Annotated in this window: 95 protein-coding genes, 6 tRNA genes and 1 pseudogene; 53 read left to right on the top strand and 49 right to left on the bottom strand. The window is 62.0% G+C overall.

Going from position 1 to position 94,558, the window contains the following annotated elements:
* Positions 1-99: 99 nt before the first annotated feature.
* From AB5Y95_RS02205 to rsmC, 5 genes are all read right to left on the bottom strand, one after another.
* A tRNA-Leu gene (locus tag AB5Y95_RS02205) sits at positions 100-185 on the bottom strand.
* Positions 186-240: 55 nt separating this feature from the next.
* Positions 241-326: transfer RNA gene (locus AB5Y95_RS02210), tRNA-Leu, on the bottom strand.
* Between the two features lie 116 nt (positions 327-442).
* Positions 443-1,903, bottom strand: a complete 1,461-nt coding sequence (gene glgA, locus AB5Y95_RS02215; RefSeq protein ID WP_368159431.1) for a glycogen synthase GlgA — start codon at positions 1,901-1,903, stop codon at positions 443-445.
* Complete coding sequence (gene glgC, locus AB5Y95_RS02220) at positions 1,893-3,110, bottom strand: glucose-1-phosphate adenylyltransferase (protein WP_005305468.1); 1,218 nt, start codon at positions 3,108-3,110, stop codon at positions 1,893-1,895. The genes glgA and glgC overlap by 11 nt, the downstream gene beginning before the upstream one ends.
* A gap of 149 nt (positions 3,111-3,259) precedes the next feature.
* Entirely contained in the window at positions 3,260-4,288 is a 1,029-nt protein-coding gene (gene rsmC, locus AB5Y95_RS02225; RefSeq protein WP_279462405.1) for a 16S rRNA (guanine(1207)-N(2))-methyltransferase RsmC, read from the bottom strand.
* Positions 4,289-4,568: 280 nt separating this feature from the next.
* Between rsmC and dapA the strand changes: the two genes are divergently transcribed.
* From dapA to AB5Y95_RS02245, 4 genes are all read left to right on the top strand, one after another.
* A complete protein-coding gene (dapA, locus tag AB5Y95_RS02230) occupies positions 4,569-5,441 on the top strand; it encodes a 4-hydroxy-tetrahydrodipicolinate synthase (protein WP_005305461.1) in 873 nt (290 codons plus the stop codon).
* 94 nt (positions 5,442-5,535) lie between these two features.
* Positions 5,536-7,176, top strand: a complete 1,641-nt coding sequence (locus AB5Y95_RS02235; RefSeq protein ID WP_017778392.1) for a diguanylate cyclase — start codon at positions 5,536-5,538, stop codon at positions 7,174-7,176.
* A 4-nt stretch (positions 7,177-7,180) separates the two neighbouring features.
* The gene (locus AB5Y95_RS02240) at positions 7,181-8,284 is read left to right on the top strand and encodes an EAL and HDOD domain-containing protein (RefSeq protein ID WP_010636011.1); all 1,104 of its coding nucleotides are present in this window, start codon (positions 7,181-7,183) and stop codon (positions 8,282-8,284) included.
* A 65-nt stretch (positions 8,285-8,349) separates the two neighbouring features.
* The gene (locus AB5Y95_RS02245) at positions 8,350-8,940 is read left to right on the top strand and encodes an HAD family phosphatase (RefSeq protein ID WP_024943147.1); all 591 of its coding nucleotides are present in this window, start codon (positions 8,350-8,352) and stop codon (positions 8,938-8,940) included.
* A 146-nt stretch (positions 8,941-9,086) separates the two neighbouring features.
* On the opposite strand, the gene hfq is transcribed toward AB5Y95_RS02245, so the two are convergent.
* A complete protein-coding gene (gene hfq, locus AB5Y95_RS02250) occupies positions 9,087-9,446 on the bottom strand; it encodes an RNA chaperone Hfq (protein ID WP_005305447.1) in 360 nt (119 codons plus the stop codon).
* 177 nt (positions 9,447-9,623) lie between these two features.
* Between hfq and AB5Y95_RS02255 the strand changes: the two genes are divergently transcribed.
* Genes AB5Y95_RS02255 through AB5Y95_RS02265 form a run of 3 tightly spaced genes read left to right on the top strand, consistent with a single transcriptional unit; the run spans position 9,624 to position 13,112 of the window.
* A complete protein-coding gene (locus AB5Y95_RS02255) occupies positions 9,624-10,904 on the top strand; it encodes a PqiA/YebS family transporter subunit (RefSeq protein ID WP_368159432.1) in 1,281 nt (426 codons plus the stop codon).
* Entirely contained in the window at positions 10,897-12,543 is a 1,647-nt protein-coding gene (gene pqiB / locus AB5Y95_RS02260) for an intermembrane transport protein PqiB (RefSeq protein ID WP_005305443.1), read from the top strand. Before AB5Y95_RS02255 ends, pqiB begins: the two co-directional genes overlap by 8 nt.
* Positions 12,543-13,112 carry a membrane integrity-associated transporter subunit PqiC gene (locus AB5Y95_RS02265; protein WP_368159433.1) on the top strand — a complete coding sequence of 190 codons (570 nt, stop codon included), beginning with the start codon at positions 12,543-12,545 and terminating at the stop codon, positions 13,110-13,112. Before pqiB ends, AB5Y95_RS02265 begins: the two co-directional genes overlap by 1 nt.
* 85 nt (positions 13,113-13,197) lie before the next feature.
* Here the strand turns inward: AB5Y95_RS02265 and ompA are convergent, their stop codons facing one another.
* Positions 13,198-14,256 carry a porin OmpA gene (ompA, locus tag AB5Y95_RS02270; protein WP_005305437.1) on the bottom strand — a complete coding sequence of 353 codons (1,059 nt, stop codon included), beginning with the start codon at positions 14,254-14,256 and terminating at the stop codon, positions 13,198-13,200.
* Positions 14,257-14,488: 232 nt separating this feature from the next.
* Between ompA and AB5Y95_RS02275 the strand changes: the two genes are divergently transcribed.
* The gene (locus AB5Y95_RS02275) at positions 14,489-15,223 is read left to right on the top strand and encodes an ABC transporter substrate-binding protein (RefSeq protein ID WP_017782489.1); all 735 of its coding nucleotides are present in this window, start codon (positions 14,489-14,491) and stop codon (positions 15,221-15,223) included.
* A gap of 61 nt (positions 15,224-15,284) precedes the next feature.
* Here AB5Y95_RS02275 and AB5Y95_RS02280 read toward each other — a convergent pair whose 3' ends face one another.
* Positions 15,285-16,301: an SGNH/GDSL hydrolase family protein gene (locus AB5Y95_RS02280; RefSeq protein ID WP_368159434.1), complete on the bottom strand. Its 1,017-nt coding sequence runs from the start codon at positions 16,299-16,301 to the stop codon at positions 15,285-15,287.
* A 237-nt stretch (positions 16,302-16,538) separates the two neighbouring features.
* On the opposite strand from AB5Y95_RS02280, the gene AB5Y95_RS02285 reads away from it, so the two are divergent.
* Entirely contained in the window at positions 16,539-16,919 is a 381-nt protein-coding gene (locus tag AB5Y95_RS02285) for a YgiW/YdeI family stress tolerance OB fold protein (protein WP_368159435.1), read from the top strand.
* A gap of 68 nt (positions 16,920-16,987) precedes the next feature.
* Here the strand turns inward: AB5Y95_RS02285 and mltC are convergent, their stop codons facing one another.
* The 5 genes from mltC to exeA all read right to left on the bottom strand — a co-directional run bounded on the left by mltC (position 16,988) and on the right by exeA (position 22,034).
* A complete protein-coding gene (mltC, locus tag AB5Y95_RS02290; RefSeq protein WP_005305423.1) occupies positions 16,988-18,088 on the bottom strand; it encodes a membrane-bound lytic murein transglycosylase MltC in 1,101 nt (366 codons plus the stop codon).
* A gap of 93 nt (positions 18,089-18,181) precedes the next feature.
* Entirely contained in the window at positions 18,182-18,454 is a 273-nt protein-coding gene (locus AB5Y95_RS02295; protein WP_005305420.1) for an oxidative damage protection protein, read from the bottom strand.
* 8 nt (positions 18,455-18,462) lie between these two features.
* On the bottom strand, positions 18,463-19,524 hold the full coding sequence (gene mutY, locus AB5Y95_RS02300; protein ID WP_117405523.1) for an A/G-specific adenine glycosylase: 1,062 nt from the start codon (positions 19,522-19,524) through the stop codon (positions 18,463-18,465).
* A gap of 183 nt (positions 19,525-19,707) precedes the next feature.
* On the bottom strand, positions 19,708-20,391 hold the full coding sequence (exeB, locus tag AB5Y95_RS02305; RefSeq protein WP_024943152.1) for a GspB family T2SS assembly factor variant ExeB: 684 nt from the start codon (positions 20,389-20,391) through the stop codon (positions 19,708-19,710).
* Entirely contained in the window at positions 20,391-22,034 is a 1,644-nt protein-coding gene (gene exeA, locus AB5Y95_RS02310) for a type II secretion system protein ExeA (RefSeq protein WP_206220841.1), read from the bottom strand. The genes exeB and exeA overlap by 1 nt, the downstream gene beginning before the upstream one ends.
* 271 nt (positions 22,035-22,305) lie before the next feature.
* Here exeA and AB5Y95_RS02315 point away from each other — a divergent pair, with 271 nt between their 5' ends.
* Positions 22,306-23,544 carry a multifunctional CCA addition/repair protein gene (locus AB5Y95_RS02315; protein ID WP_368159436.1) on the top strand — a complete coding sequence of 413 codons (1,239 nt, stop codon included), beginning with the start codon at positions 22,306-22,308 and terminating at the stop codon, positions 23,542-23,544.
* 87 nt (positions 23,545-23,631) lie between these two features.
* On the opposite strand, the gene AB5Y95_RS02320 is transcribed toward AB5Y95_RS02315, so the two are convergent.
* The 4 genes from AB5Y95_RS02320 to AB5Y95_RS02335 all read right to left on the bottom strand — a co-directional run bounded on the left by AB5Y95_RS02320 (position 23,632) and on the right by AB5Y95_RS02335 (position 26,682).
* The gene (locus AB5Y95_RS02320; protein ID WP_368159460.1) at positions 23,632-24,510 is read right to left on the bottom strand and encodes a hypothetical protein; all 879 of its coding nucleotides are present in this window, start codon (positions 24,508-24,510) and stop codon (positions 23,632-23,634) included.
* Between the two features lie 73 nt (positions 24,511-24,583).
* Positions 24,584-25,480 carry a hypothetical protein gene (locus tag AB5Y95_RS02325; protein ID WP_019839013.1) on the bottom strand — a complete coding sequence of 299 codons (897 nt, stop codon included), beginning with the start codon at positions 25,478-25,480 and terminating at the stop codon, positions 24,584-24,586.
* 118 nt (positions 25,481-25,598) lie between these two features.
* Complete coding sequence (locus AB5Y95_RS02330; RefSeq protein ID WP_019839012.1) at positions 25,599-26,288, bottom strand: LrgB family protein; 690 nt, start codon at positions 26,286-26,288, stop codon at positions 25,599-25,601.
* On the bottom strand, positions 26,281-26,682 hold the full coding sequence (locus tag AB5Y95_RS02335; RefSeq protein WP_005305385.1) for a CidA/LrgA family protein: 402 nt from the start codon (positions 26,680-26,682) through the stop codon (positions 26,281-26,283). The genes AB5Y95_RS02330 and AB5Y95_RS02335 overlap by 8 nt, the downstream gene beginning before the upstream one ends.
* Positions 26,683-26,809: 127 nt before the next feature.
* On the opposite strand from AB5Y95_RS02335, the gene AB5Y95_RS02340 reads away from it, so the two are divergent.
* Positions 26,810-27,685: a LysR family transcriptional regulator gene (locus AB5Y95_RS02340; protein WP_215270447.1), complete on the top strand. Its 876-nt coding sequence runs from the start codon at positions 26,810-26,812 to the stop codon at positions 27,683-27,685.
* Between the two features lie 6 nt (positions 27,686-27,691).
* Here AB5Y95_RS02340 and AB5Y95_RS02345 read toward each other — a convergent pair whose 3' ends face one another.
* The gene (locus AB5Y95_RS02345) at positions 27,692-28,570 is read right to left on the bottom strand and encodes a hypothetical protein (protein ID WP_279462399.1); all 879 of its coding nucleotides are present in this window, start codon (positions 28,568-28,570) and stop codon (positions 27,692-27,694) included.
* A 54-nt stretch (positions 28,571-28,624) separates the two neighbouring features.
* Positions 28,625-30,061 (bottom strand): PLP-dependent aminotransferase family protein, encoded by a 1,437-nt coding sequence (locus AB5Y95_RS02350; RefSeq protein ID WP_368159437.1) that lies wholly within the window; start codon positions 30,059-30,061, stop codon positions 28,625-28,627.
* A gap of 128 nt (positions 30,062-30,189) precedes the next feature.
* On the opposite strand from AB5Y95_RS02350, the gene AB5Y95_RS02355 reads away from it, so the two are divergent.
* Genes AB5Y95_RS02355 through AB5Y95_RS02365 form a run of 3 tightly spaced genes read left to right on the top strand, consistent with a single transcriptional unit; the run spans position 30,190 to position 31,836 of the window.
* Positions 30,190-30,657 (top strand): OsmC family protein, encoded by a 468-nt coding sequence (locus AB5Y95_RS02355; protein WP_215270450.1) that lies wholly within the window; start codon positions 30,190-30,192, stop codon positions 30,655-30,657.
* Positions 30,658-30,674: 17 nt separating this feature from the next.
* Positions 30,675-31,112: a rhodanese-like domain-containing protein gene (locus tag AB5Y95_RS02360; protein WP_017765374.1), complete on the top strand. Its 438-nt coding sequence runs from the start codon at positions 30,675-30,677 to the stop codon at positions 31,110-31,112.
* Complete coding sequence (locus AB5Y95_RS02365; protein WP_368159438.1) at positions 31,102-31,836, top strand: GNAT family N-acetyltransferase; 735 nt, start codon at positions 31,102-31,104, stop codon at positions 31,834-31,836. The genes AB5Y95_RS02360 and AB5Y95_RS02365 overlap by 11 nt, the downstream gene beginning before the upstream one ends.
* 46 nt (positions 31,837-31,882) lie before the next feature.
* On the opposite strand, the gene ybaK is transcribed toward AB5Y95_RS02365, so the two are convergent.
* From ybaK to AB5Y95_RS02380, 3 genes are all read right to left on the bottom strand, one after another.
* Positions 31,883-32,353 (bottom strand): Cys-tRNA(Pro) deacylase, encoded by a 471-nt coding sequence (gene ybaK / locus AB5Y95_RS02370; protein WP_065018740.1) that lies wholly within the window; start codon positions 32,351-32,353, stop codon positions 31,883-31,885.
* Positions 32,354-32,498: 145 nt separating this feature from the next.
* Positions 32,499-33,764: an inorganic phosphate transporter gene (locus AB5Y95_RS02375; RefSeq protein WP_005305360.1), complete on the bottom strand. Its 1,266-nt coding sequence runs from the start codon at positions 33,762-33,764 to the stop codon at positions 32,499-32,501.
* Positions 33,765-33,788: 24 nt separating this feature from the next.
* Positions 33,789-34,469 (bottom strand): TIGR00153 family protein, encoded by a 681-nt coding sequence (locus AB5Y95_RS02380; protein ID WP_005305357.1) that lies wholly within the window; start codon positions 34,467-34,469, stop codon positions 33,789-33,791.
* Between the two features lie 169 nt (positions 34,470-34,638).
* Between AB5Y95_RS02380 and AB5Y95_RS02385 the strand changes: the two genes are divergently transcribed.
* On the top strand, positions 34,639-35,598 hold the full coding sequence (locus tag AB5Y95_RS02385; protein ID WP_368159439.1) for an inorganic triphosphatase: 960 nt from the start codon (positions 34,639-34,641) through the stop codon (positions 35,596-35,598).
* A gap of 103 nt (positions 35,599-35,701) precedes the next feature.
* Here the strand turns inward: AB5Y95_RS02385 and AB5Y95_RS02390 are convergent, their stop codons facing one another.
* Complete coding sequence (locus AB5Y95_RS02390; RefSeq protein ID WP_065018742.1) at positions 35,702-36,169, bottom strand: energy transducer TonB; 468 nt, start codon at positions 36,167-36,169, stop codon at positions 35,702-35,704.
* Between the two features lie 150 nt (positions 36,170-36,319).
* Positions 36,320-37,243 carry an LpxL/LpxP family Kdo(2)-lipid IV(A) lauroyl/palmitoleoyl acyltransferase gene (lpxL, locus tag AB5Y95_RS02395; RefSeq protein WP_005305350.1) on the bottom strand — a complete coding sequence of 308 codons (924 nt, stop codon included), beginning with the start codon at positions 37,241-37,243 and terminating at the stop codon, positions 36,320-36,322.
* A 263-nt stretch (positions 37,244-37,506) separates the two neighbouring features.
* Here lpxL and hldE point away from each other — a divergent pair, with 263 nt between their 5' ends.
* Positions 37,507-38,934 (top strand): bifunctional D-glycero-beta-D-manno-heptose-7-phosphate kinase/D-glycero-beta-D-manno-heptose 1-phosphate adenylyltransferase HldE, encoded by a 1,428-nt coding sequence (hldE, locus tag AB5Y95_RS02400; RefSeq protein ID WP_017785031.1) that lies wholly within the window; start codon positions 37,507-37,509, stop codon positions 38,932-38,934.
* Between the two features lie 135 nt (positions 38,935-39,069).
* Here hldE and tolC read toward each other — a convergent pair whose 3' ends face one another.
* Positions 39,070-40,395 (bottom strand): outer membrane channel protein TolC, encoded by a 1,326-nt coding sequence (gene tolC / locus AB5Y95_RS02405; protein ID WP_026139169.1) that lies wholly within the window; start codon positions 40,393-40,395, stop codon positions 39,070-39,072.
* A gap of 305 nt (positions 40,396-40,700) precedes the next feature.
* Here tolC and nudF point away from each other — a divergent pair, with 305 nt between their 5' ends.
* The 11 genes from nudF to parC all read left to right on the top strand — a co-directional run bounded on the left by nudF (position 40,701) and on the right by parC (position 51,894).
* On the top strand, positions 40,701-41,342 hold the full coding sequence (nudF, locus tag AB5Y95_RS02410) for an ADP-ribose diphosphatase (protein WP_368159440.1): 642 nt from the start codon (positions 40,701-40,703) through the stop codon (positions 41,340-41,342).
* Position 41,343: 1 nt separating this feature from the next.
* Positions 41,344-41,790 (top strand): DUF1249 domain-containing protein, encoded by a 447-nt coding sequence (locus AB5Y95_RS02415; RefSeq protein WP_005305333.1) that lies wholly within the window; start codon positions 41,344-41,346, stop codon positions 41,788-41,790.
* A gap of 26 nt (positions 41,791-41,816) precedes the next feature.
* The gene (gene cpdA / locus AB5Y95_RS02420) at positions 41,817-42,635 is read left to right on the top strand and encodes a 3',5'-cyclic-AMP phosphodiesterase (protein ID WP_017778369.1); all 819 of its coding nucleotides are present in this window, start codon (positions 41,817-41,819) and stop codon (positions 42,633-42,635) included.
* Between the two features lie 9 nt (positions 42,636-42,644).
* A complete protein-coding gene (locus AB5Y95_RS02425) occupies positions 42,645-43,232 on the top strand; it encodes a YqiA/YcfP family alpha/beta fold hydrolase (RefSeq protein ID WP_117405531.1) in 588 nt (195 codons plus the stop codon).
* 2 nt (positions 43,233-43,234) lie between these two features.
* Positions 43,235-43,858, top strand: coding sequence for an NUDIX hydrolase (locus tag AB5Y95_RS02430; protein WP_368159441.1), 624 nt, complete (start codon positions 43,235-43,237; stop codon positions 43,856-43,858).
* 37 nt (positions 43,859-43,895) lie between these two features.
* Positions 43,896-44,297 carry a GFA family protein gene (locus AB5Y95_RS02435; protein WP_010636042.1) on the top strand — a complete coding sequence of 134 codons (402 nt, stop codon included), beginning with the start codon at positions 43,896-43,898 and terminating at the stop codon, positions 44,295-44,297.
* A gap of 117 nt (positions 44,298-44,414) precedes the next feature.
* Positions 44,415-44,633, top strand: a complete 219-nt coding sequence (locus tag AB5Y95_RS02440; RefSeq protein ID WP_005305321.1) for a DUF1656 domain-containing protein — start codon at positions 44,415-44,417, stop codon at positions 44,631-44,633.
* Positions 44,626-45,492: an HlyD family secretion protein gene (locus AB5Y95_RS02445; RefSeq protein ID WP_042050207.1), complete on the top strand. Its 867-nt coding sequence runs from the start codon at positions 44,626-44,628 to the stop codon at positions 45,490-45,492. Before AB5Y95_RS02440 ends, AB5Y95_RS02445 begins: the two co-directional genes overlap by 8 nt.
* A 1-nt stretch (position 45,493) precedes the next feature.
* Positions 45,494-47,503: an FUSC family protein gene (locus tag AB5Y95_RS02450; protein ID WP_368159442.1), complete on the top strand. Its 2,010-nt coding sequence runs from the start codon at positions 45,494-45,496 to the stop codon at positions 47,501-47,503.
* A gap of 114 nt (positions 47,504-47,617) precedes the next feature.
* On the top strand, positions 47,618-49,516 hold the full coding sequence (gene parE / locus AB5Y95_RS02455) for a DNA topoisomerase IV subunit B (RefSeq protein WP_010636044.1): 1,899 nt from the start codon (positions 47,618-47,620) through the stop codon (positions 49,514-49,516).
* Positions 49,517-49,599: 83 nt separating this feature from the next.
* Positions 49,600-51,894 carry a DNA topoisomerase IV subunit A gene (gene parC / locus AB5Y95_RS02460; RefSeq protein ID WP_368159443.1) on the top strand — a complete coding sequence of 765 codons (2,295 nt, stop codon included), beginning with the start codon at positions 49,600-49,602 and terminating at the stop codon, positions 51,892-51,894.
* Between the two features lie 1,027 nt (positions 51,895-52,921).
* On the opposite strand, the gene AB5Y95_RS02465 is transcribed toward parC, so the two are convergent.
* Positions 52,922-53,830, bottom strand: coding sequence for a LysR family transcriptional regulator (locus tag AB5Y95_RS02465; protein WP_368159444.1), 909 nt, complete (start codon positions 53,828-53,830; stop codon positions 52,922-52,924).
* An 87-nt stretch (positions 53,831-53,917) separates the two neighbouring features.
* Between AB5Y95_RS02465 and AB5Y95_RS02470 the strand changes: the two genes are divergently transcribed.
* Complete coding sequence (locus AB5Y95_RS02470) at positions 53,918-55,162, top strand: MFS transporter (protein WP_368159445.1); 1,245 nt, start codon at positions 53,918-53,920, stop codon at positions 55,160-55,162.
* Positions 55,163-55,317: 155 nt separating this feature from the next.
* On the opposite strand, the gene AB5Y95_RS02475 is transcribed toward AB5Y95_RS02470, so the two are convergent.
* Both AB5Y95_RS02475 and AB5Y95_RS02480 read right to left on the bottom strand, forming a co-directional pair.
* On the bottom strand, positions 55,318-55,893 hold the full coding sequence (locus AB5Y95_RS02475; RefSeq protein ID WP_005305299.1) for a disulfide bond formation protein B: 576 nt from the start codon (positions 55,891-55,893) through the stop codon (positions 55,318-55,320).
* A 9-nt stretch (positions 55,894-55,902) separates the two neighbouring features.
* On the bottom strand, positions 55,903-56,061 hold the full coding sequence (locus tag AB5Y95_RS02480; protein WP_005305296.1) for a DUF5993 family protein: 159 nt from the start codon (positions 56,059-56,061) through the stop codon (positions 55,903-55,905).
* A 132-nt stretch (positions 56,062-56,193) separates the two neighbouring features.
* Here AB5Y95_RS02480 and AB5Y95_RS02485 point away from each other — a divergent pair, with 132 nt between their 5' ends.
* Entirely contained in the window at positions 56,194-56,406 is a 213-nt protein-coding gene (locus AB5Y95_RS02485; protein WP_005305294.1) for a hypothetical protein, read from the top strand.
* A 128-nt stretch (positions 56,407-56,534) separates the two neighbouring features.
* On the opposite strand, the gene AB5Y95_RS02490 is transcribed toward AB5Y95_RS02485, so the two are convergent.
* The 7 genes from AB5Y95_RS02490 to AB5Y95_RS02520 form a co-directional block, all read right to left on the bottom strand.
* On the bottom strand, positions 56,535-56,909 hold the full coding sequence (locus AB5Y95_RS02490; protein ID WP_368159446.1) for a hypothetical protein: 375 nt from the start codon (positions 56,907-56,909) through the stop codon (positions 56,535-56,537).
* 59 nt (positions 56,910-56,968) lie between these two features.
* Positions 56,969-57,220 (bottom strand): hypothetical protein, encoded by a 252-nt coding sequence (locus AB5Y95_RS02495; protein ID WP_042006167.1) that lies wholly within the window; start codon positions 57,218-57,220, stop codon positions 56,969-56,971.
* 218 nt (positions 57,221-57,438) lie between these two features.
* Positions 57,439-57,903 carry a hypothetical protein gene (locus AB5Y95_RS02500; protein WP_126880563.1) on the bottom strand — a complete coding sequence of 155 codons (465 nt, stop codon included), beginning with the start codon at positions 57,901-57,903 and terminating at the stop codon, positions 57,439-57,441.
* Between the two features lie 332 nt (positions 57,904-58,235).
* Positions 58,236-59,138 carry a hypothetical protein gene (locus AB5Y95_RS02505; RefSeq protein ID WP_368159447.1) on the bottom strand — a complete coding sequence of 301 codons (903 nt, stop codon included), beginning with the start codon at positions 59,136-59,138 and terminating at the stop codon, positions 58,236-58,238.
* Between the two features lie 11 nt (positions 59,139-59,149).
* Complete coding sequence (locus AB5Y95_RS02510; RefSeq protein WP_005335887.1) at positions 59,150-59,917, bottom strand: hypothetical protein; 768 nt, start codon at positions 59,915-59,917, stop codon at positions 59,150-59,152.
* Between the two features lie 12 nt (positions 59,918-59,929).
* The gene (locus AB5Y95_RS02515) at positions 59,930-60,472 is read right to left on the bottom strand and encodes a hypothetical protein (protein WP_368159448.1); all 543 of its coding nucleotides are present in this window, start codon (positions 60,470-60,472) and stop codon (positions 59,930-59,932) included.
* A 23-nt stretch (positions 60,473-60,495) separates the two neighbouring features.
* The gene (locus tag AB5Y95_RS02520) at positions 60,496-60,780 is read right to left on the bottom strand and encodes a DnaJ domain-containing protein (RefSeq protein WP_024943298.1); all 285 of its coding nucleotides are present in this window, start codon (positions 60,778-60,780) and stop codon (positions 60,496-60,498) included.
* A 288-nt stretch (positions 60,781-61,068) separates the two neighbouring features.
* Here AB5Y95_RS02520 and AB5Y95_RS02525 point away from each other — a divergent pair, with 288 nt between their 5' ends.
* Complete coding sequence (locus AB5Y95_RS02525; RefSeq protein ID WP_025201126.1) at positions 61,069-61,497, top strand: hypothetical protein; 429 nt, start codon at positions 61,069-61,071, stop codon at positions 61,495-61,497.
* 79 nt (positions 61,498-61,576) lie between these two features.
* Here AB5Y95_RS02525 and AB5Y95_RS02530 read toward each other — a convergent pair whose 3' ends face one another.
* Genes AB5Y95_RS02530 through AB5Y95_RS02545 form a run of 4 tightly spaced genes read right to left on the bottom strand, consistent with a single transcriptional unit; the run spans position 61,577 to position 65,348 of the window.
* Entirely contained in the window at positions 61,577-62,101 is a 525-nt protein-coding gene (locus tag AB5Y95_RS02530; protein WP_368159449.1) for a redoxin domain-containing protein, read from the bottom strand.
* A gap of 3 nt (positions 62,102-62,104) precedes the next feature.
* Positions 62,105-62,860 (bottom strand): DsbA family protein, encoded by a 756-nt coding sequence (locus AB5Y95_RS02535; protein ID WP_368159450.1) that lies wholly within the window; start codon positions 62,858-62,860, stop codon positions 62,105-62,107.
* 10 nt (positions 62,861-62,870) lie between these two features.
* Entirely contained in the window at positions 62,871-64,913 is a 2,043-nt protein-coding gene (locus tag AB5Y95_RS02540; protein ID WP_368159451.1) for a protein-disulfide reductase DsbD family protein, read from the bottom strand.
* 54 nt (positions 64,914-64,967) lie between these two features.
* Positions 64,968-65,348 (bottom strand): hypothetical protein, encoded by a 381-nt coding sequence (locus AB5Y95_RS02545; protein ID WP_368159452.1) that lies wholly within the window; start codon positions 65,346-65,348, stop codon positions 64,968-64,970.
* A 177-nt stretch (positions 65,349-65,525) separates the two neighbouring features.
* On the opposite strand from AB5Y95_RS02545, the gene AB5Y95_RS02550 reads away from it, so the two are divergent.
* From AB5Y95_RS02550 to pspG, 4 genes are all read left to right on the top strand, one after another.
* Positions 65,526-66,254: a 1-acylglycerol-3-phosphate O-acyltransferase gene (locus AB5Y95_RS02550; RefSeq protein ID WP_005305253.1), complete on the top strand. Its 729-nt coding sequence runs from the start codon at positions 65,526-65,528 to the stop codon at positions 66,252-66,254.
* Positions 66,255-66,460: 206 nt separating this feature from the next.
* Positions 66,461-67,123: a phage shock protein PspA gene (gene pspA / locus AB5Y95_RS02555; RefSeq protein ID WP_017765345.1), complete on the top strand. Its 663-nt coding sequence runs from the start codon at positions 66,461-66,463 to the stop codon at positions 67,121-67,123.
* A gap of 2 nt (positions 67,124-67,125) precedes the next feature.
* A complete protein-coding gene (locus tag AB5Y95_RS02560; RefSeq protein ID WP_005305247.1) occupies positions 67,126-67,332 on the top strand; it encodes a PspC domain-containing protein in 207 nt (68 codons plus the stop codon).
* 42 nt (positions 67,333-67,374) lie between these two features.
* Positions 67,375-67,593, top strand: a complete 219-nt coding sequence (gene pspG / locus AB5Y95_RS02565) for an envelope stress response protein PspG (RefSeq protein ID WP_010636066.1) — start codon at positions 67,375-67,377, stop codon at positions 67,591-67,593.
* A gap of 84 nt (positions 67,594-67,677) precedes the next feature.
* Here the strand turns inward: pspG and AB5Y95_RS02570 are convergent.
* Positions 67,678-68,089 (bottom strand): annotated as a pseudogene (locus AB5Y95_RS02570) (GIY-YIG nuclease family protein).
* A gap of 44 nt (positions 68,090-68,133) precedes the next feature.
* On the opposite strand from AB5Y95_RS02570, the gene AB5Y95_RS02575 reads away from it, so the two are divergent.
* Entirely contained in the window at positions 68,134-68,868 is a 735-nt protein-coding gene (locus AB5Y95_RS02575) for a substrate-binding periplasmic protein (RefSeq protein WP_368159453.1), read from the top strand.
* Here AB5Y95_RS02575 and rarD read toward each other — a convergent pair.
* Positions 68,850-69,758, bottom strand: coding sequence for an EamA family transporter RarD (gene rarD, locus AB5Y95_RS02580; protein ID WP_368159454.1), 909 nt, complete (start codon positions 69,756-69,758; stop codon positions 68,850-68,852). The genes AB5Y95_RS02575 and rarD overlap by 19 nt on opposite strands.
* Before the next feature lie 102 nt (positions 69,759-69,860).
* Between rarD and AB5Y95_RS02585 the strand changes: the two genes are divergently transcribed.
* Complete coding sequence (locus tag AB5Y95_RS02585; protein WP_214454695.1) at positions 69,861-70,442, top strand: uracil-DNA glycosylase family protein; 582 nt, start codon at positions 69,861-69,863, stop codon at positions 70,440-70,442.
* Between the two features lie 10 nt (positions 70,443-70,452).
* Here the strand turns inward: AB5Y95_RS02585 and AB5Y95_RS02590 are convergent, their stop codons facing one another.
* A complete protein-coding gene (locus AB5Y95_RS02590; RefSeq protein ID WP_368159455.1) occupies positions 70,453-71,310 on the bottom strand; it encodes a DMT family transporter in 858 nt (285 codons plus the stop codon).
* 91 nt (positions 71,311-71,401) lie between these two features.
* On the opposite strand from AB5Y95_RS02590, the gene AB5Y95_RS02595 reads away from it, so the two are divergent.
* Positions 71,402-72,292, top strand: a complete 891-nt coding sequence (locus AB5Y95_RS02595; RefSeq protein WP_368159456.1) for a LysR substrate-binding domain-containing protein — start codon at positions 71,402-71,404, stop codon at positions 72,290-72,292.
* Between the two features lie 216 nt (positions 72,293-72,508).
* Here the strand turns inward: AB5Y95_RS02595 and znuB are convergent, their stop codons facing one another.
* Complete coding sequence (gene znuB / locus AB5Y95_RS02600) at positions 72,509-73,288, bottom strand: zinc ABC transporter permease subunit ZnuB (protein WP_017788148.1); 780 nt, start codon at positions 73,286-73,288, stop codon at positions 72,509-72,511.
* A 21-nt stretch (positions 73,289-73,309) separates the two neighbouring features.
* The gene (gene znuC / locus AB5Y95_RS02605; protein ID WP_010636073.1) at positions 73,310-74,074 is read right to left on the bottom strand and encodes a zinc ABC transporter ATP-binding protein ZnuC; all 765 of its coding nucleotides are present in this window, start codon (positions 74,072-74,074) and stop codon (positions 73,310-73,312) included.
* Positions 74,075-74,168: 94 nt separating this feature from the next.
* Here znuC and znuA point away from each other — a divergent pair, with 94 nt between their 5' ends.
* Together znuA and AB5Y95_RS02615 are read left to right on the top strand one after the other, a co-directional pair.
* Positions 74,169-75,083, top strand: a complete 915-nt coding sequence (gene znuA / locus AB5Y95_RS02610) for a zinc ABC transporter substrate-binding protein ZnuA (RefSeq protein WP_335852585.1) — start codon at positions 74,169-74,171, stop codon at positions 75,081-75,083.
* 85 nt (positions 75,084-75,168) lie between these two features.
* Positions 75,169-75,843 (top strand): transglutaminase-like cysteine peptidase, encoded by a 675-nt coding sequence (locus AB5Y95_RS02615; RefSeq protein WP_005305212.1) that lies wholly within the window; start codon positions 75,169-75,171, stop codon positions 75,841-75,843.
* Here AB5Y95_RS02615 and AB5Y95_RS02620 read toward each other — a convergent pair.
* Together AB5Y95_RS02620 and AB5Y95_RS02625 are read right to left on the bottom strand one after the other, a co-directional pair.
* Positions 75,838-76,779 (bottom strand): TAXI family TRAP transporter solute-binding subunit, encoded by a 942-nt coding sequence (locus tag AB5Y95_RS02620; protein WP_005305209.1) that lies wholly within the window; start codon positions 76,777-76,779, stop codon positions 75,838-75,840. The two genes, AB5Y95_RS02615 and AB5Y95_RS02620, sit on opposite strands and share 6 nt — an antisense overlap.
* A complete protein-coding gene (locus AB5Y95_RS02625) occupies positions 76,779-78,071 on the bottom strand; it encodes a LapD/MoxY N-terminal periplasmic domain-containing protein (protein WP_201990320.1) in 1,293 nt (430 codons plus the stop codon). Before AB5Y95_RS02625 ends, AB5Y95_RS02620 begins: the two co-directional genes overlap by 1 nt.
* A gap of 259 nt (positions 78,072-78,330) precedes the next feature.
* Between AB5Y95_RS02625 and mepM the strand changes: the two genes are divergently transcribed.
* A complete protein-coding gene (gene mepM, locus AB5Y95_RS02630) occupies positions 78,331-79,668 on the top strand; it encodes a murein DD-endopeptidase MepM (protein ID WP_005305203.1) in 1,338 nt (445 codons plus the stop codon).
* 66 nt (positions 79,669-79,734) lie between these two features.
* On the opposite strand, the gene AB5Y95_RS02635 is transcribed toward mepM, so the two are convergent.
* On the bottom strand, positions 79,735-80,679 hold the full coding sequence (locus tag AB5Y95_RS02635) for a D-2-hydroxyacid dehydrogenase (RefSeq protein WP_368159457.1): 945 nt from the start codon (positions 80,677-80,679) through the stop codon (positions 79,735-79,737).
* A 162-nt stretch (positions 80,680-80,841) separates the two neighbouring features.
* On the opposite strand from AB5Y95_RS02635, the gene AB5Y95_RS02640 reads away from it, so the two are divergent.
* Entirely contained in the window at positions 80,842-81,423 is a 582-nt protein-coding gene (locus tag AB5Y95_RS02640) for a YjaG family protein (protein ID WP_005305197.1), read from the top strand.
* Between the two features lie 48 nt (positions 81,424-81,471).
* Here the strand turns inward: AB5Y95_RS02640 and AB5Y95_RS02645 are convergent, their stop codons facing one another.
* The gene (locus AB5Y95_RS02645; protein WP_005305194.1) at positions 81,472-81,951 is read right to left on the bottom strand and encodes a MarR family winged helix-turn-helix transcriptional regulator; all 480 of its coding nucleotides are present in this window, start codon (positions 81,949-81,951) and stop codon (positions 81,472-81,474) included.
* A 164-nt stretch (positions 81,952-82,115) separates the two neighbouring features.
* Here AB5Y95_RS02645 and AB5Y95_RS02650 point away from each other — a divergent pair, with 164 nt between their 5' ends.
* Both AB5Y95_RS02650 and AB5Y95_RS02655 read left to right on the top strand, forming a co-directional pair.
* A complete protein-coding gene (locus tag AB5Y95_RS02650) occupies positions 82,116-82,643 on the top strand; it encodes a hypothetical protein (protein ID WP_017765335.1) in 528 nt (175 codons plus the stop codon).
* Between the two features lie 9 nt (positions 82,644-82,652).
* Positions 82,653-84,251, top strand: coding sequence for a BCCT family transporter (locus AB5Y95_RS02655; protein WP_017778335.1), 1,599 nt, complete (start codon positions 82,653-82,655; stop codon positions 84,249-84,251).
* A gap of 72 nt (positions 84,252-84,323) precedes the next feature.
* Here the strand turns inward: AB5Y95_RS02655 and mutS are convergent, their stop codons facing one another.
* Positions 84,324-86,906, bottom strand: a complete 2,583-nt coding sequence (gene mutS, locus AB5Y95_RS02660; RefSeq protein ID WP_368159458.1) for a DNA mismatch repair protein MutS — start codon at positions 86,904-86,906, stop codon at positions 84,324-84,326.
* A gap of 216 nt (positions 86,907-87,122) precedes the next feature.
* Here mutS and pncC point away from each other — a divergent pair, with 216 nt between their 5' ends.
* The 10 genes from pncC to AB5Y95_RS02710 all read left to right on the top strand — a co-directional run bounded on the left by pncC (position 87,123) and on the right by AB5Y95_RS02710 (position 94,543).
* Positions 87,123-87,614, top strand: coding sequence for a nicotinamide-nucleotide amidase (pncC, locus tag AB5Y95_RS02665; RefSeq protein WP_054543504.1), 492 nt, complete (start codon positions 87,123-87,125; stop codon positions 87,612-87,614).
* A gap of 79 nt (positions 87,615-87,693) precedes the next feature.
* Positions 87,694-88,758 (top strand): recombinase RecA, encoded by a 1,065-nt coding sequence (recA, locus tag AB5Y95_RS02670; RefSeq protein WP_005305178.1) that lies wholly within the window; start codon positions 87,694-87,696, stop codon positions 88,756-88,758.
* A 41-nt stretch (positions 88,759-88,799) separates the two neighbouring features.
* Positions 88,800-89,309: a regulatory protein RecX gene (locus AB5Y95_RS02675; RefSeq protein ID WP_368159461.1), complete on the top strand. Its 510-nt coding sequence runs from the start codon at positions 88,800-88,802 to the stop codon at positions 89,307-89,309.
* 397 nt (positions 89,310-89,706) lie between these two features.
* A complete protein-coding gene (gene alaS, locus AB5Y95_RS02680; RefSeq protein WP_368159459.1) occupies positions 89,707-92,331 on the top strand; it encodes an alanine--tRNA ligase in 2,625 nt (874 codons plus the stop codon).
* Between the two features lie 16 nt (positions 92,332-92,347).
* Positions 92,348-93,595, top strand: a complete 1,248-nt coding sequence (locus tag AB5Y95_RS02685) for an aspartate kinase (RefSeq protein ID WP_005305167.1) — start codon at positions 92,348-92,350, stop codon at positions 93,593-93,595.
* Between the two features lie 93 nt (positions 93,596-93,688).
* Positions 93,689-93,877, top strand: coding sequence for a carbon storage regulator CsrA (gene csrA, locus AB5Y95_RS02690; protein WP_005305164.1), 189 nt, complete (start codon positions 93,689-93,691; stop codon positions 93,875-93,877).
* Positions 93,878-94,091: 214 nt separating this feature from the next.
* Positions 94,092-94,184: transfer RNA gene (locus AB5Y95_RS02695), tRNA-Ser, on the top strand.
* Between the two features lie 3 nt (positions 94,185-94,187).
* Positions 94,188-94,264 (top strand) — tRNA-Arg (locus AB5Y95_RS02700).
* A gap of 99 nt (positions 94,265-94,363) precedes the next feature.
* Positions 94,364-94,440, top strand: a tRNA-Arg gene (locus AB5Y95_RS02705).
* A gap of 26 nt (positions 94,441-94,466) precedes the next feature.
* A tRNA-Arg gene (locus AB5Y95_RS02710) sits at positions 94,467-94,543 on the top strand.
* Positions 94,544-94,558: the final 15 nt, after the last annotated feature.

The raw sequence follows: 94,558 nt of genomic DNA on the forward strand, positions 1-94,558 counted from the left end.
CCGGGGGGCACTAACACCTGAAGCTAGCGCGTCTACCAATTCCGCCACCTTCGCACATCGGGTTATCAGTCTGGATTTACATGCTGTCTGATAAAAGCATGGTGCGAAGAGAGGGACTCGAACCCTCACACCCGGGGGGCACTAACACCTGAAGCTAGCGCGTCTACCAATTCCGCCACCTTCGCACATCGGGTTATCAGTCTGAATTTACATGCCGTCTGATAAGAGCATGTTGCAGTATGGTGCGAAGAGAGGGACTCGAACCCTCACATCCGTGGGACACTAACACCTGAAGCTAGCGCGTCTACCAATTCCGCCACCTTCGCATCACTGCGGTGGGGGATTCTATAGAGTTTTGGGGGGGCGTCAACAGCCAGAAGGTACTTTTTTCGCTGTTGACGCCCAAAGCAGCATCAAGGGGACAAAACTTCAGCAATTAGCGTCACTGGCGAGCCAGGGCGTCCCGATACATCTGTTCGTACTGGATGACCGAATCGGGCCAGTTGAAACGGGTGTTCATGGCATTGCGCTGAACCCGGGCAAACTGCTCGGGATCCTGCAGGTAATAGAGCAGGCTGCGACGCATGGCATCGAGCAGTATGTTGGCGGTCGGATCGTTGAAGCAGAAGCCGGTCGCATGTGCCGGATCGGCATCCCAGTCCACCACCGTATCTTTCAGACCGCCGACCGCCCTTACCAGCGGCAGGGTACCGTAGGCCAGGCTGTACATCTGGTTGAGGCCGCATGGCTCGAACAGGGAGGGCATCAGGAAGAAGTCGGCGCCAGCCTCCACCAGGTGGGCGAGCCGGTCGTCATAGGTATTGATGAAGGCGAGCCGGTCCGGGAATTGCTGGGCCAGGGTGTGCAGCTGGGTGGCGAGGGAGGGATCACCCGAGCCGACGATCACCACCTGCACCTTGTGATGCAGAAACTTGTCCAGCACCGGCAGCAGCAGATGCACGCCTTTTTGTTCGGTCAGCCGGCACACCATGCCGTAGATGGGCAGGTCCACCACCGGCAGGCCCAGCTCCTGCTGCAGACTCTGCTTGCAGACGCCCTTGCCGGCCAGGTTGTCGACGTCATAGGTGGCCGGCAGAAAGTCGTCAAAGGCCGGATCCCAGTCCTGATAGTCGCAGCCGTTGAGGATGCCACGCAGATCCGCCGCTCGCTGCTGGAAGACGCTGGCCATGCCGTGGGCCCCCAGGTGGGTCAGCAATTCGCTGGCATAGTTGGGGCTGACCGCGTTGATCTTGTCGGCATAGAGCACCCCGCACTTGAGCAGGTTGACGTGGCCGTAGTCATAGCTGATGCGCTGTTCGTAGTCGGCAATCTCGGGCACGGCCCAGAACTGCTGGCGCTCGAACACCCCCTGGAACGCCGCGTTGTGAATGCTGATCACGCTGCGAGTGTGCTGGAAGAAGGGGTTGTGGGCGTGTCGGGTTTTCAGCAGCAGCGGCAGCAGGCCGGTGTGCCAGTCGTTGCAGTGCACTATGTCGGGGGCAAAGGCGAGCTGCTCGCAGGCGTGCAGCGCGGCGGCGGCCAGGAAGGCGAAACGCTCGCCGTTGTCCGGATAGGCCTGGTTGTTTTCGGCATAGAGCTGGGGGCGATCGAAGTACTGCGGGCAATCGAGCGGGTAGACACAGACCCCTTCGAGATCCATCTGATAGATGCGATAGCCGATATCCGGCAGGCCTGGGTGGGTTGGCAACCAGCGCGAGACCAGCAGTTTGGCCTCATCCCGTCGCTTTATCGTCTTGTAGAAGGGGAGCATGATCCTGACATCATGTCCCTTCTGGGCCAGGTACAGCGGCAGGGCTCTGGCCACGTCCGCCAGGCCCCCGGTCTTCACAAGCCCCTCAACTTCCGAGGCAACGAACAGGATTTTCAGTGGGTTAATAGCCAACTCTTGCTCCCTTAGGTACCACGACGATACCGCCTTCGGACACGGTAAATCGCTCTCTGTCATGGTCCAGATTTTCACCGATCACGGTGCCGGGCGCAATTTCAACGTTCTTGTCGATGATGGCGCGGCGGATGGAGCAGCCCTCGCCAATCTTCACGTCACCGAGCAGAACCGACTCGCTGATGTGGCTGCAAGGGCCTATGTTGCAGCGAAAACCCAGGATGGAGCGCTGGATCTGGCTGCCCTGGATGAAGCAGCCGCCGGAGATCAAGGAGTTGGCGATCTTCACCTTGCAGTCGTCGGTGTCGACGAAGGTGGCGGGCGGCAGCGGCGGATAGTGGGTATGCAGCGGCCACTTGCGGTTGTAGAGGGAGAAGGGGGCATCGTCGGCCACCAGGTCCATGTGCGCCTGCCAGTAGGAGTCCAGCGTCCCCACGTCGCGCCAGTAGACGTTGGGCTTCTCGCCCGGGATCACGTTGGTGCTGTAGTCGTAGACATAGACGGGGGCGCGCGGGAACAGGCTGGGGATGATGTCCTTGCCGAAGTCGTGGCTGGAGTTCTCCTCGGCGGCGTCGCGCTTGAGTTCGCGATAGAGCGACTCGGTCTCGAAGATGTAGTTGCCCATGGAGACCAGCGCCTGGGTGGGATCGCCGGGGATGTGCTTGGGTCGTTTGGGCTTCTCCTCGAAGCCGATCATCCGGCCCTCCTGATCCACCTCGATCACTCCGAAGGCGCTCGCCTCCTCGATGGGCATGCGTAGGGCGGCGACGGTCAGGGCGGCGGCCTTCTGCTTGTGGAAGCTCACCATCTGGCTCACGTCCATCTTGTAGATGTGGTCGGAGCCGAAGATGCAGACGTGCTCGGGGTCGGAGATCTCGATGAAGCGTAGGTTCTGATAGATGGCGTCGGCGGTGCCGTCATACCAGCGTTTTCCCATCCGCATCTGGGCCGGAATGGGGTCGATGAAGCGATCCGTGATGCCGACGATATTCCAGCCCTTCTTCATGTGCAGATAGAGGGACTGGGACTTGAACTGGGTGAGCACGTAGATGCGCAGGAAGTCGGCGTTGACGAAGTTGTTGAGCACGAAGTCGATCAGTCGGTAGCTGCCACCAAAGGGAACCGAGGGCTTGCTGCGGGTGGTGGTGAGTGGCTGGAGGCGAGTACCTTCGCCGCCCGCCAGGATCATGGTGAGTATGCCTGCCATCGTATTTCTCTCCCTGAATTCATACTATGAAAAGGTTTTCAGCTTGCTGCAAAAAAACACCCCTAAAGGGGTGGTTTGAGGTGTGTCAATTACCTTATCAGATCCCGTATGGGGCTCTCTACCTGTTTCCGGTGACTGCTTACACTTATTTACACTTTGCTCAGATAGACCTTGAATTTGGCATCGCCACTGATCACTTCCGTCCGTTTGAAGTGCGTCTCCAGTATAGGCTGATATCGCAGAAAGGCGTTGGCAACTATGGTGAGGGTGCCCTGCGGCGACAGATGCTCCGGTGCCTTGGCCAGGAAGGTCTCTGTGGCGGCGTAGAAGGTCTTGAGACCGGCGTGGAACGGCGGGTTGGAGACGATGCGGTCAAATTTTTCCTGGATGTCGGAATAGACGTCGGATGCCTTCACCTCGCCCTGCAGGCCGTTGATGGCCAGAGTGCGGCGGCTGGATTCCAGCGCCAGCGCATTGATGTCCACCATGGTGACCCTGAGTTCAGGATTGCGCTTGGCCAGCACCGAGCCGATCACCCCGGCGCCGCAACCGAAATCGAGTAGCGTTCCCTGCATGGCCGGCAGGCTGGCCAGCAGCATCTGGCTGCCCAGATCCAGCTCGGATGCACTGAACACGCCGGGCAGCGCCAGCACGGTCAGCTCGGTATCGCCAGCCTGGCACTGGTAGCGGCCAAACCAGGTGTCCAGCTCGAACGAGGCCACCGGTTTGCTCAGTTCGCCGTGATAGAGGGAGCAGCGGCGGGCCGAGTCGCGTTTGACCGGTTTGTCGCCATAGGGAGCCAGCAGCTTGTCGGCCCCGTTGATGCCGCCGCGGTTCTCGCCGGCGAGGAACAGCTCGGCACCGGCTTCCAGCAGCGGGGTCATCATGGCCAGCAGGTATTGGGCCTCGGCCTTGGCCTTGGGCATCAGCAGCAGCAGGGCATCGAAGCGGGGAGAGCCACCCAGCTGGTGATCGAACAGGATGGCGTCGCCCAGCGCGGCCTGCTGGCTGCGGTAATAGCAGTAATCCGTGGTAAACACGGTGAGGGAGTGGGTCAGGGTTGCCAGTTGGCGCGGATAGTCATCCTCCAGGGCACCGCACACCAGCAGCCGCTTGCCGACAAAGAGGGCTTGGTTTCGTTCCAGCATCTGGCTGACGGCACTGATCGGGCTGCTCATCGGGTCTCTCCACGCAATTTTGGGCGGCCATTATACATAGCCGCTTTCGCCTTGACATTTATGCCGTGTTCCCGAAATATGCCCAGACACCATTTTTTGAGCAGAGATGACGCAATGCGGTTCAACGGGTTGAAACGAAAGCATAAAAAAAGCCTGACATTCGGGCCTGCCGACGTTCGCGCGTAACCTCTCATCCCTGAGCAGATTCAAACCCCGGTTGCGCACATCGTACCGGGGTTTTTTATTGCCACATTCATGAGTCAACGGAGAAGGAAATTCCATGTTCAAAGGTTCAATCGTCGCCCTGATCACCCCCTTTCGACAGGGCAAGCTGGATGAAGAGGCGTTGGCGCGTCTGGTGGAGTGGCATATCGAACAGGGTACCCACGGCATAGTGCCGGTGGGCACCACGGGGGAGAGTCCGACCCTGACCCATGACGAGCATTGCCGGGTGGTGGAGCTGGTGGTCAAGCTGGTGGCTGGCCGCATCCCGGTGATTGCCGGGGCCGGTTCCAACAATCCGGTTGAAGCCATCGAATACACCCGCTATGCCGAGCAGATGGGGGCCGATGCCACCCTGCACGTGGCCGGTTACTACAATCGCCCCAATCAGGAGGGGCTCTATCACCACTTCAAGGCGGTGCACGACGCCACCAGCAAGCCCATCATCGTCTACAACATCCCGCCGCGCGCGATCGTCGACGTGCAACCGGCGACCCTGGCCCGCCTGGCCGAGCTGCCGCGCATCGCCGGGGTGAAGGATGCGACCGGCGATCTGGCCCGCCCCTGGGTGGAGCGCCAGCTGATCAAGAAGCCGTTCGCCTGGCTCTCCGGCGAAGATGCCACCGCCGTGGCCTACAACATCGGCGGCGGTCAGGGTTGTATCTCGGTGACGGCCAACGTGGCCCCCAGGCTGGTGGCCGAGGTGCAGAACCTGGCGCTGGCCGGCCAGTGGCAAGCTGCGCGTGAACTGCAAGACAAGCTCATTCCGCTGCATCAGGCGATGTTTGCCGAGCCGAGCCCGGCCGGTGCCAAGTATGCCGTCTCCCTGCTGGGCTTTTGCAGCGAGGAGTGCCGCCTGCCGGTGATGCCGCTCTCCGAGGCAACGCGTACCCGCATCCGCGAGGCGATGCACGCCTTGAATTTGTTATAAAAAATGGGCTCTGGATCGCGCTTTTGATTGGCCAGTCAATTAAAGTGCAGGCTTTGCCGATATACTCGCTTGGATACAACCAAGGATGGCAGGCATGCAGGAATGGGATCCAGAGCACTTCACCAGCTTTGAACACCTCTGTGAAGTGACACTGGCGGCAATCAGGGAAAAAACCGAAGCCGAACAGATCTATTTGTGGCTGCGCGCCCCCGAGTCGCAGCTCTACAGCTTCCAGCTCGATCAGGGACTGGTCAGCCTGACGGCCGATGCCGTCGCCCCCCTCAAGTTGCCGATCCTCTTCATCGAACACGCCCTCGACAAGGGACAACTGATGGTGGAGCCGCTCGCCCAGCACAACGAGCTCTGGGAAACGGTCGAACCACAGACGGTGCGCCTGCGCGCCTGTTTCCCGCTCAAGCGCCACAAGGGGCTGGAGGCTGTGGTCTACCTGGAGACCCGCCGCCGTATCGATCGCCTGCCCCGGCGCCAGCAACAGGGCATCCAGCTGCTGATGCACTATCTTGCCGCCGAGCTCGAGAGCCGGCTGCTGGCCAGTCAGGTCGATCTGGAGCGGGATCAGCGGCTGCACACCCAGGCCGACCTCATCCGCAGCCAGGCGCTGCAAGGCTCTTTCCTCAGCATGCTGCAGGCGCTGCACCAGGTGGGAGTCAAGCTGGCGCGTTGTGACAGTGAACACCAGCTGCTGCACGATGCGGTGGCGCTGGCTCGTCAGGAGCTGCAGTTCGACCGCATCGCCATCTTCCTGGTGGATGCCGAGTTCAAGACCATGCACGGCACCTGGGGCACCAACGAGGTGGGTGAGCTGATCGACGAGCACCACTTCATCAGCCCGATCCCTGATCACCCCACGGTGCAGGAGGCGCTGCGCCGCAAGGATTATGTGCTGGTGCTGGAGGATGCGCCGCTCTACTACGAAAAGCAGGAGGTGGGGCGTGGCTGGAATGCCATGGTCTCGCTGTGGGACGGGACCACCCCCATCGGCTGGATCGCCGCCGACAACCTGCTGTGGCGCCGGCCGCTCAAGGCTTATCAGAGCGAGATCTTCAAGCAGTATGCCGCCATGCTCTCCCAGTTGCTGATCCGCCAGCGTACCCAGGCGGCGCTTGAACGATTCAACCGCGAGCTGGAGCAGCGGGTCAGCGAGCGCACCATGCAGCTGGCGGAGAGCAACCGGGCACTGGCGGAGGCCAACAAACGGCTCTCCATGCTGTCGCTGGAAGATCCCCTCACCGGCATCGCCAACCGTCGCCAGTGGGATCTCACCATGCAGCGGGAGTGGGAGTGGGCGCGCCGGCACCAGAGTCTGCTGGCGGTGCTGATGATCGACGTGGACGAGTTCAAGTCCTACAACGACCACTTCGGCCATGCCAAGGGGGATCAGTGTCTGCAGCAGGTGGCCGCCCTGCTGCAGGATGCGGAACGGCGGCGTACCAACCTGGTGGCGCGTTACGGCGGCGAAGAGTTCGTGATCCTGCTGTGCGGTCCGCAACCCGGTGAGGCGGAGCGGCTGGCGGAACAGATTCACCAGGGGCTCAGTGAATTAAAAATCCCGCATCCGGCCTCCCGAGTTGCTGATTTCATTACGGTTAGCATAGGCTTTAGCTATCTGGTTCCCTCGCTGGATGGAACATGGCAGAGCCTGACCGAACAGGCCGATCAGGCGCTCTATCATGCCAAATCGCAGGGGAGGGCGTGTACGCTAGCCTATCGGTGAGCCCATGTTGTTACGTCGTTATCCCATCTTCAACCGTCGTCTCGCTCTCGTGGCCTATGGCATTGACTATCAGCTTGCCGACCCTGCCGAATGGCCCCTGCTGGCCGCCCAGTGCCGGCTGCTGGCTCAGGGGCGCCAATATCTGTTGCCCTTCACCCACGAACAGCTCGATGAGCTGCGCCCTCTGCTGTTCGATCAGGACACCATTCCGCTGGTAGAGGCTTCGGCCGAACGGTTGCCCACCTCTTTTCCCGTATTGGAGCAGTGGCGCGACTATCGGCGCCGGCTGGCGGTGCACGGTGCCCAGCGCGAGCAGCGCTGGCTCAGCGCCTCCCGTCTGCTGGTGTTCTGGATGGGGGAGGAGGGGATCCGTCAGCCGACCGAACACAAGCGGATGGCCCTCGGCATCGAGAGCTGGGGGGATTTTCTGCCGCTCAAGGAGGCGGGGGTCGACTTCTTCGCCGGCGGTTTTCTCGCCCGCCCGGAGCTGGTGAACCAGCGCGCCGCCCAGCCGGACATGAAGCTGGTGCAGGAGATACTGCAGCTCATCTGCCACGAGGAGTTCTCCTTCGCCCGGGTGGCGACCCTGCTGCAGCAGGATGCCTGGCTGCCGGGGCAGTTGTTGAGTTACGTCAACGCCCCCGGCTTCGATCATGCCAGCCCCATCGTCTCGGTTAACCGGGCGCTCTCCTATCTGGGGGAGCAGGAGATCCGCAAGTTCGTGCTTATCTACGGATTGGCCAGGGTCAGTCAGCACATTCCGGAGGCCTGCACCCGCATGGCCATTGCCCGCGGCCGCTTCTGCGAGCTGATCGCCCTGAGCGCGCTCGGCAAGTCCGCCGCCAGCTGGGCCTTCCTGGTGGGGCTGGTGCTGGACGGCTCGCTGCTCTCCGAACAGCTCAAGGCCCATCTGCCCAAGGACGTGAAGCGAGCGCTGGAGTCCCGCGAGGGACCGCTGTTTCATCTGTTTCAGCTGGTGAAGTGCTATGAACAGGGCGACTGGCCACTGCTGGCCCAGCTGGCGCCTACTTATCAGCTGGATCCCGCCAAGCTGACCCCCATCTATTTTCAGGCACAAATGTGGGGGCAAGCGTTTCTCGCCACCTAGGCCGTGGCGAGCGAGAGGGGCTCTGGCTAGAATGGGGGCCCTTTTTCAGACACGGATCCCGCACCATGACCCTCTCCGGCTTTCAAGGCCTGGTATTCGACCTCGACGGCACCCTGGTGGACTCCATGCCGCTGCACCTCGCCGCCTGGGCGCACACGGCCCGGGAGTTTGGCTTTCACTTCGATCCCGACTGGTTCTATGAGCTGGGTGGCATGCCGAGCCGCAAGATAGCCCTGCTGGTGGCCGAGCAGCAGCAGATCGCGCTGGATCCGCTCATCGTGACCCGTTGCAAGACCGAGCACTACGTGGCCAACCTGCACAAGGCAACCGTCTTCCCGGCCATGCAGACACTGGTCGAGCGTTACCATGGCCGCATTCCCATGGGGATCGGCACCGGCTCACCGCGGGTCAACGCCGCCGCCGTGCTGCGCAATACCGGGTTGGATCGCTACTTCTCCGTGGTGGTGACGGCCGATGATGTCGAGCTGCACAAGCCCCATCCGGATACCTTCCTGCTGGTGGCCAGCAAGCTGGGGGTCGATCCGGCGGGTTGTCTGGTGTTTGAGGATACGGGGATTGGCGTACAGGCCGGTCAGGCTGCGGGTATGCAGACCTGCATGGTCAGGGAGGGCAGACCGGTCGGCTTGCAGTATTGAAGCTGCCGCATTGAATCTGGGCAGAGAGCGTCATCATGGGCGCTGAGGTAGAAAGTCCATTCCCATACGGGACTGTCATGACAAATGGGAATGGACTCGGTCACCCTCTGACGCAGCGATGGTCGCGGGGTGACATGGGCATGGCCTTACTGGTCGCTGTTGCCGCCCTGGTTGTCGTCGTAACGACCGGGTGCGCCGTGGGGGCGCGGCGCCATGGAGACGCGAGGCTTGCGAGCACGCTGGATATTGACCTGCGGCCGGCCGGAGTGCATGGCGATGGTGGAGATCTTGGCCTTGTAGACCAGCTGCTGGTTGCCATGGGCATCGGTCAGCAGCACGCTGTACTGGTCGAAACCGCTGATGGTCCCCTCCAGCTTGATGCCGCTCACCAGGAAGATGGCGACCTGACTGCGGTTCTTGCGCAACCAGTTGAGGGCAGAATCTTGCCCGTTCCCGAGGGAGAAGGCTTGCTCGATCGTGGAGTAGCTTGGGGATTCAGTTGTCATAAATTATTGTCCCGCGGAAAAAAAGTGGCGTTTGATTGTGCTAAATGGTCACTTGCTTGTCAAAGTCATTCTCACGCCCGGTCGGGGTGGTGCAATGAGAGGGCTGGTCGGCACGGGCCGCTGCTGTAATAATTGGCGGTTCTGGCCCCGTGGCGGGCCTCATGCTGGGGTTTCATCTTGCATCCGGTTTCACACCAACATCAACCCACCTATACCCATGACGCCACCGCGTGCGAAGAGTGCGACCTGCTGGTGCCGGCCACCACGCTGGCCGTGGGGGAGGTGAGCAGCTGTCCGCGCTGCGGCCATACCCTGAGCCGCCATCTGCCGGAGCAGGAGCGCAGGCCCATCGCCTACGGCTTTGCGGCCATCATCATGTTCGTGCTCTCCAACGCCTTTACCTTCATGTCCTTCTCCGCCAAGGGGGTGGGGCAGGAGATGACCTTCCTGCAGTGCATCACCACCCTGGTGGATCAGGGCTACCTGTTCCTCGGGGCCGTGCTGAGCCTGACCCTCATCGGCCTGCCGCTGGTCTATATCGGTTCCATCATGCTGGTGCTGTGGCGGGTCGACAAGGATCTGCACAGCAATGCCCTGCGCTCTCTCGGTCGGCTGCTGTGCCGGATCAAGCCCTGGCTGATGGTGGATGTCTTCCTCATCGGGGTGCTCATCTCCCTGGTCAAACTGATGGGGATGGCCGACATCAAGATGGGGTTGTCGTTCTGGGCCTTCGTCGGCTACACCCTGCTGCTGATCAAGATGATCTCGTCGCTGGATCGGATGTGGCTGTGGCAGCGGCTGTTCGGGCCGAGCCAGCCGCATGGCGTGACGGTGGATGACGACGAGGCCAGCGCCATGAGCGCCGGTCTGGTGGGTTGCCACATCTGCGGCGCCCTGAGCGAAGCCGGTGCCCACAGCTGCAAACGCTGCGGCGAGCATCTGCACAGCCGCAAGCCGGGCGGGTTGAACCGTACCTGGGCCCTGCTCTTTACCTCCATCATCCTCTACGTGCCGGCCAACCTTTATCCCATCATGGATACCGTCTTCCTCGGGGATGACAGCCCCTCCACCATTCTGGGTGGGGTGCTGGTGCTGTGGGCCATGGGCTCCTATCCCATCGCGGCGGTGATCTTCTTCGCCAGCGTGGTGGTGCCGCTGGTGAAGATCCTGGCGCTGTTGTGGCTCTGCTACATGGTGCAGCGCGGCCAGGGCACCTCGCCCCTTGGCAAGCTCAAGCTTTATCGCATGACTGAATTTGTGGGGCGCTGGTCGATGATCGACGTCTTCGTGGTGGCCATCCTGGCGGGTCTGATCCGGCTCGACAACCTGATGACCATCTATCCGGGCCCTGCGGCCGTCGCTTTTGCAGGTGTGGTGCTGGTGACCATGGTGGCAGCCATGAGTTTCGATTCCCGCCTGATCTGGGATTTACAACAAGGAGAACGCGAACGTGAGTGAGCGTAAGAAGAGGTGGAAACCCGGTTCGGACTTTCTGAGCTCGGCCGCCGCAATCTGGATGGTGCCGCTGCTGGCGCTGTTCATCGGGATCTGGATGCTGTTCCAGCACTGGTATTCGCAAGGTCCCAGCTTCACCCTGACGGTGGCAACGGCCGAAGGCATAGTGGCGGGCAAGACCATGATCCGCTCCCGCGAGGTGGAGGTGGGTCGCATCGAGGCGGTGGAGCTCAGCGATGACTACAGCCACGCGGTGCTGAAGGCCCGCCTGACCAATGCCGCCGCCGGCATGCTCAAGAAGGACAGCCAGTTCTGGGTGGTCAAGCCGCGGGTGGGACGCGAAGGGGTGTCGGGCCTCGGCACCCTGCTCTCCGGCGCCTATATCGAGCTGGCCCCCGGCAAAAAGGGCAAGGCGCGCGATGAGTACGCCATGCTGGACAAGCCGCCACTGGCCTCGCAGGACGCCAAGGGGCTGCGATTATCACTGAGCAGCCGGGATACCCGGGCGCTCGGGGTGGGGTCGCCCATCAACTACCAGGGTTTCACCATAGGCCAGGTGGAAGAGGCGAAGTTCCTGCCCGAAAAGAGTGAGATGCAGTACCAGATCTTCATCAATGCCCCCTATGACGTGCTGGTGAGCAGCAACTCTCGCTTCTGGATGACCCCGGGCTTTGAGGTCTCCATGAGCAGCGAGGGGATGAAGGTGAAGATGGATTCGCTGGAGAGCCTGCTGGACGGTGGCATCACCATGGGGCTGCCCCCTGGCTGGGCACCCGGCGAGCCGGTCAAACAGATGGACGACTTCACCCTGTTCCAGGATCAGGCCAGCGTGCTGGCCGGTAGCCTGGATCAGTTCATCGACTACGTGTTCCTGTTCGAGGACAGCGTCGGTGGCCTGCACCCGGGCGCGGCGGTGGAGTATCGCGGCATTCGGGTCGGTACCGTCATCTCGGCGCCCTATCTCATCGACGAGAAAGGGGTGCAGATGTTCCAGAGCCGGCAGATCCCGGTACTGGCGAGGATCGAGGTGCAGCGTCTCTCCCATCGCTATGCCAACGCGGAGAAGGAGCAGTGGCGCGCCCTGTTCGGCAAGCAGTTCAAGGAGGGGTTGCGGGCGACGCTCAAGACCTCCAGCCTGCTGACCGGGGGCAAGGTGGTGGATCTGAACTTCTACCCCGATGCGCCCAAGTTCCAGCCCACCAAGCTGGCGGGCTATCAGGTATTCCCGACCGTGCAGGCAGGGCTCGACCAGATCGAACGCAAGGTGAACCAGATCCTCGACAAGTTCGTCGACATGGACACCGCCCAGACCCTGAACCAGGTCAACCACACCCTGGCGACCCTGGATCAGACCCTGAAGAATGTCAGTGCGCTGAGTGCCAACCTGAACAAGTTCACCGGTCAGAGCGCGACCCAGCAGTTGCCGGCGTCCCTCAACGACAGCCTGAAACAGCTGCAGAGCACGCTGCAGGAGTATGATGCCAACTCCCAGACCAACCAGGATCTGCGGCAGTCGGTGCAGTCGCTCAACCAGCTGATGCGCGAGTTGCAGCCGTTGGTACATTCGCTCAACGAGCAGCCGAGCTCGTTGATTTTCGATCGGGCTCGTCCCCGTGATCCCGAGCCCAAGCGAGGTCAATGATGAAGAAACGGATGATGACGCTGGCCTTGCTGGGCCTGCTGGCGGGTTGCAGCGCGGCATCGACGCAGCTGCACTACTACTCCCTCGACGCCGAGGCGCAGCAACCGGCTGCAGTGGTGGCGCAGCCGCAGCATCAGCTGGTGCTCAAACCTGTCTCTCTGTCCGGCCAGCTGGATCGGATGAGCCTGGTCTATCAGCTGGAGGGCAAGGAGCTGCACTTCGCCGAATACCATCGCTGGGCAGGGTCGCTGGATGCCCAGCTCGATCAGCTAACCCTGAACGGCCTCTCCAGCCGCTTGCCGGGCTGGGTGGTGCGGCAGGATGGAGCCCGCAAGGGGCCGGTGCTGACCATCTCGGTGGAGCGCTTCCAGGGCCGCCACGACGGTCGCGCCGTGCTGAGCGGCCGCTGGCGCCTGCTGACCGAAGAGGGCTCTGTCCTGCGTGACGTCCCCTTCCAGCAGGTGCGGGTGCTGCCTGCCGATGGCTACGGCACTCTGGTGAGCGAGCTGGGGGCTGGCTGGCAGCAACTGCTCGACCAGATTGCGGCCGAGGTGCGCAAGGGCGCCTGACGACATGTCGATGCACCGACTCAAAATGAAACGGGAGGCCTTGGCCTCCCGTTTTTCATTCGTGGCCGTCAGCCACGCTTGAGGATCACTGCTGAACTTCCGAGATCCCTTCGACCTTGACCTCGACCCGGCGATCCGGGGCCAGGCAGACGATCAGCTCGCGCTTGGACTTGCTGGTGCAGCTGTCGCCGGTGACCGGATTGCCCTTGCCGCGCCCTTCCACGTTGACCTTGTCTGCCGGCAGACCCTTGCCGACCAGGTAGTCGGCGACGGTCCGGGCACGTTGCTCGGAGAGCTTCTGGTTGTAGGCATCGGAACCGATACGGTCGGTGTAGCCGATCACGGTGGCGACACCATCCTTGGGTCTGGCCTGCTCGATCTGGCTGTAGAGGTTATCCAGCGCCTGACCACCGGCCGGCTTGAGGGTCGCCTTGTTGAAGTCGAACAGCACGTCCGAGCTCAGGGTGAACTGCTTGTCGACCATCACGGGTTCGGGGGCCGGAGCCGGCATCGGCGCCGCCACCACGGGGGCGACCTGGCCGAAGCGATAGACCACGGCGACCGCCAGCAGGCCGTTGTCGAGTTCGGCCCCGGTCTTGTCGAGCGAGTTGTCGCCGAGCGGGGTGGTGTATTGGTACTCGAGGCGGGCGGCCCAGTCACGGTTGAAGGCGTATTCCGCCCCCAACGCCCCGACAAAGGCGGCGCCGTTGTCATTGTCGAACTGCTTGCTGTCGGTCCAGGCGTAAGCGCCACCGAGGCGGGTATAGAGATCCAGGCTGTCACTGACCGGCATGCCGATCTTCATGGTGAGCTGGGCCAGCTGGGCTTTTATCTCGTCTCGGCCGATGTCGGTGGGGATCAGCTTGTCGGTCGCCGTGTATTTGTACTTGCCGAGCCAGTCGTAACCCAGTTCGAAGCCCAGGTTCTGGTTGACCTGATAGCCGAGGAAGGCGCCGGCGCCGACATCGTTCTTGTCCTCTTCGCTGATGGCGTAGTTGTCCTTGATATCCTGGTTGTGATCGACGCCATAGAAGTTGGACCAACCCAGCTTGGCACCGCCATACCAGGTGTTGTCCTGTCCGGCTGCTTGGGCGTTGGCCGCAAGCAAGCCTGAAACCAGCAAGGTAATCAGTGTTTTATTCATGTTGAGCCTCTGCAATTTCATATTGTTGAGGGGAGGTTTAAGGGGTCGCCTCTCCTTATGGGTCGGGCTTATAGCACAGCCACAACAGAGTAAGGGTAGTCGCTTTCCCTGGGTTCTCAAGCAACTGATATAAAACATAATGTGATTTTCATCGCCGCAATTTGCCGCCGTGATTTGCGCTCTGCCGAGGGGGCGCAATAGTTAAGCGAGGCGAGTCTGCAGCGAGGTGAGCATGAACATCAGGTGGATATGGCTGTGCTGGGCGTTATGGCTGGTGCCGGGCTGGGCAGCCGAAACCCTGCAGGTGGTGACCGAAGACTATGCCCCCTACAACTATCTGGAAGAGGCCGAGGTCAAGGGGCTGGGCACCGAGGTGGTGGAGGCCATGCTGGAAGAGGCCGGCTTCGAATACAGCCTGGACATCTACCCCTGGGCGCGGGCCATCTCGCTGGCGCGCAGCCGTCCCAACGTGCTCATCTACAGCATCAGCCGCTTCCCAGAGCGGGAGGCGCAGTTCCAGTGGATCGGGGTGATAGCGCGTATCGACTTCCATGTGTTCGCCCTGGCCAAGCGCGACGATATCAAGCCCTTTAGCCAGCTGTCGCAGGCGCGGGCCTGGTCCATCGGCACGGTGCGCAACGACGCGCTGGAGCAGTACCTCATCAGCCGCAATTTTTCCAACCTGCAGCGCAACAACAACCATGAAGCCAATCTGCTCAAACTGTTGATGGGGCGCATCGATCTCTGGCCGGTGTCGCAGGAGACGGCCTACTACTATGCGCGCCAGGCGGGCTATGGGCCGTCCACCCTCAAGATAGTGCACGACATCGAGGATTTTACCGGGGGGGATCTCTACGTGGCGGCGAGTCTGAAAACCTCGCCCGAGGTGGTCAAGCGGCTGCAGGAGGCGCTGGCCACCATCAAGCAGAACGGCATCTACGACGGCATAGTGAAGCGCTACCGCTGAGCCGTGCTGGCCTGTGAGGGTTGCGCAACAAAAAGGGCCGACTGTCGTCGGCCCTTTGTCATCAGTGAGCGAGGAACTCGTACTGAGCCTCGATGAAGGCACCGGCCCGCTCGCTCAGGGCGGCGTGCACGACGGTGGTGGGGTGAACCTGATCCCAGAACATCTTGCCTTCGCAGTCGAGGGTGCTGGCGCTGCGCCGCACCATGGGGCTGGCCACGGCCTGGGCCAGCAGCGGGTTGCCGGCGATGGCGAGGCGTTCCTGCGGGTTGAAGGCGGAGAGGCTGCTGTCGCTGGCGACACTAGTGGCACTGCGGGAGGCAAACGGCTTCCACACATAGCCACCGCCGTAGCAGGCGTTCTCGGTGTCGCTCAGGCCGAAGTTCTGCGGCTCGCGCAGCATCTCGGCGAACTGCTTGTCGATCTCGAACAGCTTGACGATGCCGGTGGGGGCCAGCTGGCGTGCCAGGTTCAGCAGCAGCTGGTTGTGGTAAGCGGAGACATGGCTGGCCGCCTCGACCACCTTCTGGCTGCGGGCCGAGGGGTTCTGACCCAGATCCGGCAGGTTGAACAGCAGAATCTGCTTGGCGCCATTCAATACCATGCGGTTGGCCGCATCGCTGATGGCGTCGCGCACCCGCTTGGCATCCTGCTCGGTGTTCCAGCCATAGGCCAGGTAGTCGTTGGCGCCGACCCAGAGGATCACCAGATCATCGGGCTTGAAGCTGTCCTTTTGCAGGAACTGGGTCACCTCGTAATCCAGGTTGTTGATGACCTGATACTTGGGATTCCAGGAGATCTTGTTGTAGGCCACCGCGGTGGCGCCCCCTTCCGCCTCGTTGGCGATGGTCAGCCCCGGGAACTGCTGGGCCAGCTGTTCCAGCCAGACCGGCCCGTTGGAGAAGCGGCCCTGATAGTAGGGAGGGCTGGAGGGGAGATAACCGCGCATCTTGCTGTACATCTTGCCGGTGTCGGAGAGGCTGTCGCCAAACATCACGATCCGGGAGAAGGCGGGGCGACTGTCGGCTGCCTGAACTGTCAGCGCGAAGAGTCCCAATAAACACACAAACCATTTCTTCATCTTGTTGTTCTCATTGATTGGAAGCAGGTGGTGCCTGCAGGCTGTTCCTCGATAGGCAAAGGTGCTGGGAAGCTGTTTTGCCATCTTGCAGGGTATAAGGCCGAATTTTATTTCGCAGCAGTGCGGGCTGATTAAATCGATTACGGTCACATCCCCTTCACCCAGATGGGGAGGCTTCACGTTTGTTTCACGCCCCGGCAGGCAGACTGCACCCGTACCCAATGACAGGAGCATGAAATGAACAAGGCAAGCGTAATCGGTCTGTTGACCCTGATGTCCATCTCTTCTTTCGCCATGGCGGCCTATACCGGCCCGCAGGAGCAGAACAAGGTGTCCGTCGCACAGTTGAAGGATCTGGCCGATGACAGCTGGGCCACCTTGGAAGGGAAGCTGGTCAAGCACCTGGGCGGCGAGAACTATCTGTTCCGCGACGCCAGTGGCGAGGTGGAAGTGGAAGTGGCTCAGGACGTGTGGCGTGGCACCGAAGTGGGCCCGGACGATCTGATCCTCATCCGTGGCGAGGTGGACCACAGCTGGAACAAGACCGAAGTGGAGGTGGAGAAGCTGGAGAAGGTGGGCGCCGCCCCGCAGAGCAAGGGCGGTTTCATCGCCAAATAAGGGCTGACTCCGCACGCCAGACGTAACAAGGGCGCCTCCATGGAGGCGCCCTTTTGCTGTTGGTCTGCTTAGCCGGTGCGGGCCAGCGTGCGCTTGAAGCCCTTCTCGGCCTGATTGACCTTGTAGAGATAGCGGCGGGCTTCCGCCTTGGGGTGCTGCTCGGTCAGGATCTGGTAGACCGCCTCGGGCGAGAGCTGGTTGATCATGCCGGGCGCCGCCTTGCGGTCGCTGGAGAAGGTGTTGAGCACCCCGCCGGCGCCGCCGTTGTAGGCCGAGATGACGGCGTAGCGACGCGAGCGCGGATCCTGGATATCCACCAGATAGACGGTCTGCAGCAGGTGCAGGTAGGCGGTGCCCACGTCTATGTTGTAGGCCGGGTTGAACAGGTCCTCCCGGGTCGGCTGGCCGCTCTTGCCCTTGACCCGCACGTAGACGTCCCGCCCGGCGGTGGCCGGGATCACCTGCATCAGGCCGTAGGCGTTGGCATGGCTGACCGCATAGGGGTTGAAGCTGCTCTCGGTCTTGATCACCGCGTAGATCAGGCTCTCCGCCACCCCGTACTTGCGGGAGGCTTCCCGGATCAGGCTGGCGTACTTGTAGCCCCGTCGGTCCTCGTGGTTGGCCACCATGGGGATGTCGACGAAGAAGATGGTACGGATGCCGAGGGTGCGCTTCTTCATCGCCGTGTTGAGCAGGTAGTCGGCATAGCGCTCGGCACGCCAGTCGAAGCGGATCGGCTGGCCCTGGTTGTCCAGCACCTGACCGTAGAGGAAGGGCTCGCCGCCGGGCAGGATCTCTGCGTCGGAGTAAAGATCCACTTCCGCCGGATCGTCCGGAGTGAGCAGGGTCTCGATGATGGCGCGGCGCAGGTGGGAGCGCGGGTCGATGCCGGAGACGGTCTCGACCATGATGTGGCCGCTGGAGAAGTCGATGTGGGCCCGGCTCTTGTATTGATCCGTGTATTTGACGTAGTCAAACTTGCCCGCAAACAGCGCCTCACGCCCCCAAATCTCGTTCACGTTGTGGGAGAGCGCGCTGATCATGTGTTCAAAGCCGCGGATGTCCTTGCCGTTGACGAGATCGTCATCCTCGTTGCCATTGGGCTTGGGGGAGGATGAGCAGGCAGAGAGAAACAGCAGGGTGCACAGCAGCCAGAAAATTCGGCCCATAGAGTCCTCAAACTGGGCGGCGGGCCGCCCGTCACTTCCGTCGTTGCCGTGAGTCGACGGGGCCGACCTGCGCAGGCCGGCCCCGTTCACGGGTTATTTGCTGGGCGGGGTATAACCGTCGATGGCCACTTCACCCGCTTCGAACAGGTAGTTCACCATCTCTTTCTCCAGCAGCTGGCGATGCTCGAGGTTCATCATGTTCAACTTCTTCTCGTTGATCAGCATCACCTGCTTCTTCTGCCACTCAGTCCAGGCTTCCTTGCTGATGTTGTCAAAAATGCGCTTGCCGAGTTCACCGGGGTAGAGCTGGAAATCGAGACCCGGGCCCTCTTTTTTCAGGCGCTGGCAAAATACGGTACGGCTCATGTTGACCTCTATGGTTGTAAGTCCGGATAGGCGAGCAGACGGGCCGTGGCGGCCGCCAGACCCACCTCTGCAGGATGGCGTAAGTTATACCAGAGTCGGTTATCCGCTTCCATGAGCAGGGGGGCCGGCGGCGCGTCGGTTTCGATCAGCATGGGCCGGATATCGAGGTGAAAGTGGCTGAAAGTATGGCGAAAACCGGCCAGTTCGCGGGGTTCGCTGCCGGTCAGGCCGAGCCGCTGCAACAGCCCAGCCACCTCGGCGTCCGACTCCACCTGGGGGAAGCAGTAGAGCCCGCCCCAGATCCCCTGCGGCGGCCGCTTCTCCAGCAGCAGCTGATCGCCGTGGCGGATGAGCAGCATGATGCCGGTACGGGCCGGGATGCTCTTCTTGGGCTTGCTGTTGGGGTAGGCGGTGGGGTTGCCCTGCGACAGCCCCTGGCAATCCTCCCGCACCGGGCAACGGTCGCAAGCGGGCTTGCTGCGGGTGCAGACGGTGGCGCCCATGTCCATCATGGCCTGGTTGTAGTGGGCCACCCCGAGCTTGGGGGTGAGGCGGATGGCCAGCTCCCACAGATCGTTCTCCACCTGTTTCTGACCGGGCCAGCCGGGCAGGGCCAGCCAGCGGGTGAGTACCCGCTTCACGTTGCCATCCAGGATGGCGTGGGGCTGGCCAAGGGAGAGGGAGAGCACGGCACCCGCGGTGGAGCGGCCGATCCCCGGCAGCGCCATCACCTCCTCCAGCCGCTCCGGGAATAGGCCGCCATGGAGGTCGCGGATCTGCTGGGCCGCCTTGTGCAGGTTGCGGGCGCGGGCGTAATAGCCGAGCCCGGTCCAGTGGTGCAGCACCTCGTCGATGGGGGCATCGGCCAGTGCCAGCACGTCGGGAAAGCGGGCCATGAAGCGCTGATAGTAGGGAATGACCGTAGCGACCTGGGTCTGCTGCAGCATGATTTCCGAGACCCAGACCCGGTAGGGGGTCTTTTCCTGTTGCCAGGGCAGGGTCTTGCGACCGTGGAGCTGATACCAGTCCAGGATCCTGGTGGCGAAGGTCGCGTTATCTGAGTTGTTCACATTATGCTCATATTATTGATTTAAAACTAAATTGACTAACGTGTAGCGGTCTTGGCGCTGATACCAGTGCAACGTCCGGTTGGCGAAGGTGGTGTTGCTCGGACTGCTCACTTTGTTCTCATGTCATTGATTAAAAAGGGGAGCTCTCAGGCTCCCTCTTGAAATGGCGGTGGTATGCGCGGTTTAGCCGCGCCAGTCCTGCAGCGCCTTGAGGCTGGCATTTTGCCCACCCACCTGCAGGATGATGTAATCCTGGGCGATGGCGAGCAGGGTGACGCCGGGGGCAACCTCGCTCCCTTCCCGGTAGGTGCGCCCGTTCAACCTCACGGCCCGGTTGGCCGGGTTGGAGGAGAAGACGTGGGCGCCGTAGGCCAGCGGCGGCACCTGCTGGCGGAGCGCCTGCGGCAGAGCGCTGAGCGGCGTGGCCTGCAGCTCGGCCGGTACCTGCGGCGGCGCGCCCTGATCCCGCAGCGGAGTGTTGTTGAGGGCGTTGAGGATGCGCTCGGCCAGCCCCTGGCTGCTGTCGGCGGGCGCCGGTGCAGGCTGGGCATCGGCCTTGGGGGTGACCACGGGCTCGGGCGGCGGCGGTGGCAGCGGCCGGGTGATCATCGGTTTGGGCTCGACCCGCACGAAGGGCGGGGTCACCACCTCCTTCACCTCCACCGTCTTCTCGATGGGGCGGTTGTTGAGCAGGTGCCAGCCATAGTTGGCGGCGGCCCCCATCACCAGCGCCAGCGGGGCCAGCAGCCACCAGATCCAGCGCCTGGGTTGTTCCTCATCCTGGCTGACCGGCAGCCCCATCGCCGGAATGTGCGGGGTGAACTGGGGCTGATCGGCCCGCCGCAGCGCCTTGAGCAGGGTGGACATCAGGAAGCCTCCTCCGACAGTGTGTTGATGGCATCATCCTCTGCCGGATCCAGCTTGGCCGGCTTGCTGGCCCGCTGGGCGTCATCCTCCAGCTTCGGCATGGGTTCACCGGCCATCACGTTGAGGCGCAGCAGGGTGTTGCTGCCGGCGATGCCGTCCGGAGTCAGTCCCTGCTCGCGCTGGAACTGCTGCAGCTTGGTCTTGAGCTCGGCATCGAAGCGACGGACCTTGCGATCCGGCTGTTGCAGGGCCCGGCTGAGGGCGTTGTCGAGCCACTGCACCTGAGTGGGGCCGGCGTTGTTGCCGATCAGGGTGACGCCGCCCTTGGGCATGCGCCACAGCAGGGTGTAGCTGCCACCCCAGTAATCGCTCAGCCACTGCCGGTCTACCTGCCAGCTCTGGTTGCCGATGAGCAGGTTGGCCTTGTCGGGGCCGAGGTTGACCAGGGTGGCGTAATAGGTGCCGCCGGTCTCGTCGGTCAGGCTGACGAGGGCGGGATACTGCAGCGTCTGCAGCTCCGCCAGGGAGGCTTCCCCCTCCTGGCAACGCAGGCCGGCGCGCGGCGCGTTGTCGCAGGTTGCCTCTTCCAGTTCGGTCTGGTAGCCCCATACCTTGTAGAGATTCTGCATGGCGCTGTCCGGCTCCAGCGCCTGATTGATGGCGCGGGTCAGCTGCTCCTGCTGCTCCGGGGTGTCGTCCACCTTGACCGGCACCTCCACCGTCACCACCGGGCGGGTCGGGAAGAAACCGAAGAACTGCCAGCCCCACCAGCCGGTGGCCACCAGCAAGGCGCCAACCAGCGCCACCATCAGGCCGGACTGCCAGGTGCCCTCGTCACGGATGCCGCTCACCTCGAAGGCTGCCAGGCTGATGTCGCCGTGCACTATCTTGTGGCTGCCGCGGGCGAAGGCGGCGATCAGGGCGCGGTCGCAGATGAGGTTGATGAGGCGCGGAATGCCGCCGGAGAGGCGGTGCAGGGTCTGGATCGCCTTGGGGGTAAAGATGGGCTGCACGCAGCCGGCCACCTGCAGACGAAAGCGGACATAGGCATCCACGTCCTGGCAGGAGAGCGGCAGCAGGTGGTAGCGGGCGGTGATGCGTTGGGCCAGCTGGCGCAGCAGGGGCTGGCGCAGCATCTGCTGCAGCTCGGGCTGGCCGATGAGCACCACCTGCAGCAGCTTCTTCTCATCGGTCTCCAGGTTGGTGAGCAGGCGCAGCTGTTCCAGCACGCCGGGCAGCAGGTGCTGGGCTTCGTCCACCAGCACCACGCTGCGCTTGCCTGCCGCCAGATTGGCCAGCAGGTGATCGCGGATAAGGTCGAACAGCTGCTTGAGGCCGGCATCCTGGCCATAGCCAAGCTGGAACTCGTCACAGATGGCCGCCAGCAGATCCCGTTCGGTCAGGGATGGATTGAGGATGTAGGCGATCTCGGTCTCGGCCGGCAACTGCTGCAACAGGCAGCGGGAGACGGTGGTCTTGCCGGTGCCCACTTCCCCGGTCAGCAGCACGAAGCCGCCCCCATCCTGCAACCCGTAGTTGAGGTGGGCGAGGGCTTCCCCGTGCCGTTCACTCATGTAGAGGTATTTGGGATTGGGCGAGATGGAGAACGGGTGCTCCGACAGACCGAAGAACTGTGTGTACATAAGGATCCATTCCGTTGTTATGGGCGGCAGGTTAAAGCCTCCCCCAAGGGATGTCAAAGACCCGGATGCCATAAGGGGGGCCAGCGCGCACCCTGATCTCCCGGTGGGGAAATCAGGGTTGCGGCCATGGCGGCTGGCGGTGGGAAAAAGGGCCTGTGAGTATCGACGGCGGCCCGCCAACCGGGCTCGCATGGCATCGATGTCGGGCCGGGAATAGTCTCCATCGGTCAAACCGGTATAATCGGGACAGGTTTATCAAGGGAGACAGAGCTTGCAGACTTATCTGGTTGGGGGCGCGGTGCGGGATCGCCTGCTGGGATTGCCGCAGGGGGACAGGGATCACCTGGTGGTCGGGGCGACCGTGGAACAGATGCTGGCGCTGGGTTTTACCCAGGTAGGCCGCGACTTTCCCGTGTTTCTGCACCCCAAGACCCAGCAGGAGTACGCGCTGGCCCGCACCGAGCGCAAGCAGGGGCAGGGTTACACCGGCTTCGTCTGCCACGCCTCGCCGGAGGTGACGCTGGAGCAGGATCTGCTGCGCCGGGATCTCACCGTCAACGCCATCGCCGAAGATGACGCGGGGCAACTGCACGATCCCTATGGCGGCATCGAGGATCTGAAACAACGGCTGCTGCGCCACGTCTCCCCCGCCTTTGCCGAAGATCCGCTGCGCATCCTGCGGGTGGCCCGCTTCGCCGCCCGCTTCCACGCCCAGGGTTTCGTGGTGGCTCCCGAGACGCTGGCGCTGATGCGCGAGATGACCGAGGCCGGTGAGCTGGCCCACCTGACCCCGGAGCGGGTCTGGAAGGAGCTGGAGAAGGTACTGTTGGGGCCGACCCCGCAGGTGTTCTTCGAGGTATTGCGTGAGTGCGGCGCCCTGGTCGCCCTGTTCCCCGAGCTGGACGCCCTGTTCGGGGTGCCTGCCCCCGCCAAGTGGCACCCGGAGATCGATACCGGCATCCACACCATGATGGTGCTGGCACAGGCTTGTCGGCTTTCGCCAGAGCTGGCGGTGCGCTTCGCGGCGCTGTGCCACGACTTTGGCAAGGGGCTGACCCCGCCGGAGTTCTGGCCGAGCCACCACGGTCACGGCCAGAAGGGGCTGCCGCTCATCCGCGACTTCTGCGAGCGCTTCCGGGTACCGAACGAGTGTCGTGACCTGGCCCTGCTGGTGAGCGACCTGCACACCCATATCCACATCGCCTTCGAGCTCAAGCCCGCGACCCTGCTCAAGGTGTTCGACAAGGCTGACGCCTGGCGCCGGCCCGAGCGCTTCGCCCAGCTGCTGGACGCCTGCCGGGCCGACTTTCACGGCCGTACCGGCTTCGAGGAGCGGGTCTATGCCGAACCCGACTATGTGGCGCAGGCGCTGGCGGCCGCCCAGGCGGTGCCGGTGAAGGAGATAGTGGCGGCCGGCTTCAAGGGGGAGGCTATTCGCGAGCAGCTGGCCAAGCGCCGGCTCGATGCCATCAGCCGGGTGCGCGACGAGTGGACCTTCCTCGAGGATTGACGAGGCATGGAGACGAGGCATGGACAAAAAAGCCCGGGTCAGTGACCCGGGCTTTTTCATGGTCGCGCCGGCATGGCGGGTGGCCGCCTAGTCACCGGGGCCGAATCGCTCATGCACCGGGTCGTAGAAGTAGGCCTGGTAGTTGAAGTCGATCCCCTTGATGTAGGGATTCTCCAGCCGGAACAGCCGGCGGGTATTGAGGTGGGCGAAGCTGAGGGAGGGCTTGAATGCCTTCAGCCAGAGCGCCTGCAGGGAGCCGTCGCGCCAGGCGGCCTTGAGCCCCTGCTGCACCCGGTCGATGGCCTGCCGGTTGCCGTTGTGGGTGAAGAAGACCCGAGGCAGGGGATAGTAGAGGGCCAGGCTCTCATCCATCATCAGCCCTTCCACTTCTTTGTGGTTCAGCTTTTCCTGAGGCAACTCGTTGATACCACGGCAGAAAAGATCGAAACGACCGCGCGCCACCATCTTGAACAACTGCTCGTAGCCCTCCACCTCCAGCACCTTGAAGCCGGCCCGGCGCAGGATCTCTACATCGAGCCAGCCCTTGCCCTGGCCGATGTCGAAGCGCTTCAGCTCATCCAGGCTGGTGGCCTTGGCAACCTCATCCTTGCGGGTGGGGCTGACGAAGCAGATGCGGTAGCTGACGATGCCGATATGGATGGGAAAGCGTACGTAGTCGATGCCGCTCATGTCCCGATCGGCGCGATAGCTGTCCATGGCGAACAGGTTGGGGTAGTGGTTGAAGCGCAGGCTGACCCACATCCTGGCCAGGGTCATGGGAGGGGCGGCCTGCATCCGGTAGTCGCCATGGCTGGCACGGGTCTTCTCCAGCGCCAGGCGCAGGAGCTCGCGATCATAGGTGCTTCTGGGATCGTGCTCGCTCTCCGGGCTCATGTAGGTGAACAGGGTCGGGCCGGCCAGCACAGGCATGGCCGTCAGCAGGGCGAGCAGCGGGATCCAGTGCATCATGCGCTCCTGTGAAAAGCAGAGACTCTTCTGAGTGTAGTGACTCTCCCGGCCGTGAGCGGCAGAGGCGGGGTCAGGGTTTGCTGGTGGCGGGCTCGCCCGGTCCGAAGCGCTGGGTGAGGGGATCGTAAAGATAGGGGTGGTAATCGAAGTCGAGTCCTTGCAGCAGGGGGTTGTCCAGTCTGAACAGTTGCCGCTGGTCGAGCCTGGCAAACGCCAGCGCCGGTTGGTAGGTCTTGAGCCAGAGCGCCTGTAGTGAGCCATCCTGCCAGGCCAGCTGCAGGCCGGCCCGGATCCGGCGCAAGGCATGCTGGTTCTCCTTGTGGCTGTAGAAGAGGTGGACGAAGGGGTAGTAGAGCGCCAGATGCTGGTCGACCATCAGCGGTCCAAGATCCTTGTGGGTATCCAGCTCGCTCAGCAGCTCGTTGGCACCCCGGCAGAAGAGGTCAACCCGGCCGCGCACTACCAGTTTGAACAGCCGCTCGTAGCCTTCTACCTCTTGTACCTTGAAGCCGGCGGCGCGCAGTATGTCGGCGTCCTGCCAGCCGCGGCCCTGGCCATGGGTGAACTGCTGCAGATCGCTGAGGGTGCGCACTCGGGCCACGGCTTGCTGCTGCTTGGGGCTGACGAAGCAGATGCGATAGCCGAGAATGCCGAGATCCACCGGGAAGCGGACATAGTCGAGGTCGTGGCTCCCCTCCGGGCGCGGGAAACTGTCGATGGCCAGCAGGTTGGGGTAGAGGTTGTATTGCAGCACCTGACGCAGCCGGGTCCGGCTCATGGACGGGGCCGGGCGCAGTTCGTAGTCGCCGAAGCTGTCGCGGGTCTTCTCCAGGGCCAGCTGCAGCAGCTGCTGACCGTAGAGGGAACGCAAATCCCGGTCACTCTCCGGGCTGACATAGGTCACTATGTCCGCGGCCGGCAGCAGGGGGGAGAAGAGCAGACTACCGGCCAGCAGCCCCAGGATCATCGTTCTGTGGTTCATCATACCGCTCACAACTGTCACATTGAGTTGAGTGTAGCGGTTGATGGCGTCGGGACGGGCTCTCCGGCGCCGGAACCTGTGGCCTTGACCTGCCGCGCGATCGCTACCAGAACAGCTGACCCAGCAGAGGCGCCAGCAGCACGGTCACCATGCCGGCTATCATCATCACCATGCTGGAGACCACCCCCTCCTCGTTGCCCATCTGATAGGCCTTGGCGGTACCGGCGCCGTGGGCCGAGGCACCAAAGCCCGCCCCCTTGCCGAGCCGGCTGCGAATGGCCAGCAGGGTGAGCACGCTCTCCCCCACCGCCATGCCGATGACGCCGGTCAGCACCACGAACAGCGCGGTGAGATCGCTCTGACCGCCGATGGCGCGGGTCGCCTCCACCGCGAAGGGGGTGGTGATGGAGCGCATCGCCAGACTGCGCTGCAGCATGTCGGAGAGATCAAGCCAGCGGGCCAGCAGCACGGTACTGCCCACCGCCATGATGACGGAGGCGACCACCCCCACCGACAGCGACAGCCAGTGGCGGCGAATGAGCTGGCGGTTCTCGTAGACCGGCACCGCGAAGGCGACGGTGGCCGGCCCCAGCAGCCAGAGCAGCCAATGGGATTCCGCCATGTAGTCCTGATAGGGGATGTGGAACAGCATGACGACCGCCACCAGCAGGGTCGGCGCCAGCAGCAGCGGCATCAGCGGCAGGATGCGTTTCTTGCCGTAGAGCCATTTGCTGGCGTAGTAGAAGAGCAGGGTCAGGGCGAAGCAGAGCAGGCCAAGCAGGGTATCAGACATGGCGACGACTCCGGCGGGCCAGTTTCAACTCGAGGCGGTAGACCCTGTCCACCACCAGCGCCGTGGTGCCGAGCACCAGGGTAGTGCTCACCAGCAGCACCACCATGATGCGCCACCCCTCCTGCAACAGCAGCTCCTGATAGTTGACCACCGCCACCACGGCGGGGACGAAGAACAGCAGCATCTCCGCCAGTAGCCAGCGGGCGCCGGCTTCAAACCACTGGGCCTTGACCACCCCGAGCAGGATGCAGGCCAGCAGCAACAGCATGCCGGTGAGGTTGGCGGGCAGCGGCAGGTGGAGAGTGCGCACCGCGGTATCGGCCAGCAGCCAGATGGCCGCCAGCAACAGGATCTGGAAGGGGGTTTGTAACCAGCGGAGGGAGAGGGCTTTCATGATATGGGTCTTTCTGTGAACTTGCTCACAGTATAGAGATGGGTTAAACCTGCAAAAAATGAATTTAAATTATAAAAATCATGCCAAAGAGGCATGATTTGGTTTTGCCATCCGCCAGGAGATCGCCATGGACATCCGCGCCCTGCGTTACTTTGTCGAACTGGTGCGAGAACAGAGCTTCACCCGCGCCTCCGAGAAGCTGTTCGTCACCCAGCCCACCATCAGCAAGATGATCCGCAACATGGAGGAGGAGCTGGGCCAGCCCCTGCTGAGCCGCGCGGGGCGCCGCTTCACCCTGACCGACAGCGGCCGGGTGCTGTTCAACCGGGCCCAGACCATTCTGGCCGAAATGCAGCAGCTGGAGGCGGAACTCGCCGATCTGCAGAGCCTGCAATTTGGCCGGCTGGCCCTCGGCATTCCGCCCATGGTGGGTCACGTCTATGCAGATCTGATCCGCGCCTATCGCAGCCGCTACCCCAAGGTCGAGCTCTCCATCGTCGAGTATGGTGGTCGGCGCATCGAGCAGGCGGTGTTGGAAGGGGAGCTGGATCTCGCCATCACCATGCTGCCGACCAGGGAGGAGGGTGCTTTGAGCGTCCTGGAGCTGGACCAGTATCCCATTCAGGTGGTGCTGCCCGATCTGCCGCGTTGGCGGGAGTGCCGCGAGATCCGGCTGGAGGCGCTGCGGGACGAGCCCTTCCTGCTCTACACCCAGGCCTTCACCCTGAGCGAGCGGCTGGAACAGGCGTGCCGGGCGGCCGGTTTCGAGCCTCAGGTGGCGGCGCGCAGCAGCCAGTGGGACTTTCTCACCGCCATGGTGCGCAGCGGCATGGGGGTCGCCTTCCTGCCCGAGCCCATCTGCCGCCGGCTGACGCCGGACGGCCTGGTGCTGAGGCCGCTGGCGCCAGAGCTGAGCTGGCGGCTCGGGGTGATCTGGCCGAGCGAGCGCTATCTTTCCCGCACCGCCGAGGCCTGGCTGGCGCTCTGCCGCGAACAGGGCTGAACCGCATTAGGGCTCGCCGAAGCGATCGGTCATGGGATTGTAGAAGTAGGGACGGTAGTCGAAGTTGATGCCCTTGAGGAAAGGGTTCTCCAGCTTCAGCATCCGCCTCTGCTTGAGTCCGGCGAAGGCGATGGCAGGGCCGAAACTGCGGCGCCACAAGGCTTGCAGCGAACCATCCTGCCAGGCTTGCTGCAGCCCCGTCTCCACCCGTCTCATGGCCTCGCCGTTGGCGGCATTGGTATAGAAGACCCTGGGTAGCGGATAGTAGATCAGCAGGGCGTTGTCCATCTTCAACCCCTTGATCTCCTTGTGGGTCAGCAGTTCGCTGCGCAGCTCGCTCGCCCCGCGGCACAGGAGATCGAAGCGGCCGCGAGCCACCATCTTGAACAGCATCTCGTAGCCGTCGACCTCCACCACCTTGAGGCCTGCATGGCGCAGTATCTCCACGTCCAGCCAGCCCTTGCCCTGACCGAAGCTGAAGCGACGCAACCCCTCGAGGTCGTGCACCTGTGCCATGGCCGCCTGTTGACCTGGGCTGACGAAACAGATGCGGTAGCTGACGATGCCGAGATGGACAGGAAAGCGGACATAGGCCAGCCCTTTCTCGTCCCGCGCGCTGCTGTAGCTGTCCATGGCGAACAGGTTGGTAAAGCTGTTGAGCTCCAGACTGAGCCGGACCCGAGCCTTGGTCATGGGCGGCGCGGGTTGCAGCTCATAATCGCCAAAGGTGTCGCGGGTCTTGTCGAGGGCGAGGCGGAGCAGCTCCCTGTCATAGGTCATGCGCGGGTCCTTCTCGCTCTCCGGGCTGATATAGGTAAAGCGGGTCGCCGCCAGCGACGTGGAGGAGAGGAAGAGGGAGAGAAGCAGGAACAGGAGTCTATACATCCAGGCTAGGCTCTATGATTTTGTTTCATCCATTATAGTTCGACCCCCAGCCGTTCAGGCGTGCCGGTCGCTTGCCAGCAGGCAGCCCAGCCGGCGGCAGAGACGGCGCAGGGTCTGGTTGTCGAGGGAGGCAAAGCCGAGCAGCCACCCCTCCTGCGTCGGCGGGCCCAGGTAGAACTGGCCGAGGGGACGCAGCCCCAGCCCCTCGGTGTTGGCGGCCTCTGTCAAGCGCGCCTCGCCGCCGGGGGGGAGCCGCACGGCGCACTGCAGGCCGGCCCCGCCGTGGATGGGGATGAGGGCGGGGCAGTGGCTGGCCAGCTCGGCCAGCAGCAGGTCGCGGCGGCTCTGATAGACCAGCCGGCTCTGGCGCAGGTGGGTGGCGAAGTGGCCGGCGCGGATGAAGTCGGCGGTGACCGCCTGCAGCAGCTGGTTGCTGTGGCCGTCGACCGCGGCCCGGGCCCGGCAGAAGGACTCCATCAACGGCCTGGGCAGCACCAGGTAGGCGAGGCGCAGCGAGCCGAACAACACCTTGCTGAAGGTGCCCACATAGAGCACCCGTCCCTGACCATCCAACCCCTGCAGGGCGGGGAGCGGCCGCTGATCGTACTGGTACTCGCCGTCGTAGTCGTCCTCCAGGATCCAGGCGCCGTGCCGCTCGGCCTCGGCCAGCAGCGCCATCCGCCGCGGCAGGCTCATGGGCACGCCGAGCGGATACTGGTGGGCCGGCGTGGTGTAGATGAGCCGTGGCGCCGGATGTTTCCCCTGCGGGTTGAGCCCCTCTTCATCCACCGGCACCGGGTGCACCCGGGCGCCGGCACTCTCCATGGCGGTGCGGGCCCCGGGGTAGCCGGGATCCTCCACCCAGACGGTATCGCCGGCATCGATCAGCAGCTGGGTCGCCAGCAGAATCCCCTGCTGGGAGCTGGTGAGGATCAGGATCTGATCCGGCTCGCACACCACGCCGCGCGACTGCACCAGATAGCTGCTGATGGCGCCGCGCAGCGCCTCCAGCCCCTGCGGATCCCCGTAGTTCATCCAGTCACCGGCGTGCCGGCGCCACTGCTGCTGCATCAGCCGGCCCCACAGGGCCTGGGGGAAGAGGCGGGGATCCGGCTGGCTGGAGGCAAAGGAGCGGCCCACCTCGGGCACATCGTGGCAGGCGCCGCTGTCGGCCATCTCCTGACCACGGCGCGACAGACCGGCCGCCGACTGGGGCGGGCGCGGAGTCGGGGAGACCGCCGCCAGCGCCACGAAGCTACCAGCCCCCACCTTGCGCACCAGATAGCCCTCCGCCTCCAGCCGGCCATAGGCCAGCTCCACCGTGCTGCGAGAGACCCCCAGATCGGCGGCCAGCATGCGGCTGGCGGGCAGCCGGCTGTGCTGGGGAAGGTGGCCGGCCAGCATGGCCGAACGCAGGGTGCGCACCAGCTGTTCGTGCAGCGGCAGATCGCTGGCTTGCTGGGTGGCAAACAGGGTGGGCAGGGCAGGCATGGGGATCTCCCGGGCGCTAATTGGTCTGCTCATATTGGCAAAATTGGTCGGCGTGGCAAGGCCATTATGTCGCTACATTGAGGCTCAAGGTTCGGGATCCACAACTATTGGCAATGAAAGGAGTCTGCATGTCGGAGTACAGCGCCACCATCAGCTGGCAGCGGGGGGAGCACGAGCCCTTCGTCGATCAACGCTACAGCCGGGCCCACTGGTGGGAGTTCGACGGCGGCGTCAGGGTGCCGGCGTCCTCATCCCCCCACGTGGTGCCGCTGCCCTGGTCGGTGGCCGAGCACGTCGATCCGGAAGAGGCCTTCGTCGCGGCCATCTCCAGCTGTCACATGCTCACCTTTCTCTGGCTGGCGGCCAGGGCGGGCTATCGGGTGGAGAGCTACCGGGACGAGGCGGTGGGCATCATGGAGGCCAATGCCCGCGCTCGTCAGGCCATCAGCCGGGTCACCTTGCAGCCGCTGGTGCAGTTTGGCGGCGAACGCCAGCCGGATCTGGCCGCGCTGGAGCAGTTGCACCACCAGGCCCACGAGGAGTGTTTCATCGCCAACTCGGTCACCACAGTCATCACCACCCGGATCCGGGTGTGAGCACAAGGAGCGTCACTATGAGTCATGTATTGAGCAGCGGGCTGGCCAGCGCCGAACAGGCCCGCCTCTTCTTCGAGGCCCAGCTGGCCTTTCGCACCGATCCGGCGGATCTGGCCGCCGATCTGCTGGCCGGCGAAGAGCGGATCGTGGTCATCGACACCCGCTCTGCCGGTCACTACGCCGAGGGACACATCCCCGGTGCCATCAGCTTCCCCCATGCCACCATGAACCCGGCCAGCACGGCCGCGCTGGCGCGGGACAAGGTCTATGTCTGCTATTGCGACGGCATCGGCTGCAACGGTTCGACCCGGGGTGCCTGCAAGCTGGCGGCGCTCGGTTTTCAGGTCAAGGAGCTGATCGGTGGGCTGCACTGGTGGCGGCAGGACGGTTTTGCCGTCGCTACTGGTAGCGAACCGGGCGTGCTGCAAACGGGAGGGATTGCCTGTGGCTGCTGATATCCATCTGAACGAGTTCGACCAGCCGGTCGGAGCGCCGCTGCCCGACTGGCGGGGCGCCGAATTTCCGCCCCGCCGCACGCTCAACGGCTGGGGCTGTCGGCTGGAGCCGCTGGATCCCGAGCGTCACGGCCCCGGCCTGTGGCAGGCTTTCAGTGCCGACAACGGGGCCATGTGGACCTATCTGACCACAGGCCCTTACGCAGAGGAGGCGGACATGCTGGTCTGGCTGCGAGAGTGCGCCGCCAAGACAGACCCCCAGTTCTACACCATCTTCGACGAGGATGGCGAACAGCCGCTGGGGCTGGCCAGCTACCTGCGCATCGACCCTCTGGCGGGCAGCATAGAGGTGGGCTGGCTGCACTTTTCCCCCGCCCTGCAGCGCTCAAGGCTGGCGACGGCGGCCATGGCGCTGATGATGGCCAATGCCTTCGCCCTCGGCTACCGTCGTTACGAATGGAAGTGCAATGCCTTGAACAAGCCCTCCTGGCAGGCGGCGCTGCGGCTCGGTTTCAGTTACGAGGGGACCTTTCGCCAGAGCAGGGTGGACAAGGGGCGGACGCGGGACACCGCCTGGTTCTCGGTGATCGACAGTGAGTGGCCGGCGCTGCAGGATTGCTTTGCGCGCTGGCTGGCGCCCGACAACTTCGATGAGCGCGGCAGGCAGCGGCTGCGGTTGTCCGAACTGACCATAGCTTGTCGTGGCGATGATCAGTTGCCGTGACAAGACATACGAGGCCCCGCTCGCGGGGCCTCTGTCATTTCAGGCGTTACTCATGGTGCTCGCCGATGGGGGCGGCAATCCACTTCATCAGGCGCAGCATGTCGGCGGGGGCTACCCCGACCGAGAGGCCGCGCTTGCCGCCGCTCACCAGGATCTCGTCAAACTGCATGGCCGAGTCGTCGAGCACGGTGGGCAGCAGCTTCTTCTGGGCCAGCGGACTGATGCCGCCCACCTTGTAGCCGGTCAGCTTCTCGGCCTCTGCCGGCTTCATCATCTCCACCTTCTTGAGACCGGTGGCCTTGGCCAGCTGCTTGAGGCTGCACAGGCCGGACGAGGGGACGATGGCCACCACTGCCTGCTTGTCGTGATGGGCGATCAGGGTCTTGAATACCCGGGCTTCCGGCAGGCCGAGCTGGGTCGCGGCATGCTTGCCGAAGTCGTCGTGGGCTTCGCACTCGTAGGGGTAGAGCTTGTGAGGGATCTTGAGCTTTTTCAGCAGGTTGATGGCTGGTGTCATGATGAGAGCCTTGAGTCGAGACAAGGCCAAACAGTCTGCGCCTGCCGGGCGGGTGATGCAAGCAGCCTGCATTGACAGGGAGGGATAAGGGGAGAGAGACAAAAAAGCCCGGGTCAATGACCCGGGCTCTTCACTGCGGTGCGCCTCAGGAGAAGCAGATCTGCAGCACGTAGAAGATGGCGATGGCCAGGATGGCACCCGCAGGCAGGGTGATGACCCAGGAGACCACTATGTTGCGCAGCACGCCCAGGTTCAGGGCCGCGATACCGCGGGCCAGACCCACGCCCATGACAGCACCGACCAGAGTCTGGGTGGTGGAGATGGGCAGACCGGTACCGGAGGCGATCACCACGGTGGCGGCGGTGGCCAGCTGGGCGGCGAAGCCACGGCTCGGGGTCAGGTGGGTGATGCCGGTGCCGACGGTCGCCATCACCTTCTCGCCCATGGTGGCCAGACCGATCACGATGCCGATGCCGCCGAGCGGCAGGATCCACCAGGCGATGTGGGAGCTGCCGCCGATCTCGCCGCCGGCCGCCACGATGGAGGCGACCGCGGAGAGCGGACCGATGGCGTTGGCCACGTCGTTGGAGCCGTGGGCAAAGGCCATGGCACAGGCGGTGATGATCATCAGGATGCCGAACACCTTCTCCACGTTGGCGAAGTGCATCTTGCTGTCATCCTGCGGGTTGTACTGCTGGCCACGAATGTAGATCCAGCCGGCAAAGGCCACCGCGATGGAGATGGCGACGGAGAGCAGGATACCCTCGCCATCGCTCAGGTGCAGACCGACGTGGGTCAGCCCCTTCTTGATGGTGACCAGGCAGATCACCAGCGCGGTCAGGAACATGTAGAAGGGGACGTAGCGCTTGGCGTTGTTGAGGGGATCATCGGTGTTGAAGATGAGCTTCTGCACGCTGATGAACATGAAGTAGGCGATGACGCCGGAGATGGCCGGAGTGACCACCCAGGAGCCGACGATGCCGCCGAACTTGCTCCACTGCACCGCTTCCGGGCCCACGCTCACCACGGCGAAGCCGACGATGGCGCCGATGATGGAGTGGGTGGTGGAGACGGGCCAGCCGAAGTAGGAGGCCAGGATCAACCAGGCGCCGGCGGCCAGCAGGGAGGCTATCATGCCGAGCACCAGCAGATCCGGGGTGGCGGCAAAGGCGTTGCTGTCGATGATGCCGTTGCGGATGGTGGCGGTCACTTCACCACCGGCCAGATAGGCACCGGCAAATTCAAAGATCATGGCGATGATGATCGCCTGACGGATGGTCAGGGATTTGGTGCCGACCGACGTGCCCATGGCGTTGGCCACGTCATTCGCACCAATGCCCCAGGCCATCAAAAAGCCGAACAAGGCCGCCACGAGCACCAGAGTGGTGCCGTAATTCGCGATAATGTCCATTCAGTGTTTTACCCAGTCAGTCGATTACGAACGAGCCAGCATCAGTTCCAGACGGGCGCCTACACGCTCGGCCTGATCTGCCAGGTCACCTACCCATTCGAGGATCTTGTAGAGGAACATAACGTCGATCGGATTGTATTTCTGCTCAACGGCTTGCAGCTGTTGGCGCAGCCCGATCTGCATGGTGTCAGTATCGTCCTCGATAAGATCCAGCTGGTGGATCATCTCGGCAACCATTTCAACTTCACGTCCTTTAAAGCCGGTTTCGAGCAGCTCATCGAGTTCTCCGATGGCTTTCTCGGCTTGGGCGGTCGCATCGATACAGCGTTTGAGATAGGCCATGAAATCGGCACGCATCTCGGAGGGGAATTCCATTTTGCGGCCAAGCATGCGGCCGGAAATATCCTTGGCACGGTTGGCGATCTTGTCCTGCTGGGTCAGCAGTTCGAGCAGGTCGGTACGGGCGACCGGCAGGAACAGACCACGGGGCAGCTTCAGACGGATTTCACGCTTGAGGATGTCCGCTTCTTTCTCCAGCTGGGCAATCTGCTGCCGGATCTTCTCGGCATCTTCCCAACGGTCTTCGGCAACGGCATCAAAGAAGGGAACCAACTGCTGGGAGCACTGGTGAACCTTGACGATATGCTTCTGCAGTGGCTTGATGGGGGACTTGGCAAAAAGCCCCAAAATAGTATTTACTGGCATGGCCAAACCTGTGTCGGTGAAAAAACACTCGATACGATTTTATGAGGGGCGCATGGTAACCGAACTGCGCCATCAATAAAACCGTGAATTAATCCTGATGTATCGCAGGCATTATATCCTCGCGCTTAGCATCACGCCCCCCAAAGTTGCCTGCCAGCCCGGAATGACTATGCAAACTGAGATCGAGATAAAGTTTTTTGTCTCCCGAGATATTCGACAGCCTTTTTTCAACCTTCTGAATTCACTGGAAATTATATCCAGCTCCCAAGCCGAGCTCGGCAATGTCTATTTTGATACGCCCGCGCTGGATTTACGCCGACTCGAAATGGGATTGCGAATTCGTCGCAGCGATGATTTTGCCGAACAGACGATTAAATGTCGGGGTCAGGTGGTGGGCGGATTGCATGCCAGACCCGAATACAATGCCCCCGTCGAGGGCGATCTGCCTGCCTTGGCCGCCTTCCCCGATGCGATCTGGCCAAGCCTGGCGGTGCGCGACGGGATCCAGGGCGAACTGGTGGCCCAGTTTCGCACCGACTTTCTGCGTCGCCACTGGCTGATCGCCTTCGAGGGGGCCGAAATCGAGCTGGCCTGGGATCAGGGGGAGATCGTCGGCATGCTCGGCAAGAGCCCCATCGACGAGTTGGAGCTGGAGCTCAAATCTGGCGAGGCGAGCGCCCTGTTTGGCTTGGCTGAGCAGTTGGCTGGGCTGGGTGGCCTGCGCCTCGGGGCTCAGTCCAAGGCCCAGCGCGGGTATCGGCTGGCGGGGCTTGGCAAGCCGCTGGCCCTGCAATCCCTGCCCGCGGCTACCGAGCTGAGTGCTGTAGCACGCATCACCCTGGGTCTGCAGCACTGGCAGCACCATGAACAGTACTGGCTGGAGCAGACGGACGCCGCGCAGCAGATGCTGGCGTTGCAGCAGCTGCGCCTGGGGATGGACCTGATTGCCGAGGCTGCCGGCAGGTTGCCGGCAGCGGACTGGCTTGACGGCCTAACCCGGTTCGGGCCGCAGCTGGCCTTGGTCGCCGGGCAGGCCGACTGGCAGCAGGCGTTGCCGGCGCTGTTTCTGCAGGCCGATTACGTGGTCCTGCAGCTGGCCATCGCCGCCTGGCTGCACCGGCAAGGGTGATCAGCCGAACTGTGTCGCGCCTGCAATGCAAAAAAGGTGAGCCTGGCTCACCTTTTTCTTTGGTTGGCGATGGGCGCGTCGCCGGCAGGCAATCGAGGCCAGATCAGACCTGGGTGTAGACCAGCCCGGTGCTGCGCACTACGTCTTCCCCCTGACAGCGCTGTTCCAGTGCACTGGTGTCGCAGGGCTGGCCGTTGTGTTCGATGCAGAATTCGAAGCGGGTGCGGGATTTGACCGGGGTGTGCTGCGGGTTGGCGGCGGTGGCCTGCCATTGCCACTGCTGCAACACGGCGATGGCGGCATCGCTGAACTGTGGGTCGCTGCTCTCCAGCACCCGGATCTGCTCGGCCCGCCCCGCTGGACTAATCACGTACTCGAGGGAGCTGCAGCCGGTCTGCTCCGCCAGTATGGCCTCTCTGGGGTAGCGGGACTCCATCCGGGTGAGCGGGCTCCACTGGGCGTTCACTTCCTTGAGATCGCTTAAGGGGAGGGAGGTCAGGTGGACTGTGTGGCTCTGCTGGCTGCAGCCGGTCAATGCGCACAGGGCGCCCAGCAAAAGAGTGGCTTTCATGTTCGCTTCCCTTCGTTATTGGTATTGCAGGCGGGCCGGGGCCCGCCGCTCGGCAGGGCCATTAATAAAATATTCAGCCACGAATGAAAACCCTTTACCGGCGACAGGCCAGAAAAAACCGCCTTTCGGCGGCTTTCTGCACTGATTGGCTCAGTAGTAACCCGCATCCTCCGGGTTGGGCCTGGTCTTGAAGCGGCGGTGCAGCCACATGTACTGCTCCGGCGCCTTGCGCACGGCGGCCTCGATCTCGCGGTTGGCTCGGGCCGCATCGGCCAGGTCGTCGCCACTCGGATAGTCGGCGAGCGGCGCCCCGATATGCAGGGTGTAACCCTCGCTGGTGCGGATGTTGTAGCAGGGCAAGGTGACGGTGTTTTTCACCCGCGCCAGGGTGGCGGTGCCTGTGATGGTGGCGGCCTGCTCCACCGCGAAGTAGGGCACGAACACGCTGGCATGGCTGCCGTAGTCGTGATCCGGCGCGTACCAGAGCGCATCGCCGTTGCGCAGCGCCTTGATCATCCCCTTCACGTCCATCCGGTCCACCAGGTATTTGTTGGAGGCGCAGCGGCCGTGATACTGGGCATACTCCAGTACCGGATTGGTGTTGGGGCGATAGACGCCGACCCCGGGTCGCACCAGACCGAAACAGCGTGCGTTGAGCTCCAGCGTCAGGAAGTGGCAGGAGAGCAGCAGCATGCCCTGACCCTTCTCCATGGCAGCGATGACGTGCTCTTCCCCTTCCACCTTCATCAGGTTGCGCATCCGCCAGTCTGGCCAGAACCAGGCCATGCCCACCTCGAAGATGGCGCAGCCCACGCTCTCGAAATTCTGCTTGAGCAACGTTTCGCGCTGATCCCGGCTCAGCTCGGGCATCGCCAGCTCCAGATTGCGGCGGGCAACCTTGACGCGGGATTTCAAAACCTTGCGGGCCAGGTTGCCGAGCTGGCGACCCAGCCACATCTGGCTGCGCCAGGGCAGCAGCACCAGCAGCCAGAGCAGGCTGAGACCGAACCAGCTGGCCCAGTAACGGGGATGAAACAGGCGGGGTTCTAGACGGGGAGCATTGTCGTGGGCCATGAAAAGTCTCTTGTTCGCAATCGCCATGGGCAGGGAAGACCCGGCCGGATAAGGGGAGGCGATAAAGGCACGTGGATATCCAGAGCGGATCGTTTTACTCGCAATCGGGGGATTCTAGCCGAAAAGCGGGTCCGGGTGCGAATGGCCTCTGCCCTGGTCAGAGCTGAAAAGCACCAAGCGGCGCCCTTGCGCTTTTTTCACACCCAATAAAAGAGTGTGATAAAATCGGCGGCTGATTTTTCAGGTTTTGAGAGTCGATACAGATGAAAATCACCCTGCCCGAGTTTGAAAAAGCCCGCATTCTGGTCGTTGGCGATGTCATGTTGGACCGTTATTGGCATGGCCCCACCGGCCGGATCTCGCCCGAGGCACCGGTGCCCGTGGTCAAGGTCGAACACATTGAGGAGCGCCCGGGCGGCGCCGCCAACGTGGCGCTCAACTCCGCCGCCCTGGGGGCTCACGCCGTGCTGCTGGGCCTGACCGGTCAGGATGAGGCTGCCGATGCCCTGGCTGGCCAGATGGCCGGCGTCAAGGTTGCCTGTGATTTCGTTCGTCTGGCCGACTATCCGACCATCACCAAGCTGCGGGTGCTGTCGCGCAACCAGCAGCTGCTGCGCCTCGATTTCGAAGAGGCCTTCCACGATGTGGATGCCACCCTGCTGATGGGCAAGGTCGAGCAGGCGCTGCCGAACAGCGACGTGATGATCCTCTCCGACTACGGCAAGGGCGCCCTCAACGACGTGCCCGGCATGATCCAGCGTGCCCGCGCCGCCGGCATCCCTGTGCTGGTCGATCCCAAGGGAACCGATTTCGAGAAGTACCGTGGTGCCACCCTGCTGACCCCCAACATGTCCGAGTTCGAGGCTGTGGTGGGCAAGGTGAAAAGCGAAGAGGAGCTGGTTGCCAAGGGGTTGGATCTGGTCAAGCGCTTCGAGCTGGAGGCCCTGCTGGTCACCCGTTCCGAAAACGGCATGACCCTGATCCGCGAAGGTCAGCCCGAGCTGCACCTGCCGGCCCAGGCCCACGAGGTGTATGACGTGACCGGTGCCGGTGATACCGTCATCTCCACCCTGGCCACCTCGCTGGCCGCCGGCAAGAGCCTGGACGAGGCCTGTGCCCTGGCCAACACCGCCGCCGGCATCGTGGTCGGCAAGCTGGGGACCTCCACCGTCAGCCCGGTGGAGCTCGCCAATGCGCTCTACACCGAGCAGGAGACCGGTTTTGGCGTCATGTCCGAAGCCCAGCTCAAGATTGCCGTGCAGGCCGCCCGCCTGCGTGGCGAGAAGGTGGTGATGACCAACGGCTGTTTCGACATCCTGCACGCCGGTCACGTCTCCTACCTGGCCAATGCCGGCAAGCTGGGGGATCGCCTGATCGTGGCGGTCAACACCGACGAGTCGGTGCGCCGCCTCAAGGGGCCGGGTCGTCCGGTCAATCCGACCGAGCGCCGGATGGCCGTGCTGGCCGCGCTGGGCGCCGTGGATTGGGTAGTGCCCTTCTCCGAGGAGACCCCGCAGCGACTGATCGCCGAGGTGCTGCCGGACCTGCTGGTCAAGGGCGGTGACTACAAGCCGGAAGAGATTGCCGGCTACGCCGAAGTGACTGCCAACGGCGGCGAGGTGCGGGTCCTCAACTTCGAGGATGGCTGCTCCACCACCGACATCATCAAGACCATCCGCGAACGCGGATAAGCGAAAACCCGGCCAAGGCCGGGTTTTTTTATGCTCTGCGGCGGGAGCTCGACGGTGATTCGAACCCGCGGAATCTCGTAGGCCAGAGATGAAAAAGGCGACCCTGGGGTCGCCTTTTTGTTGCCATCAATCGGCTCAGGATTTGCTCTTGGCCTGGCTGGCGGGCATCAGCCCCTGGTTAACGTCTTCCAGATCCTTCTGTTCAAGCGTGCCGGCGGCCTGCTTGAGGGAGAGGATGCTCAGGATGTAGTTGTAGCGGGCCTCGGAGAGCTTCTGCTTGGCCTGGTACAGCTTGCGGGTGGAGTCCAGCACATCGACTATGGTGCGGGTGCCGACCTCGTAACCCGCTTCGGTCGCCTTCAGGGCGCTGTCGGCGGAGATGACTGACTGGCCGTAGGCACGGACCGAGCCGATGCTGGCGTTCACGTTGTTGTAGGAGGAGCGCACCGTGCTCTGCACGTTGCGGAAGCTGCGCTCCAGCTGCTCGCTGGCGGCCACGTAGTTGAACTGGGACTGCTTGACCTGGGAGGTGGTCGCCCCGCCGGTGTAGAGCGGCAGCTTGAAGTTCAGACCGATGTTGGCCTGATTGGCGTTGCTCTCCGGGTTGCGGATCTCGTCCTTGTAGTCGCTGTAGGTGCTGGAGAGGCCGGCGCCCAGATCCAGGGTCGGCTCATGACCGGTCTTGGCCAGATCGATCTGCTCCTTGGCGATATCCTTGCCGATGCGGGCGCTGTGCAGTTGCAGGTTCTTGTCCAGCGCCAGCTCCAGCCACTTGTCGGAGTTGAACGGGGTCTTCTGCGGGCTGAAGCGATCTGTGTTGAGCACGTCAAGTTGACGGTGGTCGATGCCGGTCAGCTCGCGCAGGCTCTCGTAGCTGTTGTCCAGGGTGTTCTCGGCGTTGATCTCGTCCGCCAGCGCCTGGTCGCGCTCGGCCTCGGCTTCGTGCACGTCGGTGATGGCGGTCAGACCCACTTCGAAGCGCTGCTGGGTCTGTTCCAGCTGGCGTTCCACCGCGGCCTTGTTGGCGCGCACGAACTCCAGGGTGTCCATCGCCTTGAGCACGTTGAAATAGGCCTGGGCGGTACGCAGCATCAGGTTCTGGATCTCGAGGTTGTAGGCCACGTCGGACTGGGTGGCGCTCTTCTCGGTCAGGCTCAGGTTGACCCAGTTGCTGCGGCGGTAGATGGATTGATCCAGCGACAGGGAACCGGTGGCGTTGCTGTTGGTCTGGGTGTCACCCTTGTTCTGCAGGTAGTTCAGCCCGGCACCCAGGTTGATCTGTGGCAAGAGGGCTGCGCGGGACTCGTTGATCTTCTCGAAGGCCTGGTCGCGCTTGGCTTTGGATTCCAGCAGCTGGGTATCCTTGATCTGGGCCTGTTGGTAGATATCGAGCAGGTTTTCGGCATGGGCGCCGGCGCTGACGCCCAACAACACCATGGCTGACAAGAGTGTTCTTTTCATAGATCGTTTTAACCTTATGTATTAACCCAAAGCTGTCGCTGGATGAAGGAGGGTATTGTCATTGAGCAAGCTTGATTTCAGCTTAATCACTCTACTATAAGCAAAATTTTATGCTAACTGTCTCTTTTCCAGCGACAGGAACGTCAAGGACGAGGGTGAGTTTTCTCCCCCTCGCGCCTAGCCAAATGCCCTGTGGCTGCTAAAATCCATCCCTCTTCTCCGACGGGAGCGAGTGAATGAATGTTCATTCATGTTCCCGGATTTTATGGTCTAACCGAGCCAAGTCAAGCTGGTGGGAGTCTCGTATGTCGCAGCAAGCCTTGCCCCAAACCCGTCACTACTCTGCCGATGACGTAAAAATCATCGATAAATCATCGGGATATAACGGCTTCTTCAAGGTGAACATCTATCGCCTGCAGCACAAGTTGTTTGCGGGAGGCTGGAACGAGCCCATCGTCCGCGAGCTGTTCGAGCGTGGCCATGCCGCCGCCCTGTTGCCCTACGACCCGGTACGCGATCAGATCGTGCTGGTGGAGCAGTTTCGCATCGGCGCCATCGAGACCAGTGCCACCCCCTGGCTGCTGGAACTGGTGGCCGGCATCATAGATGAAGGGGAGACCGCTGAGGCTGTGGTGCGGCGCGAAGCGGTGGAAGAGGCGGGCATCGAGGTCGGTCGCTGCGAGCACGCCATCAGCTATCTGGTGAGCCCGGGCGGCAGCACCGAACGGATCGAGGTCTACGTGGGCGAAGTGGATGCCAGCCAGGCCGAGGGGATCCACGGTCTGGTGGAAGAGGGGGAAGACATCCGGGTGCACGTGGTGAGCCGCGAGCAGGCCTATGCCTGGCTCAAAGAGGGGCGCATCGACAACGCCGCCTCGGTCATCGCCCTGCAGTGGCTGGCTCTCAATCACGGCGAGCTGCGTGCCCGCTGGCTGGCGGAGCGCTGAGGTGGCGCTCGTTCATACCCAGGCCAAGCGTTATGTGCCTGATTTGATGTCCTTGCAGCGTACCTGCGAGGTGAACTACATGACCCTGATGAAGCTGCTGCCCCCAGGCGGCAGTGTGGGGGCGGAACGTCGTTATCAGGTGGGCAACGGCCTGCAGTTCCAGCTCACGGTGAGCGAGGAGAGCCGCTTCACCAGCCAGGTGATCCTGGCCCAGCACAACCCGGAATTACCGAGTTATTTACAGGCCCGGATAGAGATTCGTTTGTACCATGACGTGCGGATGGCGGAAGTGTGTGCGGCGCAACAGATTTCAAGGTTGCAACCACGTTATGATTATCCCAATAAAAATATGCACCAGCGGGATGAAAAGGAGCAGGTAAACCTGTTTCTGGCCGATTGGCTAAAATTTTGTCTCAGACATGGTACCAGCCTGATAAACATCCTCTAGTTGAACTCATAAAAAGAAGCGTGATTTTGGAAACAGAGCTACCCCAGGCGCAGGACGGCAGTGTGCGCCTGTTGCAAATTACCGACACCCACCTCTTCGCGAGTGCCGAGGGGCGGCTATTGGCCGTGCGCACTGCCGAGAGCCTGGCTGCCGTGCTGGAACGGGTGCAGGCCAATGACCACCCGTTCGATCTGATCCTCGCTACCGGGGATCTCTCCCAGGATCACAGCCCGGAGTCCTACCAGCGTTTCGCCTCCATGATGGCGCCGCTGGCACGCCCCATCTACTGGCTGCCCGGCAACCACGACGACGGTCCTTTGATGACCGAATACCTGCATGCGGCCGGCATCAGCGAGGCCAAGCAGCTGGTAGGCGAGCACTGGCAGGTAATCCTGCTGGATACCCAGGTGCGCGGCAAACCCCACGGGGTGCTGGGGGATCACCAGCTGGCGGCGCTGGATCAGGCGCTGCGCCAGCATCCCGAGCGCCATGCCCTGATCGCCCTGCATCATCAGGCGGTGCCGGTGGGTTGCGCCTGGCTCGATCAGCACAATCTCAAGAATGCCGACGACCTGTTTGCCGTGCTGGCCCGCCACCCGCAGCAGAAGACCATACTGTTTGGCCACGTCCACCAGGAGTTTGACGAGGTGCACCGCGGGGTGCGGCTGATCGCCAGCCCCTCCACCTGCATCCAGTTCAAACCGCTCTCCGATGGCTTCGCGTTGGACGAGTCCGGCCCGGGCTGGCGCTACCTCACCCTCTACCCGGATGGTCGCATTGCCAGCCAGGTGTGGCGCCTGCCGGTGGGGCAGTTCGTGCCCGACCCCGATGCCACCGGTTATTGAGGAGTTGCCATGAAGCCCGTACTCCTCTACCTGCACGGTTTCAACTCCTCGCCCGGCTCCGCCAAGGCGCAGCAGATGGCGGCCTGGGTGGCCGAGCACAGGCCCGATATCGAGGTGGTGATCCCGGCCCAGCCCAACACCCCGGCGGCGGCCTGGGCGGCCATCGAGCAGACCATTGCCGATCTGCAGAGCCGTTATGGCAGCGCATTCACGCTTGGCGCCGTGGGCAGCTCCCTCGGCGGCTTTATGGCGACCCGGGTCAGCGAGCGATATGGCTGCCGCGCCGCCCTGATCAACCCGGCGGTGCGCCCGCACGAGCTGCTCTGCGACTACCTTGGCCCCCAGACCAACCCCTACACGGGGGAGCAGTATCAACTGCTGCCTGAACACATGGATGAGCTGCGGGCGCTGGCAGTACCGGTGAGCGCCCCCGAGCGACTCTGGGTACTGCAACAGCAGGAAGACGAGGTGCTCGACTACCGTAAGGCGCTGGACGAATACCGTTTTGCCCGCCTCTCGCTGGAGTGCGGTGGCGACCACGCCTTTGTGGCGTTCGAACGCTACCCCGCCCAGATCGTCCGTTTCCTCGGGCTTTAATAATGCAACCGCCGTTGGCCGCCTTTCTGGAACAGGTGCTGGCCACGGCGCAGGCGGGCCTCACCTACTCCAAGGATCCCTTCGATATCGGCCGCTTCGAGGCGCTGCGCGCCGCCACTGTGGCGCTCATCACCAGCCAGAGCGAGCTGGCTCCGGAAGCCATCGGCGACTGGATCGCCCTCGATAGCGGTTATCCCACCCCCAAGCTGGATGTGCGGGCCTTCATTCAGAACGATGCGGGCCATATCCTGCTGGTGCAGGAGCGCAGCGATGGCTGCTGGACGCTGCCGGGGGGCTGGTGCGACATCGGTGACTCGCCGGCGGGGGCCGTGGTGCGCGAAGTGGTGGAGGAGACCGGCCTCGAATGCCGGGCCGTGCAGCTGCTGGCGTTGTTCGACAAGCTCAAGCACCCCCATCCACCTCAGCTGCCCCACGCCCACAAGGCTTTCTTCCTGTGCGAGGTGACCGGTGGCCAGCAGCTGGGCGAAACCGATGAAACCAAAGGGGCGGGGTACTTCTCCATCGACGACTTGCCCCCGCTCTCCCGCCATCGGGTTGTGGCGTCCCAGCTGCGCACCCTTTATGACCATCTGCTGCAGGGGCGGCGAGATACCCTGTTTGATTGATTGGCTCGGAACCTGAACCCGTCTGCAAGGAGACAGCATGATCAAGCGCATCGGCAATACCCCCATCCAGGAGCGACACAAGGCCAGCTGCCACTGCGGCGCCGTGGTGCTGGAGTTGACCCTGCCGGACGGCGTGGTGGATCCGCGCCGCTGCGACTGTTCGCTCTGCCGGCGGCGGGGCGCCATCGTCGCTTCGGTGCCGCTCTCCGGCATCCGCATCCTGCAGGGGGAGGAGGTGCTGCGCTGCTACCAGTTCAATACCCGCACCGCCAAACACTACTTCTGCAGCATCTGCGGTATCTATACCCACCATCAGCGTCGCTCCAACCCGGCCCAGTATGGTTACAACCTCGCCTGCCTCGAAGGGGTCAATCCATTCGAGCTGGGCGAGGTGCCGCTGCTCGATGGCATCAACCATCCGGCGGATCGGCTGGTCTGACCTGCAGGGTCTCATCTGCTTCTGTAGCGTCCTGCGGGGCTGTGATAGTCTTGCCAGACCCGCCGCAGGGCGGGCCTTGAGTCCGCATTATCTCGCTTGCCAACAGGGAGCCCGCTTGTGACAACTTCAGCCCTGCCGGATCTGATCCTGGGCGCCTCTCTCTACTTTCCGCCCCTGTTCAAGGCGGTCCTGCTCGGTCTGCTGGGCTGGCTGCCGGTGCACCACCTGCTGCGTGACTGGCTCTACGGCGGGGATGTCTGGCATCCCCTGCTGATGGATCTCTCCCTGTTTATCCTCGCCGTCAGCGGCGCCCTATGGATATTGCTACATGGCTAAATCACCCCTCGCGACCCTCAAATACTTCTCCACCCTGCTGGTCTGCGCGCTGGCGCTGGCGGCGGGCTGGTGGCTGTGGAACTACTACATGCAGGGGCCCTGGACCCGGGATGGCAAGGTGCGGGCCGAGCTGGTCAGCATCACCCCCGAGGTGTCGGGCAAGATCGTCAGGATAGCGGTGAAAGACAACCAGCTGGTCAAGGCGGGGGAGGAGATCTTTACCCTGGATCCCGAGCCCTACCGGATCGCGCTGGACAACGCCCAGGCGGCGCTGGCCAAGGCCAAATCGGATCTCGACAAGGCCGAGCACGAGGCGAGCCGGCGCAGCGGCCTGTCGCGCAGCGTCATCTCCGCCGAGGCGGTGGACGAGGCCCGCCTCAATGCCCAGGCGATGAGGGCGGCCTACCAGGTGGCTCAGGCCAATCTGGAGCAGGCCAGATGGTCGCTGGCCAAGACCCGGGTGCATGCCGCGAGCGACGGTTACATCACCAACTTGCAGACCCGGGTCGGCAACTATGCCAGCGCCGGCGTGCCGCTGGTGGCGCTGGTGGACATCCACTCCTTCTACGTGCAGGGCTACTTCGAGGAGACCAAGCTCAGGCACATAGCGCCGGGCAAACCGGCCGAGGTGGTGCTCTACAGCGGGGAGCAGCGGCTGCGCGGCGAGGTGGAGAGCATAGGGCGCGCCATCCACGATCAGAGCGTGGAGGGGGTCGACAACCTGCTGCTGGACGTCAAACCCAATGTGCCCTGGGTACGGCTGGCCCAGCGGGTACCGGTGCGGATCAAGCTGCTGGAGGTGCCGCCCGAACTGACGCTGATTGCAGGCACCACCTGCACCATCACCATAGGGGAGTAAGGTGGTCGCCTCGCTCTGGCGCCAGACCCCCTGGGGCAAGGCCAATGGCGGCCAGTGGCGCTACGCCCTGCGCAACAGTCTGGCGATGTGTCTGTCGCTCTGGCTGGCCTTCGTGCTGGAGCTGGATTCCCCCTACTGGGCGATGACCTCAGCCGCCGTGGTGAGCTTTCCCACCGTGGGCGGTGTCATCAGCAAGAGTCTGGGACGGGTGGTGGGCAGCTTGATTGGCGCCATGGCGGCGGTGGTGATCACCGGCCTTGGCATCAGCGATCCCTGGCTGTTCAGCTTCCTCATCGCGCTCTGGCTGGCGCTCTGTACCTACATCTCCAACCACCATCAGAACAACGTCTCCTACGCCTTTGCGCTGGCAGGCTACACCGCCGCCATCATCGCCTTCTCCTGCGTCAACGTGACCGATCCGCAGCACATCTTCGACATCGCCCAGGCGCGGGTGAGCGAGGTGATCATCGGCATCCTCTGCGGCGGCCTGTTGATGATGATCCTGCCCAGCACCTCCGATGGCGAGACCCTGCTGCAGTCGCTGCACAAGACCCAGGCCCGCCTGCTGGAGCATGCCCAGCTGCTCTGGCTGGGGGAGACGAGCCCGGAGGTGCGCACCGCCCACGAGGGGTTGATCGGCCAGATCCTCACCATGAACGTGCTGCGCATCCAGGCGGTCTGGAGCCACCACCGGCTGCGCCGCCACAACAAGCTGCTCAACTTCCTGCTGCACCGCCAGCTGCGGCTCATCAGCCTCATCTCCAGCCAGCGCCGCATGTTGCACAACTTGCCGACGCAACCTGAGGGGTTGCAGGCGTTGCTGGAACGATTGCTGGCCGAGCTGGGCCAGCCCGGCTGTGACAAGTACCGCATCGCCCGGCTGCTGGCCCCCTTGGTGTCGACGGCGGCCAGCGACTACCGGCTGCACACCTTCTGGCAGCGGCTGCGCCACTTCTGCTGGAGCTATCTGGAGTGCCAGCGCTGGCTGGATCGGCTGGCCCGTTACGATGATCAGGAGTGGCCGGCACCGCCGCGCCACTCTTCGCTCACCAGCCACACCGACACGCTGGAGGCGGCCTACAACGGCGGGCGCACCTTCCTCTGCGTGCTGCTGGGCTGCGCTTTCTGGATCCACAGCCAGTGGGATGCAGGCAGCTCGGCGCTGACCCTGCTCTCCATCTGCTGCGTGCTCTACTCGGCCACCCCGGCACCCGCCAAGGGGGCCAACACCATGCTCAAGGCGATCCTGCTGCTGAGCCTCATCTGCTTTGTGGTCAAGTTCGGCCTGATGATCCGCCTCGACGACTTCTGGCTCTTCTGCGCCCTGCTGTTCCCCGTGCTCATCACCATGCAGCTGTTCAAGCAGCAACAGCCCAGGCAGGCGGTGCTGTGGGGCCAGCTCATCGTGCTGCTCGGCTCCTTTCTCGCCATCACCAATCCGCCGAGCTACGACTACCTGCAGTACATCAACGGCAGCCTGGGGCAGGCGCTGGGGGTGATGAGCGCCGGACTGGCGTTCCAGCTGCTGCGACCGAGCTCGGATCGGCGCAAGGGCCGCCGCCTCATCCGCACCCTGCGCCGCCACTTCATGGAGCAGCTGGCGCCGGCCCCGCGCCAGAGCGAGAGCCAGTTCGAATCGCTCATCTACCACTGCATCAGCCAGCTCAGCCAGAGTCAGGATCAGACCGCCCGCCTCTGGGTGCTGCGCTGGGGCGTGGTACTGCTCAACTGCAGCCACATCGTCTGGCAGCTGCGCCAGTGGCACGGCGAGGATCAACCTCTCTACCTGGTGCGTGACAACTGCATCCGCTCTCTGCAGGGGATCCTCACCGAGCAGGGGGTGCAGCACGCCTCCCTGGATCGCACCCTGGCCGAGCTGCAGCGGATCAACGCGGCCCTGGCCAACCACAGGGAGCCGACGGCGCGGGAGCTGGCCGGCATGGTGTGGCGGCTGCACAGCTCGCTTTCCCAGTTGCAGCAGGCGCTGCCGGTCGCGGTCGAGGCGCGCTGAACGGGCCGGCGGGGCGACTTACCCCGTCCGGATCAAGCTTTGCCGCCGCCGGGTTTGTCCAATACCCTCCCAACGAGTAAGATTCTCCCCAAACGTCAATTCGCAAGGCCCTCCATGTCTACTCAATACAATGCGGATGCCATTGAGGTCCTCAATGGCCTTGAACCGGTGCGTCGCCGCCCCGGCATGTATACCGACACCACCCGGCCCAACCACCTCGGCCAGGAGGTCATCGACAACAGCGTCGACGAGGCGCTGGCGGGTCACGCCCGTACCCTGGAGGTGACCCTGTATGAAGATCAGTCCCTCGAGGTGATCGACGACGGCCGCGGCATGCCGGTCGACATCCACCCGGAGGAAGGGGTGTGCGGGGTGGAGCTGATCCTCTGCAAGCTGCACGCGGGCGGCAAGTTCTCCAACAAGAACTACCAGTTCTCCGGCGGTCTGCACGGGGTGGGTATCTCGGTGGTGAACGCCCTCTCCGAGCGGGTCGAGGTGACGGTGCGCCGCGACGGCCAGGTCTATGACATCGCCTTCGAGAAGGGCGAGAAGGTGCAGGAGCTGACCATCACCGGCACCTGCGGGCGCCGCAACACCGGCACCCGGGTGCGCTTCTGGCCGGAAGCCCACTACTTTGATTCGCCCCGTTTCTCGGTCTCCAAGCTGGAGCACCTGCTCAAGGCCAAGGCGGTGCTCTGCCCGGGCCTCACCATCAAGTTCCTCGACAAGAACACCGGCATCAAGCTGGAGTGGTGCTATGAAGACGGCCTCAAGGATTACCTGGTCGACGCGGTCAAGCAGTTCACTTGCCTGCCGGAGCAGCCCTTCGTCGGCGCCTTCAGCACCGAGCAGTCGGCGGTGGACTGGGCGCTCTGCTGGCTGCCGGAAGGGGGCGAATGCCTCGCCGAATCCTATGTGAACCTGATCCCCACCGCCCAGGGTGGTACCCACGTCAACGGTCTGCGCCAGGGCCTGCTCGACGCCATGCGCGAGTTCTGTGAGTTCCGCAACCTGTTGCCGCGCGGGGTCAAGCTGACCCCGGAAGACATCTGGGATCGCTGCGCCTACATCCTCTCCATCAAGATGCAGGATCCGCAGTTTGCCGGCCAGACCAAGGAGCGACTCTCCTCCCGTCAGAGCTCGGCGTTTGTCTCCGGCGTGGTGAAGGATGCCTTCAGCCTCTATCTGAACAGCAACACCGAGCTGGCCGAACAGCTGGCCGAGCTCTGCATCTCCAGCGCCCAGCGCCGGATGCGCGCCGCCAAGACGGTGGTGCGCAAGAAGATAACCCAAGGCCCTGCCCTGCCCGGCAAGCTCACCGACTGTGGCTGCGCCGACCCCATGCAGGGGGAGCTGTTCCTGGTGGAGGGTGACTCCGCGGGCGGCAGTGCCAAGCAGGCACGGGATCGCGAGTTTCAGGCCATCATGCCGCTGCGCGGCAAGATCCTGAACACCTGGGAGGTGGAGGCCGGTCAGGTGCTCGCCTCGCAAGAGGTGCACGACATCTCGGTGGCCATCGGGCTCGACCCGGACTCCGACGATCTCTCCGGCCTGCGCTACGGCAAGGTGTGCATCCTGGCGGATGCGGACTCGGACGGTCTGCACATCGCCACCCTGCTCTGCGCGCTCTTTGTGAAGCACTTCCGCGCGTTGGTGGAGAAGGGGCACGTCTACGTGGCCATGCCGCCCCTCTACCGGATCGATATCGGCAAGGAGGTCTACTACGCCCTCGACGAGGACGAGAAGAACGGCGTGCTGCAGCGGGTCGAAGCCGAGAAGAAGAAGGGCAAGGTGATGGTGACCCGATTCAAGGGCCTGGGTGAGATGAACCCGAAACAGCTGCGGGAAACCACCATGGATCCCAACACCCGCCGCCTGGTGCAACTCACCATGGGCGCGGAAGGGGATGAGGGGGATGAGACCCTGCAGCTGATGGACATGCTGCTGGCCAAGAAGCGCGCGAGCGATCGCCGTGAATGGCTGGAAGAGAAGGGCAACCTCGCCATCATCTAAGCCGTCGGCTGGCCCGGACAGGGCCAGCAAGCATTTAGCCGGAGTCGCCCTGTGGCGGCTCCCGAACCGAAAGAGATAATCACATGAGTGATCTCGTAGAGCTCAGTCTGGACGGGGTAGAGCGCCAGCCAATGCGCACCTTCACCGAGCAGGCTTACTTGAACTACTCCATGTACGTCATCATGGATCGGGCCTTGCCGCATATCGGCGACGGCCTCAAGCCCGTGCAGCGGCGCATCATCTACGCCATGAGCGAGCTGGGTCTGTCGGCCCTCTCCAAGCACAAGAAATCCGCCCGTACCGTGGGTGATGTGCTGGGCAAGTACCACCCCCACGGCGACAGCGCCTGTTATGAAGCCATGGTGCTGATGGCCCAGCCCTTCTCCTACCGCTACCCGCTGGTGGACGGTCAGGGCAACTGGGGTGCGCCGGACGATCCCAAATCCTTCGCCGCCATGCGTTATACCGAGGCGCGGCTGTCGCGCTTCTCCGAGCTGCTGCTCTCCGAGCTCGGCCAGGGCACGGTGGAGTGGACACCGAACTTCGACGGCACCATGAAGGAGCCGGTGGTGCTGCCCGCCCGCCTGCCGCACATCCTGCTCAACGGGGTGACCGGTATCGCGGTGGGGATGGCGACCGATATCCCGCCCCACAACGCGCGGGAAGTGGCCCACGCCTGCGTGGAGCTGCTGGATAACCCCAATGCCGGCCTGGATGCCCTGATGGCCCATGTGCAGGGGCCGGACTACCCGACCAACGCCGAGATCATCACGCCGCGCGACGACATCCGCAAAATCTACGAGACCGGCAAGGGCTCCATCAAGCAGCGAGCGGTGTGGAGTGAGGAGGATGGCGACATCGTCATCACGGCGCTGCCCCATCAGGCCTCCGGCGCCAAGATCATGGAGCAGATCGCCGCCCAGATGGTGGCCAAGAAGCTGCCTATGGTCACCGATCTGCGCGATGAGTCGGACCACGAAAACCCGACCCGTCTGGTGATAGTGCCGCGCTCCAACCGGGTGGACGTGGAGGGGCTGATGGCCCACCTGTTTGCCACCACGGATCTGGAGAAGAACTACCGGGTCAACCTCAATATCCTGGGTCTGGACAACCGTCCCCAGGTGAAAGATCTCAAGACCATCCTCACCGAGTGGCTGAGTTTCCGCCGCGAGACGGTACGCCGCCGCCTGCAGTATCGCCTCGACAAGGTGCTGGCCCGCCTGCACATCCTCGAAGGTTTGCTGATCGCCTACCTCAACATCGACGAGGTGATCGAGATCATCCGCACCGAGGAGGAGCCGGGCCGGGTGATGATGGAGCGCTTCAACATCAGCGAGACCCAGGCCGAGGCGATCCTCGAGCTCAAACTGCGCCACCTGGCCAAGCTCGAAGAGTTCAAGCTGCGCGCCGAACAGAACGAACTGGCGGAAGAGCGCGACAAGCTGGAACAGATCCTGGGTTCCGAGCGCCGTCTCAGTACCCTGCTGAAGAAAGAGATCCTGGCGGACGCCGAGAAGTACGGCGACGATCGCCGCACCCCGCTGGTGGAGCGCGCCACCGCCGTGGCGCTGACCGAGAAGGAGCTCACCCCGAGTGAGCCGGTGACCGTGATCCTCTCCGACAAGGGCTGGGTGCGCGCCGCCAAGGGCCACGACGTGGATGTGGAGGGTCTATCCTACAAGGCGGGGGACGGTTATCTGGCCCACGCCCATGGCCGCAGCAACCAGCAGGCGGTGTTCCTCTCCACTCTGGGGAGAACCTACTCGCTGGAGGCTCACACCCTGCCCTCCGCCCGCAGTCAGGGAGAGCCGCTCACCGGCCGCTTCGCGCTGGGCGCCGGTGAAGAGGTACGCCATCTGGTGATGGGTAACGAGGGCGAACCGTACCTGATCGCGAGCGACGCCGGCTACGGCTTCGTCTGCAAATACGACGACCTCATTGGCAAGAACAAGAACGGCAAGGCGCTGCTTACCGTGCCGGAAGGGGGCCTGGTGATGGCGCCTCAGAAGATAGGCGCGCCGGACACGGATCTCTGCATGGCCATCTCCAACGAGGGGCGCATGCTATTGTTCCCGCTCAATACCCTGCCGGTGCTCGGCAAGGGCAAGGGCAACAAGCTCATCAGCATCCCCTCGGCGCGCGTGAAGGCGCGGGAGGAGTTTGTGGTGATGGCCGCCGTCATTCCGCAGGGGCAGTCCGTCACCCTGTTTGCCGGCAAGCGCAAGCTGACCCTGAAACCTTCGGATCTCGACTACTACCGCGGCGAGCGCGGCCGCCGCGGCGCCAAGCTGCCCCGTGGTCTGCAGCGGGTCGATCGCATCGAGATTGAACCCGTCGCCGGCGCCGAACCGGTAGCCGGGGAAAATCAGGAAGGGTAATTAATATAGAAGGGCGCGAAAGCGCCCTTCTTATTAAAATGATTTTATGTCGATTATTAAATGAATATCTTTAGGCATAACTATTGATTGTATATATTTATATAGGGCTTATATGTCACATGATGCGCTTGAACAGTTGAAATGGGTTTACTCTAGTCTTTCTGGGATTTGTTTGGCTGTGATCTTAACAACTTTAACTCTTGAGTCGAGTGTAATCGATGACAGTTTAACCTTACAAATAGCTATTGGGTTATTTGTGATTGCTCTAATTATTTTTTCATGTTTTACGATAGTACACACTGCTATATCTGGTGAAAAGACCAGTGACGACATTAATGGAATTGAAGATAATTTATCAATACCTTGGGTGAAGTTATTAACATCATGTGCATTCATGATTCTTTATTATGCGTTTTTCTTTTTAATTTCTCACATTAACATTTTTTTTGGTGTTACTTATGCAGTAACATCATTGTTATTACTTCCATTAACGAATTGTTTTTTGAAAAAAATTCAATGTTGAACTCCAGTTTTTTAATTGACGCTTAGTTTCTTTAAGAATAAAAATATAGGACGATAATGTTGGTTTAGGTTTTATTGGTAATATACAGGCCGTAGGTCTGATTAGCGAAGCGTAATCAGACGATCGCGAAAACAGTTACCCCAATTCTGCTGCTGCTCCAGCTGATCTCTTCTCTATGTCCATCGCCACCGGGATTGCAGTGTGGACGATTACGCTTCGCTAATTGACCCTACGCGCTCCTGCTTGATTTAACGCTCTACTGGTTGTCGATGGTTTGCTCCCCTCATCCCCGACCCTTCTCCCGCAAGGGGAGAAGGGAGCCCAGACCGCAGCATTTTTGGAATGCGTGACATCTATGGCTACAGGTTGGCATCGATTTTTTCCCTCTCCCTTTGGGAGAGGGTCAGGGTGAGGGGCGCAGGTTTGATTAGTGAAGCATGCTCGAGCGATAAAATCTGGTTGGCTCACCATTTTGGTATCTTAGTGAGACGTTACCGATTTTAGCTACTGATAACTCATGATGTTTTGCCGTATAAAATCAATAAATACGCGCGTCTTAGCCGGTAGATATTGACGGTTTGCATAAACAGCAAACAACTGCAAGGGGGCGGCGGGTAACTCAAGTTCAATTTCGACCAAGCTGCCATTATCAATAAACGCTTGGCAAGAGACCTTGGCCAGAATGGCAAACCCGACTCCGGCGAGCGCGGCTTTTAGCGCCAGCTCACCACTATTGACCCGATAGTGTTCGTTGACCTGAACGGTGGAAAATTCAGCGCCGGGACGAGTGAACTGCCACGGCATTCCCTTGAGAGCGCTCACCGTGGTGATGCAGGGGAGATCCTTTAGCTGGGTCGTGTGGTTGGGCAGCCCGCACCGCTGAATAAGAGCAGGGGAGCCAACTACGGTACAGGGAATGGTGGTGAGGTGGCTGGCGATATAATCGCTGTCATCCAGCTTTCCTCTGTGAATGATGACGGCTATATCCAGATCTTCCCTTAATGACTCAAATCCTGACAGGTTGGTAATGCAGCTGATCTTTATTTCGGGATGCTGACAGGCAAAGTCAGCGATGGCTGTGCCGAGCAGCCTGGGACCGGCTTCATTGGGAATGCACAGGCGCAGTGGCCCTTTCAGCTGGATCTGCTGTGATGTCAATTCAGCCTCGGTTTGCTCCAGTGATTCCAGCAAGGGTTTTATTCGGGAATAGAGCAGCTGGCCAGCCTGGGTGAGTTTCATATGCCGAGTACTGCGTTCAATAAGCTGGAGTGACAGTCTCTCTTCCAGCTGAGCAATACCCCTGCTGATGTTTGAGGTAGGTATTTCAAGGGTCTTGGATGCGCCGACAAAACTGCCCTGTTCAACCACGGCAATAAATATCCTTGATGAGGTAAAGTCCAGGCCGGTGCGCATCTATTGTCCCTGATATGATAACAATCTGTGCCATTCTAAAGGATAAAAATAGAGGATGGTAGTGGGTATGCTGTCTGCCTCCAAATATTGAGCGCGAACACTATGACGTCAGAAAAAAACAAATCAGGTAATAAACCTTATTCTAACGGTGCAGTGATGGATATGGGGTGCGTCTGGCTGGCCGCCTTTATCCAATTGGTGAGTGCACTGGACTTTATGATGATTATGCCGCTTGGGCCTGATTTATCTCGTGCGCTGGGTATCAGCCCAACCTATATAGGATATTTGGGGGGAGGGTATGCCCTTGCCGCCGCATTATCATCCTTATTATGTGCCAGATATATAGACCGATTTGATAGAAAACAGGTGGCATTGCTCTCATTGCTGGGGGTCACCTTGTCCACCTGGGCATGTGCGCTGGCGTGGAATATGGAAAGCCTGTTTTTTACCCGTTTGCTGGCTGGCATATTTGCCGGTCCGGCAACGTCGATAGCGATGGCGATCGTCGTGGATGCGACGCCAGTACCACAACGTGGTCGAGCGATGGCGATAGTGATGGGGGCTTTCTCGTTGTCAGCCATTGCCGGTGTCCCCCTGGGGCTGGAGCTGGCCATGTTGAAAGGGTGGAGCGCCCCCTTTTATGCCGTTGGCGGATTGGGCTTGTGCGTCAGCGTGCTGGTATCTATGCGGCTGCCGAATATGACTGCTCACCTGGGGCGAGAGCAGAAGGTCTTTTCAATCACGGAGATGTTGAAACGCGCCGTGGTGTGGCATGCATTTATGGCAATCGGGTTGGCCATTTTCAGTACCTTCCTGATTGTTCCGAACATGGCCACCTATTTTCAGTTCAACCTCGGTGTGCCTCGCGGCGATATGAGTCAGTACTATGTCATGGGCGGCGTGGTCAGCGTACTTGCGATGCAGTTGGGGGGCTATTGGATGGACCGGGTTGGCCCAATGCACGTCACCATATGGCTGGGAGGATTGATTATCGCCGTTGTCTGGGATGGTTTCCTGGGTTCCCCCTTGTTGCCGACCATTGTTGTTTTTACCTTGTTCATGGTGATGACGTCGACACGGACGATTACCGCTGCGGCAGTGACTAGCCAGGTTGCAGAGCCCGGGGAGCGAGCGGGGTTCATGTCATTGCAGAATGTGTTCCAGCATATATTCAGCGGTTCGGCCGCCGTCGTCTCTTCGATGCTGTTGACGGATGTTGATGGTCACCTGGGCAATATGGCTACCCTGGCCTGGCTGGTGATAGCGCTGACGCTGGTGCAGCCCATATTTCTCCATCGGCTGCTGAAACGGGTATGTGTGGTGACCGATTAGCGTCATGTTTTATTTATAACGAAGTGGCAGGCCGCCGGTTTGATGGGCGAGGTATGAAGATTGCCAGTGAGTGCAATGCGCCGCGCTTGTTGCCCCTTTCGGCAAGATAAGACGGCCATAAAAGGTGGCGGAGTGGCCGCCACCTTTGAGGATTGTTAACGCTGGCTCAGCAGCTCATAGACGACCGGATTATCGGCGCACTGCCCTGCGCCGCACTCCAGTACGGTAGAGATCAGGTTTGCCGCAATCAGCAAGACAAACAGCAGGGAGGCCATGCGTCCCCAGCGTGCCAGAGCCAGTTTTGGCAGGGGAATAGCGAGCCCGTCCCGCACCATCAATATCAGGGCGACGGCCAATATGATCAGCAGGGCGCTGATCAGCGACCAGCTATAAAAGTGCAGCCCGAGAAAGGTGGAACCATAGCCGGGATCGCCGGGCAGAATATGCAGCAGCACCTGCCGGGCGCCGATCATGGCGGTGGTCAGCGCGCCGACAATCACTATGCCGTAGTGGGCCCCTTTTGCGCCAAATTGCAGGTTGAACATAAAGCCGAAACCGGCGACCACAAGGCCGACCCGCTGCAATAAACACAAGGGACAGGGCAGCTCGGCCAGATAGAGCTGGTAATAGAAGGCGACGATCAGGGTCAGGCAGATGCCGGCCAGCCCCAGCGTATCGAGCAACTGGGGCAGGTCACTCTTCGCGGCTGTTGAGGAGGTCGAAAGACTCATGGCGGGCTCCTAGAACGAAAGGGTGAGCGGGTCGGTCACATGGTGCATAAAGGAGAGCAGGGTCACTACCAGCAACAGGGCCCAGAGCAGATAGGAGGCACCGCGCTTGTTCATCAAGATGCTGATCCCCGTTACTAGTGCCAGCAAGAAGGGCAAAAACATATACATGTCATATCTCCTTATCGTGGTGAGTCGGGCTCACAAGGCCTTGAGTATATAGCGAGCGGACGGTTTCCAGATAGCGCCCACCTCCCTGTTCGCTAGACTTGAAGGGAGCAGCACAATGCCGGGAGGCAAATCATGGAAACAGAGAAAGCCATCGGGCTGATCGAGGCCCACGGAGTCTTTCACGGGGATCACTACAGCTTCAACAGCGGCGAGTTCGTGCAGTGGTGTCAGGAAGATGTCCACCAGACCCTCAGCCTGGAGCAGGCCAATCACGAGTTGGCGCCCTTCTGCATCCGGGTCGGTTTCGCCGAGCCGGTCCGGTCGTGGCGTTACTATCTCACCTGAACTACCTCACCTGAGATGTGACGCAGAGGGCGGGACTATCCGCGCGATGCGGTGAGTCAGTGAAAAAGGAGCCGACAAGGCTCCTTTCTTGTGATGGGCAGGACGCTGAGCGAAGGCGGGGAGTAGCCCTAGTTGTCGAAGTTCCAGGCAATGGGCAGCTCAAGATCGAAGACGAGCTGATCCCCGTCGAGGGTAAAAGCCACGCTGGTCTGGTGCTGGTCATATTCGTCGATAAGCCGGCAGCTCTCGGCGAAGTTGGACTCGTAGTTGAGGCGCGCACTGCCGCCGGTGTTAGCCCCATCGAGTTTCACCTCCAGTACCCGCAGCGGAGCTTTCTGACTGAGCTTGACCCGGCTGTCCCCCACATCCACCAGCCGCTCCAGCAGGGGGAAGAAGTCCTGCTTGTTCGCCTCGATGGCCCGGGTGATGGCCTGCTCCAGCTCGGCGCGGCTGGCAAGGGGGCCATTTAGCGTATAGCGGGTCTGTATCCTCTCCTGGGTCATGCTCTGTACCTCTCTGGTGTTGCCGGCGGATGTCTTAATTCTTGGCTGCGATGGGGCGCTCAGGCGGGGATGCGGCCATTGCGCACCAGGGCCCGGCGGATGTTCTTGCACATCTTGCCGAAGCTGTAGAGCTCGTCGAAGGTGGGCGGGATGCCGCGATCGATCTGATATTGCCAGTAGCAGAGGTCCGTATCCACCAGCTCCATCAGCTTCTTGGGGCAGCCGATGCAGGTATTGTCCGGCCCGCACTTGAAGGTATCCGGTTGATAAAGCGGAAATTCCGCCTTCACGGCATCGATGATTTGCTGCATCGCGGTAATGCGGTCCGGCTTTCTGCTCACTGCCTTGCCCCCCTGCGGCTTGTATGGGGGAGTCATTATATCCCTGTCAAAAATGGGGCCAATCACGCTTACGGGGTAGTCTGGCCTGATGGCCGCCGGGCAGATAGCATAACACCCGGCTTGCCGGGTGTTATGCTAGGTTACTATATCCAAAGTATTCTATGAGATTATGTACCAGGCTTGTTCTATTAGAAGGGCAGACCACCATTTACCGGAATGCTGGACCATGCATTGTAGCTACCAGATGGAGATAAATTTCTTACGTCTGCTTGTGCAATAACCAATGCCGGTTCAGTTTGGCCATCAAGGGGCGTCGCTGTTATAACTCCTGCGCCCCACATATTTGTACCTGGAGCTATTTGTTTGGAATCTGTGCACCAGTAAACCGTCTGACGAGAAGTTAATGTTGCTTTTGGAGTGACCGTTGAACCAGTCAAAGGTGGGGATGCGATGTCACCAGTACTGTTGTAGTAACTGATGGACACTTCTACTGAGCCTGAAGATATGTTTACAATGCTAACACAGCTGTACCAAGTTCCAATAGTTTGCCAATTTGTCGGTTTATATGCCTGCCATCCTGAAAACCAAGCTGTATTGGCCTCTGCATTTATTGATGACATTAGAATAAATAAAATAGATAGTTTTTTGAACATTTTGTATTCCCTCCACTGTTAGACCGAATGATTTTATCGCAATTCATTCTTCGCAGACTACACACTATCTTATTGACATTAATTGTGTAGTGCCTATATAGGGGGGATGTATATATTCCAGTGTCAGTTTGTTTTTACTATGAGCCCGCTATTTATTACATGATAGATTTTATGATTTATTGGAGAGCTCCTCATAGATATGAAAAAATCTATGATTCGGTGCCTGTTGGCCATCAACAATATATTTTACATGTTTTAGATAGCACAACGCCCGGCAAGCCGGGCGTTGTGGGAGGGGAGGCAAGGGCCGTCCTGCAAGGGGGCATGGCACCTTAGAAGTCGTGATAGAGCGGCCAGCCGAGCAGCGGGTGTTTGAGCCCGGCGCGCATCTCCATGTTGTCGAGCTTCTCCGGCGAGGCGTTCTCTTTTTGCAGCAGCTGGTACTGGCGCACAAAGCCGAGGGTATGGAGCAGGTTGGGCACAAAGCCCGGGCTCAGCTCCTGGCGCAGGGCGGCGGCCATGTCGGCGGGCAGCGCGCTCAGCATCAGGGCGAGCTGGGCGGCGAGGTAGTCGATGTCGTACCAGCTCTCGTCGAGCTCAATCTCCCGCGCCAGTTTGCGCTTGAGATCCTGCTTCACCTTGAGCGGAGCGGCGCCACTGCCCTTGCCGCAGAGGATGCGGTAGAGCAGTGCTTCGGCCAGCTTGTCCTCCATGGTGGGGTGGTCGCTCTCGCAGGCGAAGAAGTGCTGGTCGATGAGCCCCATCAGGCGGCTCTTGTTGTGCTCGGTCAGTGCCTTCTCGTACTCCTGCCACCCTTGCCACTCTTCCACGTCCGGCGGGCTCGAGATCTTGTCCAAGAGCCGCGCATCCACGTCACCGTAGAGGCTGTTGCCAGCCTGCTTGGGGCTGACGGTGATGAGCATCGACCAGCCCTTCTGGAACGGCTTGATGGGGCCTTCCGGCGCCTGCAGCAGCGCCAGCGCCTTGGCCGGATCCCGCGCCGAGAGCTCCTGCAGGCCGAGGCTTACCACGCCGATGACGTCGTGGGCGGCCTGCTCCAGCAGGTGCATCTTGTACTTGTTGTAGTACTTGTCGGCGAATTTGAGGCTCATCAGCACCGCCTTGCCCTTGATGGCGGCCAGCTGTTGCTCGGTCAAACGTTCATTGTCGCGGCCAAAGCGCAGCACCTGGGTCAAAAAGGGGCCCTGGTTGGCATCGCGAATGACTAACTGCATGAATGGGCTCCTTAATCCAGAAAGCTGAACATGTCGTCGACGTCGCCGTACTCGTCTTCCTCGACCTTGTTCTTCTCCTTGGCCTGCATCACCAGCTCGGCGGCAAACTTGTTGATGATGCCGTCCCAGGTCGAGTGCTCGTTGCGCAGCAGCGCCTTGATGGCTTTCTCCACCTCGGGGGCCAGCTCGCGAATGAGCATCAACAGGCTTCTCGGGTCATCCAGCGCGTAGTCGTGGACATCCTCGCTCTGCTGGCGCTCGCTGTAGCGCAGGGACTCTTCGAGATCTTCCTCTTCGGCGTGCAGCACGTCGCGATAGCCTTCGTCCTCTTCATAGCGATCGCCACGATAGAACTCGATAAAGGGGATGGCGAGGTAGAAGAGACCGGCCGGATCCTCGGCCACGCACTCGAGGATCTCGCGCTGCTTGGCTTCGCTATCCTGGGTGCGGATCAGGTAGTTGAGGAAGTCGAAGGTGTGCTGTTGCAGCTCGTCGGCGTTGTTCTTGATCGCCTCTTCCCAGTAGAGCGGCTGCTGGCAGACGATGTCGCGGATCCGCTCCGGGGTCATCAGCTCGGAGATGATGGAGGGGAAGGAGATGTCGTGCTGGCCGTTGATCTGGGTCAGGGTAACGATATCAATATTTTCAATGACTTCCGCCAGCTGGTCGTCAGACATGGTCTTGGCGATCAGCTCGAACTTCTCGCTGGCCTGCTTCGGCTCGATAACGGCCAGCTCTTTGATCTCGATGGCGGTAATTTCTATCAGACTGTTGCTCATGCCTTGCCCCAATTAGAAACGGACTTCGTCGTACATATCCTGCTCGCCCTGGTCGTCGCCATAGCGGTCGCTGCCGCCGTGGTAGTCGGCGTCGGCATCTTCCCCGTCTTCCTCTTCTTCGTCGCGCAGCTCATAGTCGTCATCGCCGCGGTGGCTGCCGCGCGGCAGCGGGTTGTCGAGCAGGAACAGCACGGCGCAGGCTTCCATCAGCTGATCTTCGCTCTGGGCCCGCACCGCCTTGACCAGCGGCAGGGCGGCGTTGTTGAAGCCGACGCTCACCTTGAACTCGTCCCAGCTCGGCTGCTCGCCGCTGGCGAGCCACTTGTTCCACTGCCCCTTGGCCTTGGCGGGGAACTGCACCCGGCCATAGAGGGCGAGCGGCAGGTATTCGGGCATGAACTCCAGCATGCTCATGTCTGCCAGCAGCAGGCTTTTCATCTGGTCGGTGAACTGCTCGAGTCCCTTGGGGTCGTCCTGATCCCGGTAGGATTCGATATTCTCGCTGGCATCGCTTTGCAGGGCCTTGAGCCGTGCCTGGTCCCATTTTTTTTGCATAGTCGCTCTTCTTGCCTGGTGGCTCAGGGGTAGAACTGGTCCCACATCTCCTGCATGGCAGCAGCGGGATCGGTCACGATGACGTTGTTGAAATCCTTGATGAAGGCGGCCCGCTGTTTCGGATCAGACAGCACTTCATAAGCCTGCTTTACCTGGTGCAGCCGGGCGGCTGCCTGCTCTTTCTCTTCTTCGCTCGCCCCGTGCAGCTTGTCGGGGTGGTACTGGTTCGACAGCCGACGATAGGCTTTCTTGATGTCGTTTTCACTGGCGTTGGACTTGACGCCCAACACCCGGAAGTAGTTGTTCATGACGGATCCTGCCTCACTGGCATCGTGGAATTGACCCTGCGCTGGCCTGGCGGCGGGGATCTTGGCAAACCAGGCTCGGCAAAAACCCGACATTTTAACGCAAACAGGCGGCCATCGCCATGAATAGGAAGAAAAGTAACCAGGGGGAGGTGCGGTCGGTACACCTTGCGATCTGCCTCCCGGTAGGGGGTGGCACCGGGGCTACACTACAGGAGGCGCCGGGCGTTGCCCTGGCGATCTTCAGCAGGCCTCGGCCGGGCCGAGACCCTTACTAAGGAATGGACAGCCATGCTCAAATTTTATCTTCTGCCTATGGTACTGCTGGGCGGCCTTGCCATCGCCGCCGATGAGAGCATCGACGAGCCCTTGATGTTCATCAAGGGGGACATCACCAAGGCCCAGTTCATGGAAAGAGCCGAGCAGCGTTTTGCCCGGCAGGACACCGACAAGGATGGCACCCTGTCGGTGGCCGAGAGAGAGGCTGCCATGGCCAAGATGCACGAGGCGATGCAGCAGTCCGGCCAGGCCATGCCGGGCAAGATGGGAAACATGGGCAACATGAGGGCGATGCAAGACACGACCAAGGCGCAGTTCATGGCACGCCATGAGGCCCTCTTCACCCGGATGGACAAGAACGGGGACGGGGTACTCGACGAGGCCGAGCGGGCCAGCGCCAGGGGGCGGCTCGGTCAGGGCGCCATGGCGCCCACGAAATAGGCTTGTCAGCCTTCAGATGAAAAAGAGCCCGGTCGTGATACCGGGCTCTTTGCATACATTCATTGCTGGGCGGGCGGGATTACCAGCCAGCCCACAGCAGGCGGGCCTTGAGCCCGAGCCACGAGCTCCAGCCGGTGGTGCTGCTCACCAGCGTCCCATCCTTGATGACGAGGAAGGTGGGGGTGACCCCCACCTGCCAGCGGGCGGCCAGAACCCCCCGCTCATCGTTGTGGGTGGGAAAGGCGAGCCCCTTCTTCGCCATCCCGGCGCGTAACTGCTCATCGCTGCCGGAGCGCAGCGCCACCGTCAGCACGTTCTCTCCCTCCTGCCACAGGCTCTCCACGGTCGGTGTGGTGAAGCGGCACACCCCGCACCAGCTGGCCCAGTAGTAGACCAGCAGCGGCTTGCCGCGGCTCTGCTCGGCCAGGTTGGTGGTGGTGCCATCCTGCAGGGTGAAGGGGGCTTCCATGGCCCCCGCCGGCAGGCTGGGGCTGCGCCACAGATCCAGCAGGGTGGAGATGACCAGCGCCATCAGCAGCAGCCAGAGCGCCTCCTTGCCCCAACGGCGCCAGCGGGGTGCCTTTACGACTGCATCCTCCGCCATGGCTTAGCTCCGCTTGGCCAGCTCGGCTTTGACTAGCTGCTCCAGTTCGTCATAGGGCACGGCGCCCGGCACCAGCTGGTTGCCGATAAGCGTCGCCGGAGTGCCCTGCACGCCCAGGAGGGTGCCGATGCGAAGGCTGTTGCGCAGCTCCTCGGTGGCCTTGGCATCGGGCTTGAGGGCCATGTTGCCGGTGGCCGCCAGCGCCTTGTTGATGTCCGCCTCGGTCAGCATCCCCTGCTTGCTCATCAGCTTGTCGTGCAGGGGGAGGAAGCGGGCCGGCTCCTGCTGCCACAGGGTCAGGCTGTACTGGGCCGCCTTGGCGGAGCTCTGCCCCTTGAACGGCAGCAGCTTGATCACCAGTCCCAGATCGTCGGGATAGGCCTTGAGCAGCTTGGTCAGCTGGGGATCGAACTGCTTGCAGTAGGGGCAGTTGTAGTCGGTAAACAGCACCAGGGTCAGCTTGGGATTCTTGGCGCCAAGGCGCGGGCTGGTGGCACTGTTGAAGAGCACATCCTGATTGCCCTTGATGAAGTCGCCGAGCTGGGCCTCCTGGGCCGCGGCGTTCTGTTTCTCCCAGGATTCGGCCGCCTCGTCGAGGATCTTGGGGTTGGCGACCAGGGTCTCGCGAATGAGCTCCTTGATGCGCGCCTCCTGCTCCGGGGTGAAGGGGGCCGCCTGCAACAAGGGGGCACTCAGGGTGCCGGCAAGCAGGGCGGTGCAGAGGGTCAGGGTGCGCAGTCTCAGGGTACGCAGGGTCATGGGATTCTCCTTAAAAATGGGTGACATCGGCCCGGACGAGGCCGGCCTGGTGCAACACGTCGAGCAAGTCGGCCTTGTCCAGCAGGGGCGAGAGGATCTCTCCCTCTGGCAGGCCGGGCCCGTAGATCTGGTTGAAGGGGACGGCGGCCGCGCCGCGCTGGCGCAGGAAGGCGGAGATGGCATCGCTCGGCCGGCTCCAGTCGCCGCGCAGGGCCACCACGTCCGGGGCCGACAGGGCGTTCTGCACCTCGTCACGTAGCAGCACGTTGTACTTGTTGGCCTTGCAGGTGACGCACCAGTCGGCGGTGACGTCGACGAAGACCCGCTTGCGCTGGGCCAGCGCATCGACGATGGCCTGTTCGGAGAGCGGCTGCCAGGCAATGCGATCGACGCTGCCCGCCCCCTGCGCCGTGAGGGCGCCACCCAGCAACAGGGCGCCGCCGATGAGTGCCGAGAGAGAGAGGGCCAGCGTGAAACCGCGCATGCCATAACGCCAGAGGATGCCAATCAGCAGCGTCAGCAGCATGGCGGCCATCAGCCAGCCGGTAGCCGTGCTGCCCAGATGGTTGCCGAGCAGGCTCGCCAGCCAGAGGCTGGAGCCCAGCATCATCAGCCCGAGCAGGATGCGCAGCCGCCCCATCCAGCGGCCCGGTTTGGGCAGCCAGAGAGCGAGGCGCGGCAGGGCCGCCACCAGCAGCCAGGGCAGGCTCATGCCAAGGCCGAGCGCCGTGAAGATGAGCCAGAGCTGGCCGAGCGGCGCCGCCAGCGCAAAGGCCACCGCGGTGCCGAGGAAGGGGGCTGAACAGGGGGTCGCCAGCAGGGTGGCGAAGCTCCCCTGCAGGAAGTGGCCACCGAGCCCCTTGCCGCCGCTGGTGGCGAGGCGAGTGTTGAGATTGCTGGGCAACCTTATCTCGAACAAGCCCAGCAGGTTGGCGCAAAACAGCAGGGTCACCGCCACCATGAAGCCGATGAAACCGGCGCTCTGGAACTGGATCCCCCAGCCGACGGCACCCTGAGTCGCGCGCAGCAGGCTGCTCATGGCCGCCAGCACCCAGAAGGAGGTGATGATGCCGGCACTGGCGGCGAGGAACTGCTTGCGCACCTGTCGCTGTTCGCGCGCCTGCTGCTGCAGCACGGTACCCAGTTTCAGGGCCAGCACCGGCAGCACGCAGGGCATCAGGTTGAGGATGAGGCCGCCGAGCAGCGCCGCCCCCAACAGCCAGATGAGAGGCTGGCCTGGGGCCGGCAGGGCGAGAGGCCCGGCGATGGTGGCGCGGGTCTGCCAGGCCTCATCGCCGCTGCCGAGCAGCAGGCTGAGGGATTGACCGCGCAAGTCAGGGGCATCCCCCTGCCAGCCGTCGCTGACCGGCACCCGGGCAATCAGGGTGTTGCCGCTCACCTCGAGCGCGGGCTTGCCGAACTCGGCCCCCTCCTGCGCATCGATGAAGAGCGCTGGCGCCTGCCAACCCTCTGCCCGCTCGGCGCGCAGCTGCAGCTGGTTGTGCTGGTAGCCGAGCTCGACCCGGGTATCGGCGGGCAGCGTTTGCGGCAAGGTACTCATGGTTTGGGCCCAGGCGAAGTCGAAACCGGCCGGTGCCTGCCCATCCGCCGCCAGGGTGAAGGGGTAGTCGGTCAGGATGCAGACGTTGCTGCAGGTGGAGAGGCGCAAGGTGCCCTTGAGTGGCTGCCCGGCGGGGTAGTTCAGGCTCAGGGGGAAGCGCACCTGTTGCTGATAACCCTGAGTGCTGAGCCCGGCCACCTCGAAGGGGCGCGGCGTGGGCCAGTGCCACTGGAAGTCGCCGACCGGCTGCTCCCACAGGATCTGGGGCGCTATGCCCCCTTCACCCGGGCTGCGCCAGTAGGTTTTCCAGCCGGATTCGAGGGCCACCTCGAGCAGGATGCGGGTGTGATCAGGGGCGCTGCGGTCGGCTTGCAGCCTGACCTTGGCGTGATCGTTCTGGGGGCTGGTGAGCCAGCCCGTATCGCTGGCCAATCCGCTGGATTGCCACAGCAGGCAGCCCAGCAGCAGGCTCGCCTTGAAGAGAGTTGACATAGATGTTGTCTCGCAAAAAATGAATGACAGCAGGCTGAAAAAGCGCGGCTGAACTCATTCCCGCCAGACACAGAGGGTGAGGTGAAGTCGTCGTTCGGGAGGCGAAACAGCCCGGGGCGGCGGCAGTGGCGGCGTGTAGCGCCAGAGCGGGGCCAGCAGGGCGATGAGCAGGGCCACCGCAAAGAACAGCTGCTCAAAGCAGAGCAGGGTGGTGGCGCTCAGCCACTTGCCGTTGAGCTGGCAGCTGTTGGGCTGCGGGCTGGCGGGCTTGGCCTTGTCGGCCTGGTCGTCGGCTGAGGCGAACTGGGGCAGGGCCTGACAGCTGATGGCGTGATCGAGCAGGGCCAGCCGGGCCAGCGGCTGGGCAGCGCAATTGAGCACCAGCAGGCAGACCAGCAGCAGGAGTCGTTTCGCCACGCGTTGTTGGTGAATCATGCTCGCCCCGTTCATCAAGATGGCCACATCCTAACGGCCAATACCGGGTGGGGCAAGCCGCCGTCCGTTTTATGGCTCAGGGGCGAGTGGCGAAGGGTGGTCGGTTCTGTCTGGCGAACGCTTGTTCGCTAAAAGGGGGACCAGTATACTGCGCCGAGTCAAAATCCGAGGTGTTCGATGCTCAAAATTGCCCGTGTGCTGCTGCTTGGTCTGCTGCTCATTTTCTGGTTCCTGTTCGGTCTGCTGCTGTGCCTGGTGCGTCCGCGCCATCCCAACAACGTCTATGTCTTTGCCCGCATGTATCACGCTGTCTGTCCGCTCATCGGCCTCAAGGTCCGGGTGACGGTGGCCGACGAGGTGAAGTCGGTGGGGCCGGCCGTCTACGTCTGCAACCACCAGAGCAACTACGACATCTTCACCGTGACCGGCGCGGTGCAGCCCGGTGTGGTGGCGGTGGGCAAGAAGAGCCTGCTGTGGCTGCCCTTCTTCGGCCTCATCTTCTGGCTCTCCGGCAACGTGCTGATCGACCGCTCCAACCGCTCCCGTGCCATCGGCACCATAGGCCAGGTGGTGGATCGCATCAAGGCGCGTGGCACCTCCATCTGGATGTTCCCGGAGGGGACCCGTTCCAAGGGGCGCGGTCTTCTGCCATTCAAGGCGGGTGCCTTCCATACCGCGGTGCAGGCTGAGGTGCCGGTGGTACCCATCGTTTGCTCCAGCTACTTCGGCCAGATCGATCTCAACCGCTGGGACAACGGCGAGGTGCTGCTGGAAGTGATGGCCCCGGTCTGCAGCAAGGAGCACGGCGCCGCCGGCATCCGCGAGCTGTCCGAAATCTGCCGCAGCCGGATGGAGGCCAAGCTGGTCGAACTGGACAGCAAGCTCGGCCATACCCGCGCCGCCTGAGCCTGTCACTGATTGCATGAGGGAGCCGTTGGCTCCCTTTTTTATTGGTGAAAATCACCACTAGATCGGTTTTTTTCGCCACATCATTCGTCTGCATGATATATCTGTAATTCTTATCTATTTGTAAATAAAGGAGAAAATATCTTGGCACGGCTCTTGTAGTGTTATGGGAAGAGATAGCCATCCCATCAACAAGGAGCCAGACCATGAGCGTATTTAGCCGCCTGACCGACGTGATCAATGCCAACCTGCACAGCCTGCTCGACAAGAGCGAAGAGCCGGAGAAGATGCTGCGGCTGATGATTGAGGAGATGGAGCAGGTCCAGGTCGAGATGAGAACCCAGGCCGCCCGCGTCATCGCCGAACAGAAGCAGCTGGAGCGCCATCAGCAGGCGTTGCAACACCAGATCCTGGAGTGGTCGGCCAAGGCCGAGCTCGCCATCCAGAAGGGACGCGAGGATCTGGCCCGGGCCGCGCTGACCGAGAAGCTGGCCGAGGTCAAAAAGTGTGAACAGCTGGAGCAGGACAAGGCGCGGGTGGCCGAGGTGCTGGCCCAGCTCACCGCCGACAGCGAGCGGCTGGCCGCCAAGCTGACCGAGGCGCGTGAGAAGCAGAAGATGCTGACCCTGCGCGAGCAGACCGCCCACAGCCGGCTGCGAGCCCGTGCCCAGGTGGACAACCAGCGCATGCACGAGCTGATGGCCCGTTTTGACGGCTTTCAGGGCAGAGTCGATCAGCTGGAAGCTCAGCTGGAGGCGGCAACCCTGGGGCAGAACCCCTCGCTGGAGGCCCAGTTCCGCGAGCTGGAGCTGAACGACGAGATTGAACGTGAGCTGGCCCGCCTCAAGGGGCAAAAGGTGGAGGCATAACCATGACGCCCTGGCCGAAGGATCTTGCCCATCGCAAGCTGACCGGAGTCTGTGCCGGCATTGCCAATGGGCTGGGGCTCTCCAGGGTGACGGTGCGGGTCGCGGCCTTGATGGCGTTGATCCTGATGCCGCCCCTGGCCCTGGCCATCTATCTGCTGGCGGTGCTGATCATGCCGCCCCGTCGTGAATTGAAGCGTTGGCTGGATTGACCCCGGGTCATCTGGCCGCATCAACCCAGTGAGGAGCACAACATGCTGGAATTTATCGTCTTGATGCTGGTCTTGGTCGGCATGGCGCTGGCCGGATTCACCGTGCTGGCCATGTTGCTGGTGAGCGGCGTCTTCGTGCTGTTTGGCGCGTTGGCTGGCATGTTTGCCCTCATCATCAAGCTGGCGCCCTGGTTGCTGGTGCTGCTGGTGGTGTGCTGGTTCATCAGCAGTCGGCGCAAGCAGGCCAATACCTACCGTTGACACTCCCTGTTATCGGATCCTTCCTTGGTCGCTGCGTACAGCGGCCTTTTTTGTGTCTGCTGTTCAGTCGCCAGCACAAGCTGGTTAATCAACCTGCTGTTGACCCTCCCTGCTATCGGAGCCTTCCCTGGTCGCTGCATGCAGCGGCCTTTTTTGTGGCCGGGCGGGCGGCCAGCCATGATTCGCTGCAGGCGAGCCAGCGCTCCGGCTGGCTGATCAGCTGCTCTTTGAAAGCTTTGCTCTGCTGCTTGAGCCGGTATTCGAGGCGCAGCGCCGTGCCTTTCTCACCGACGGCCTGCTGCCACGCCAGGGTCAGTGGCCCCTTGCCGCGCAGGGCGCGGGCTCCCTTGCCACTCTGGTGCTGGCGCAGGCGGCGGAGCGGATCCGTGCTGATCCCGGTATAGAGCAGGCCGCTGGCGGTGCGCACCATGTAGATGAACCAATGGCGGGTGGGCGGGCTGGTAGCCGGTTCGACGCCGCTAGGGGATTTTCTCATTCGATCTCTCTGTGCCACACTCAAGAGCAGCCCAAGGAGGTGCGATGCGAGCATGGTGGTGGTTGTGGTGTCTGCTGTCGATATCGGCTCATGGCGAGACGCTGCGTCTCTACGACTATCATCAGCACCCCCCCTTCATGACCGGGGAGCAGAGCGGTCTGAGCCGGGATCTGGTCAAGTATCTCAATGAAAAGCTTGGCGGAGAACCCAAGCTGGAACTTTGGCTGGTGAATCGGGCCAGACTGGCGCTGGAGATGTCGGATCCTGGCTTCGACGGTCTGGTGGCCTGGGTCAATCCCGCCTGGGTGGGGGATCCCCAGCGCGAACGCTATCTCTGGACCTTTCCCATCATGCGCGATACCAACGAGCTCATCTCAAGTGCCGACAGACCGGTCACCTATCGCGGGCCCGACTCGCTCAAGGGGATGACCTTCGGCGGCATCGAGGGGTACCACTATCAGGGGATCGACGAGGCGTCGGCCAGAGGCGATCTGGTGCGGGTGGATGCCAAGAAGGTCAAGACCAACTTCAGCCTGCTGGTGCGCGGCCGCATCGACGTGACCCTGGTGCCGGGCTCGGCGCTCACCTTCTTTACTCACGACCCCGCCTTCGAGGGCAAGCTGTTCGTCTCGCCCTTCGCCCAGTCCAGCTATACCCGTCACATACTGTTGCCCAAATCCCACAGTGATCTGCATGACAGGCTGAACGACATCGCCGAGCAGATGGACCGGGATCCCAAGTGGCACGCCATCCTGGAGTCCTACCGCGGCAGACCCTGAGCGTCGGCGTTGCGGCGCAGATGGCGCCCGAGCCTGTGCAGCGGCAGCAGGCTCACCAGCAGGCCGGCCCAGACGAAGGCAAACCCCACCGATTTCACCGGATCCGGCATCTCGCCAAACCAGAAGATGGCGAGCAGGAAGGCGAGGCTGGGCTCGATATATTGCAGCAGACCCACCGTGCTCATGCGGGTGCGCATCATGCCATAGCAGAACAGCCCCACTGGCAGCAGGGTGGCGGGGGCACTGCCCATCAGCAGCAGTCGCTCGGTCCAGTCACCGGCCACGAACTGGCTGGCGCCGCTCACCGCCAGAGCGCCGATGATCAGCAGGGCGACGGGCAGCTGCACCAGCGCTTCGAGGTAGAGGCTGACGCCGGCGTCATAGTGCACCTTCTTCTTGAGCAGGCCATAGAGGGCGAAGTTGGCCCCCATGACCAGGGAGAACCAGGGCAGCTGGCCGTAAGAAAAGAGCATGTAGGCCAGCCCCGCCAGGGCCAGCGCCACCGCCAGGTGTTTTTGCGGGGTGAGCTTCTCTTTGAGGAACAACACGGCGAAGACGATGTTGAACAGCGGCGTCATGAAGAAGGCGAGGCTGGTGGCCAGCACCTGGCCGGTGGTGAGGCACCAGGTGAACATGCACCAGCTGATGGACATGACGGGGCCGGCCAGCAGGATGAGGCCGAGCTGGCGCGGTTCGCTGCGCAGCCGCGCCCAGGGCACCCGGTAGCCGACGACGAGGAACAGGATCCCCAGCAGCACCGCCGACCAGAGTACTCGGTGGGAGAGCAGCTCCCACATGTTGACCGCGGGCATGAACTGGTAATAGAGGGGCAGCATGCCCCACAGCACGAATGAGAGGGCCGCGCTGCCGGTGCCCATCCAGTTCTTCATCTCGCTCCGTTTATTAAATTAAACAAATGTGGCTGCATAATAAGTATCTGCTGAATCTTTCACAAGCAGGATCCGGGGGAAAACTCTGCTACTATCGGGCCCATGAACCGACTCGACAGTTTGTTTGCACAGATCCGTGCCTGCCGCCTGTGCGAGGCACACTTGCCGCTCGGGCCCAGACCGGTGATCCGTGGCAGCGAGCACGCTCGCCTGCTGATCATCGGCCAGGCGCCCGGCACCCGGGTGCATGCCAGCGGCATCCCCTGGGACGACCCCTCCGGCGATCGCCTGCGCCAGTGGCTCGGAGTGGACAAGGCCACCTTCTACGATGAATCCCGCATCGCCATCATGCCGATGGGGCTCTGTTACCCCGGCAAGGGCAAGTCGGGGGATCTGCCGCCGCGCCCCGAATGTGCCTCCACCTGGCACGACAAGGTATTGATGCTGCTGCCCAACATCGAGCTGACCCTGCTCATCGGCCAGTATGCGCAAGGCCACTACCTGCGGGATGCGGCGAAAGGGTCGCTGACCGAGACGGTGCGCAGCTGGGCGGACTACGGTCCGGCCTGGTTGCCGCTGCCGCACCCGTCACCGCGCAACACCTTCTGGCTCAAGAAGAACCCCTGGTTCGAGCAGGATGTGATCCCCCATCTACAACAAAGGGTCGCCCCGCTGCTGGGGTGACCCTGGTTGGCTAGAGCGCCGGTTCGGCCTGTGGCTTGGGCTTGCTGCGGGCCATGGCGATGAGCGGCAGTATGATGCACAGGCACCCCAGCAGCAGCGGCAGGCCCGGCTGCTCATCGAACAGCCACACCCCGATGGCGACCGCCATCAGCAGGCCGGTGTACTCGGCCGAGGCGATCTTGCTCGCCTCCGCCTTGCGATAGGCCACCACGCACAACCCCGCATAGACCATGATCAGCGCCGAAGAGCCGAAGGCGGGCCACCACATCTGCCACTGCCAGTCGCCCCCTTCCCACCAGGCCAGCGCCAGGATGAAGGGCATGCTCAGCACGTTGGTAAAGAACAGGGTCTGGGCGATGGGCTGCTGGAGCGGGATCCGCTTGATCAGCAGATTGTTGAGCGCCATGGAGAGCGCCACCCCGAGCGCCGCGAGCGCCGCCCAGTTCACCTCGGTGGGGCGCAGCACGATCAGCACCCCGACAAAGCCGATAAAGGCGGTCAGCACCTTCTGGCGCGAGATCGCTTCCCCCACCAGCCACACCGCCAGCGGCACCATCATCAGAGGCGCCGCATAGAAGAGGGCGTTGGCGGTGGCCAGCGGCAGCCGGGTGAGGGCGATCACCATCAGGCAGACGCCGATGGCCCAGATATGGGCCCGCAGCAGGTGCCACTTGAGCGCCACTGGCGGGTTGCGACGCCATGACCAGAGCAGCCAGGGGGTCAGCAGGATGGCGGCGGAGAGCTGGCGGAAGAAGACGAACTGGAACACCGGCTGATCCGGCTCCAGCACCTTGACCAGCGCGTCGGAAAAGACTGCCACCATATTGCCCAGCACCAGATAAAGGATGCCGATCCCCACTGCATTCATGCTACCTCCTGCGTCAGATGAGGGAAGGGTAGCCCGCGTTTCGTTATCCAGTAAAATGATAAAAAATCACCATGCATGAGAATTTTGGATAATGAAGCTACCTCCCCTGCGCGCCGTTCAATACTTCGAAGTGGTTGCCCGCCTGCTCAGCTTTTCCCGCGCGGCCCTTGAGCTGAACGTCAGTCAGAGCGCGGTCAGCCATCAGATCCGCCTGCTGGAGGATTTTCTGGGGGAACGGCTGCTGCTGCGTCAGGGTCGGCTGCTGTCGCTGACGGCGCAGGGCGAGGTCTATTTCGAGGGGATCTCCGCCGGGCTAGGCCAGATTGCCCAGAGCAGCGAGCAACTGCGCGGCGGTGGCGAGATGCGGCTGCGGCTCGCGGTCTACAGCTCGTTTGCGGTGAAGTGGCTGATCCCGCGCCTGGCGGGGCTGCGCCAGCTCTACCCCGAGCTGGATCTCAGCCTGGAGATGGTGGCGGAGGATCCTGAACTCTCCGATCGGGTGGCGGACTGCTTCATCACCGTCTCGCCCCATGGTCGGGGCTATTGTCACGATCTCATCTACCGGGAGCGGCTCTTCCCGGTCTGCAGCCGCCGCTTGTTGCAGCAGGTGGAGGGGGAGTGGCCGGACGCCATCTGGCAACTGCCGCTGCTGTCGGTGCAGTCCATCTACAAGGCGCGGGGAGAGGATTGGCAGCGTTGGGCCAAGGCCGGGGGATTAGTGATCCCGGCGGAGGCGCGGATGCACCACTTCAGTCATGTGTTGCTGGCGATGGAGGCTTCAGCCTGGGATCAGGGGGTGGCATTCGTGAACGACTACATGCTGCGACCGGATGATCCCCAGCTGGTGGCCTTGCCGGTACACCAGCTGGAGACGGGGGATGCTTTCTACTTCACCTGCAAGCGCTCGCGGGCCCATGAGCCCGCCATCAGCCGGCTGCGCCAATGGCTGATGATGGAGACACGCCAGAGCATGCCTCTCTAGGCTCAGGCTTTCTTGAACTGGCTCAGCACAAGCAGGCTGGTGGCACAGACCACTACCGACGGGCTGGGATGTGGAGTGACCTGATTACAAGGGTCAGGCCACTTTAGGCTTAGGCTTTCTTGAATTGGCTAAGCACAAACAGGCTGGTGGCGCAGACCACTACCGACGGGCTGGGATGTGGAGTGACCTGATTACAAGGATCAGGCCACTTTAGGCTCAGGCTTTCTTGAACTGGCTTAATACGAACAGGCTGGTGGCGCAGACCACGACAGACGGACCGGCCGGCGTGTCCTGATACCAGGAGAGCGAGAGCCCTCCCAATACCGCCAGGCACCCGATCAGTGCGGCAAAGCCGGCCATCTGCTCGGGTGTCCGGCTGAAGCGGCGGGCGGTTGCCGCAGGGATGATCAGCAAGGAGGTGATGATCAGCGCCCCGACGAACTTCATCGCCACCGCGATCACCAATCCGATCAGCAGCATCAGCACGCAGCGCAGCACATCGACCCTCACCCCTTCCACTCGGGCCAGCTCTTCCGAGATGGTCATGGAGAGCAGGGGATCCCACAGCCGCCACAGGGTGAGCAGCACCAGGGCGCCACCGCCGTAGATCCAGAGCAAGTCCATCGGCTGCACCGAGAGCAGGTCGCCGAACAGGTAGGCCATCAGATCCACCCGCACGTTGTCCATGAAGCTCAAGGTGACTAGACCGAGCGACAGGGCGCTGTGGGCCAGGATGCCGAGCAGGGTATCGGTGGCCACCTGTTGGTTGCGGCTCATGATCACCAGCAGCATGGCCATGGCGAGGCAGCAGACCACCACCGCCAGGGTGAGATCCACCTGCAGCAGGATGCCGAGCGCGATGCCGAACAGGCAGGCGTGGGAGAGGGTGTCGCCAAAATAGGCCATCTTGCGCCACACCACGAAACTGCCGAGGGGGCCAGCCAGCAGGGCGATGCCGAGGCCGGCCGCGAGGGCGTATAACAGAAAGCTGTCCACTTGATGATCCTGTCGGGTACGTTATTGATTGCGGGAGGGCAGGCGAATGACGGGGGCCTGCGGTTCATGATGATGGTGTTCGCCGTCGCAGTGGTGATGGTGGGTGTAGACCGCCAGCACCTCCTGCTCCGGTCGGCCGAACAGACGTGCAAACTCGGGGTGGCGCGCCACGCTCTCCGGTTCGCCGTGACAGCAGACGTGGCGGTTGAGGCAGATCACCTCGTGGGTGCTGGCCATCACCAGGTGCAGGTCGTGGGAGACCATCAGCACGGCGCAGTTGAACTCGGCGGCCAGCTGGCTGATGAGGGCGTAGAGCTCGATCTGGCCGTTGATGTCCACCCCTTGCACCGGCTCGTCCAGCACCAGCAGCTCGGGTTTGACCAGCAGGGCGCGGGCCAGCAGCACTCGCTGCATTTCGCCGCCGGAGAGCTTCTGCATCCGGTTGTCCAGCAGATCTTCCGCGCCGACCCGGCTTAGTGCCTCCTCGATGGAGAGGCGGCCATTCTTTCCAAGCTGCAGAAAGCGACGCACCGTCAGCGGCAGGGTGGGATCCAGATAGAGGCGCTGGGGCACATAGCCGACCCGCAGGTCGCGGCTGCGGGTGATTTGGCCTGAATCTGGCGTGAGCAGACCCAGCACCAGCTTGCTCAGGGTGCTCTTGCCCGCCCCGTTGGGGCCGACCAGGGTAGTGATTTTGCCTTTGTTCAGGGTAAAGGAGACCTTGTCGAGCACGAGTCGTCCATCAAATGAAAGACAGACCTCTTTCAGCTCCACCAGTTGGGTCATGACAGCTCCGGGGTTTACAGCCTGTGAGAGTTATAATATAACAATAACGTTGGTTTGTTATATTATCACACACACACTTCCTGACGAGATCTCTATGCGAATTCTTGCCCTGATCACTGCCCTGCTGGCGGTGAGTCTGCCTGTCCGCGCCCTCGAGGTGCTGACCACCATCAAGCCGCTGGGTTTCATCGCCGCTGCCATCACCGACGGCGTGAGCGAGCCCAAGGTGTTGCTGCCGACCGGCGCTTCGCCCCACGATTTCTCCCTGCGCCCCTCCGATATTCGCAGCATCAACGAGGCCGATCTGGTGGTGTGGGTCGGCCCCGAGCTGGAAGGTTTCATGGCCAAGCCGCTGGCCAAGCATCCTCATGTGTTGACCCTGACCCAGGTGGAAGGGATGCCGCTGTTTGACTACAGCAAGCAGGCCGGTCATGAAGAGCACGCCGACGAGGCGCATGAAGGCCATGACCACGACGGTCATGAGGGGCACCACCACGAGGGTGTCGATCCCCACATCTGGCTGGGACCGACCCAGGCGCTGGTCATCGCCAATGCCCTGAGCGAAACCCTGAGCGCTCAGGATCCTGCCAACGCCGAGCGTTATCGCGCCAACCTGCTGGCGTTCAAGGCCAAGGTGGAGGCCAAGGACAAGGTGATCGCCGAGCAGATGAAGGCGGTGAATCAGAAGGGCTACTTCGTGTTTCATGAAGCCTATGGCTACTGGGAGCGCCACTACGGCATGAGCTCCAAGGGCCACTTCACCGTGAGCCCGGAGCGACGCCCCGGCGCCAAGACTCTGGTGGAGATCCGCAAGGCGCTGGAAGAGAAGAAAGCGAGCTGCATCTATGCCGAGCCGCAGTTCTCGCCGGCGGTGATCGAGTCGGTCGCCCGCAATACCGGTGCCAAGGTGCTGCTGCTGGACGAAGTCGGTGAACAGGTGCCGCTCGGTCCGGATGGCTATCCCCGCTTCATGCAGCAGCTGGCCGACGCCTTCGCCGAGTGCCGTTGACCGCGTCGAAGCACTCGCGTGCTCGCCGCTGGGGCCGCCAGAGGCAACTATACTGACCTCCAGCATCTTGCAGGGAGTGTCTGGTATGAAATGGCTGCTCGTTCCCACCTGCACGTTGGCGCTCTGCTGTGCCAGCGTGCAGGCTTCCCGCCTCTCCGAATACATGGCCAGCCCTGCACTGCAGGCAAAATTGCAGGAGGTCTATGGCGGTCGGGCCCTCCAGCGGGCGGAGGCCTTTTCACGTCTGCTGACGCCAAGGGCCGGCACCACGGATCAGCAGAAGATCGAGCTGGTCAACAACTACTTCAACAACCTGACCTACAGCGATGATCCCAAGTTATGGGGGATGGAAGATTACTGGGCCAATCCGCTGGAATTTATTGGTGCCCGTGGTGGCGACTGCGAGGATTACAGCATCTCCAAGTACTACACATTGATGGAGCTTGGGGTGGACGAGAAGAAGCTGCGGCTGGCTTACGTCAAGGCAGTCAAGTACAACCAGTTCCACATGGTGACGCTTTACTTCGCGACCCCCAAGTCGGATCCGCTGGTGCTCGACAACATCAACAACCGGATCCTGCCCGGCAGCAAGCGGACCGATCTTATCCCCGTCTACAGTTTTGATGCCAAGAGCATCTGGATCATGAAGTCCCGCCGCGAAGGAACCCTGGCAGGCAGTGCCGACAGGTTGGCGCAGTGGACCTCGATGAAGACCCGCTTCTCCAGCGAGCAGTTGCGCTCCCCTCGCCGTCAGCTATAGCTTGCCCGCCGCTTTCAACTCCTCGAAATATTTTGCCGCGCCCGGATGCTGTTCGATGCTCAGCACCGGGCCGGTTTTATTGCGCGCCTGGTGAAACAGGTTGGCGTAACCGTAGGTTTGCTCATTGAACTTGGTTTGCTGGGCCAGCATGGCCCGGGTCAGGCGGTAAACGTCGGCCTGTGGCGTGCTGGCGGTGGTGACCAGGGTGGCGGCGATGGCAAAGGTCGGCGTCGCCTTGAGGTTGCCCGGATAGATACGCGCAGGGATCTGGCTGCGTTGGTAATACTTGACCCCTTTGAGCAGCTGATCCCGGGTTGCCCCCTCGATCGGCAGGAAACGCACGGGGCAGCGTTTGGCGGTATCCAGCACGATGCGGTTGGGGTGACCCATCACCAGGCCATAGGCGTCGATCTGTTTGCTGCACAGGGACTCGGCCAGATTGGCCACGCTCTTGAGATCGAGATCCTGCTCCTTGGCGCCCAGCACGTTGAACAGGGCGAGCGCCGTCTGGCGGGTGCCGGAACTCTTGAGCCCCATGTCGATGGGGGCCAGCTTGAGTTGCTCCAGGCTGGTGATGTCGCCGTCGGCCCTCACCACTATGGTAAAGGGTTCGGCGTGAGTGGCGAAGATGGCCCTGAGCTCTGGCTGCGGCTGACTGGCATATGGACCCAGGCCGTTACTGGCCTGGTAGAGCCAGTCCGACTGCACCAGCGCATAGCTTGTCTCGCCGCTTTTCAGTTGGCGCAGATTTTCGATGGAGCCCGAGGTCGCCTGTGGCTTGCACTGCAGTCCGGCATCGCTCTTGTTGGCGAGCCGGCAGAACTCTTTGGCGATCTGGTGATAGATCCCCTGTTCACCGCCGGTGGCTATGGTGGTGGGGTTGGCCAGCAGCGGCAGTGGCCACAGCAGGGCGAGCAACAATCCGGTCCTGTTCATCATGCCTCCTTGCCGGCGTAGCCATCAATGCCCCAGTTGCGCAGGGTGTCGATATCCTGAATGTCGCCGGCCTCCGCCAGCAGGGTGTAGCCCGCACTGTGCAGGCACTGGGCCACCAGGTTCCAATAGAGCGGAGCCTGGGTCGGTTGGCAGCTGATGAAAACGGGATTGATGGGGTCGAGCTGATTGAAGGTCTCGTTGGTCATCGGGATGGCGCTGAAGGCCATCTCCACCCCTTGTTCCTGCAAGGCGGCCAGCCGCTCCTGGGCAAGGGGTGGCACATGTTCCTGATCCCAGCGCCAGTCGAGGGTCTTGCCTCTGCCCTTGGCCAGCAGAGGTGCAAATTGTGCCCAGTCGGGATGGCCGAGCAGGCTGAGCGGCAGCTGCAATCCCTCGACTGCATGATGCAGCCAGAGATCGAGCAGGTGCCGGATTTCGTCCGGTGAACTGTTCAGTGACGGGGTGACTTCCGGAATGAGGCGGCTGTAGAGACGAATGCTGCCTTGGGTCGAGAAGAAGTGTTGTTGCAACAGCCCCTCTCCTGCGCAGGTCAGGGTCTGCAGCGGCTCATTGACCATGGGGAGTTGTTTGCCGAGCTGGCTTATCTTGAGCCGTTGCTGCAGCAGATCCCGCTTGCGTTCGGACACCAGCTGGTTGACCGAGCCGGCCAGCTCCTTGAGATCCTGCAGCCAGGGAGCGTCCAGGGTGCCACTGAACTGGCGCTTGCGGATCTTCACCAATTGCAGATTGATCTGCTCGAGCGGGCGCAGCAGTCGTTTGCAGACCCAGGAGATCACCAGGGTGAAGATCAGCAGACCTGCCAGCAGGGCCGTGCCGGTACGGCTGATCGCATTCCACAGATGCTGGTAGGCATAGCCCGTATGCCCTTCCAGGGTGAGGGTGCCCAGCATGCGCCAGCCATCGGTCAGCTCCTGCTCAATTTTTACTGGCGGCATGTCGATAACAGAGGGGAGCCAGGTCGGCACGTTCTGTTGCGCGGTGTGGAAGACCTTCTGAAACAGCACCTGACCATCCGGATCCAGCAGGGTGACCGCGCTGACGAAGCCCCCGTCGAACATGGCGTTGACTATGGTCTCGGCCAGTACCTTGTCATCGTTGAGCAGGGTGCCTTGCAGCACCAGCCCGAGGGCGGTGATGGCGGTTTCCAGGTTGGCGGACATCTGATCGAGGATGGATTGCCGCACCGTGGTGACTTCCAGCATGAACAGCAGGACGGCGCCAATCAGGAATAAAATCAGGATGATTCGATTTAACAGTTTCGCTAACGACATATCCACTCCATGGAAAAGTTATCGCAACATGTTGAAACCTGGGGTCGGAGGTGAGCTGACCCGGCTCTTAAAAATAGGAAAAAATGGTTAAAAAAGACGATCATTTCTGCCCATGAAGGAATGTTATGCATAAAATGTGAGGTTCATGCAGATTGCTATGAACTAATTGTGAGTATTTAGGTCAAACAATCAGTTTTATACGGTTTCATAACAAACAGACTGACCACTAACACCCTTGGATCTAATGACAGGATAGCGGATGAAACGTCTCCGTCCCTTGGTAGCGCAGGCCGCCAATTGGGAACCCCCGGTTCCCCGCAAACACTTTTACGCCATGCTACTGCTGACGGCCATGACGCTGTCGGCGGTAGCCATATTGCCAGCCCCGGGTGACATCCTGGAGCGGCCGCTGCGACTGGAGTTGCCGATCGCCACCAATGGCACCGCAACCAACGAAGACAATACGGACTTCAACGACATCCCGGATCACGAGCTGGTAGAAGCCGCGACGCCGGAAGATGACATCCCGGCCGACGCCACCCCCCAGTGGCAGGATTACCGGGTTCGCAATGGCGAGAATCTGACCACCATCTTCAACAACCTGGGTCTCTCCACCACCACCCTCTACAAGGTGCTGGATGCCGACACCAAGAACAATCTGGCACGGCTCAAGCCGGGCCAGACCATCGAGCTGCTGATCGATCAGGACAACATACTGCAGCAGATGAAGATCCGTCTGAACATCAAGCAGACCCTGGTGCTGGAGCGTACCGACGACACCTACAGCGCCAACATGCTCAATGAAGAGGTGGAGTGGCAGAAGAAGAGCTATGACGGCGTCATTAATGGCAGCTTCTACGTGAGTGCCCGCAATGCGGGGATCCCGGCCAACCATATCCAGAAAATTGCCAACCTGTTCCAGTGGCGGCTCAACTTCGCCAAGGATCTGAAAAAGGGCGACAAGTTCAAGGTGCTGGTGCGTCAGGAGACGGTCGAAGGCAAGAGCACAGGCAACACCCAGCTGCTCGGGGTGGAAGTGTTCAGTCAGGGTCAGAACGTCTCCGCCTGGCTGTCCGAAGATGGCAACTACTACGATGGGCAGGGCAACAGCCTGGAGCGCGGTTTCCGCCGTTACCCGACCCACAGCCGCTACCGGGTCAGCTCCAGCTTCAACCCGAATCGCCGTCACCCGATCACCGGCCAGGTGCGGCCTCACGAGGGCACCGACTTTGCTCTGCCGGTCGGTACCCCCGTGATGGCGACCGGTGACGGTGTGGTCCTGAAGGCGACCAGCCACCCGCTGGCCGGCACCTATGTGGTGATCAAGCACGGTCGTACCCTGATGACCCGTTACCTGCACCTGAGCAAGCTGCTGGTCAAACCGGGCCAGAAGGTGAAGATGGGCGACAAGATTGCCCTCTCCGGCAACACGGGTCGCTCCACCGGCGCTCACCTGCACTACGAGGTGCGGATCAACAACCGCCCGGTGGATGCCATGAAGGTCAAGCTGCCGATGGCGGAGCCGCTCTCCGGCAAGGAGAAGCGCCAGTTCCTCGCCAAGGTGAAGAGCTATCGCAAGGAGATGGAGGCCGGTTGATGCCTCTCTCGTCGAAACAAAAAGGCCCCGCCACGCTGGCGGGGCCTTTTTATTGGCTGGCGGCCATCAATAGCCCTTGTCGAAGTCGATCTTGCCGTCCAGCGGCTGGCCGTCGATGAAGCGGATGTAGTTGCGCACGAAGATTTGGGCCACGTCTTCGGGGAAGCTGTAGGCGCTGTTGTGCGGTGTGACGATGAGGTTGGGCTGGCCCCAGAGCGGGCTGTCGGCGGGCAGCGGCTCCTGCGCGAATACATCCAGCACCGCCATCCCCAGCTTGCCGGTGCGCAGTGCCGTGAGCAGATCTCCCTCGTGGATGGCGTTGCCGCGTCCCACGTTGAACAGGATGGCGCCCGGCTTGCAGTGCTCGAAACGGGTGGCAGTGAAGAGGTGATGGGTCTCGCGGGTGGCGGGCAGCACGCTGACGATGACGTCGGCCTGCGCCAGCATCTTGTTGAGGGCGGGCAGCTGATATACCTGGTCGAAACCGGCCCGTTCGCGGCCACTGCGGCTGACGCCGAGCACCTTCATGCCGAAGTGTTTGCCGGTGTGGGCGATGTGCTGGCCTATGCTGCCGGTGCCCAGGATCAGCAAGGTGCGTCCCTTGAGGCCGTGATAGGGGTGGCTCTGCCACAGCCGCTGCTTCTGCTGTTCCCGGTAGAGGGGGATCTGGCGCATCAGGCTGAGCAGATGACCGAACACGTATTCGCTCATCAGCGGGCCGAAGATGCCGCGCACATTGGTGAGCTGGTAGTCACGGCGGCAGCTGGCATCCAGCAGCACGTCGACCCCGGCGTAGGTGGATTGCAGCCAGCTGAGTTTGCTGGCCTTGGCCAGCAGCGGTTTGGCGCGCGCCGGTTCGGCCATCAGGATGTGGGCATCGCCGATCACTTTCTCGGCGTCGCTCTGGTTGTCGGCTCTCAAAATGCGCAGATGAGGGAGGTGGGCCGCCTTGAGCAGGCGCTCGTAGTGAGCATTGTCCTGGCTGAGCAAAAGAAGGGTACGTTGACTCATACTCTTGTTCCTTATCAGATTTGCGGCGCGGGAGAGAGGCCGCTCTGCCTTCATCTTACCCGAGTTGACCGGCCAACATAGCCGACCAGGCCGCTTTTTCGTTTTCGCGCGGCCCCTCGTGGGCTACAATCTGCCCCACATTTTGCAAAGGATCCGACTCCAGTGTTTGGTGACAAGTTTTATAAGCGACTGGCCGAGCTACAGCCTTGGCAACAGACGGTCTACACCCTGGCGCTGGCAGAGCGCATGTACCCCAACTATGCGCTGTTTTCCCAGGCCTCCGGTTTCGGGGATGCGAAGGCATTTCGTCACGCACTGGATCAGATGTGGAACTACCTGACGGTGAAAGGATCCCGGGTCAATCTGGGGGCGATTCTGGAAGCGTTCGAAGTCTACATTCCGGAACCCAGCAAGTTCGAATCCTACGGTGCCTATCCGGCGCTGGATGCCTGTGTCGCCTTGGGTTGCGCCTACAACTCGGTGATCTGCCGGGTGGGGGAAGAGGCCAACGACGCCAGCCATGCCTCGGTCGGTACGGTCGCCGGTTTCATCGAGATGCTGGAAGAGCGCGACCTCACCGACGAGGAGCTCTACGAGCACGAATACATGGAGGCCGAGCTGGAGTTCCAGGTCGAGCTGCTCAAGCGGGTGGCCCACGAGCGTGACAGCGACCGCATCCTGGCCGTGCGTGCCTTCGCCGCGCAGGACGGTGTCTCCAATATCGGCATCAGCCTGGAAGAGTGATCCCGCTCGCCTCGGCCCATAAAAAAAGCTCCCGTTCGGGAGCTTTTTTTATGCCCGCTCTTCGGTGAGGGGCCGGACGCTCAGCACCGGGGCCGCGTCTATCTCGTCGGCATTCATCATGGTGGAGATACGCTGCAAAGAGGAGAGCAGCAGGGTCTGCTCCCAGGTCTCAAGTGCTTGAAAACGCTGAATGAAGCGCTCCTGCAGCGGGGTCGGCGCCTGGGCCAGCAGGGCTCGGCCTGCGTCAGTCAGTGTCGCATGCACCTTGCGCTTGTCGGTTTCACTGCGGATGCGTTGCACCAGCTGGCGGCTCTCGAGGCGGTCCATGATGGTGGTGGCGGTGGCCTGGCTCATGTTGGTGTGATCCGCCAGCTGACGCATGGAGATCTGACCCAGCTCGTCGATCCCCTTGAGCAGCAAGAGCTGGGGCGAGGTCAGGCCTGCCTCCTTGATCAAGCGCTTGGAGTGCATGTCGATGGCACGAATGATCTGGCGCAGGGCGACCAGCACTTCATCATGTTTTTCCATGGGGTATGAAATCGTCGAGGGGTGATTGGGAGGCGCAAAATTCTCCGCCTAATTCGTCACAAGGTCAATATGGTTTTTACTGTAATCTTTTCTGCTCTAATTATTTTGTGTTAGGGTAATGAGCTTTCCCCCTATTTTCCCCTGCTGTTTCGAGGAGCAAGATGATGAGTGACGAACTGGACATCAAAGCGCTGGTGGCCGACCTTCGAGTGGTCAGAGTCCGCTATGAACTGCCTGACACCTCGGCTTTCGTGCGTTACCAGCCCGCCTATGACGAAGATCCCAACAACCTCAAGGTCCATCACTACGACGGTGAGTTGCCGCTCTCCTGCAGTGAAACAGGTTCTTTCAACCTAAAGGAGTTGGTAAACGAATTGCGCTATGCCTATGTGCTGGTGCACCTCTTCCCGGACGAGAGCGCAATGAACTTCTACCTGACCGGCCTCGATACCGGGCTGGCCCAGCTGGAGTTCATCGGCGGCTCCTACGACTTCAACCGGCTCTGGATCACCAGCGGCATCTCCAACCTGGGCGTGCCCATGGCCATCTTCCTCGGCAAGCGCCACGCGGTGAACGGTCAGCCCTCCGTCAGCCTGGTGGACCACCGAGCGCAGACGGCCGGCAAGCTGGTCTACCGCGCCATCGGCGGCGCCGGTGATCACGTGGGTGAAGACTTTTTCAACAACGACTAAGGAGGCCAGATGAGAGCAAACAAAGGGCTGTTCAAAGGCCTCAACCCGACCATGGCCATGACGGCGCTCACCGTCATCACCCTGTTCCTGCTGTTCGGGATGTTCGTCCCCGAAACCGCCGCCACCTGGTTCGTGGGGGCCAAGGACAAGATCATCGCCGGGTTCAAGTGGTACTACATCCTGGTGGTCGCCCTGTTCCTGTTCTTCGCCATCTATCTGATGTTCAGCCGCTTCGGCAGCATCCGGCTGGGTGACGACGACCAGGTACCGGAATTCGGCTACTTCGCCTGGTTCGCCATGCTGTTCAGCGCCGGCATGGGGATAGGGCTGGTGTTCTGGAGCATCGCCGAGCCCATGTACCACCTGCAGGGCAACCCCTTCGTCACCGAAGGGATGACCCCGGAGGCGGCCCAGATCGCCATGCGTCTCACCTTCTTCCACTGGGGCCTGCACCCCTGGGCCATCTATGTGATCGTCGGCCTGTCGCTCGCCTTCTTCAGCTACCGGCGCAAGCTGCCGCTGGCCATCCGCTCCGTGCTCTATCCGCTGCTCGGCGATCGCATCTACGGTTTCTGGGGTCACGCCGCCGACGTGCTGGCGGTGTTTGGTACCGTGTTCGGGGTGGCGACCTCCCTTGGCCTGGGGGTCTCCCAGATGAATACCGGCCTCAACCAGATGTTCGGCATGGAAGTCTCGCAGGCGAACCAGCTCTGGCTCATCGGCGGCATCAGCCTGATCGCCACCCTATCGGCCGTATCTGGCGTCGGACGCGGGGTGAAGATCCTCTCCGAGCTCAATATCTGGCTGAGCGTGTTCGTGCTGGGCCTCTTCCTGGTGCTGGGGCCGACCACCTACATCCTCAACGCCTATGTGCAGAACATCGGTGACTACCTGCAGAACATCGTCAAGCTGAGCTTCTGGACCAACACCGAGGCCAACGGCACCTCGGCCTGGCAGTCGAGCTGGACCGCGTTTTACTGGGGCTGGTGGATTGCGTGGGCGCCCTTTGTCGGCATGTTCATCGCACGCATATCCAAGGGGCGTACCATCCGCGAGTTCGTGCTCGGTGTCTTGCTGGTGCCCTCCCTGCTCGGCATGTTCTGGCTCACCGTGTTCGGCGGTACTGCCATGAATCTGGAGCTGTTCGGCAGTGGTGGCGTGGTGGCCGCGGTCAATCAGGATGTCACCCTGGCGCTCTACAAGACGGTGGAGCTGCTGCACTGGGAGACCTTCGGCTGGATCGCCAAGGGGGTGCTGACCCTGCTCATCTGCACCTACTTCATCACCTCCAGCGACTCGGGCACCCTGGTCATTACGACCCTGCTCTCCATCGGAGATCAGGATCCCCCCGTGCTGCACCGCGCCGTCTGGGGGCTGGGTCAGGGGCTGGTGGCCGCCATTCTTCTGGTCTCCGGCGGACTGGCCGCCCTGCAGGCCGCCAGCATCATAGCGGCGCTGCCCTTCTCGGTGATCATGCTGGCCATGTGCTACTCCCTGATGCTGGGCCTCAAGCAGGAGAGTCAGCACCAGTTCGAGTATCGCCAGAAGCTCAAGCGCCACGAGGGCTCCAGCCACATGAGCCTGATGGACAGGATAGGGCCGGCCTGACGACAGGCCGAACCATGAAAACGAAAAGGGGAACCTCACGGTTCCCCTTTTTATTGCTGTGTTGATGACGGTTTACAGCATCTGCTTGAGGCGATAGAGCAGGTCAAGCGCCTGGCGCGGGGTCAGCTCGTCCGGGCGCACCGCTTCCAGCTCATCAACTACCGGATGGCTCTGGGACGGCAGGGCGACCGGGGCCGGGCGCACTTCGCCGGCGGCCACCGGGGTGGCGCTCTCCAGCTCGTGCAGCTTGTGACGGGCCTGCTGGATCACCGATTTGGGCACCCCGGCCAGCGCCGCTACCTGCAGACCGTAGGAGCGGCTGGCCGCCCCCTCTTGTACCGCGTGCATGAAGGCGATGGTGTCACCGTGCTCCACTGCATCGAGGTGGACGTTGGCCAGCCCGCTCATCAGCTCCGGCAGCCGGGTCAGCTCGAAGTAGTGGGTGGCAAACAGGGTGTAGGCGCCAATCTTGCTCGCCAGCTGTTCTGCGCAGGCCCACGCCAGGGAGAGGCCGTCGTAGGTGCTGGTGCCGCGGCCAATCTCGTCCATCAGCACCAGGCTGCGGGCGGTGGCGTTGTTGAGGATGTTGGCGGTCTCGGTCATCTCCACCATGAAGGTGGAGCGGCCGGAGGCCAGATCGTCCGACGCCCCGATGCGGGTGAAGATGCGGTCGATGGGGCCGATGCGGGCACTGTCGGCCGGCACGAAGGCGCCGATATGGGCCAGCAGCACGATCAGCGCGGTCTGGCGCATGTAGGTGGATTTACCGCCCATGTTGGGGCCGGTGATGATCAGCATCCGCCGCTCCCGCTCCAGCCGGATGGGGTTGGCGATAAAGGGGTCGGTCATCACCTGCTCCACCACCGGATGGCGGCCCGCCTCGATCAGGATCTGATCCTCATCGATGAGCGTCGGGCAGCGGTAGTCCAAGGTCTCGGCCCGCTCCGCTAGGTTGGCCAGCACGTCCAGCTCCGCCAGTGCGGCGGCGGACTCCTGCAGGTCGCCGAGGTGCGGCAGCAGGGCATCGAGCAGCTCTTCGTAGAGACGTTTTTCCAGCGCCAGCGCCTGGGCCTGGGCGGTGAGCACCTTGTCCTCGTACTTCTTCAGCTCGTCGATGATGTAGCGTTCGTTGTTTTTCAGCGTCTGGCGGCGGATGTAGTGGGCCGGCACCAGATGGCTGTTGGCACGGCTCACCTCGATATAGAAGCCGTGCACCTTGTTGTAGCCCACCTTGAGGGTGTTGATGCCGGTCAGCAGCCGTTCGCGCTCCTCGATGCGGGCCAGGCTGGCGGTGGCGCCGTTGGCCAGATCCCGCAGCTCGTCCAGCTCGGTGTTGAACCCTTCGCGGATCACGCCGCCATCGCGAATGAGCACCGGCGGCACCTCCATCACGGCGCGCTCCAGCAGGTCGAACAGCTCGGGGAAGGTGCTGGCCCGCTCGCGCAGCTGCTGCACCGCGTCGTGCTCGCTGCCCGCAAGCAGGCGCTGCAGTTCCGGCAGTTGGGCGAAGGCCTGGCGCAGACGAGTCAGATCGCGCGGACGGGCAGAGCGCAGGGCCAGGCGCGCCAACACCCGCTCCACGTCGCCGACCTGGCGCAGCAAACCACCCAGCTCATCGTAAAGGTTCTGCTCGATCAGCTCCTTGATGGTGCTCTGACGGCCTTTGAGGATCACCCGGTCGCGGATCGGCTGGTGGATCCAGCGCTTGAGCAGCCGGCTGCCCATGGGGGTGGCGGTGCAGTCCAGCACGGCGGAGAGGGTGTTGTCATGGCCGCCGGCCAGATTCTGGGTCAGCTCCAGATTGCGGCGGGTGGCGGCATCCATGATGACCGCATGATCGGGCTGCTCGAGGCGCACGCTGCGAATGTGGGGCAGGGCGGTGCGCTGGGTGTCCTTGACGTACTGCATCAGGCAGCCGGCGGCACACAGGGCGGTCTCGCTCTGCTCGACGCCAAAGCCTACCAGATCCTGGGTGCCGAACTGCTGGCACAACAGCTTGCGGGCGGTGCCGAGCTCGAATTCCCACTCCGGGCGGCGGCGCAGACCGCGGCGACCCTCGACGTGGTGCAGGAAGGCGAACGATTCTGGGTAGAGCAGCTCGGCCGGGTTGGTGCGCTGCAGCTCCGCCAGCAGGGTCTCTTCTTTCTCGAACTGGTTGATGAAGAAGCGGCCGGAGCCTATGTCCATGGTGCCATAGCCGAAGCGGCGGCCATCGTGGTAGACGGCGGCGATCAGGTTGTCCTGCCGCTCGCTGAGCAGCGCCTCGTCGGAGACGGTGCCTGGGGTGATGATGCGAATGACCTTGCGCTCCACCGGCCCCTTGCTGGTGGCGGGATCCCCCACCTGCTCGCAGATGGCGGCAGATTCGCCCAGCTGCACCAGCTTGGCGAGATACCCTTCGATGGCGTGATAGGGCACTCCTGCCATCGGAATGGGGCTGCCAGCCGACTGGCCGCGCTTGGTCAGGGAGATGTCGAGCAACTGGGAAGCCTTGCGCGCATCGTCGTAGAACAGCTCGTAGAAGTCGCCCATCCGGTAGAACAGCAGGATCTCCGGGTTCTCGGCCTTGAGGGTCAGATACTGCTGCATCATGGGCGTGTGGGCGCTGAGATTGGCGCCTGGCGCGGCGCCAGTGGCTTGGTGTTGTGCGGTCATGTTCTATTCCAGAAGGGGCCTCTGCGGGCCTGTGTCTGCGGTGATGAGCCTTGAGCTTGATGGCGCCATTCTACACATAAGCGGCGTGGCGGGGGAGGTCGGGGATCACGACCCTCCGTGTAGGCAGAGGCATCAGCCTGGTGAGCGGCGTTCAGTTGCGGCAGGCGGCGGCGGGATCGCATAATGTGCCTCTTGCACGCATCAGAGGGAGTCGCGATGAAACTGGACGCAGAGATAGAGCACCTCGCCATCGAGCTGGGGCGAGCCCTTGGCCAGCGAGGCTGGCTGGCGGCCACCGCCGAATCCTGTACCGGCGGCGGGGTGGCAACGGCCATCACCGACATCGCGGGCAGCTCAGGCTGGTTCGATCGCGGCTTTGTCACCTACACCAACGAGGCCAAGCAGCAGATGCTGGGGGTGAGCGACGAGAGCCTGGAGCAGCACGGCGCGGTGAGCGAGGCGGTGGTGCTGGAGATGGCCCGCGGCGCGCTGGCCCACTCGTCGGCCTCCATCAGTGTCGCCATCAGTGGCATCGCCGGCCCCGGCGGCGCCACCGAGGGCAAACCGGTCGGCACCGTCTGGTTTGCCTGGGCCGACAGCAACGGCCGCCACCACTCCCTGCTGGCCCGTTTCGACGGGGATCGCCGGCAGGTGCGTCAGCAGGCGGTGAGACAGGCCTTGTCGGGTCTGTTGGCCCTGCTCAGATAAATTGGGCTTGATACTGTATGAATAGACAGTATACTTAGCCCAACTTCATTTTTACTCACGATTTCCAGCGGAGATTGGCATGGATCAGAACAAACAGAAGGCACTGGCGGCTGCGCTGGGTCAGATTGAAAAGCAGTTCGGCAAAGGTTCCATCATGCGTCTGGGCGACAGCAAGACCATGGATATCGAAGCCATCTCCACCGGCTCCCTCTCTCTGGACGTTGCGCTGGGGATCGGTGGTCTGCCGTGCGGTCGTATCGTCGAGATCTACGGCCCGGAATCTTCCGGTAAAACCACGCTGACCCTGCAGGTGATCGCCGAAGCCCAGAAGAAGGGCAAGACCTGTGCCTTCGTCGATGCGGAGCACGCACTCGACCCCATCTATGCCGCCAAGCTGGGCGTCAACGTCGACGACCTGCTCATCTCCCAGCCGGACACCGGTGAACAGGCGCTGGAGATCTGCGACATGCTGGTGCGCTCCAATGCGGTTGACGTCATCATCGTCGACTCCGTGGCGGCCCTGACCCCGAAAGCGGAAATCGAAGGCGAGATGGGTGACTCCCACGTCGGCCTGCAGGCTCGTCTGATGTCCCAGGCGCTGCGCAAGCTGACCGCCAACATCAAGAACGCCAACTGCCTGTGCATTTTCATCAACCAGATCCGGATGAAGATCGGCGTTATGTTCGGCAGCCCGGAGACCACTACCGGTGGTAACGCGCTCAAGTTCTACGCCTCCGTGCGTCTGGATATCCGTCGTACCGGCGCCATCAAGGAAGGTGACGAAGTGGTTGGTAACGAGACCCGCGTCAAGGTAGTGAAGAACAAGGTGGCCCCTCCCTTCAAGCAGGCCGAATTCCAGATCTTCTACGGTGCTGGCATCTCCAAAGAGGGCGAGCTGGTGGATCTGGGCGTCAAGCACAAGCTGATCGACAAGGCCGGTGCCTGGTACAGCTACAACGGCGAGAAGATCGGTCAGGGCAAGGCCAACGTCATGAAGCTGTTCGCCGAAAACAAGGCGCTGGCTGGCGAAGTGGAAGCCAAACTGCGCGAGTTGCTGCTCTCCGGCGCCGCGCCGGTGGAGGAGAAGCCCTCCGCTGCCGAGTACGACGAGTTTGAAGCCGAAAACGAACAAGAGTTCGAATAAGAGCGAAAGGAAGGCCGGGTTGATACCCGGCCTTGTCATTTATGGTCGATGAATCCGTTACCGAACCGGTCGAGCCCGCCGAACCGAGCTTTGCAGAGCAGCTGGCGGCCGCCCGTGCCTACGCCATGCGCAGTCTGGCCCGTCGCGAGAGTGCCAAGTCGGAGCTGGCCAGACGCCTGCGCCAGCAGGGCTATCAGGAAGAGGTGATCGAGGCGGTAGTCGACTATTGCCGCGGTTACAACTGGGTCAATGACGAGCGCTATGGTGCCATGGCGGTACGGGCGGGTGCCGCCAAGGGGCATGGCCCGCTCAAGATCCGTTTCGACCTGCGCCGCAAGGGGTTGGACGATGGCCAGATCGATGCCGCCTTCGAGCAACCCGAGCTGGACTGGTTCGAACTCGCCCTCGAGCTGTTGGAACGACGGGCCAACCTAGCCGACCTGGCCGACTTCAAGCTGCGGATGAAGTGGCTCAAGTATCTGCTGGGGCGCGGCTTTAGCCAGGATCAGGCCCGTTACGCCATCTCTGCCCTGCAGGAGCGGGAGGAGTAGAACGGCGATGTTTGTGCTGGGATCTTGAGATGACTCGAGAGACGAGAGCCCCATCGCCGTACACCCGCTCTCTTCATTTCCGGTTTGCCGGCGCCTGGTCGCCGGTTTCCATCTGCCGACCAGGCCATTATGACGCCTGTGCAAGATTTTCCCTGCCTGTTCATAGGCTTGTCAGCTCAGATTGATGAAAGCCAGGTTCTCCCTGTCTTGACCCTCTTTTCATGCCGCTTTTTCTCCTGTTGATGGTGAAAAAAGCCGCGGTTGGCGGCGGGGCGCTTTTCCGGCCCGTTTATGTGCGCTTTTTCGCCCGTGGCGGCCCTGTCCGTTTTACTTTACCCCGCAGAAAACTTACATTAATGCGGTTAAAAGTCCGTATTCGAATCAAGCAGGATTTTCCATGTATATGTCCACGTCTGAGATACGCGCTGCGTTTCTCGAGTATTTCCGTTCCCAGGGGCACCAGGTTGTCTCCTCCAGCTCGCTGGTACCGCATAACGACCCGACCCTGTTGTTTACCAACGCGGGTATGAACCAGTTCAAGGACGTGTTCCTTGGCGCAGACAAGCGTGCCTACAACCGCGCGACGACCTCCCAGCGTTGCGTGCGTGCCGGTGGTAAGCACAACGATCTGGAAAACGTCGGCTATACCGCTCGTCACCACACCTTCTTCGAGATGCTGGGCAACTTCAGCTTCGGCGACTACTTCAAGCAGGATGCCATCAAGTTTGCCTGGGGCTTCCTGACCGAGGTGCTGCAACTGCCGAAAGAGCGCCTGCTGGTGACCGTCTACGCGACTGACGATGAAGCCTTCGACATCTGGGAAAAAGAGGTCGGTGTACCGGCCGATCGCATCGTGCGCATCGGTGACAACAAGGGTGCCCCGTACGCCTCCGACAACTTTTGGGCCATGGGCGATACCGGTCCGTGCGGTCCCTGCACCGAGATCTTCTACGATCACGGCGATCACATCTGGGGCGGCCGTCCTGGCTCACCGGAAGAGGATGGCGACCGTTTCATCGAGATCTGGAACGTGGTGTTCATGCAGTTCAACCGTCAGGCTGACGGCACCATGGAGCCGCTGCCGCGCCCGTCCGTGGATACCGGCATGGGTCTGGAGCGAATCTCCGCCATCATGCAGGGGGTTCACTCCAACTATGAAATCGACATCTTCCAAGCGCTGATCAAGAAAGCGGCCGAGATTGTCGGTACCACCGATCTGAGCAACCAGTCCCTGCGCGTCATCGCGGACCACATCCGCTCCTGCGCCTTCCTGGTGGCTGACGGCGTGATGCCTTCCAACGAAGGTCGTGGTTACGTGCTGCGCCGCATCATCCGCCGCGCCGTGCGTCACGGTCGCAAGCTGGGTGCTACCGACGTCTTCTTCTACAAGCTGGCCGCCGAACTGGCAGCCCAGATGAAGGATGTCGCTGCCGAGCTGATCGCCCAGCTGCAGCTGGTCGAGCGCGTGCTGCGCATCGAAGAGGAGCAGTTCGTCCGCACCCTGGATCGCGGTCTGCTGCTGCTGGAAGACGCTCTGGCCAACCTGGGCGATGCCAAGGTCATTCCGGGCGAGGTGGTATTCAAGCTGTATGACACCTATGGCTTCCCGGCCGACCTGACTGCCGACGTGGTGCGCGAGCGCGAGATCGGCATCGATGAAGAGGGCTTCAAGGCCGAGATGGAGAAGCAGCGTGCTCGTGCCAAGGAAGCATCCAGCTTCGGCGTGAACTACAACGAGATGCTCAAGCTCGACTTCGAGACCCCCTTCACCGGTTACAAGACCCTGACCGAGCTCACCCGTGTGGTCGGCATCTACAAGGGCGTGGACGAGGTGAGCGGTCTCATCGCCGGTGACGAAGCTGTCATCGTGCTGGAGCAGACCCCCTTCTACGCCGAGTCCGGCGGCCAGATCGGCGACAGCGGCACCCTGAAAGTGGACGACGGCATCTTTGCCGTGACCGATACCGTTAAAGCGGGCAAGGCGATCATCCACAAGGGCTACATGGAACTGGGCACCCTGGAGAAAGGGGCCGAGGTCGAGGCCGTGGTCGATGGCGACCGTCGTCAGGCCATCGCCCTGAACCACTCGGTGACTCACCTGCTGCACGCGGCCCTGCGTCAGGCGCTGGGCGAGCACGTGACCCAGAAAGGCTCTCTGGTGGGTGCCGAGCGCATGCGCTTTGACTTCTCCCACTTCGAGGGGATGACCATGGCGACCATTCGCCGGGTCGAGGAGCTGGTCAACAACCAGATCCGCGCCAACCACGAAATCATCACCCAGCTGATGGGCCTGGAAGAGGCCAAGTCGGCCGGCGCCATGGCGCTGTTCGGCGAAAAATACGAAGACGACGTGCGCGTGGTGCGCATGGGCGATTACTCCACCGAGCTGTGCGGCGGTACCCACGCCAAGCGCACCGGTGACATCGGCTTCTTCAAGATCATCGCCGAGAGCGGCATCGCCGCCGGCGTGCGCCGTATCGAAGCGGTGACCGGCAAGGCCGCCATCGACTTCATGCATCAGGTCGGCGAGCAGATCGAAGAGGCTGCCGCGCTGGTGAAGGGCGATCAGTTCAGCATCGCTGACAAGGTTCGCCAGGTGCTGGACAAGGCCAAGATGATGGAACGCGAGCTGGAGCAGCTCAAGGCCAAGCTGGCCGCCCAGGCCGGTAACGACCTGCTGGGTCAGGTCATCGAGATCAAGGGGCAGAAGGTGCTGGTTGCAGCGCTGGAAGGGGCCGATCCGAAATCCCTGCGCGGCATGCTGGACGAACTGAAGAACCAGATGAAGTCCGGTGTGGTGCTGCTGGCCACCAGCGGCGAGGGCAAGGTCAACCTGATCGCGGGCGTCACCAACGACCTGACCGGCAAGGTCAAGGCCGGTGAGCTGGTCAATCTGGTGGCCCAGCAGGTGGGTGGCAAGGGCGGTGGTCGTCCCGACATGGCCCAGGCGGGTGGTACCCAGCCTGAGGCAGTGCCGGCGGCCCTGCAATCCGTACACTCCTGGCTGGAAGAGCGCCTGTAATCGGGCGAGGTGATCTGTGGCACTCTATGTACAGAAGTACGGCGGCACCTCGGTCGGCACGCTGGAGCGGATCGAGGCGGTAGCTGAGCGGGTCGAACAGACCCGCGCCCAGGGACATGACGTGGTGGTGGTTGTTTCCGCCATGTCGGGCGAAACCAACCGGTTGCTGGGCATGGCCCAGCAGCTGGATCCTGATGCCAACCGGCGCGAGATGGATGTACTGGTCTCCACCGGTGAACAGGTCACCATAGCGCTGCTGGCCATCGCGTTGAACAAACGCGGTTGCCCCGCGGTCTCGATGACCGGTGATCAGGTTCGCATTCACACCGATTCCGCCTATGGCAAGGCGCGCATCACCCACATCGACACCGACCGGGTTCAGGCTGAACTGGGCGCGGGCAAGGTGGTGGTGATCGCGGGCTTCCAGGGTCGTGACGAGCACAATGCCATCACCACCCTGGGGCGCGGTGGCTCCGACACCACGGCGGTCGCCGTGGCGGCGGCCATCAAGGCCGATGAGTGCCAGATCTTTACCGACGTGGACGGGGTCTATACCACGGATCCGCGCATCGAGCCCAAGGCGCGTCGTCTCGACACCATCACCTTCGAGGAGATGCTGGAGATGGCCAGCCTGGGCGCCAAGGTGCTGCAGATCCGTTCGGTGGAGTTCGCGGGCAAGTACCGCGTGCCGCTGCGGGTGCTGTCGAGCTTTGTCGAGGGAGAGGGAACCTTAATCACATATGGAGGTGAGAGGATGGAAGCTCCCCTGGTATCCGGGATAGCGTTCAATCGCAACGAAGCCAGCCTGACCATTCTGGGTGTGCCGGACCGGCCCACCGTGGCAGCGCAGATCTTGAATCCGATCAGCGACGCCAACATTGATGTCGACATGATAGTGCAGAACACGCTGGGCGATGGCACCGCTGATTTCACCTTCACGGTGAATCGCGATGACTATCGCCGGGCGCGCGCCCTGCTGGAGGAGACCGCCAGCGAGCTGGGGGCCGCCTGCGTGCAGGGCAACGGTGAGATCGCCAAGGTTTCCATCGTCGGAGTCGGGATGTGGAACCATCCTGGCGTCGCCCGCACCATGTTCAAGGTATTGGGCGAGGAGGGGATCAACATGCAGTTGATTTCCACCTCTGAAATCAAGATATCCGTGGTGATTGACGAGAAGTACCTGGAGCTGGCAGTGCGTGCCTTGCACTCCGCTTTTGGGCTGGATCAGGAGCCTCATGAGCAGCCCCTGGGAAACAATCCCTGATTGATTTAGTTTCAACCATTTACCATATCGGTATCTTTGTAAGATAATGTCGCATATCGATATAAATACAAAACAGGATACAGGAGCAAGCGAATGCTTATTTTGACTCGTCGTGTAGGGGAAACCCTGATGATTGGTGACGAAGTGACTGTCACCGTGCTGGGCGTGAAAGGCAACCAGGTTCGTATCGGCGTGAACGCACCGAAAGAAGTTTCCGTGCACCGCGAAGAGATCTATCAGCGCATCCAGGCCGAGAAAGTTCCGGGTCAATCCGGCTTCTAAGCGGCATCAATGGCTGTGACAAGGCGACACCTCATGTGTCGCCTTTTGTTTTTTCGGAGCGCTGAAAATGGCGCCGCAGGGGGCGAAAGAGCGGGATAAGTGCCGATATTGCTTGAATATTCCACGCTTTGGCCAAATACCGAGCGAACGCACTTTTTTCTCCAAAAAAGTGTTTGACTAAAAATCCCTGTGAAGTATTATCAGCCCCGCAAACGGAGAGGTGGCCGAGAGGCTGAAGGCGCTCCCCTGCTAAGGGAGTATGCGGCTTATACCCGCATCGGGGGTTCGAATCCCCCCTTCTCCGCCATTTGCGCCCGTAGCTCAGCTGGATAGAGTACCTGGCTACGAACCAGGTGGTCAGAGGTTCGAATCCTCTCGGGCGCACCATATTAGACTCACGATGAGTCATGTACTGGCAGTCAGCAAGCCGGTACAACTGAAAAAGGCTTACTGTTGAGTAAGCTTTTTTTATCGCTTTAAATCAGGGCGCCCGTAGCTCAGCTGGATAGAGTACCTGGCTACGAACCAGGTGGTCAGAGGTTCGAATCCTCTCGGGCGCACCATTTAAAGCAAAATCAAAAGTTTATGAGCGCCCGTAGCTCAGCTGGATAGAGTACCTGGCTACGAACCAGGTGGTCAGAGGTTCGAATCCTCTCGGGCGCACCATTTTGAAAGCAGTAC

The organism is Aeromonas sp. R5-3 (genome assembly GCF_040908225.1).
Classification (GTDB): domain Bacteria; phylum Pseudomonadota; class Gammaproteobacteria; order Enterobacterales; family Aeromonadaceae; genus Aeromonas; species Aeromonas dhakensis.

Bases quoted from the DNA above. Each gene is read 5' to 3' on its own strand.
- AB5Y95_RS02520 (WP_024943298.1), bottom strand. From the start codon at position 60,780: ATGAACAACTACTTCCGGGTGTTGGGCGTCAAGTCCAACGCCAGTGAA.
- AB5Y95_RS02445 (WP_042050207.1), top strand. From the start codon at position 44,626: ATGGCTAAATCACCCCTCGCGACCCTCAAATACTTCTCCACCCTGCTG.
- AB5Y95_RS02635 (WP_368159457.1), bottom strand. From the start codon at position 80,679: ATGAGTCAACGTACCCTTCTTTTGCTCAGCCAGGACAATGCTCACTAC.
- tolC (WP_026139169.1), bottom strand. From the start codon at position 40,395: ATGAAAAGAACACTCTTGTCAGCCATGGTGTTGTTGGGCGTCAGCGCC.
- AB5Y95_RS02515 (WP_368159448.1), bottom strand. From the start codon at position 60,472: ATGCAAAAAAAATGGGACCAGGCACGGCTCAAGGCCCTGCAAAGCGAT.
- AB5Y95_RS02475 (WP_005305299.1), bottom strand. From the start codon at position 55,893: ATGAGTCTTTCGACCTCCTCAACAGCCGCGAAGAGTGACCTGCCCCAG.
- AB5Y95_RS02360 (WP_017765374.1), top strand. From the start codon at position 30,675: ATGAGTCATGTATTGAGCAGCGGGCTGGCCAGCGCCGAACAGGCCCGC.
- AB5Y95_RS02435 (WP_010636042.1), top strand. From the start codon at position 43,896: ATGATCAAGCGCATCGGCAATACCCCCATCCAGGAGCGACACAAGGCC.
- AB5Y95_RS02490 (WP_368159446.1), bottom strand. From the start codon at position 56,909: ATGACCCAGGAGAGGATACAGACCCGCTATACGCTAAATGGCCCCCTT.
- AB5Y95_RS02335 (WP_005305385.1), bottom strand. From the start codon at position 26,682: ATGAAAGCCCTCTCCCTCCGCTGGTTACAAACCCCCTTCCAGATCCTG.
- AB5Y95_RS02390 (WP_065018742.1), bottom strand. From the start codon at position 36,169: ATGAAAGCCACTCTTTTGCTGGGCGCCCTGTGCGCATTGACCGGCTGC.
- exeB (WP_024943152.1), bottom strand. From the start codon at position 20,391: ATGTCCACCCTGCTCAAGGCGCTGCGGCGGGCCGATCAGCCCCAGTTC.
- AB5Y95_RS02485 (WP_005305294.1), top strand. From the start codon at position 56,194: ATGGAAACAGAGAAAGCCATCGGGCTGATCGAGGCCCACGGAGTCTTT.
- AB5Y95_RS02525 (WP_025201126.1), top strand. From the start codon at position 61,069: ATGCTCAAATTTTATCTTCTGCCTATGGTACTGCTGGGCGGCCTTGCC.
- AB5Y95_RS02530 (WP_368159449.1), bottom strand. From the start codon at position 62,101: ATGGCGGAGGATGCAGTCGTAAAGGCACCCCGCTGGCGCCGTTGGGGC.
- AB5Y95_RS02590 (WP_368159455.1), bottom strand. From the start codon at position 71,310: ATGAATGCAGTGGGGATCGGCATCCTTTATCTGGTGCTGGGCAATATG.
- AB5Y95_RS02550 (WP_005305253.1), top strand. From the start codon at position 65,526: ATGCTCAAAATTGCCCGTGTGCTGCTGCTTGGTCTGCTGCTCATTTTC.
- pncC (WP_054543504.1), top strand. From the start codon at position 87,123: ATGAAACTGGACGCAGAGATAGAGCACCTCGCCATCGAGCTGGGGCGA.
- AB5Y95_RS02285 (WP_368159435.1), top strand. From the start codon at position 16,539: ATGAACAAGGCAAGCGTAATCGGTCTGTTGACCCTGATGTCCATCTCT.
- AB5Y95_RS02345 (WP_279462399.1), bottom strand. From the start codon at position 28,570: ATGTATAGACTCCTGTTCCTGCTTCTCTCCCTCTTCCTCTCCTCCACG.
- znuC (WP_010636073.1), bottom strand. From the start codon at position 74,074: ATGACCCAACTGGTGGAGCTGAAAGAGGTCTGTCTTTCATTTGATGGA.
- AB5Y95_RS02425 (WP_117405531.1), top strand. From the start codon at position 42,645: ATGAAGCCCGTACTCCTCTACCTGCACGGTTTCAACTCCTCGCCCGGC.
- mltC (WP_005305423.1), bottom strand. From the start codon at position 18,088: ATGGGCCGAATTTTCTGGCTGCTGTGCACCCTGCTGTTTCTCTCTGCC.
- AB5Y95_RS02575 (WP_368159453.1), top strand. From the start codon at position 68,134: ATGCGAGCATGGTGGTGGTTGTGGTGTCTGCTGTCGATATCGGCTCAT.
- AB5Y95_RS02325 (WP_019839013.1), bottom strand. From the start codon at position 25,480: ATGATCCTGGGGCTGCTGGCCGGTAGTCTGCTCTTCTCCCCCCTGCTG.
- csrA (WP_005305164.1), top strand. From the start codon at position 93,689: ATGCTTATTTTGACTCGTCGTGTAGGGGAAACCCTGATGATTGGTGAC.
- mutS (WP_368159458.1), bottom strand. From the start codon at position 86,906: ATGACCGCACAACACCAAGCCACTGGCGCCGCGCCAGGCGCCAATCTC.
- znuA (WP_335852585.1), top strand. From the start codon at position 74,169: ATGCGAATTCTTGCCCTGATCACTGCCCTGCTGGCGGTGAGTCTGCCT.
- dapA (WP_005305461.1), top strand. From the start codon at position 4,569: ATGTTCAAAGGTTCAATCGTCGCCCTGATCACCCCCTTTCGACAGGGC.
- AB5Y95_RS02380 (WP_005305357.1), bottom strand. From the start codon at position 34,469: ATGCCAGTAAATACTATTTTGGGGCTTTTTGCCAAGTCCCCCATCAAG.
- hfq (WP_005305447.1), bottom strand. From the start codon at position 9,446: ATGACAACTGAATCCCCAAGCTACTCCACGATCGAGCAAGCCTTCTCC.
- AB5Y95_RS02375 (WP_005305360.1), bottom strand. From the start codon at position 33,764: ATGGACATTATCGCGAATTACGGCACCACTCTGGTGCTCGTGGCGGCC.
- exeA (WP_206220841.1), bottom strand. From the start codon at position 22,034: ATGTACACACAGTTCTTCGGTCTGTCGGAGCACCCGTTCTCCATCTCG.
- AB5Y95_RS02545 (WP_368159452.1), bottom strand. From the start codon at position 65,348: ATGATTCACCAACAACGCGTGGCGAAACGACTCCTGCTGCTGGTCTGC.
- AB5Y95_RS02645 (WP_005305194.1), bottom strand. From the start codon at position 81,951: ATGGAAAAACATGATGAAGTGCTGGTCGCCCTGCGCCAGATCATTCGT.
- AB5Y95_RS02535 (WP_368159450.1), bottom strand. From the start codon at position 62,860: ATGACCCTGCGTACCCTGAGACTGCGCACCCTGACCCTCTGCACCGCC.
- lpxL (WP_005305350.1), bottom strand. From the start codon at position 37,243: ATGGCCCACGACAATGCTCCCCGTCTAGAACCCCGCCTGTTTCATCCC.
- AB5Y95_RS02615 (WP_005305212.1), top strand. From the start codon at position 75,169: ATGAAATGGCTGCTCGTTCCCACCTGCACGTTGGCGCTCTGCTGTGCC.
- pspA (WP_017765345.1), top strand. From the start codon at position 66,461: ATGAGCGTATTTAGCCGCCTGACCGACGTGATCAATGCCAACCTGCAC.
- AB5Y95_RS02430 (WP_368159441.1), top strand. From the start codon at position 43,235: ATGCAACCGCCGTTGGCCGCCTTTCTGGAACAGGTGCTGGCCACGGCG.
- AB5Y95_RS02655 (WP_017778335.1), top strand. From the start codon at position 82,653: ATGAGAGCAAACAAAGGGCTGTTCAAAGGCCTCAACCCGACCATGGCC.
- AB5Y95_RS02505 (WP_368159447.1), bottom strand. From the start codon at position 59,138: ATGCAGTTAGTCATTCGCGATGCCAACCAGGGCCCCTTTTTGACCCAG.
- AB5Y95_RS02650 (WP_017765335.1), top strand. From the start codon at position 82,116: ATGAGTGACGAACTGGACATCAAAGCGCTGGTGGCCGACCTTCGAGTG.
- AB5Y95_RS02350 (WP_368159437.1), bottom strand. From the start codon at position 30,061: ATGCCTGCCCTGCCCACCCTGTTTGCCACCCAGCAAGCCAGCGATCTG.
- nudF (WP_368159440.1), top strand. From the start codon at position 40,701: ATGTCGCAGCAAGCCTTGCCCCAAACCCGTCACTACTCTGCCGATGAC.
- AB5Y95_RS02355 (WP_215270450.1), top strand. From the start codon at position 30,190: ATGTCGGAGTACAGCGCCACCATCAGCTGGCAGCGGGGGGAGCACGAG.
- AB5Y95_RS02595 (WP_368159456.1), top strand. From the start codon at position 71,402: ATGAAGCTACCTCCCCTGCGCGCCGTTCAATACTTCGAAGTGGTTGCC.
- parE (WP_010636044.1), top strand. From the start codon at position 47,618: ATGTCTACTCAATACAATGCGGATGCCATTGAGGTCCTCAATGGCCTT.
- pspG (WP_010636066.1), top strand. From the start codon at position 67,375: ATGCTGGAATTTATCGTCTTGATGCTGGTCTTGGTCGGCATGGCGCTG.
- AB5Y95_RS02385 (WP_368159439.1), top strand. From the start codon at position 34,639: ATGCAAACTGAGATCGAGATAAAGTTTTTTGTCTCCCGAGATATTCGA.
- AB5Y95_RS02585 (WP_214454695.1), top strand. From the start codon at position 69,861: ATGAACCGACTCGACAGTTTGTTTGCACAGATCCGTGCCTGCCGCCTG.
- ybaK (WP_065018740.1), bottom strand. From the start codon at position 32,353: ATGACACCAGCCATCAACCTGCTGAAAAAGCTCAAGATCCCTCACAAG.
- rarD (WP_368159454.1), bottom strand. From the start codon at position 69,758: ATGAAGAACTGGATGGGCACCGGCAGCGCGGCCCTCTCATTCGTGCTG.
- ompA (WP_005305437.1), bottom strand. From the start codon at position 14,256: ATGAATAAAACACTGATTACCTTGCTGGTTTCAGGCTTGCTTGCGGCC.
- AB5Y95_RS02280 (WP_368159434.1), bottom strand. From the start codon at position 16,301: ATGAAGAAATGGTTTGTGTGTTTATTGGGACTCTTCGCGCTGACAGTT.
- AB5Y95_RS02560 (WP_005305247.1), top strand. From the start codon at position 67,126: ATGACGCCCTGGCCGAAGGATCTTGCCCATCGCAAGCTGACCGGAGTC.
- alaS (WP_368159459.1), top strand. From the start codon at position 89,707: ATGTATATGTCCACGTCTGAGATACGCGCTGCGTTTCTCGAGTATTTC.
- glgC (WP_005305468.1), bottom strand. From the start codon at position 3,110: ATGGCAGGCATACTCACCATGATCCTGGCGGGCGGCGAAGGTACTCGC.
- AB5Y95_RS02265 (WP_368159433.1), top strand. From the start codon at position 12,543: ATGAAGAAACGGATGATGACGCTGGCCTTGCTGGGCCTGCTGGCGGGT.
- AB5Y95_RS02465 (WP_368159444.1), bottom strand. From the start codon at position 53,830: ATGCGCACCGGCCTGGACTTTACCTCATCAAGGATATTTATTGCCGTG.
- AB5Y95_RS02320 (WP_368159460.1), bottom strand. From the start codon at position 24,510: ATGCACTGGATCCCGCTGCTCGCCCTGCTGACGGCCATGCCTGTGCTG.
- AB5Y95_RS02495 (WP_042006167.1), bottom strand. From the start codon at position 57,220: ATGCAGCAAATCATCGATGCCGTGAAGGCGGAATTTCCGCTTTATCAA.
- AB5Y95_RS02240 (WP_010636011.1), top strand. From the start codon at position 7,181: ATGTTGTTACGTCGTTATCCCATCTTCAACCGTCGTCTCGCTCTCGTG.
- AB5Y95_RS02625 (WP_201990320.1), bottom strand. From the start codon at position 78,071: ATGTCGTTAGCGAAACTGTTAAATCGAATCATCCTGATTTTATTCCTG.
- hldE (WP_017785031.1), top strand. From the start codon at position 37,507: ATGAAAATCACCCTGCCCGAGTTTGAAAAAGCCCGCATTCTGGTCGTT.
- AB5Y95_RS02245 (WP_024943147.1), top strand. From the start codon at position 8,350: ATGACCCTCTCCGGCTTTCAAGGCCTGGTATTCGACCTCGACGGCACC.
- parC (WP_368159443.1), top strand. From the start codon at position 49,600: ATGAGTGATCTCGTAGAGCTCAGTCTGGACGGGGTAGAGCGCCAGCCA.
- AB5Y95_RS02540 (WP_368159451.1), bottom strand. From the start codon at position 64,913: ATGTCAACTCTCTTCAAGGCGAGCCTGCTGCTGGGCTGCCTGCTGTGG.
- mepM (WP_005305203.1), top strand. From the start codon at position 78,331: ATGAAACGTCTCCGTCCCTTGGTAGCGCAGGCCGCCAATTGGGAACCC.
- AB5Y95_RS02480 (WP_005305296.1), bottom strand. From the start codon at position 56,061: ATGTATATGTTTTTGCCCTTCTTGCTGGCACTAGTAACGGGGATCAGC.
- AB5Y95_RS02510 (WP_005335887.1), bottom strand. From the start codon at position 59,917: ATGAGCAACAGTCTGATAGAAATTACCGCCATCGAGATCAAAGAGCTG.
- recA (WP_005305178.1), top strand. From the start codon at position 87,694: ATGGATCAGAACAAACAGAAGGCACTGGCGGCTGCGCTGGGTCAGATT.
- AB5Y95_RS02235 (WP_017778392.1), top strand. From the start codon at position 5,536: ATGCAGGAATGGGATCCAGAGCACTTCACCAGCTTTGAACACCTCTGT.
- AB5Y95_RS02675 (WP_368159461.1), top strand. From the start codon at position 88,800: ATGGTCGATGAATCCGTTACCGAACCGGTCGAGCCCGCCGAACCGAGC.
- rsmC (WP_279462405.1), bottom strand. From the start codon at position 4,288: ATGAGCAGCCCGATCAGTGCCGTCAGCCAGATGCTGGAACGAAACCAA.
- AB5Y95_RS02340 (WP_215270447.1), top strand. From the start codon at position 26,810: ATGGACATCCGCGCCCTGCGTTACTTTGTCGAACTGGTGCGAGAACAG.
- AB5Y95_RS02330 (WP_019839012.1), bottom strand. From the start codon at position 26,288: ATGTCTGATACCCTGCTTGGCCTGCTCTGCTTCGCCCTGACCCTGCTC.
- AB5Y95_RS02620 (WP_005305209.1), bottom strand. From the start codon at position 76,779: ATGAACAGGACCGGATTGTTGCTCGCCCTGCTGTGGCCACTGCCGCTG.
- AB5Y95_RS02500 (WP_126880563.1), bottom strand. From the start codon at position 57,903: ATGTTCAAAAAACTATCTATTTTATTTATTCTAATGTCATCAATAAAT.
- AB5Y95_RS02295 (WP_005305420.1), bottom strand. From the start codon at position 18,454: ATGAGCCGTACCGTATTTTGCCAGCGCCTGAAAAAAGAGGGCCCGGGT.
- AB5Y95_RS02275 (WP_017782489.1), top strand. From the start codon at position 14,489: ATGAACATCAGGTGGATATGGCTGTGCTGGGCGTTATGGCTGGTGCCG.